Genomic DNA, 113,458 nt, shown 5'->3' on the forward strand with positions numbered 1-113,458 from the left:
CCGCAAGTGGAACACCCCCGCAGCGAGGCGGGACGTCCCACCACGCCACACCCAGCCGACCCTGCAGCGCATCGAGAATCAGCCACCCACGCCAGGCCGGTCGGTGGATCGAGGCTAAGCGAGGATGACCGAGCCTGGTTGCGTGAGCAGCTAGCTCGCCTCAAGGACGCCTTCGACGATCTCCCAGCCGGCCTGCAGCGGAGCGCGATCCACGGCGATGCCTGGGCGGGCAACGTCGTCGTGACTGCCGACGGGCCAGTTCTCCTCGACCTTGAACGCTTCGCACTCGGCCCACCGGAGTGGGACCTGGTCAGCACGGCTGTTCGGCTGACCACGTTCGGCACCATGAATGCCAAGGAATATGAGGCCTTCGCGACGGCGTACGGACATGACGTGCTCGAGTGGGACGGATTCGAAATCCTGCGCGACACACGTGAGCTGCGCGTCACCTGCTACGCCGCCCAGCAAGCCAGCGAGGAGCCAGCAGCTCGTGCCGAAGCAGCATTGCGAGTTGCCTGCCTCCGCGGCCTGCGTGGCCCACGCCCGTGGCCCGAGTGGAAACCCCTGACCTGACACTGAGCGCTCGACCCACGCAACCTGGTGTTCGTCGCTCATCGCCGGTCCCTCGACCATGTTGCAGAACCCGCCCGCACGACTCCTTAGGCAGGGTCCTACATCCTGTCAGCGTGCCGCGACCACGGCCATGTCGTAGCGTCGTCACATGATCCAAGAGGTACGCACCGGAGTCGTCAACACCTGCCCGAACCGTGGACGGTCGCGCCGTGCTGGTGGACGCGCCTGATCGTAGAGTCGATCTCCGCGATTCAGTCGACGACTCGGCACGGGCATGCCCCGGACCTCGGCGTCGAGCACGTGCCGTTCTCAGCACGGGCAACGCCTTCCTCCTGTCGCGGTGTAGCCGTGTGATGTCCATCCCGCTGCGTAAGCTGTTGGCTCGTGCATCTATCTGTAACGTCAGGACGCGCACTGATGGTTATGCCGTTCGACCCGAGGGACTGAGCCGTGCCCGACCGACCTGAGATTGTGTGCATCTGCGGTTCTACCCGGTTCATGGAAGAGATGCTCGCGGCGAACCGCGACCTGACCTTCGCGGGCGTCATCGTCGTCGCACCAGGCGTCTTCAGCCGCCCCGAGGATCGCGAGACAGACGAGAAGATCACCAACGAGCAGCAGACCGCGCTGGGCGCACTCCACCTGCGAAAGATTGACCTGGCTGACCGAGTTCTGGTTGTCAACCCCGGCGGGTACATCGGCGAGTCCACGAGCCGGGAGATCGCGTACGCTCACGCCACCGGCAAGCCAGTCTCATTTACCGATCCCGTCTAACCGGTCGAGCCCGTAAATGACTCGCCAGACACTCTGCTGCCTTAGCTAGGTTGGCGGTGTGAGCCTCGACATTCCTGACCAGGTCCTCAAGACGGTCATAGCCGACGGAAACGAATCCTGGCTGGACGAACTGCCAGGCATGGTCGATTCGCTGGCCCAGGAGTGGTCTCTGATGATCGGGTCCAGCTTCGCGGGCGGTCACGCCGCCCTGGTCGTCGACGTGACGCTTGTCGACGGAACTCCGGCGGTCCTCAAGATCGGTGTGCCAGGTCGGGACGTCGGGCAGGAGGCCATGGCGTTGCGCCTGGCGAACGGACGGGGATGCGCCAAGCTGTTGGGCGAAGACGTGGGTCGACAAGCCCTTCTGCTGGAGCGCCTCGGGGCTCCGATGTACGACGTCGTGGCCGACCCGGCGAGCCGCCACAACTTGCTATGCGAAGTGGCGGTTCGCCTGTGGCGTCCGATCGGTCCTGACATCGACCTTCCAACCGGCGCGAAGCTGGCTGAGCAGTACGCCGATCGGCTGCCAGAACTCTGGGAGCAGGCCGGTCGACCGTGTTCGCCGGCCACTGTGGCGGACGCGCTGAACTGCATGAATCGTCGTCGCCTTGCCCACGACGATCGGTCCGCGGTTCTGGTCCACGGTGACATCCACGAGATGAATGCCCTGCAGGCGAGTGACGGCAGCTACAAGCTCATTGATCCAGCCGGGCTGCGGGCCGAACCGGCGTGCGATCTCGGCACCATCGTGCGTTGCAATCCGGATCTCGGCGACGACCTCTGGGCGCGGACTGAGCAACTGGCTTCTCGTACGGGCGTGGATGCCACCGCCATCTGGGAATGGGGAACGATCCACCGAGTCTTCAGCGGCGTCTACGCCTGCAGTATCGGCTTCCAGCCCTTCGGCGATCTGCTATTGGCCGAAGCGGACCGCCTCACGGCGTAGTCACCGGATCGTGCACCAGTCCGAACCCCGGACCGGCGCGTGCATGCGTGCTGGACCACAAGGAATACCAGGACGTACGGCGCAAGGCGGCTGGGACGCGGTGGCACGAACACGCCTCGTGTCGCATTCGACGGCGGACACGGTAGTGGTCGCCCACCTGTGATCCGCCAACTGATCCGCGACACATCTCCGCCAACTGATGTGCGACAGGCTAGAAGTCTGCCCTCGTATCGGATCAACGCACGGATCTGCCGATGTGCGGACCTTCGGATCTAGCCGATGAGCGTGTGCTGAGTCCGTCGGGCGTCCGGCGGATCTAGGGTCGCTTCATGTACACCGACGCCGACGTTGATGCTTGCGCCGAGCGGCTCCGTTCGACTGACAGCACAGCGCGCGCCCTGGCCGCCGATGAGGCGACGGACGGGTTGTCCGACTGGGGGCACCACTCCTACACAGAACCCCAGGCTCGCCAGATCACGCAGGCGCTTGTAGATGCTCTGGCAGCCGAAAGCAACGGCACGGCACGCGAGTCGATCGTCAACGCCCTCGCGGCCCTCGTAGCGTGGGACCTTGCGCCGGGCCATGAGGTCTCTCGCGCAATCTCGATACCTCGTCCTGCGAACCATCCCGTTGGGGAGTACTGGAAGGACATCGAGGAGTGGGCCAGCCGCCACGAACCTCGTGGCTGAAACGACCGCTCATGCCGCTGTCCGCGAGTTCGTTCACGGCCATGAGCGGACCGGCGAGTGTCCTGGGCCATTAGGCTTTCGCCATGCCCGATCAATACCGAGAGCATCCTATGTTGACCTGTCACGCCGTGGATGGGGCGCTGGTTCCGATTCCTGCGACTCGGGAGGCCGACGCGACCGTATGGTTCGCGCTGCCGGCTGAGCCGGATGCTCCGCGGATCTGGGAGGGCCTTCTTGCGCGTCGTAGCCCGGGCGGCGAGACTGCACAGATCTGCGCTGTGCCCTTGTTCGCCTACGACCTCAACTTCGGCGACGAGGTGGCAGTCATCGCATCGGGTGAGGGTGCGCTAGTCGCGACTGCCATCGTGGTCGACGGGGGCAACTACACGTTTCGGATCTGGCAGGAGGATGCGGACGAGGCTGCGCTGCGTCAGGTTGCGATCGCATTCGCTGAGATGGGTTGCCTGGTCGAGGGCTACAGCGGGCACCTGCTCGGTCTCTCCTGTGACCGGGAGTCGGCCCAGGCAGTCGCGGACGAGCTTGATGCCGGCGAGCGGGCCGGGCGATTCATCTACGAGACTGGACGACAGCGAACACACTGATCTGCCGCGTTCCGAGCTCGTTACGAACGAGGGGGTCAGGACGCTGGCGATGCACCTATCCTCATTCGGGTGAACGAAGAGGCGGTCGGATGAGCCAGTACTACCAGGCTCGGGACATCGTGCTGTGGAATCCGTCATCGGGGGTCTCCCGAGTGTTTCGCGCCCAGGTCCGCCTCTTCGAAGACGAACTGTCGTTGGCATCCGGCGTGGGGCCAATGGAGGCCGACGAGTGCGAAGTCGATGTCGAGCAATTCGGCACGTTCGCCGCGGCGCTCCTCACCTACCGTGGAACCTCGAACCACCAGATTCTCCGCGCCATGATGGACGGGTTCGTCATCACGGCTCTTGCCCTCGCCGAGAGAGCTGGTGTCGAGGTCCGGCCATCCGGCCTCGTCGGCCGTCAACACGACGTCCAGGTTGGCAGTGGGCAAGTACCCTCAGTCGAAACCGAGAACGACCTGCGTCAGCGAGCGCATGCCATGCTGCGCTTCACGCCGCGCTAGGCAGCAAACGCACTCTCATGCCGCGATCCGCGCTCATGCCGATGCGCGGACGCCGGTAGGCCAGCCGCCAACCAGCAGCAGGCGGCCGTAGAGTCGTGCTGTGGTCGACCAGTTCACACGAGGTATGAGGATGATGCGAAAGCACAATCCTCAGATCCGGGAAGACGGGTTCGGGCTCGTGAAGCAGGTCGCGCCCGAACACGTCGCCGACCTGGTCACGGCCTACTCACGCGAGGAAGACCATGGATTGCGCTGCTGGCTCCTGGAGTTGATCGGCGAGGCACGCTCTCCCGAGACTCTCCCCGTGTTGAGCGAGGCCCTCGCCAGTCAAGACGAATCCATACGTGACTGGGCACGAATCGGGCTGGACAAGCTCGGACAAAGGAGGCGCGCACCCTGCTCTGGCGTCAGCAGCAGTAGAACCACGATGACTTCCGGATCTGCCGCGAAGAGTGAAAGCTCGGAACTGCCGAATTGAGGATGTTGCCAGTAGCGATGCTCGTGCGCCGTCAAACTGGCGATCCGTGCCTACGCCGAGGGGGATTCGGCAACTAACGCGATGCTGACGGTGTCCTCCGGGGAAAGTGTCGCCAGGTTTGGCGGCTCGCCTCCGCTCCGCGCCACGAGAGCCTCAACTGCTTCCTTGAATCCCTCGACCCCGTCGGTGATCGACAGGAAATCGCCGCTGACATGGTCGACCTCCACCGTGATGAGGCGCTTGGCGTCCGGCGGCAGCAGCAACACGGAGATGCCCGCCCCCGTCAGCTCCGACCAGGGGTAGCCAAACCTCCTACCGGAATCGGTCAGCCAGACTCCGTCCTCGTCAACGATCACACGATCGGTCACCTGCGTACCCTACCGATGCGCCATGGTGATGGCCTCCGTTGCTCGGCTCTCGCGCCCTCAACGTGGTCAAGTAGTTGGCAGCCTCCGGAAACCTCAGTCGCACTCTCATGCCGCCGAGGGCGAAGGGCGCTCACACTGATCTGCGAGCAGAACTCGGTGGCGCCTTGTACGTTACGAAAGTGACGATGTCTGGCAGTTGTTGCACGGCGGGGAGGTCGTCGCAGAGCTTCACGTGACCTCCGCCGACTTTCCGTGGCTCAAGGCACAAGTCGTGCGCCGTCAGGGTTTCGAGTTGGTCGAGCCGCTCTTTGAAGACGAGCTCAGACACTTCAACTCGTCGCTGGACGAGGAGACTGACGGGTGGACTCGGGCCTATGAGCGAATCCGCAGCGCAACATCTTCGAAGAGCCTGCTGGCAAGCTTGTCCCGGAGTAACTGCTCCACATCGCTGGTGACGAGGCATGGTGGTGTACGGCGGACGAGCCGTTCCGGCCAGTTAGCCTGACTCGCAGTCGCCCGGTAGCCGCAGATTGCGCCCCCGCATGCCGAGTTGCGGTCCTGAGCTTTGCGGCGTGAGTATCAGTCAGGGCGTGCTGGTTCTGCGCGCGAGGACAAGCCGGCACCGCGGGCTGCCGTCCTCGCGTCGCCCCAGAGCCGCCAAGGGGACCGTCGTCACGATGAATCCGGCTGCTGTCAGGTCGTTGCGGACCGCGTGCAGCGGGCATGTGCGGTAGTACATGACGAACCGGGGACGCCACACGGCATTGCGGACCCGCATCGCCAGATCGAATCCGAGCAGCGCCCAGTACCAGGCCGAGGTGATGGATGGCGGCGCGCCGATCGGGAACGCGAATAGCCCGCCGGGCCGTAGCGCGCGGTACACCCCGGCGAACAGCGCGGGCCGCTCGGCGGGCAGGAGGTGCCCGAGCGCTCCGAAGCTGACCGCCAGGTCGAAGGCCTCGGCGAAGGGCAGGGCCCGGACGTCGGCGCGTACCCACTCGGCTTCCGGGTGCGCACTGCGCGCCTGCGCGAGCATGCCAGTGCTGAAGTCGACGCCCGTGATCCGTCCTTGGCACAGGGGTTGCAGGACCCGCATGCCCGCACCGGTGCCGCAGCACACGTCCAGTCCTCGGCCGAACGGCCCGAGCGGACGCAGCGCGTCGGCGGCCGCGTCAAGAATGCTCTCGGGGGTGCGAAAAGGCGTGTGGTCGAACTTCGGAGCGAGCAGGTCGTAGCCGCGCTCGACCGAGGACATCGCCTGGATCGCCAGTTCACGCAGAGACGGGCCTTGAGGCGAGAACACCGGCCAAGCGTACTTCTCGGATGCCAGACGGGCTGTCAGCTCCGGGATCGCGCATCGCAGCGTGTGTCAGCCGCAATCGACAACACTTCTCCTCCAAGGATGCGCCCTGGCGGGCGCCGGCTCGGACCGGCCGCTGCTGCTGTTGGAAGCAGGAACACGACCGCGGAAGGGGACGCCATCTGGTCGCCGTGCTGCTTCCACAAGCGGGCACCCATCCTCAACATGCAGCACGTCGGAAGACTCATCCTCTTCTGCCGCGATCCGCGCCGGCAGGCCGAATTCAGGGTGCCGCCTGAACTTCGGCCGCATAGGGTTCGGCAGTATGTCGGATGAGCCGTGGAAGGTGCGGCAGTCGTGCTACTTCTGGATCGCCAGTCAAGTCGTTTCGGCGGCTGAGGTCACGGAGGTTCTTGGGCTTGCCGCCGATCAGGCGACCGTGATGGGTAGCCGACGAACGTCGCCAACGTCGGTTCCCGTGGAGCATGCCTGGAAGATTGGCTGCGATCGACACGCCCGCATCGACGAGCAGGCCGGCGAAGTCCTCCGACGGATCGAACCGGTTGCCGACAAGGTGCGTCAGCTCGTTGATCGAGGTGACGTCCAAGCTGGCCTGATGCTCGTCCGCTACTTCGACGACGAAGAGGGCGGAGGCGGCGCGTTGGGCTGGGCGCTCTCGCCGGAGCAAGTCGGGCTCCTTGCGAGCATGGGCGCGGAGATCCAGGCAGACGAGTACGGCGTTTGAGGGCTGGCACGCCCGAGCGTGCGTAAGCTCCCGAGCCGTCAACGACCCGAACTGTGGCTGACCCTCGCAACGTCCGGATCTGCCGCTGTCCGGTGCACTCACGATGAGTGGACTCCGACCTGAGCTAGCGTGTCGGCGTGTTGCTCACAAGCGACAACATCCAAGAGGAGTTCCTAAGGAGCTTTCCGCAGGCAGCCGCCGCCCTTGAGGCCGACGCCGGCGCAGATCCCGCGGGGCGCGTCGACTGGGTGTTCCGCCACGATGTGATGCCTCACGCCATTGGCGACCCGGCTGCCCTGCGCGATGTCTTCGCCTGGATTGAGCGATTGCTGCTGTCCACTGACAGCATGATCGACTACTGGACTGCAGCACGCCTCCTTGGTCGGACGTTGGAGTGGCCAGAGTGGGTGCCTCTCGTTGAGGAGCACGCGGGGCCACTGCTTGCGACAGCCATGAGCAGATAACCTGCGCCTCAGCCGCACGCTCATGCCGCTGACGGTGCGGCGCGAACTGCCGATGAGCGATCCCGCGGGCAGAGGTGACCCGCGGCCAGGCCACGGGTGACCCGACTTGCCGGTTCAATCCTTCTTCGCAGCGGACGCGTCGACGCAGACGATTCCCCTGTTGCCGTCCTGGTCGGCGATCACGGTGAGCGAGGGCGCATCACTGTCATCGACGACGGTCCCACCCGCGGCGACGGCAGCGGCGATCCGTTGCTCAGCCACCTCGGGCGCCACATAGACCTCGATGTGGAACCGCTGACCCGGGGCCTGGTTTTCGTCGGCGTCCCCGAACCACAGGTTTGGCACCCGTCCCGTGGCATCCCGGATCTCGTCCCCGGGGGTCCCGCGGCCCTGGGCATCGGCGCTCCCGGTCAGTAGCGCGGCCCACACCGGGGCGATGGTCGCGGAGCGCGCCGTGTCGAGGCCGAGCTCGATATCGCTGACCGAAGCCGGATCGGCGTCGACCTCGTGCTCAACGGCGATCTCGGTGATCCGTCGCGCCAGGTCGACGTCCTGCTGGGTCACCCATTCAACAACGTGTTCGGTGCCTTCGTCGTCACGGTAGATGGCGTCGTCGCTGACCAACTTGAAGTCGATATACCCCTTACCGATGGACACGCGCGGGTGGTGGCCGAGCGCGTCGCCCGCCTCGCCCACCGCGGCGACAAACCGTGCGCCGGTGCCGAAGTCGTCGATCACGTAGCGCGCATGCAGTCCCTGGGCCAGCTTGCGCCAGTCGGTCAGGTTCGCCTCGGCGATCTGTTCGCCCTTCAGCATGTCCATGGACGGGGACCCTATCGCCTGAATCAGCCCGACGCACGAGCGCAATGAACAACCGGATCTGCCGCAACCGTGCTTTCGACTGTCGCAGATCACCTGGCGGACGAGTGTCGCGCATCACCCGACGGCGGACACGGTGGTCGCCCACCGGAGCCTGACGAGTTTCTCGACGTCTTCAAGACGGGCTCGTCCGCCAGGTGATCTGCGACCTGACTTTTGTCACGAGGCGGGGTTGGCGCGGGCGTAGCCCTGTGACCTGGGGTTTGGTGGTTGGGCTGTCTCGATTTGCGCACTAATCAGGTGGTCGCCTCCCGCACGCCGCGCAGGACGACGTCCAGCACCACGTCAGCCTCGACACGGGCGGCCTCGGGGTCGGCGGCACGGGCAATGTAGAGGGCTGAGCCGTAGAGACCACCCAGTGCGACGTGCGCCAGCGCATCGAGTGCGACACCGGGCAACGCCCCGCTGTCCACCAGCGGCGTCAACACGGTCCGCAGCATTGGCAGCTCGACGCCTTCTGTGCCGCTGTCCCACGCACGGGCGGCCAGCACGGTCACACTGTCGATGATCACGATCCGCCTGAACGCCGGGCGCAGACAAGCGTCGAGGAACGCGGACAGGCCCGCTCGTACCGCGGCCCACGGATCCTCCTCGGCCAAGGCCGCGGCCATCACCGCGTCAGCGGTCTCGTCCAGCACCACGTCGTACACCGCCTTGAACAGCGCATCCTTGCCGCTGAAGTGGTGATAGAGAGCGCCCTTCGCGAGACCCGCACGCTGGACGATGTCGTCCATCGCGGTCGCTTTGTAGCCCTGCTCGACGAACCGCTCGCGCGCTATCCCGACCAGCAGCTCACGGGTTGCCTCCGCCTGCCGTTCCCGCAGCCTCTTGACAGTCACCCGGCAAGCATAAAAGACTGACTGCTAGTCGGTGACCGACCGTCGGTCGGTAAAAGGAGGTTTGTGATGTTGCCACTTCCGCCCGGACAACGGAGCGTCGAGGGGTTCCCGCGATTTGGCACACACCTGCACCGGCCGCCGCCCGCGGTGCCAGACGATCCGGTGATCGCGATCAGCGGCGTCATGCGCAAGCCGTCGGAGGTGCGGCTGCCGGAGCTCGCCACGCTGCCGCGGCGCAAGATCGTCGCCGACTTCCACTGCGTCTCCGGCTGGACGGCGACCGACCTGCGGTGGGAAGGGGTGCGGTTCGCCGATTTCTTTCGCGCCTTCGTCGAGCCGGCGCTCGACGCGGAGGTCTGCGTCAGCCACCTGGCGTTCGTGGGTCTGGACGGGATCAGCTCCGTGGTCGAGCTGCAGGACGCGCTGGCGGACGACGTCCTACTCGCGGACCGGGTGAACGGGGGCCCACTCGGCGGCGATCACGGCGCGCCGATCCGGTTGGTCAGCCCGGCCCAGTACGGCTACATGAGCATCAAGCACCTGTGCCAGGTCGAGGTGTGTTCCACGCTGCCGGCACATCGCCTCGATCGAAGCATCATCGGCCGGCTGATCGAGGGCCATCCCCGGGCTCGGGTCTGGCACGAGGAGCGCCACGGCCACATCCCGGGACGGCTGATCCGGCCGTTCTACCGCCCGCTGATCCGCCCCATCCGCGCCCTCTGCGCGAAAGGAGCGCAAGACCGATGAAACTCCCCAACGACGTGCTGAAGACCCAGGACTGGATCATCGACGACATCGTGCCCGACTTCGACGTCGAGGACGTCTGGGCCCTTCCCATCGAGGGCGGCGCGCTCGATTTTCCTGCCGTCATCGAGACGCAGCAATCCCTCGACTTTCCGGCGTCCGCGCCGCTGCCGGTGCGCTTGCTGTGGGGCATTCGCGACCTGCTCGGACGCGCGTTCGGACTCGGGCGGATTTCGACCTCCGCAGACGCCGCCGGCGTCTGGCCACCCGTTCCCGGCACCGGCGAACCATCGCTGCTCGTGCGGCTCCCCGAGGACCTCTGCGACAAGTCCTCGGCATCGCAGTTCACCGACAAGCCGTTCCGGCCGCTGTACCGCACCGGCACCGAACTCGCCCAGGAAATCTCGAACCGGACCATGTACGGCGTGATGCACCTGGCGTGGGCGGACCAGGGAAGCGGCCGCTACCGCGCGCAGATGACCGTCTACGTCAAACCCCGCGGCACCTTCGGCAAGGCGTACATGGCCTTCATCAAGCCATTCCGCTATGCGATCGTCTATCCGGCACTCATGCGGCACCTCGAACGAACCTGGTCACAACAGCACTGACGAGCGAGTCTGTACCCCTGTCAGCGCGGCCCAGCACCTTGCGCCCACGCCGGGTCCCCGGCCGGTACGACGACACTTGTTTAACCGAGTCACGGACCACCGTGATGCCGGCCGGTGCCGAACAGTCGTGGCGGCGAGGCCTTGAGGCGGCGTGCGCCAAGCACGCGGTGCTGGGTCTGGCATCAATGGTGCGGTACGACGTGAGCACGCCGTACCTCGAGCCCGACCCCCGGGGACGGTTGCGCGACCCTGGGTTCTCCAAGGACCGATGCGCGGCGGTTGTCACTCACCTAGTCACTCGCTCCCCCCGCACCCGGACCTACACGCAGCCCATCCGATTACGCTCATGTTGGCGGCTATTGACCCTGGTTTGGGCGCTCAACAGGCTCGGACCTCCGCGCTGCTTCTGCCTCGTCACGCCACGACGACCAGTTCCACTCGATGCCATCGATGCCCGCGAGGTACTCCAGCGCTGATCGGTCTCGTCCGGCAATGAAAACCTCTCGGTACTCGGCTGTCTCCGGTGTCTCCCCCGGCCCGTAGTTCGGACCTGCCATAGCGAGCAGACCGTCGCCGGAGTACAGGTCGTGTCCCGGAGAGGGCCAGCGCCAGGCAGGACCGGGTATCGGAGCGAGTGGCGCCAGAACCTCGCTCGGATGCTCAGGCCTGATCTGAGCCGAGGTCCCGCCGAGTCGCGCATTGAAGATCGCCTCGAAGGCCGCAACGTGAACCAGGAACACGGACAGCCGAACACCCGCGAGTTGCCATGACTGATCGGCCTCGGGCTCCCGGTCGTAGACCTGGCCGTCGTCAACGTCGGGGTCCACCGCCCAGGTCCAGACACCCTGGTTTCCACCCAGAAGACAAGCTTGCCGTCCTCGATCCATACGCTTTCGCCGTCCAGGACGGTGTTCTGCTGCGCCAGGGACGCCGACCACTGGGGCGTGACCTCGAACCACTCGCGAAGCGGACGGGGAAGCCGTCGGTCGCCGCTCGCAGGGTCCGAGGGCTCTCGGTCCGCCGGCCCATACCAATAGATCAGGAAGCGGTCGAGACGGGGCGGCGTAGGACTCCGGAGATCATCCACGCTCATAGTGTGCCCGCCACCCGCCATCCCGCGATTTCCATGCCGCCCGGTGTGTCATCCCTCGCTGGCGTGCGCCCAGCAAGGCTCACGAACGTCCCGCTGTCTCCGTGGATCTTGGCCTCGCGCAGGGCGTCTCCCAGCTTGAATCGGATGCTTGCTCGACCTGACGGGGCGTTCTAGGCAAAGCGGACTGGACGGCGGGAGTTGCGGCACAGCTCCGTGTCGCTGCTCAGCGAGAGCGATCTAACATCGGACAGATCTCGCTCCTAGTCGGTCACAAGAGCACGCAGGTCACGGAGATCGTCTACCAACACCAGCTCCGGCCGATGCTGGCCGAGGAAGCCGAGGCGATGGACGACCTGCTGCCCGCAGACAGTTAGACACTCAGGTCATGCAAGAGGCCGGCCTCCCGAGAGGGAAACCGGCCTCTGACCTGGGTGGAGCTTAGGGGATTCGAACCCCTGACCTCTTCCATGCCATTCACGGGTGGTCCCCAAGCTCTCGTGTGACGGGCCCGGCCGGATGTCCATGGGGTCCTCTGGCGTGCACGCCAGAGCGAGGCTGTTGTCACTCAGTTAGACACTCAACTGTCGGCTCCCGCAGCAGCCGATCACCTAACCCTGGCTCGCATCTCAACGTAGACCCAACGGTCGACAGATTCCCTACCTCCCGAGTCGCGGGGCGCCTATCGTGCCTACATGACCCCGCCCTACCCGAGCGACCGGTGGGACCCGCGACAGCATGCTGGTGGTCGATTACCCGGCCTCACGATTCAGCGTGCAACTCCGGCCATCGACCTGCAGGCTCAGTTGATCGGAACACTAGAGGTCGACGCCTCGACAGACTGCTTGGTAGTTCGCATGGAAGTCAGCACCCCAGTCGTCGACGGCCAGCGCCGGGTGCGCTTCGAGACCAGCTATCAGCTCGTCGACGTCGCTTGGCCGACAGGCTGGAGCATCGCGATCCGTGACGGCGAGGTTGCCTTGATTGATGCCGTGGGGCAGACAGCCGCCCGGTTGGGCGACGAGGTGTACGTCGGGGGAGGTTTTGTGACCCCCAAGCAGGCCGATGCCATCCCATGCACAGGTCACGAGCGGGTATTCCGGGCGAGCGGGCTCTCAGGTCCTTGAACCAGCTCGCTTACGTGTGGTCAGGAAGTCACCTTGGCGTCCCGCCGCACGGTCCAGAGTCATTGGCAGCCCATTGAGTCCGTCGGGTGGTAGGTCTCCGCCACGGAGCAATTATCGCTCACCCTGCAGCTCGTACAGACCGGCATCACCCGCTACGAGATAGCGATTCGGTGCAGCATCATCTGCGCCCGCCGCTCGCGTCGAACCCTTCGACTTCCCGATCGCTGTGTCGCTGCACTCGCTGGACACCTGCAGAGGCAAGTGGTCATGCGTCAGACAGCCGGCCATCGCTGGCAGCACCACAATCTGCGCCACAGCTTCGTGTCACTGCTCAGCGAGAGCGGTCTGAGCATCGAGCAGATCTCGCTCCTAGTCGGCCACAAGAGCACCCAGGTCACCGAGACGGTCTACCGTCACCAGCTCCGGCCGGTCTTGACCGAGGGAGCCGAGGCGATGGACGGGCTGCTGCCTGCGGACCGATAGTCACTCAGTTAGACACTCAGGTCATGAAAGAGGCCGGTCTCCCGAGAGGGAAACCGGCCTCTGAGCTGCGGTGGAGCTTAGGGGATTCGAACCCCTGACCTCTTCCATGCCATGGAAGCGCGCTACCAACTGCGCCAAAGCCCCGCGGTGTCTTGCGACTCCGGAAGTTTAGCGGATGAGTGGCTCCAAAGAAAAATCGGATAAGCGCCTGCGCGCGCGGGCTCCGGGGGCGGCTGCCGAGGGGTCCCTGAAGCGTCGAGGCTGCCTTTAGACACCGTTCCCCAGCACGCGCGCAAGCCCTGCTGGGTACGGCGGGCGCCAGTCTGCGTCAGCCTTGAACGGCAAGGCCAGGAGCCCACCGCGACGTGTCCTTGACCACACCTGCCCCAGTATCCACAGATCTCCCAGCGAGCAGGCACGTCCGAAGCACAAGCCATCGCAGCGCCGGCTCACTCGGGCCGGCAGCGCCGCCGGCACCACAAACAGCAGACCGCAACGGCACTGTGCCAACTGGTGCGAATGGTTCGCCGAACGCAATACGTCGGATGCCCGGTTCGCGGCCGCGCCGAGAACTGCCGCCGCAGAGCGGTGTCCAGCGCCGCACGCGCCCACCGAACAGCCGCCGTGCAGCGGTGACCGCTCAGCTTCCATAACCACCGCAGGTGGTTCGCCGAGTTCAGGTCGCGGAATGACGGTTCGTGGCGGCGCCGGAGGCGCCCATAGGACTGCCGCCGCGCAGCGGTGTCCGCTTGGCGTCCACCACCAACCCAGTTGGTTCGCCGGGGGCAGGTCGTGGGATGACGGTTGGCGGCCGCGCCGGAGGCGCCAAGAGACAGCCTCCGCGGAGCGGTGTCCTATGAGCGGTGTCCTTTGGGCGGTGTCCTTTGGGCGGTGTCCTTTGGGCGGTGTCCTTTGGGCGGTGTCCGTTGAGCGGGGTCCGTCAGCGTTGGGGGTCGTCGCTCATTACTGGTTCGGGGAGGGAGCCGGCGTTCCATTCCTCGATGCGCCAGCTCGGCAGCAGAGAGACCCAGTTGCAGTTGGCGAGGCCGCCGAAGGCGGGCCAGTGGGCTGGGGGGATGCCGAGGAACACGCAGATGCCGACGCGGGCGGCGAGGCCGTGGGTGGCGACGACGATGGTGTCTTCCGAGGAGCCCTGGGCCGCGATCCGGCTCAGGGACTCGGAGAAGCGAAGGGCCACTTCTTCGACGGTTTCGCCGGCGGTGCCGCGGCGCTGGGGTTCGCCGGCGCGGATGCGGGCGGCGGCTTCGGGGTGGATGGCGGCGAGCTCGGCCATGGTCATGCCGGCCCAGTCGTCGACGTCGATCTCGCGGAGGGCCTCGTCGTACTCGATCTTGAGGCCGGTCAAGGTCGCGAGTTCACCGGCGGTGGCGGCGGCGCGCTGGAGGTCGCTGGCGAAGAGCCGGGTCGGGGCGAGCGAGGCCAGGCGTGCGGCAGCGGAGCGGGCCTGGGAGACGCCGACGTCGTCGAGGGGGATGTCGGCCTGGCCCTGGATCTTGTCCTGCAGGTTCCACTCGGTCCGGCCGTGGCGCCAGACGATCAGTCGCCCGGCGGTCATTCGGCGGCGGGTCCCGGGACGGGCGAGGGCAGCGGGATCGTGGGGCAGTCGCGCCAGAGTCGCTCGAGGGAGTAGAAGCTGCGCTCCTCGGAGTGCTGGACGTGGATGACGATCTCGAGGTAGTCGAGCAGCACCCAGCGGCCTTCGCGGGCGCCTTCGCGGCGGACCGGCTTGGCGTCGAAGTCGACCCGGAGCTTCTCCTCGACGGCGTCGACGATGGCGCGGACCTGGCGGTCGTTGGAGGCGGACGCGACCAGGAAGGCGTCGGTGATGGCGAGCTGTTCGGAGACGTCGAAGGCGAGCACGTTCTCGGCCTTCTTGTCGTGGGCCGCCTCCGCGGCTGCGGTGAGCAGCTCGATGGCACGTTCGCTGGCTGGCATCTGGTTCCTTCTAACGGTTGGTGTAGAGCTCACGCTTGGCGATGTACTGCACGATCCCGTCCGGCACGAGGTACCAGGTCGGGTTCCCCTTCGCGACCCGCTGCCGGCACTCGGTCGACGAGATCGCCAGCGCCGGCACCTCGAGCAGCGTGATCCGGTCCATCGGCAGCTTGTCGAGCGGCAGCTCGAGACTCTCGGTCCCGGGCCGGGTGCAGCCGACGAACTGGGCCAGTTTGAACATCTCGTCCACGTCGCGCCAGGTCAGGATCTGGGCGAGCGCGTCGGCGCCGGTGATGAAGAACAGCTCGGCGTCCGGGTACAGCTTGGACAGGTCGCGCAGGGTGTCGATCGTGTACGTCGGTCCCGGCCGGTCGATGTCGACCCGGCTGACCGAGAACCGTGGGTTCGAGGCGGTGGCGATCACCGTCATCAGGTAGCGGTCCTCGGCGGGTGAGACCTTCCGCTCGGACTTCTGCCACGGCTGGCCGGTCGGGACGAAGATCACCTCGTCCAGGTCGAAGTACGACTGCACCTCGCTGGCCGCGACCAGGTGCCCATGGTGGATCGGGTCGAACGTGCCGCCCATCACCCCGAGGCGCCGTACCCGCTCCACAGAAGCCACATCAGCCCTTCGTCAAGCCGCTCAGCTGTGCGGCCGGCCCTTGCCCATGATCACCGTGATGGCGAGCAGCAGGACCAGCACGAACAGAGCGAACCCGCCGTACCACCACGGCGAGATGTGCGAAGCCTCGGAGGCGGCCTCTTCGACGGCCGCCAGCAGCGGCAGGAGGTGCGTTTGCATGACGCAGAGCCTATCTCGTGATCGCACACACGAGCGCGACCGGGCACCCGGGCGGGGCACCGGTCGCGCGGAGGGAGGGTCAGCTGTGGCGGATGTGACGGGTCAGCAGCCGGCGCCAGGCGGACGGCACTGCAGCGGCGCGACGGCGCTCCGCGGCGACGCGGTGCAGCTCGTCGATGTGGGCACGGGCGACTTCGGGGGTGATCATGATTCCTTCACTGGGTAGGTAGGACGGTAGCGGGACGCGCGAGGCCCGATACCACACATTCTACGCCGCGCATGCAGGTCATACAAACGAATTAAAGGTAGAATAGGCTGTGCGCCTATGAATCTGCGGTGAATGGGGAGGTTCACGCCGATGGACGCAATCGACCGCCAGTTGCTCGAGGCACTCCGGGAGAACGGCCGCTCCAGCTGGGCCGAGCTCGGCCGCGTGGTCGGTCTGTCCGGCCCGAGCGTCCAGGAACGGGTCCGCCGGCTCGAGGAACGCGGCGTCCTCCTCGGGTACCGCGCCGTGGTCGCGCCGGAGCAGGTCGGGCTCGGCACCAGCGCCCTGATCGGCCTGTTCCAGCGTGACGACGTGGAGACCGACGACATCGTCGACCAGGTCCGCGAGATCGCCGCGGTCGAGGACTGCTGGTTCGTCGCCGGCGACCAGGAGCTCGTCGTGAAGGTCCGGGTGCCCGACGTCACCCAACTGGAAGCGGTGGTCGGCTCACTGCGCCGCGTCAACGGCGTGGTCCGCACCCGTACGACGGTCGTCCTGTCGACCCGCTGGGAGAGCCGCCCCGCACCGCTCCCCGAGCAGGACTAGTACGACGCCGGCCGCAAGCGCGAGCGCGGCCGCGACGGGGAAGAGCAACGTCGGCGCATGCTCGTACGCCGACCCACCAAGGGCCGGCGCGAGAAACATCCCACTGATCGACGCAGCGGCGTACAGACTCGAGTACCGGCCGACCATCCCCTCCGGCGCGGCGTCGGCGACATGAGCGGTGGCGGTCGGCTTGTACAGCATCTCCCCCGCCGTGATCACCACGATCGCGACCGTCGCCCCGGCCAGCGCCGGCCACACCCCGAGCACGGCCAGCCCAACGCCCACCAACCCGAATCCGACCGCGATCACGCGCAACGCCCGATGACTCCGCAGCCGTACGGCGAGCGGCGCCTCACAGCAAACGATCACGACCGAGCTCAGGCCGATCAGCACGCCGTACGCCACCGCAGGCGAGCCGGCATCCCGCAGCAGCAGCGGCATCGTGGCGAACACCTGCCGGTACACCGTGTCCACCACCACGATCGTTGCCAACAGCACCAACACCGCCCGGTCCCGCAGCAGCACCCGCCACATCCCGGACGACGCAACCCCAGCCGTACGACGCCCACCCGGCACGAATCGCCAGACGATCGCAGCCAGCACCAGACTCGACACCGCATCCAGTACGAAGACCAGCGAGAAGTCGTACGCCGCCAGCAGTCCACCCAACGGCGGTCCGATGGTGAAGCCCGCGTTGCTCGCCGTACGCGACAACGCGATGCCTTCCCGCCGACGCTCGTCAGGCAGCGCGGTCGCGACCAGTGCGCTGAGATTGGGCCGACTCGCTCCCCCGAACAGCCCGGCCAGCGCAGCAACGACGCCGAGAGCCGCGGTAGGCACCAGCGGCATCGCCGTGCAGCTGACAGCCCAGAGGAGCTGACTGGCCACGGCTGCGCTTCGCAATCCGAAGCGGTCGCCGAACCAGCCGCCGCCCAGGTTCCCGCCGAGCAGACCGACGCCGTACGCCGCCGCCGCAAAGCCGGCCTGCTGCGCCGACATCCCTCGGTCCTCGACCAGGTAGAGCGTCAGGTAGATCCAGGCCAGCGCCCCGGCCGAGCTCACCAGCTGGCCCACCATCACCGCCTTGAGCCAGCCCGGCAGTTCCGCGATCCGTCGCCAGTACATGGCACACCCCCAGGACACAGGTAGAGTGAGTTCCCAACAGGAACTTACTCTAATCTGGAGTCCGTGGTGCGTCGAAGCAGTTTCGAACCCGAGCCCGACTGTGCGATCGCGCAGTCCCTCGGCGTGATCGGCGACGGCTGGGAGCTGCTGATCGTCCGCGACCTGGCCCGCGGCGTCGATCGCTTCGACCAGCTCGCGGAGTCCCTGCACATCTCCCGCAAGGTGCTGACCGAGCGGCTGACCGGCCTGCTCGACAGCGGGATCGTCGAGCGGTCGCCGTACCAGGACCGCCCGACCCGTTACGCCTACCGGCTCACCCCGCGCGGCCGCGCGCTGCTCCCCGTGCTGGTCGCGCTCCAGGACTGGGGCGACCGCTGGCTGCTCGGCGATGGCTCACTCACCGGCACCAACGAGGACGACGAGCCGCCCGCTCACCGGATCCATCAACTCGAAGGCCAGCACATCCCGAAGATCGAGCTGCCATCCACAACCGGTACGGCGCTCGACGTCGTCGACCCGGACGCCCGGGCGACCATCCTCTTCGGCTATCCCGCGACCGGCCGGCCGACCCCGCTGCCGGACGGCTGGAGCGAGATCGCCGGTGCCAGCGGCTGCACGCTGGAGAACCGCCTCTTCGGAGCGAGGTACGACGAGTTCACCGCCCAACGGATCGCCATCCGCGGCGTCAGCACCCAGCGCCCCGACGAACAACGCGCGTTCGCGGCGTCCGAGGAGATCCCGCACGCACTGCTGTCCGACCAGGACCTCGAGCTGGCCGCCGCGCTCCGGCTGCCGACCTTCCGCGCCGGCGGGTACGAGCGGTTGAAGCGTGTCGTCCTCGTGGTCGGCCCGGATCGCGTCGTACAAGCGGTCAAATACCCGGTCACCGACATCGCGGAGGCCGTCGACTGGGCCTTCACGACTGCTTGAAGAACGCCTTGATCTCAGCCGCGACCCGGGCGACCGCCTGAGCGCTCCCGCGTGGGTTCGTCCCACCCGGGTCGCTGGACGAACCGTGGTCGAGACCTTCGAACTCGACCCGCCGGCAGTGCGGCAGCGCCTTTTCCAACGCGTCCCGGCCGGGCTTCAGAATCGGCAGCCCCTTGCTGCCGCCCATCAACAGGACCTCCGCGCCGACCGCGCGCATCTTGCCGAAGCTGCCGGCCAACTCGGCGATGATCACGCCTTCCTGATGGATCGTCGGCGCCAGCTTCCGCATGGTGACCGTGTCCGCCTCGGCGCCACGCTCCTCCTTGAGCAGCATCTTCTCGGTCATCCGCACCAGGATCCGCCGCGGGAACACCTTCAGGAACGCCGGCGCCAACTGCAGCCCGAACATGCTCGTCACCATCGCGGCCGGGATGTTCCCACGGGCAATCTCGTCATCGAAGCGAGCCAGCCACGCCCGATGCGCCACGCCGTCCGCGACCAGCGCGGGCTCGTAGACCGCCACCTTGCCGAGCGCCGGCAACGCCCGCGCCGCCTCCATCACGACCGCTCCCCCGGCACTCACCCCGAACGCCATCGAGGCGTCGGCGTCGGCCAACACGGCGGAGAGGTCTTCCACCTCGGTACGCACGGAGTGGTCAGGCCGGTGTGGACCGGACAACCCGCGCCCGCGCCGATCCGGCAGGTACACGGTGAAGTCGTCGGCCAGCGCCTGGGCGAGCAGCGTGTGACTGCGACTCGACTCCATGCTCCCGTGCACGAGGACGACCGCGGGACCGCGGCCGGTCTTCCAGTATCCGATCCGGGTGCCGTCGCAGGATTCCACCGCGCCCGGCGTCAGCTCAGTTGTCATCATGGCTCGATAGTCACACACGATCTAGTTACATTGCAACTAGTATCCGGAACACGTACGCTGACCCCATGACCCACCGCCGCTCCCCACTCGCGCTCGCGATCCTCGGGCTGCTCGAGAACGGGCCGCTGCACCCGTACGGGATGCAGCGGCTGATCAAGCAGTGGGGCAAGGACCAGGTCGTGAACGTCGGCCAGCGCACCAGCCTGTACCGGATGATCGACCGGCTGGAGGACGGCGGGCTGATCGCGGTCGGCGCGACCGAGCGGGACGAGCGCTACCCGGAGCGGACGACGTACCACCTGACCGAGGAAGGGCGGACGGTCTGCCGGCAGTGGCTGACCGAGATCATCACCACGCCGCGCAACGAGTTCCCCGAGTTCCCGGCGGCGCTGTCGTTCGTGATGCTGCTGCCGCCGGAGACGGCCGGCGAACTGCTCGCGGAACGGCGGGAGCGGCTCGACCAACGGATCAGGGACTACGACGCGGACCTGAGCGCGGAGAACGACGGACAGCCGGTGCCGCGGTGGGCGTTGCTGGAAACGGAATACCTGAAGGCGATCGCGCAGGCAGAGGTGCGCTGGATCGAGTCGATTGTCGACGATCTGCAGAACGGCACACTGACCTGGAAGCCGGGGCCGGTGTGACGGAGGTCGAGGTCTGGTGGGGGCGGATCGGGCAGGTGCGGGAGGAGTTCGCCGCCGAGCTGGATCCGTTCGAACGTCAACGCCACCAGGCCTACGTGCGCCCGGAGGACAAGGCGCGGTTCCTGCTCGGGTGCACGATCGTACGGCGGGTGCTCGCGAGCCGGCTCGCGTTGCCTCCAGCAAGCATCTCCCTCGACCGCACCTGCCCGAACTGCGGGAAGCCGCATGGAAAGGTGCGGGCCGATGGGGTCGAGTTGTCGGTGACGCACTCCGGGGAGCTGGTCGGGGTCGCGGTCAGCGAGCGCCCGGTCGGGCTGGACGTGGAGAAGGTCGATCCGGCGATCGATATCGACGGGCTGGCGCGGCTGAGCCTCGCGGAGGCGGAGATCGCGCAACTGGTGACAGCAGCCGACAAGCCGAGAGCGTTCCTGCGGCAGTGGACGCGCAAGGAAGCGATCGTGAAGGCGACCGGCGCCGGGCTCCGCGAGGATCTACGAACGATCACCGGTGTTCCGGAGGGAATGCAGGTGATCGAGCTACCGGTGGATCCCGGCTACTCGGCGGCTCTGGCGGTCGTTTCCGCCGAGCCGCCCGCCATCCAGACCAAGTCGGCTCAGGTCCTGATCTGACCTTCGCCGATCACGACGTACTTGGTCGACGTCATCTCCGGGAGGCCCATCGGGCCGCGGGCGTGGAGTTTCTGGGTCGAGATGCCGATCTCGGCGCCGAAACCGAACTCACCGCCGTCGGTGAAGCGGGTGCTGGCGTTGACGACCACCGCTGCCGAGTCGACCGCGGCGACGAACCGCCGGGCCGCGGCCTGGGAGCGGGTGATGATCGCGTCGGTGTGACCGGAGCTGTACCGGCGGATGTGCTGCACCGCCGCCTCCAGCGAGTCGACCACGGCGGCCGACAGGTCGAGCGAGTTGTACTCGGCGCCGAAGTCCTCCTCGGTCACCGCCACCACATCCTTGCCAGCAGCAACCACTGTCGGATCGCCGTGGACCGTCACGCCGGCCGACGCCAGCGCCGGCAGCGCCTTCGCCAGGAAGTCGGCGGCGACCGAGGAGTGCACCAGCAAGGACTCGGCCGCGTTGCAGACGCTCGGGCGCTGGGTCTTGGCGTTCAGCAGGATCTCCAGAGCGAGATCCAGGTCGGCGTCGGAGTCGACATAGACGTGGCAGTTGCCGACCCCGGTCTCGATCACCGGCACGGTCGACTCGGACACCACGGTCTGGATCAGGCCGGCGCCGCCACGCGGGATCAGTACGTCGACCAGCCCGCGCGCCTGCATGAGCTCCTTCACCGCGGCCCGGTCCGTCGGCACGCCTTGCACCACATCGGCCAGCAGACCGGCTTCCGTGGCAGCGTCCCGCAGTACGGCGACGATCGCTTCGTTGGACGCGGCGGCCGAGGACGACCCGCGCAGCAGCACTGCGTTGCCCGACTTCAGGCAGATGCCGGCCGCGTCGGCGGTCACATTCGGGCGGGCCTCGTAGATGATGCCGACCACGCCGAACGGCACCCGCACCTGGCGAAGCTCCAGCCCGTTCGGCAAGGTGTAGCCGCGGACGACCTCGCCGACCGGGTCGGTCAGACCGGCGAGCTGCTCGAGTCCGGCGGCCATCCCGTCGACGCGGGCCGGGTTCAGCGCCAGGCGGTCGACCGTGGACTCCGGCGTACCGGCCTCGCGGGCGGCCGCGACGTCCTTGGCGTTCGCCGCGACGATCGTGTCCGTGTTCGCCCGCAACGCCGCCGCCATCGCGTGCAGCGCCGCGTCCTTGGTCGCCCGGGAGGCCTCCGCCAGCGCGTACGACGCCTCGCGCGCCCGGCGGGCCAGCTCGATGATCTCGCTCACCCTCCCATCGTAGGGTGCTCGACCGTCGGCCGGCCCAGCCGTCTCAAGCCACCCAGTAGGTCCGGGTGTTGGTGAACTCGCGCAGCCCGGCAGCGGCCAGTTCGCGCCCGTACCCGCTCCGTTTGGTCCCGCCGAACGGCACCCGCGGATCGGAGGCCACGACCGCGTTGACGAAGGCCGCGCCGGACGTGATCCGCCGCGCCAGCCGCACGCCGCGGTCCGGATCACCGGTCCAGATGCTCAACCCCAGCCCGTACGGCGTCGCTCCGGCCAGCTCGGCCGCGTGATCGGCATCGCGAGCCACCGCCACTGCGGCGACCGGTCCGAACGTCTCCTCGTCGAACGCCGGCATCCCCGGCGCGGTCCCGGTCAGCACCGTCGGCTCGAAGAAGTACCCGGGCCCGTCGACACTCGCGCCACCCGCGACCAGCACTGCCCCGGCCGCGAGCGAAGCGTCCACCTGTCGCTGCAGGGCAGCCCGCAGGTCGTCCCGCGCCAACGGCCCGACCGCGACCGAGCGATCCGTCGGATCCCCGACCGCAAGCCCCTTCACACCGACCACGAACCGCTCGATGAACTCGTCCGCCACCGCCGCCTCGACGATGAACCGCTTTGCACAGACACAACTCTGCCCGGAGTTCGTGAACCGAGCCCGGACCGCGGCCGCAGCAGCTGCTTCGATATTCGCATCAGCCAGTACGACGAAGGCATCCGAGCCACCCAGCTCGAGCACGGACTTCTTCGACACCCGACCAGCAGCCGCACCCACTGCGGCCCCGGCCCGGTTGCTGCCGGTCAACGTGACCGCCGCGATCCGGTCGTCCGCGATCAGCCGCTCGATCGTCTCCGGTACGTCGGCCTCCTCCACGACCAGCGTCCGGACCAGGTGCTCCGGGAACCCGGCGGCGCGAAAGACAGCCTCGATCGCCAGAGCGGACCCGGTCACGTTCAGCGAGTGCTTCAGCAACACACCGTTGCCAGCAGCAAGCGTCGGTACGGCGAACCGCAGCACCTGCCAGACCGGGAAGTTCCACGGCATCACCGCGAGCACGAGCCCGATCGGCTCGTACGAGACCCACGCCCGCACGCCGTCGATCGCGACCGGCTCGTCGGCGAGGATCTCGGCACCCTTCGCCGCGTAGTACTCAGCGGTGACGGCCGACTTCTCGATCTCTCCTTCGGCCTCGCCGATCGGCTTGCCCATCTCGGCGGTGACCACGGCGGCCAAGTCGTCGGCCGAGCCGCGGAGCTCAGCAGCAAGCCGCGTCAAAACGTCCAACCGAGCAGCGACCGGCACGGCTCCCCACTCGGCCGCCGCCGCGGCCGCCTGTCCGACGACCTGCTCGAGCTCGGCCGGCGTCATCGCGCCGTACGTCGCCAGCATGTTCCCGTTGGCGGGGTTGATCGTGGTGATCATCGGGCGCTCAACCCGCCGCGGTCGTTGTCCGACAGGTGCTCGAAGGTCTCGCCGGTCGCGGTCATGGTCCGGGTCACGTCGCGTCCGCCGTACACCCAGTAGATCCGCATCGGGGTGGTGCCGCGGTTGTAGAACCGGTGCGGGACGCCGGCCGGGACCCAGGTCGCGTCACCGGCGACCAGGTCGAACTCCTCGCCGTCGATCACCGCGACCGCGTCGCCCTCGAGGATCAGGACCGACTCCTCGACGTTGTGGCTGTGCAGCGGCAGCCCGGTGCCCGGGGCGAACACGGTCTGCCCGGTGGTGATCCGGTTGGTCTCGGAGTTCCAGCGGCCGACGTACGGCAGCGTGACGACGCCGTTGCCACGGTCGAACGGCTCGACCTCCCCTGGACGGATCAAAAGGTTCATCGGTTGTCCTCAGCAGAGTGGTGAAAGAGCCGGTTGGCCAGGGTGTTGGCCTGGCTGCCCGGTACGACGTGTGCCGCGACGGCCTCCCGCCAGACCGGGAAGTGCGGGGCCGCGCGGTGCGCCTCGACGGCGGCGTCGTCGGCGTACACCTCGTACAGCGTGAAGTGGTGGTCGTCGGCCTGGTCCTGGCTGACGTCGAAGTACAGGCAGCCCGGCTCGCCGGTGAACGAACGCTCGGCCTGTGCCCGGATCGCGTCGACGAACTTGTCGAGGTGTCCAGGAACTACCTGGAGGGAGACGGTGAGGCTGATCATGCGGCGAGTTCCTCCGTGGGTGGTAGGTCGACCTGGGTCTCGGCGGCGAGGGTGACCAGGCTGGTCCAGGTGGTGGCGGTCAGGGTGATGCCGGCGACGGCGTTGGCAGCCAGGTTCTGGTCCTCCAGCTCGCCCGGGACGAGGATCCGGTCCGCCCAGGCGGCGGTCTCGGCCGATCGGGTAGCGTCGACCAGGGCTTCGGCGCGCTCGGCGTACGCCGCCGGATCGCCCATGGCAGCGACGTCGATCGTGAGTAGCAGATGCCCGACTCCGCTGGGCGCGTCCGGGTGGTACGGCCCGGCCACGTCGGTGCCGAACGCGCTGCCGGTCAGCACGCCGGCCAGGACGTCGAACATGAACGAGATCACGTAGCCCTTCGGCCCGGCCATCGGCAGGATCAGGCCCTCGATCGCGCTCCGCGGGTCGGTGGTCGGATTGCCGTCGGCGTCGGCGGCCCAGCCCTCCGGGATCTCGGTACCGCGCTCGGCGGCGAGATAGACCTTGCCGCGAGCAACGGCTGTGTTGGCCAGGTCCATCACGACCGTCCCGTGCCGTCCGGCCGGCGCCGCGATCGACCAGGGGTTGGTGCCGACGCTCTTGTTCCGGCCGCCCCACGGGGCCATCGCCGGGCTGGCGTTCGTGCAGAGGAACGCGACGCAGCCCTCGTCGGCGGCCTTGCGGGTGAAGTACGCCGCGGTGCCGAAGTGGCCGGAGTTCCGGATGCCGATCGCGCTCACGCCGTACTCACGGGCCCGTTGGACGCCCAGCGTGACGGCCTGGTCGGTGATGACCTGACCGATGCCGTTGCGGCCGTCGAGCACCACCAGCGCGCCGGTGTCGCGGACGCGCTCGGTCCGGGTGACCCGCTCCATCGCGCCGCTGCGAAGGCGGGCGACGTACCAGGGCAGGCGGAGCATGCCGTGCGAGGCGTGCCCCCACAGCTCGGCGGTCACCAGGGTGTCGGCCAGGAGGTGTGCGTCGGGCCCGGGCACGCCTTCGGCGCGCAGCACGGCCTCGGTGAACGCCTGCAGCGCCTCCGGGCGGGTCCGCTGGGCTGACGCCATCCGTTGCTCCGATCTGGCGGTTACGATGACTGGGACTACGGAAGCATACTTGTATACAAGTGTGCAAAGGGAGAGACCAGATGACGGACAAACTGCGGCGCGCCTCCGGCGGCCAGGTCGTGTACGCCGAGCTGAAGCGGCAGATCCTGTCGCTCGAGCTGCCACCGGGCCGGCGGCTGTTCGAGCCTGAGCTCTCCCAGCAGCTGCAGGTCAGCCGCACGCCGCTGCGCGAGGCGCTCCGGTTGTTGCTGGCCGAGGACCTGGTGGACCAGCTGCCCACCGGCGGGATGGTCGTGCGGTCGCTCTCGGCCCAGGAGATCGACGAGCTCTACACGGTCCGGGCCGCGCTGGAGGGGCTGATGGCGGCCGAGGCGGCCGAGCGGATGACCGACGAGGGGGCGGAGGCGCTCACCCGGTTGGTGGCGCGGAACGAGCGGCTGGTCGAGTTCGCCGAGGACGCGATGAACGCCGGTCACGACTTCCACCTCGAGATCGCCGAGATCGCCGCGCACGGGTGGGCGGCCCGGCTGCACCAGCAGGTCGACGGTCAGATGGCGCGGTACCGGGCGTTCACGAACCAGTCGCAGCTCCGCCGGACCGCCGCGCTGGAGGAGCACCGCGGCATCCTCGACGCGCTGGTGACCCGCGACGCCGCCCGGGCTCGTCAGCTCGCCGAGGAGCACGTCCTGACCGCCCGCGACACCGCCCTGTCCGCAATCGGCGAGCGCCTACCCAGCGCGTGAGGAGTCCACGTGGCGCCCGAGCAGTCGGCCTAGCGCCTGAGCAGCCGGTATCGACGCTCCGGCCGGCCGGCGACGCCGTACCGCGGCCGCATCTCCGCGCGCCCGATCGTCACCAGGTGCTCGAGGTAGCGCCGGGTGCTGCTGCGGGACAACCCGGTCACCGACGCACAGTCGCTGGCCGACATCCCGTCCTCCGCGGCGTCGCCGAGCGCCTTGATCACCAGATCCGTCGTCTCCGGGCTGATCCCCTTCGGCGCCACCGGACGACGCCCCTGCGCACGGAACACCCGGTCGACCTCCGCCTGATCGACGTCGGTCAACCGCTGGAGCTCCTCCCGGTGCTCGGCGTACTCCGTCAGCTTCCCGCGCAGCGACTCGATCTCGAACGGCTTGACCAGGTACTGGAACACGCCGCCGCGCAACGCCGTACGGACGCTCTCCAGATCACGCGCCGCGCTGATCACGATGACGTCGACCGGGTAGTCGCCCGACGACTCCCGAAACCGCCGCAATACCTCCAACCCGCTCATGTCCGGCAGGTGGATGTCGAGCAGGACGAGATCCGGCCGCAGCGAGCGTACGGCGGCCAGCGCCTCGTGACCGTTGCGCGCGGCACCGACGACCTCGAACCCGGGCTGGCGCGACACCACGCTCGAGTGCAGCCGCGCCACCATGAAGTCGTCGTCGACCACGAGCACCTGGATCATGTCCGCACCACCGGGGCCAGCATCGGCAGAGTCGCCACGAACACGGCTCCCGCGTCGTTGTGCACGGTCACGTCGCCACCGCGCTTGCGGCAGATCACCCGGACCAGCGCCAGCCCGATCCCGTGCTCGCCGGACTCACTGTTCTTCGTGCTGTACCCATGCGCGAACACCCGATGCTGCATCGCACTGTCCACGCCCGGACCGGAGTCCTGGACCTGGATCCGTACGGCGCCCTCGCGCTCGAGCACCTCCACGGACACGAACGGATCGGGCGCTCCCGCGGCGGCGTCGAGCGCGTTGTCCACCAGGTTGCCGAGCACCGTCGAGACGTCGGTCGCCAGCCGCTCGTCCAGCCGCGGCAGCAGGCTGCTCGGCTCGATCACGAACGTGACCCCGCGCTCGCCGGCCTGTGACGACTTCGCGATCAGCAGCGCGGCGACGGCCGGATCGGCGACCCGGGCGGTGACGCCGGCGGTCAGCTCGGTCTGGTCGGCGGCGACCTGCTGGATGTAGCGCAGGACCTCGTCGTACTCGCCGAGCTCGACGAGACCGCTGACGATGTGCATCCGGTTGCTGAACTCGTGAGCCTGGGCACGCAGCGTGTCGGTGGTGTTGCGGGTCAGGTCGAGCTCGCGCTGCAGCTCCAGCAGCTCGGTCCGGTCGCGGAAGGTCGCGACCCAGCCGATCTGCCGGCCGTGACTGCGGACCGGCATCCGGCTCGAGGTCAGCACCCGTCCGTGCAGCGGCAGGATCCGGTCGGTGACGGGTTGCGGTCCGTCGAAGATCTCCACCAGCCGGCCGGTGTCGTCCACTTCGGTCAGCGCCCGTCCGGCCGACGCCACCGGGATGCCGAGCAGGTGCGCCGCCTGGTCGTTCACCATGGTGATCCGCCACTGGAGATCGACTGCGAGGACGCCCTCCTTGATGCCGTGCAGCAGCGCCTCACGCTGCTCCACCAGCCCGGTGATCTCGCGCGGCTCCAGGCCCAGCGTCTGGCGCTTCACCGTCCTTGCCAGCAGCAACGACCCGAGTACGCCGAGCAGGCTCGCGATCCCGAGATAGGCGAGCAGGTTGGGCAGCGCCTCGCGGAGGCTGGCCATGACGGAGGGGTACTGCCGCCCGACCACCACCACGCCATCAGTCGCCCCGCTCGGGTCGTTGAGGATCGGCGCCATCGCGAGCGTGGCACCGGTGACCTCGTCCTGCCCGATCCAGGACCGGCCGCTGAACGCGTCCGTCTGCTGCACCCGCACCACGGAGTTCTTCGGCAGCGGATCGGTGGAGATGATGGCCCGCCGGTCCTCGAGCGCGATCACGACGTACGTCGAACCGGACAGCGTCCGCCCGGACTCCACCTGGGTCTGTGCCTGGCCCATGAAGTCCGTGCCGTTCGAGGCGGCCGCCTTCCGCACGCCGGACGTCACCGCCAGCCACTCGGCGATCTCGAGCGCCCGCCCGCCCTCGTTCTCGCGGAAGCGGGCGTTGGACTGGGCCACCGAGACCGCGGCGACACCGATCAGGACGACCAGCACGATCAGCAGCTGCATGGCCAGCATCCGCCCGGCCAGCGTCCAGCGACGCCGGCCAAGGAGCGCTCGCCACCTCGGTTTCACGGCTCGATTGTGCTCGGGAGCGCCGGATCGCGCCATCTTTGGCGTGAGCACAATGAACACAACGCACATTGCGTTCACAACGGTGACACCCTGAGCAGGTGCGCGGGACGCTGGCGGCGACCGGACCCCTGCAGACCAAGGAGACCGCCGTGAAAGCACGGACCTGGTTCACCAGTATCGCCACCGTGGCGGCGCTCGCCGTCGCGGCCACCGGCTGTGGCGTCAGCGCCGACGACAACGCCTCCGGCGGCACCGACAGCGGCCCGGTGAAGGGCCTGCGCATCCTCGTGCCGAACTCCCCCGGCAGCGGCTACGACACCACCGCCCGCGCCGCCGCCAAGGCAATGCAGGACGCCAAGCTGACCGACACCGTCGAGGTGTTCAACACCGCCGGCGCCGGTGGCACCGTCGGCCTGCAGCGGCTGGTGAACGAGAAGGGCAAGGAAGACATCCTGATGCAGATGGGGCTCGGCGTCGTCGGGGCCGTCTACACCAACAAGTCGAAGGCCACCCTGCAGGACACCGTCCCGGTCGCCAAGCTGATCGAGGAGGCGGAGGCGATCGTGGTGCCGAAGGGATCGCCGTACACCAGCCTTGACCAGCTCGTCACGGCCTGGAAGGCCGACCCGGGCAAGGTGCCGGTCGGCGGCGCGTCCAACGCCGGCGGGCCGGACCACCTGACCCCGATGCTGCTGGCGAAGGCGGTCGGCGTGCCGCCGAAGGAGGTCAACTACGTGCCGTACGACGGCGGCGGCGAGCTGCTGACCGCGGTGCTCGGCAAGAAGCTCGCGTTCGCGGCGACCGGGATCGGCGAGGTCGCCGAGCAGGCCAAGGCCGGTGACGTGAAGATCCTCGCGGTCACCACCGAGAACCCGGTCGAGGGTGTCGACGCCCCGACGCTGAAGAGCCTCGGCATCGACCTGGTCTTCACCAACTGGCGCGGGATCGTCGCGCCGCCGGAGCTGTCCGACGCGAAGAAGCAGGAGTACGTCGACCTGCTCACCAAGATGCACGACTCCGAGCAGTGGAAGAAGACGCTGGCCGACCAGGGCTGGACCGACGCCTTCCAGACCGGTGACGAGTTCAAGACCTTCCTGACGGCGGAGAACGAGCGGGTCGCCGGCGTGCTGCAGGAACTGGGTCTCACGTCCTCATGAGCACCCCGTCCACGAGCGCGAAGCAGGGCCGCTCCGAACTCGGAGTGGCCCTCCTGCTCCTGATCCTCGGCGGCTGGGCCGTGGTCGACGCGCTGCGGCTCCCCGAACTGCAGACGACCGGGCCGGTCGACGCCAAGACGGTCCCGCTCGCCGTCGGCGGGCTGCTGATCGTGACGGCCGTACTGCTCGCGATCGACATCCTGCGCGGCGGGCGGGGTGAGCAGGAGGCCGGCGAGGACGTCGACCTCGGCCACGGCAGCGACTGGAAGACCCTCGGGCTGCTGGCCGCGGCCTTCGTGGCGAACATCCTGCTGATCGAACGCCTCGGCTGGCCGGTCTCCGGCGCGGTGCTGTTCTTCGGTACGGCGTACGCGCTCGGCAGCCGGCACCTGATCCGGAACGCGATCATCTCGATCGCGCTGTCGGTCGGCACCTGGTACCTGTTCAACGTCGCGCTGGGCATCCCCCTGCCGGTCGGCATCCTCAAGGGAATCCTCTGATGGACGCATTCTCCGAACTGCTGAACGGATTCGCCACCGCGGCCCAGCCGACCAACCTGATGTACGCCTTCCTCGGCGTCCTGCTCGGCACCGCGATCGGCGTCCTGCCGGGCATCGGCCCGGCGATGACCATCGCGCTGCTGCTGCCGCTGACCTACTCGCTCGAGCCGACCCAGGCGTTCATCATGTTCGCCGGCATCTACTACGGCGGCATGTACGGCGGCTCGACCACCTCGATCCTGCTGAACACACCAGGTGAGAGCGCGTCGGTGGTGACCGCGATCGAAGGCAACAAGATGGCCCGAAGAGGCCGCGCGGCCGCCGCCCTGGCAACCGCGGCCATCGGGTCGTTCGTGGCCGGCACGATCGGCACGCTCTGTCTCGCGTTGCTGGCCCCGGCCGTGGTCAAGCTGGCCCTCCAGATGGGCGCCCCGGACTACTTCGCCGTCATGGTGCTGGCGTTCGTCGCCGTCACCACCGTGCTCGGCTCGTCGAAGATCCGCGGCCTGGCCTCGCTCGCGATCGGGCTGCTGATCGGCCTGATCGGGATCGACCCGACCTCGGGGCAGCAGCGGCTCACGCTGGGCATCCCGGAACTTGCCGACGGCATCGACGTCGTGGTGGTCGCGGTCGGCCTGTTCGCGGTCGGCGAGGCGCTGTGGATCGCCGCGCACCTGCGCCGTACCCCGGCCGAGATCATCCCGGTCGGCGCCGCCCGGATGGACCGCGCCGACTGGCGCCGGTCCTGGAAGCCGTGGCTGCGCGGGACCGCGATCGGCTTCCCGTTCGGCGCCGTACCGGCCGGTGGCGCGGAGATCCCGACGTTCCTGTCGTACGTGACCGAGAAGAAGCTGAGCAAGCACCCGGAGGAGTTCGGCAAGGGTGCGATCGAGGGCGTCGCCGGTCCCGAGGCGACGAACAACGCGTCGGCCGCGGGCGGTCTGGTTCCCCTGCTCACGCTGGGAATCCCGACCACCGCGACCGCCGCGGTGATGCTCGGCGCCTTCCAGGGCTACGGCATCCAGCCCGGCCCGCGGTTGCTGGACACGCAGCCGGAGCTGGTCTGGGGCCTGGTCGCCAGCCTGTTCATCGGCAACGCGATCCTGCTCGCGCTGAACCTGCCACTCGCGCCGATGTGGGCCAAGCTGCTGCGGATCCCCCGGCCGTACCTGTACGCCGGCATCCTGTTCTTCGCCAGCATCGGCGCCTACGCCGCGAACCTGTCCACCTTCGACCTGTGGCTGCTGTTCGTGATCGGCGCGCTCGGCTTCGCGATGCGCCGCTACGGGCTGCCGGTGGTGCCGGCGATCATCGGCATCATCCTCGGCCCGACCGCGGAGGAGCAGATGCGGCGTGCGCTGCAGATCAGCGACGGCGCCATCAGCGGTCTCTACAACACCTGGTTCTCCAAGACCGTGTACGTCGTCATCCTGCTGCTGCTCGTGGTTCCGCCGCTGGTCGGCCGGATCCGCAGCCGCAGGAAGGCCGACAAACCCCAGCCTGCCGAGAAGGGAGAGTAGCCGTGGCGATCATCGTCGGATACGTGCCGACCCAGGAGGGCGTGGCCGCTCTCGAGAGTGCCATCGAGGAGGCCAAGATCCGCGACCAGCGGCTCGTCGTGGTGAACTCCAGCCGTGGCGAGGCCCTCGTCGACAAGCGGTACGCGAGTCACGACCAGTGGGACTCGGTCGAGCACCGACTGGCCGAGTCCGGCGTCGAGCACGAGCTCAAACAACTCGTGGACGGCAAGGACGCCGCCGACCAGATCCTCACCCTGGCCCACGAGCTGAACGCCGAGCTCATCGTGATCGGACTCCGCCGCCGCTCCCCCGTCGGCAAACTCCTGATGGGCAGCCAGGCCCAGACCATCCTGCTCCAGTCCGACTGCCCGGTCCTGGCGGTCAAGCCCTAGGTCTCACAGCAGGACCAGGTCGTCGCGGTGGACCACTTCACGTTCGTACGCCGCCCCGAGCTCCCGGGCCAGGTCGCGAGTCGAGCGACCCAGCAGGTCCGGGAGCTCGGTCGCGTCGTAGTTGACCAGGCCACGGGCGACGACGACTCCCGCGGGTGAGACCAGGTCGACGGGATCACCCGCGGAGAAGGTCCCCTCGACACCGGAGATTCCGGCTGGCAGGAGCGACGTACGGCGCTCGGTCACCGCGCGGACCGCACCTTCGTCGAGGCGGAGGCGGCCTTGGCCGGAGGTGGCGTGGGCGAGCCAGAGCAGGCGGGTCTTGCGGCGGCGGCCGGTCGGGTGGAAGAGCGTGCCGACCGGCAAGCCCTTCAGCGCGTCGCCGACCCGCGCGGCCGACGTCAGGACGACCGGAATCCCAGCCTCCGTCGCGATTGCGGCCGCTTCCACCTTCGTCTGCATGCCGCCGGTGCCGACTCCCGACGTCCCGGTCCGGCCGATCTTCAGCTTCTCGAGATCCGCCGCTCCACGGACGTCGGCGACCATCGACGTACCCGGCTTGCGCGGGTCCCCGTCGTACAGGCCGTCGACGTCCGACAGCAGAAGCAGCAGATCGGCGTGCACCAAGTGACTGGTCAGCGCGGCGAGCCGGTCGTTGTCACCGAACCGGATCTCGGTCGTCGCGACCGTGTCGTTCTCGTTCACGATCGGTACGACGCCCAGCTCGAGCAACCGCGCGAACGTCCGGTACGCGTTGCGGTAGTGGCTTCGCCGGGTCACGTCGTCGACCGTCAGCAGCACCTGGCCGACCTTCAACCCGTGTGCCGCGAACGCGTCGCTGTAGCGAGCCATCAGCAGGCCCTGCCCGACCGACGCCGCCGCCTGCTGCGTGGCCAGGTCGCGCGGTCGCGTGCGCAGGCCCATCGGAGCCAGCCCGGCCGCGATCGCACCGGACGACACGAGCACGACCTCGGTTCCCTCGACCCGGCGCGCGGCGATGGCGTCGACGAGCAGCCGCAGGCGTGCCACATCGATCTTGCCGCGCTGGGTCAGGGAGGACGAGCCGACCTTCACCACGATCCGCGTGGCCTTCACGGCCTCCGCGCGATGTTTCATCGAAATCAACCGTTCTGGTCGAGTTCCTTCTGAGCTTCGAGCTCACGCGCCTCCTTGCGCGCCAGCTTCTCCGCCTTCTCTGCCGCTCGCTTCGCCTCGGCCGGGGACATGTCGACCTCGTCCTCGATCCAGCCCTGCCCGTACTCGGACCGGTCCGTGACGATCTCGCCGGACCGGTGGGCGTGGTACTCGGTGTCCTTCTGCCGGCGCCGCTGGGCCGCCGGGCGGGCCTCCTCGAGCCGGTGGTCCTCACCGCGCCGGGCCAGGATCTCGGCGCCGGCCTGGACGTCCGGCGCGAAGTCGAACACGATCGCGTTCGGCCCGTCGCCGATCACGACCGCGTCTCCGGGGAGCGCACCCAGCTTGAGCAGCTCCTCCTCGACCCCGAGCCGGTTCAGCCGGTCGGCCAGGTAGCCGGTCGCCTCCGCGTTCGCGAAGTCGGTCTGCTTCACCCAGCGCTCGGGCTTGTCGCCCTGCACCAGCCAGCCGCCGTCCTCCGGCAGCTTCTTCACCTTGAACTCGGGACCGCCCTGCGCCTGCGGCCGGATCACGATCCGCGTGGTGTCGGGCTTCTCCGCCTCGGCCCGGCTCTTGCCGACGATCTCGGCCATCGCGAACTTCAGCGCTTCCAGGCCTGCGTGGCTCGCGGTCGAGATCGGGAACACCCGCAGTCCGCGCTGCTCCAGCTCGGCCTGCACCATCTCCGCGATCTCCCGCGCGTCCGGTACGTCGATCTTGTTCAGGGCAACGAGTCGCGGCCGGTCGTCCAGCCCGCCATGGGCCTGTAGCTCGGCCTCGATCGTGTCGAGGTCGCTGACCGGGTCCCGGCCCGGCTCGTACGTCGCGCAGTCGATCACGTGCACGAGCGCCGCGCACCGCTCGACGTGCCGCAGGAAGTCGTGCCCGAGCCCGCGCCCCTCGCTCGCGCCCTCGATCAGCCCGGGTACGTCGGCCACGGTGAAGATGGTGTCACCGGCAACGACCACGCCGAGGTTCGGGATCAGGGTCGTGAACGGGTAGTCGGCGATCTTCGGCCGGGCCCGGCTGATCGACGCGACCAGCGAGGACTTGCCGGCACTCGGGAAGCCGACCAGGCCGACGTCGGCGACCACCTTGAGCTCGAGGACGAGGATGCGTTCCTCGCCGTCCTCGCCGAGCAGTGCGAAGCCGGGAGCCTTGCGGGTGCTGCTGGCCAGGGCCGCGTTGCCGAGGCCGCCCTTACCGCCCTGGGCCGCGACGAACTGCGCGCCGGGGCCGACCAGGTCGGCGAGGACCTCGCCGTTCACCGTGCTGATGACGGTGCCGTCCGGGACCGGCAGGACGACGTCGGCGCCATTGCTGCCGGCCTGGTGGTCACCCTTGCCCTGGGCACCGTTCGTGGCGGTGCGGTGGCTGGAGCGGTGATAGTCGACCAGCGTGGTCACGTCCGGGTCGACGCGCAGGATCACGCTGCCGCCGTCACCGCCGTTGCCGCCGTCCGGGCCGCCGAGCGGCTTGAACTTCTCCCGGTGCACCGAGGCGCACCCGTTTCCGCCGCGGCCCGCGGCAACCTGCACCGTGACCCGATCGACAAAGCTGGGAATCGCCACGACCTTCTCTACTTCCTGTAGTCCATCACCCCGCCCAACCGAGCGAGAGCTCCAACCAACCCACCCACGCCGATGGGCTTACAACCCACCCACGCCGGTGGACGTTCAACCCACCCACGCCGGTTGGGGTTCAACCCCAGCCCACGCCGGTGGGCTTTGATTCATTCCCCGCCCCGAGCGAAGCGAGGGGCGGTTCTTTTCTTTTCTTGTCTTACACAGCCGAAGGGCGGGTCCGCGGTATTCCGCGACCCGCCCTTCGACAGAGCTTGAAATACGTCCGGGCGGCGGGATTACTCCGCCGGGGCCGGGACGATGTTGACGACGCGGCGACCGCGCCGGGTGCCGAACTCGACCGTACCCTCGGCCAGCGCGAACAGGGTGTCGTCGCCGCCACGGCCGACCAGGTTGCCCGGGTGGAAGTGGGTGCCACGCTGGCGGACGATGATCTCGCCGGCGTTGACCAGCTGACCGCCGTACCGCTTCACGCCGAGCCGCTGCGCGTTGGAGTCGCGACCGTTACGGGTCGACGCTGCTCCCTTTTTGTGTGCCATCTCAGATCAGCTCCCCTTCTTCTCAGAGGAAGACAGTTTCTTAGCGTCGATCGCGGTGACCTTGACCTGGGTGTAGTGCTGACGGTGCCCCTGGCGCTTGCGGTAACCGGTCTTGTTCTTGTACTTGAGGATGTTGATCTTGGGGCCCTTGGTGCGGCCCAGGACCTCGGCCGATACAGCCACCTTGGCGAGCGCCTCGGCGTCGGTCGTCACGGTGTCGCCATCGACGACCAGGACCGCCGGCAGGGACACGGTGTCGCCCACCTTGTCCGTCAGGCTGTCGATCTCGATGACATCGCCGACGGCGACCTTCTGCTGGGTGCCGCCACTGCGCACGATCGCGTACACCGTGGATCTCACTCTCTGCTGGTTCGGAAAACTTACGGGGGCCTGCACAGACCTGGCGGCCCACACAAACATGGCACGCGGAACGCGCGCCGACGCTCAAGTTTACGGGTCCCCTCACAGACGGGTCAAACCGGCCCACCTGCTCGGGGACACGCCACTCAACTGCCGGTGGTGACGAGTTCCACGGCCTCGGTTTCGTTCTTTGCCGAGTCACCCTCAGTAGCTGTCTTGCTCCGGCTCCGGCTGCTGCGCCGGCGCCGGGTGGTCTTTGGTGCGCCGTTCTGCGCCGCCTCGTCCGGCGCGGCGTCCGCCGCACCGACGGTGGTCGTCGCCTCGGCCGTCTCGGCGGGCGCCGGGAAACCGGTGGCCTCCGGGCTGACCTGCTCGCCGGCCTCGGCGGAGACCGGGTAGCCGGTCGGCTCCGGCGTACCGGACGTGGTCGGCTCGGCGTCCGTGCTCACGGAGTCGTCGCCGTCGGCCTTCTTCGCAGACGAGGCGGCAGCGATCTGGGCCAGCCGCTGGGCCGCGTCGCCGTTGTGCGGCGTCGCCTCCGGCTCGGCCTGCTCCTCCTCGGCGCGGCCCTTGCCCCGGCGACGACGCGAGCTCTTCCGCCCGCCTTCGTCGGCAGCCTGGGCGGCCGGCTTCTGCTCCTGGCCGCCACCGCCACCGCCACGGCTGTCGCGCCGGCGGGACTCCTTCGGCTCGTCGTGCAGGATCAGGCCGCGGCCGCCGCAGTGGTCGCAGTTCTCGCTGAACGCCTCGAGCAGGCCGGTGCCGATCCGCTTCCGGGTCATCTGCACCAGGCCGAGCGAGGTGACCTCGGCCACCTGGTGCTTGGTCCGGTCCCGGCCCAGGCACTCGACCAGCCGGCGCAGCACCAGGTCGCGGTTCGACTCCAGCACCATGTCGATGAAGTCGATCACGATGATGCCGCCGATGTCGCGCAGCCGGAGCTGGCGGACGATCTCCTCGGCCGCCTCCAGGTTGTTCTTGGTGACGGTCTCCTCGAGGTTGCCGCCGGAGCCCGTGAACTTGCCGGTGTTCACGTCGACGACCGTCATCGCCTCGGTCCGGTCGATGATCAGCGAGCCGCCGGACGGCAGCCAGACCTTGCGGTCCAGCGCCTTCTTGATCTGCTCATCGATCCGGTAGTTCGCGAACACGTCGCCCTCGCCGGACCACTTCTCGACCCGGTCGGCCAGGTGCGGCGCGACGCTGGTCACGTACTCGCTGACCTGGTCGTAGGCCCGGTCGCCGGAGATCACCAGCTTGGCGAAGTCCTCGGTGAACAGGTCCCGTACGACGCGGATCAGCAGGTCCGGCTCGCCGTACAGCAGGTTCGGGGCCTGGCCGTTCTTGGACTTCTTGTCGATGTCCTCCCAGAACGACTGCAGCCGGCTGACGTCGGCGGTCAGCTCCTCCTCCGAGGCGCCCTCGGCCGCGGTCCGGACGATCACGCCGGCCTCGTCCGGGACGATGTCCTTGAGGATCGTCTTCAGCCGGTTCCGCTCGGTGTCGGGCAGCTTGCGGCTGATGCCGCCGTTGCCGCCGCGCGGGACGTAGACGACGTACCGGCCGGGCAGGCTGATCTGGTTGGTGAGCCGGGCGCCCTTGTGACCGATCGGGTCCTTGGTCACCTGGACCAGGACCGACTGGCCGGACTTCAGCACCTGCTCGATCTTGCGCGGCCCGTTGGACCCGCCGACCGTGGCCCAGTCGACCTCACCGGCGTAGAGGACGGCGTTGCGGCCCTTGCCGATGTCGATGAACGCTGCCTCCATGCTGGGCAGCACGTTCTGCACCCGGCCGAGGTACACGTTGCCGATCAGCGAGGTCTGCTCGGCCTGGGCGACGTAGTGCTCGACCAGGACGTTGTCCTCGGACACCGCGATCTGGGTCAGGTCCTCGCGGGACCGGATCACCATGGTCCGCTCGACCGACTCGCGCCGGGCCAGGAACTCGGCCTCGGTGACGATCGGCGCCCGGCGGCGGCCGGCGGCGCGGCCCTCGCGGCGGCGCTGCTTCTTCGCCTCCAGCCGGGTCGAGCCCTCGACCGCGGTGATCTCGCTGGCGGTGTTCTTGCTGCGCGGCTCGCGGACGCGGACGACGGTCTCGTCCGGGTCGTCGGGCGACGCGGCGCTGTCCTCGCCACGGCGGCGGCGACGCCGGCGCCGGCGGCGCGACGAGCTGCCCGAGCCCTCGTCGTCGTCACCGTCCGCGGCGTCCTGCTCGTCGTCGGAGCCCGCTGCGCTGTCCTGCTCGTCGTGCTCGTCGTCGTCGGACTGCTCGTCGGAGCTGTCCTCGGCGCCGTCGGCGTCACCGGACTTGCGGCGGCGACGGCCACCGCGGCGCCGGCGGCGGCGACGGGTGCCCTCGCCGCTGTCGTCGCCGTCCTCGGAGTCGGCGTCGACCTCGGCCTCAGCGGCCTTTGCGTCCTTCGCGTCCTCGGTGGTCTCGGCGACGGCCGCGGCCGCCTCCTTCACCGGCTCGGCGCGGTCGGCGGCGACCTCCTCGGCGTCGCGAGCCTCGGTCTCGCGGGCCTCGGTGTCGCGGCCGCGACGGCTGCGGCGGCGCCGCGTGGTGGTCGGCTGCTCGTCGGCACCCGGCTCGGTGGTCTCGGTGGGCTCCGGCGTCGCCTCGACCGGGCTGGTCGCCGCAGCCTTCGCAGGCGCCGTGCTCGGCACGTCGGTCGGCGCCTGGAACAGCACCGCGGCCGCCGCCGGAGCACGCCGCCGGGTCCGCCGCTGCGGAGCCTCCTCGGGTACGGCGACCTCGGCCGGAGCACCCGCCTCAGCGGTCTCGGCGGTCGCGACCTCGGTGGTCTCTTCCTCGTCGGTCTCGGCGTCGGCGACCGGGCCGTCGGTGACCGGGGTCTGCTCGGCGATCAGGTCGTCCACCGGAGCGACAGCCGCCTTCTTCGCGGTGCGCTTGCGCGTGGTCTTCTTCGCCGGCGCCGGGGCGCTCTCGACGACCGGGCCGGCGTCGGCGGTGGAGGTCTCCGCCTCGCTCAGCTCCGGGAACGCGTCCTGGGCGGCGGCCTTCTTCGCCGGCCGCTTGGTGGCGGTCTTCTTGGCCGCGGCCTTCTTCGCCGGGGCGGCCTTCTTCGCCGTCGTCTTCTTGGCGGCCGCGGCCTTCTTGGCGGCGGCCTTCTTCACCGGAGCCGGGTCGGCGGCCTCGCCGTCCGACTGGGTGGGGACCTCCTCGGCGACGGCGGCCTTCTTGGCCGTCCGCTTGCGCGTGGTGGTCGTGGTCTTCTTCGCGGCAGTCGCCTTCTTCGCGGCCGCCTTCGATGTGCGCTGTCGAGCGGGTGGCTGCTGCTGGGCGGGTGCAGCCGTGTCGGCTGCTTCGGTGGTCGGCTCGTTGTCGAGCATGCGGTGCGGTCTCCTCAAGCCCTCCGGCGCATCCTGCGACCCCTGTCACGGGTCCGGACGCTGCCACAAGGCGGTCACGGTTCGCCGCGCGCCGGCGTCGGTGCCGGCACGGGCGGAAGCCTGCTGGATCCGCTCCGCCCGTGCTCAGGGCTCGGAGGGAGCGGCGGCGTCGCCCTCCGCTGTGTGCGTCTGGTGGTCGTCCGCCTGGCCGGTCGCGGTCGCCTGGGTGGCGTCGCGGTCACGAGCGAGCGGGTCGTCCACCGTGCCTGCGGCTGCGATGAGCGGGCCCTGGGCGAGCCTGGTCAAAAGAGCCGGGCCCGTCACCGGGAGCGTCGCTACGTCGAGCACGCCGGCGAGAACGTCGTCGGGTCTCACGGCCGGGGTTCCGTGCCGTAACACCACTTGCAGTATCGCACACGTCGCAACCTGGGCCGGTTCACTCGCGACGGTGAGTCGGAGAACCGCGTCCCGACAGTCGAACGAGCGAACGCCCCGTTTGGTCATGCGCTCGACCAGAATTTCGTCCCGGGCCAGGAAGGCCGCCACCGCGACCTCCGCGGCGGCCGGATCCGTACCTGGCAGGGCGATCTGCCACTCGCTGGCCTCCAGTCGCTCGGCCAGCGACCCTGGCCCGGCGACCACCACCTCGAGGACGTCCAGCCCGGGCGGCAGCGCCTCGTCGAGGGCGGCCCGGACCTGCTCGGCGTCCCGCTCGTGTGTGAGCGAAATCTCCAGATACTCCGCTTCGGAGGCGGCTCCGGTCGGTGCGGCGCCGGCGTACGAGATCTTCGGGTGCGGGCTGAAGCCGTGCGAGAACGCGACCGGGAGCCCGGCCCGTCGGACGGCGCGCTCGAAGGCCCGCTGGAAGTCGCGGTGTGAGGTGAATCTCAGCCGCCCGCGCTTGGCGAACCGGACCCGCAACTTCTGGACCGCGGGCAGTTGCTGCGACGGCGGAGCTTGAACTGGTGCCACCCGCGCATTGTCTCAGGCCGGGCCCCTGGGCAGGACGCCGTGGGTGGCCAGCGCGTTCCGGATCCGCTCCTGGTGCACGTTGGCCGCCAGTACGACGATCAGCGCGACGACCGCGAACCCGAAGGTGAGCCAGTCGGCGGCCCACTGCCCGAGGATCGCGAACCCGAGCCCGGTCACCGCGGCGGCCAGGAGCAGTCCGACGATCTCCCGCAGCGAACGGACGTACAGCGCGACCACGTCGGCGGGGAAGCGATTTCCGGCGTACCGGCCGATCATCCGGCGGCCGTGGTTGGCCTCCAGCGCGGCGGCCAGGCAGAAGATCGCGTACACGCTGAACCACCGGCTCGCCAGCAGGTCGTCACGGTCCAGCGTGAGGACGACGAACAGCCCGGCCTGGGCCAGGAACACCAGCGCGAGGCTGGTCGTCGCGAACACCTCGACCCGGGTGAAGTAGAGCCGGGAGCCGAACGAGACGGCCAGGTACTCGAGGATCCCGGCCAGCACGCCGGTGACCCACATCACGACCTTGGCCGCGTAGGTCCAGTCCAGGTACGGGCCCTCGATCAGGGTCGGCAAGGCGGTCGCGGCGACGCCCAGCGCGATCCCAGCGATCACCGTGAGCAACATCCGGTAGTCGCCGGCCCCGCTGGCATCACGCGCTGTCGTGTCAGGGCCCGGTCATGTCAGGGCTGGGCGGCCGACTTGCCGGTCAGGTAGAGCGCCCAGGCGAGCAGCCCGAAGGCGACCGTGCTGAGCACGACGCGGACCAGGTTGTACGCCCGCCAGCGGCTCTCGTTGAAGGCCGCCCGGGCGGCGGCGACGTCGATCGTGTTCGGGTCGCCGGCCGCCTTGAGCGCGTCGTTCAGCGGGACGTTCACCGCCACCGTGAGGATCATCGTGACCAGGTACAGCACGAACGCGATCGCGATCCAGGGCAGCGCCTGCTCCCGCAGGCTGAACAGGCCCGCGGCCACCGTGAACACCGCCGCGCCGAGGAAGCCGACCAGCAGGAACAGCGGGTTCATGATGGCCCGGTCGGTCGCCTGGAACGCGCCGACGAACGTCTTGTCGTCGGTCGTCGCCAGCCCGGGCATGAAGGCGTTCGAGTAGATCCCATAGATCCCCGCCATCAGCCCGGTCGTCATCGTCGCCGCCAGCAACGACGCCACCCGCAGTCCGTTCATGTCACCCCTCCAGTACGGCGGGACTGTCCCGCACCGAAAAAGTTAGGGCACCGAACCGGCCACGGACATGTCGCCGAAACTCACACCCATGTCTGCGGGACTCACAACCGCGCGCACTGGCCGGTCCGGGGCCCGGAGACGTCGTTCGGCGCCTGCAGGTTGACCGGTGCCGGGGCGTTGCCCGAGCAGCTCAGGGGCCCGTCGACAGTGTTCCCAGCCAGTACGGCGGCTTCCGTCGTACGCGAGTTGATGACCGAGACCGGGCCGTCGACCGTGCTCCCGACCGCGACCAGGCTCTTGGTGACGCCGTCAGCGCTCACTGGGCCGTCGATGCGGCTCCGAAGGAGGTGTACGTCGGCTGCGCCGTCCGCGCGGACCGGACCGAGCACCTGGCTGTCCGTGGCGACTACGGACGCGCCTGCGGCGACCAGGACGGGGCCGTTGATGGTGGCCCCGGTCAGACAGGTCACCCCGGACCGCAAGTACAGCGGGCCGCTGTGGACACCGGTCACCATGCTCGTGCAGGCCGGTGCCGGCCGCAGCAGGGTGACTGCGAACTGCCGCGGGGTCCCGATGTTGCCGGAGGCATCGATGGCGCGGTACTCGACCTGGTGGCGCCCGTACCCGGACGGCACGTCGTCCCACGGGACCACCCGGGGCACGCCGAGCTTGCCGTAGACCAGCTGGTCGATCTCGGTCCCCTCGGCAGTGAACCGGAACGGCGCAGACGCGTCGGTCGGCCAGCCGTAGTAGTTGTACCAACCGTCCCCGTTCACCCGGAACTCCGGAACGACGTACCCGTCGCTGTCGTCCGTCGCCGCCAGCTGCATGGTGAACGCGTCGTTGAAGATGTACTCCGGCCCGGTCGGCTTCTGCACCGTCAGCAAAGGCTTCGACAGCGTCGACTTCACCACCGGCTCGGTCCCGTCGACCGCCCACGTCAGCGTCTGACCGCCTGCCATCGCCGTGAGCGTGTGCCGCCCGGTCAGCTTCAGCGGCCCGAGGTCGAAGTCCCGGTCGTTGCCCGGGTTCGCGACCGGCTTGCCGTCCACCTTCCACTCGATCGCGGCCTCGGCCGTGTCGGACTGGGTCGTCTCGGCGTACACCACCTCGTCGGCGTTCACCGGGTGCTCGGTCGACGTCGACCCGGTGAACTCGACCGGCTCCGCCGATGCCTGAGCGGTCAGCGAGGTGTCGATCGTCCACGTTCGCGAGGCAGTCGGCCGTACGGCGGGATCGCGGATGAACGTGGTCGGGTCGACGATCTTCGCGATCAGCGTGTGCAGACCAGGTGTCAGGTCGAGCGTGGAGAGGTCGACGGCGCGGCGGTTGGCGGTCGGTAGCGCCGTACCGTCCAAGGTCCACGTCACGTCGAGCTCGTGGCTGGCCGGGTGCAGGGTCTGCAGCCAGACGACCTGCTCGGCGGCGACCTGGCCGATCGGCGTGCTGCCCTGGAACAGCGACGCGCGGGACGAGATGCGCTGCGTCATCCGCTCCCGCGACACCTGGTCGAAGTAGTACCCGAGGGTCTTCATCATCGAGTGCCGGCTCGGCCGCCAGACGCCGGATCCGGCGTACATCCCGGCCTCGTAGCGGCCGATGACGCCGCCGGACTCGGACGGCTCACCGAGCCAACGGAACCACTTCCGCTGCTGGTCCCGCATTTGCTGCTCCGTCAGCAAGGTGTGGTGGATCGAGGACGGTTCACCACCCTGGTACGGCGCTCCACGCTCGCCGCGGGCGTAGTAGTCGTACTCGTCCTGCAGGCCGCCGAGCGAGTGGCCGAGCTCGTGCGGGGTGATCAGGGCGGACAGGGCGTTCCCGCCGGAGGCCGTCGCGTACGTCCCGCCGGCGCCGCCGTACGTGTCGCTGTTGCCGATAGCAAGAATCTGCCGGTTGGCCGAGGTGGTCCCGGCGACCAGGCCGGCGTACTGGATCGCCGCGGTCGAGCTGACGGTCAGCAGGCGCTGGACGCTGTTCGGGTTGCAGCCACCCCAGAAGCCCATCTGCAGCGGGGTGTCGACCTTCGGCGAGGCGACGTCCGGGTCACAGTCGACGCCGCTCTGCGGGGACGGGATCTCGACCGCGTAGACGTTGAGGTAGTTCCGGTACGACTTGAACGGCTCGATGCTCCAGAGCACGTTGAGGTGCTTGTCGACCTGCTCGCGGAACTTCGGCAGCTCGGCCGCGGTGTACCCGTCCCCCATCACCACCAGGTTGAACCGGGATTCCGCCGGTCCGGTGACCTGCAGCGGGACGACGGTCGCTTCCACGGTCCCTGCCGTGCTCGCTTGCACGGTCGTCGTACTGGCTCCGGCGACGGCCGGCAGACCGGCGAACACCGCCGCGACCACACCGAGCACTGCCGTCAGTCCTCTTGTCCTCACAAGACCTCCCCCAGCCGGGCGACACTGGCGTGAGCAGCTTACGGAGCGGCGACGTCCCGTGTCAGGAGTTCACGCGTGCCGCGGTGCACGCCAATCGGGGCGCCGGTGCGGCATCATGAGCACTCGGGGAACTGTGAGGAAAGGACATCGATGACGGAACCGGCGCAGTCGCCGCGGCCCGAGCCGGACCGGGCACACCCGGCGGAGGCCGGGGACGGCGATGGCAAGGGCATCTACTGGGTGCTGAAGAACGTGCTGATCGGCCCGCCGGTCAAGCGCATCTTCCGGCCGAACGTGGTCGGCGCCGAGAACATCCCCGCCGAAGGCCCGGCGATCATCGCCAGCAACCACCTGTCGTACGCGGACTGGATCTTCATGCCGCTGGTGCTGCGCCGCCGCGTCACTTTCGTGGCGAAGTCCGACTACTTCACCGGCGCCGGGATCAAGGGCCGGTTCCAGCGCGGGTTCTTCAAGGGCACCGGCCAGGTGCCGATCGACCGCTCCGGCGGCTCGGCGTCCGAGGGCGCGATGCGGGCCGGGATGAAGGTCCTGCAGCGCGGCGAGCTGTTCGGCATCTACCCCGAGGGCACCCGCTCCCACGACGGCCGGCTGTACAAGGGCCGGACCGGGGTCGCCCGGCTGGCGCTGGAGGCCAAGGTCCCGGTCATCCCGTGCGGCGTGATCGGCACCGACAAGGTCGCGCCGCCCGGCAAGATCGTCGCCTCGATGTCCCCGCCGACGATCAAGTTCGGCGCCCCGCTGGACTTCTCCCGGTACGAGGGGATGGAGGGCGACCGGCTGATCCTGCGCGCCGTCACCGACGAGATCATGTACAAGATCATGGAGCTGTCCGGCCAGGAGTACATCGACATGTACGCCACCAAGGCCAAGCAGCTGGAGGGCCGCGCGGTCACCGGCGCGCCGAAGAAGGTCCGCAAGTCGGACACCTGATCCGTCTGCCGAGACGGAGGGGGTCTACCCTGGGAGATCGTGGACGGACCGATCGCTTACCAGGGTGAGCCAGGCGCCAACTCGGCGATGGCGTGCACCGACATGTACCCGGACCGCGAGCAGTTGCCCTGTACGACGTTCGAGGACGCGCTCGAGGCGGTCAGCAGCGGCCGGGCCGGGCTGGCGATGATCCCGGTGGACAACTCGATCGCCGGCCGGGTCGCCGACATCCACCACCTGCTGCCGGAGTCCGGGCTGCACATCGTCGGCGAGTACTTCCTGCCGATCCACTTCCAGTTGCTCGCCGTTCCGGGGACGTCGATCGACCGGATCCGGACCGTCCGCAGCCACGTCCACGCGCTCGGCCAGTGCCGCAAGATCATCCGCGAGCACGGCTGGGCGACCGTGGTCGCCGACGACACGGCCGGCTCGGCCCGCGAGGTCGCCGAGCTCGGCGACCCGACCGTCGCGTCGCTGTCGCCGCGGGCCGCCGCCGACCTGTACGGGCTGGAGACGCTGGCCGGCGACGTCGAGGACGAGCACCACAACACCACCCGGTTCCTGGTGCTGTCCCGCGAGCCCGACGTACCGCCGGTCGGGTCCGGGCCGATCATCACCAGCTTCGTGTACCGCGTCCGGAACGTGTCGGCCGCGCTCTACAAGGCGCTCGGCGGGTTCGCGACCAACGGCGTCAACATGACCAAGCTGGAGTCCTACCAGCTCGGCGGCATGTTCTTCGCCACCCAGTTCTACGCCGACATCGAAGGCCACCCGGACGAGCCGAACGTCGCCCTCGCCCTGGAAGAGCTCGCCTTCTTCTCCGTCGAGGTCCGCCTGCTCGGCGTCTACCCGGCCCACCCCTTCCGCGCCCAAATAGCCGAACCAGCCGCCAACCGAGCCCTCCGCCCCCACCACTGACGGAGACCGTGGTCCGCCCACGCGTGCCACGCAGTCGGCCCCTACACCCCCGGCTGATCGCCGGTCTCGTATAGCTGGTTTCGCCAGCAACCTCCGGCTGCCGCCCGCCCTGGCCCAGCAGGCGCGCCCCATCGATGAAGCCCCTGAAGAGCGGCTCCACACCCCCGGCGCCGGGCACCTCATTGCCTCAGCCAGCCCCCGCAGGTGGCTGACGTCACTACCTGATGGGAGGTCCCTGCACGAGACTTGTCGACGCACGAGCGCCCGGGCATTCAGCGTCCGGCGCTCGCTTATTTGGTTCATCGATGCGTCAATACCACTAGAGCGGTGCCCCAGCGGACGGAGGCCTGCTGGGTGGGGGGATGCCGGCGCCGCTCTGGGCCGGGGAGGGATCGAGGTCTGCCGGGCGGCGGCCGCCGGGGACAGCGTCCAGTTGCGGGCGCGCAGGCTTGCGTCCGCGAGCATCCTCAAGGGGGGAACCATGAGACATCTTCGGCGCGCAGCTCTGGCCGGGCTCGTGCTCGGCACCCTGATCACGTCCGCGGGCACAGCACTCGCGGCTCCGCCAAGCAACGACACCTACGGCGGCCGCACCGCGGTCGGGGCCATCCCGTTCACCGACACCATCGACACCACCGAGGCGACCACCGACAGCGACGACACCGACATCGAGGGGGTGGACTGCCCAACACCCTCGACCGATGCCAGCGTCTGGTATGAGCACACCGCGGCCGCGGACGGCGGTCTCGCGGTCGATGTGTCGTCGTCGACATACTCGGCCGGCGCGATCGTCGCGACCGGCAGCCCGGGGAACTGGAGCCTGGTGACCTGTGGGCACGGGGCGGTGTCGTGGACGGCGACCGCCGGTACGACGTACACCCTGCTGATCTTCGACGACCAGTTCGACGGAGGAGGCAACGGTGGGACGCTCAACCTCACGATCGAAGTGATCCCGCCGCCACCCACGGTGGACATCACCGTGAACCCGATCGCAGGCTTCAACTCCAGGACGGGTGCAGCAACGGTGAGCGGGACCGCGACCTGCACCGGTGAGCCGGACTTCGCAGTCGTGGAGACCACGCTGTCGCAGCAGGCTGGGCGGTTCACCGTGCGCGGCAGCGGCATCTCCGACATTCTGTGCGACGGCACGCCGCGGTCCTGGAGCGTGGAGGTGCTGCCGGACGGCGGCAAGTTCGCGGGAGGCAAGGCGGCGAGCGTCACAAACGCGTTCGCCTGCGGCCTCTTCCGGTGTGCGTTCGACTTCGAGGAGCGCACCGTATTGCTACGTGGCAAGGCGTAGGAGGAGGAAACCATGAGACACCTTCGGCGCGCAGCTCTGGCCGCGCTCGTGCTCGGCACCCTGATCACGTCCGCGGGCACAGCACTCGCGGCTCCGCCAAGCAACGACACCTACGGCGGCCGCACCGCGGTCGGGGCCATCCCGTTCACCGACACCATCGACACCACCGAGGCGACCATCGACAGCGACGACCTCAGTACTGACTTCTGTGGAACACCCGCGCCCCTGCCGACCGATGCAAGCGTCTGGTACGAGATCACCCCGACAGCGGACGGCATTCTCCAGGCCGATGTGTCTTCGTCGACGTACTCGGCCGCCGCGATCGTGGCGACCGGCAGCCCGGGGAACTGGAGCGTGGCGAGGTGTGGGTTCAATGCGGTGACGTGGACGGCGACCGCTGGTACGACGTACACCGTGCTGATCTTCGACGACCAGTTCGACGGAGGAGGCAACGGTGGGACGCTCAACCTCACGATCGATGTGCTTCCGCCGCCACCCACGGTGGACATCACCGTGCACCCGGTCGCAAGCTTCAACAGTCGGACCGGTTCGGCGACAGTGAGCGGGACCGCAACCTGCACCGGTGAGCCGGACTTCACGCTCGTGGAGACCACGCTGACGCAGCAGGCCGGGCGGTTCACCGTGCGTGGGAGCGGCGTATCCAACCTTCTGTGCGACGGCACGCCGCGGTCGTGGAGTCTTGAGATCCTGCCGGACGGCGGCAAGTTCGCCGGGGGCAAGGCGACAAGTGTCACGAACGCGATCGCCTGCGGGGCCAATGATTGCGGGGTCGACTCCGAGGAGCGCACCATCCAGCTACGCGGCTAGGCGTAAGAACGGAAGGGGCCGCCCGGTCGGGCGGCCCCTTTCGTTGCCGGATCGTCAGTCGGATTGAGCGGTCACGGCGGCCTGTCTCGCATCAGGCTACGGGCGGTCGAATTGGCGGCCTCGCCACCATCGGAGCTTCGATCTCGGCGACGGCCCGTCGAAGCCAGGCCCGCAAGTCGCGCACGACGAACAGCAACACCACTCCCCCGGGCCCGGCTGCGGGTGAGTAGGCCGCAGCGCCGGTCGATGTCACGACTTGATTGGAGCGACCTTCGGCCGCGCTGTAACCGGCACCTTCGCTGCCGGGTGGTGACCTGCCTACCCGACCGCCCCTCCACGCGGCGGCCCGGCTTTCACGGCAGTTGCCGGCAGGCACACAACGCCTGCCGCCACCTCAATCGGTCACCATGCTCGGGAGCCGCAGATGCCCACGCGAACCGCACTCACCCAGTAAGCGCTCGACGCGTAACACGACGGCGCGACGCATGTCTTCGTCGCCCACAACCGCCGCGACCGCGACCACCAATACCCCGTCCGGGTATACCCAGCCCGGACCCACGCGATGTGATCCGGGCCAGCCGCGACCCGCTGATGTACTGCCTGGCACTGCAGCACCAAAACCTGCCGCTGCGCGACCAGCTGACCGAGCACCGGCCCTGGCATCCCGAACCCGCGCCCGGCGTCTCTGTCAACGACCTCGCCCGCCTCGCGCGGAGGCCGTAGCGATCCGGAGGACGACCTGACCCCGGAGCAGGCCGAGGAGTGGCAGGCGTTCCTGGCCGGGCGCGGGCTGGTTCGGGCCTGAATTCAGGCTCTTGTGACTGATGTGTGGGTGGTTGGTATGGCCGGTGCGCTGGTCTGGCCGGGCCGATTGTCGTGGGTGAGTCTGCGGTGGGCGGCGAGAGACGGGAGGGCGTGCATTTCAACAGGTAGTGCCGAGCCGCCGGTAGTGCAGTTGAGCGCGGTCGGGTCGGTGTGTACGGCGTCTCGCCGGTGCACTACCTGTCCACACCTGCCAGCCTGGTGCGGGGCGCGGCCGGCGGGCTTCTGAGGCGGGGGAGAGCTTCGGCCCGGACTGGGCAGCGTTGCGCACCGGAATCGATCGGATTCGACTGGTCGAGCTCGCCCGGCGCCGCGCGCTCGGGGGACGCCCACACATGAAGCAGGAGCGCCTGAATTCAGGGGCGTGGGGCCGGCCGGCCGTCTAGGGTTCGGCAGGTGGAAATTGTGACGGTCGACGGCCGGGATGCAGACATCTTCAAGCGGTTCTTCGAGGTGCGGGAGGCCGTCCGGCGGGCGGAGCTCGCGTTTCCGGTCGGCATGGGGCTGGAGGAGGCCCGGGTGCTGATGGCCGGGCAGCATTCCGACGTCCGCGCCGACGGCCTCGGGCTGGTCGATGGTGATACCTGGCTCGGGATTGCCTGGCTCGACTGGTGGTTGCTCGGCAACACCGAGACGGTCGACGTCGAGATCGCGGTCGATCGATCGCACCGGCGGCGTGGGATCGCGACGCAACTGCTCGAGGCAGTGATCGAGCGGGCCCGGGCCGACGGCCGGCGCGTCCTGTCAGGCTTCGACCTGACCGGCGACCCGGACACCGGAGAGAGCGCGGGTACGGCGTTCGCCGCAGCGCGCGGGTTCGTCCGCAAGCACGCAGAGCTGCATCAGGTGCTGGAGCTACCGATGCCGAGCGCCCAACTCGCCAGCCACATCCCGCCCGGCTACGAGCTCCTGCAGTGGCGTGAGCACACCCCAGAGGAATGGATCGAGCAGTTCGCCGACCTGCTCAGCGGGATGGCCGAGGACGTCCCGACCGGCGACCGAACGGTCGAAGCCATCCGCTGGACGCCTGAGCTCGTGCGGGAAGCCGACGAACGCCGGATCGCCCAGGGCCGCTTCACCTACACGACCGCCGCCGTCCACACCGACTCCGGCGAGCTCGCGGCGTACACCCAGATGGGCGGCACCCCGGCGACCCCGGGCCGCCTCAACCAGTACGACACCTACGTCCGGCGCCCGCACCGCGGCCGCAGCCTCGGCATCGCGGTCAAGGCGCCCAACCTGCGCGCGATCCAGGCGGACTTGGCCGAGCCCGCGGTCCTGCACACCTGGAACGCTCCGGAGAACGCCCCGATGATCGCAGTCAACGACAAGCTCGGCTTCCGCCCGGTCGCTCAACGCACCATGTGGGAGCTCACCCTCTGAACGCCGGTGATCAGCCCTCTCGTCGCCGGTTCACTGTCTGTATGTCCGGCGGCACAGGTCGCATTTCACGCTCGATTCCGGCGTACGGCGGCTGCGGCGTTAACCTGGTAGGCGCTCTGATCCGCTGACCGGAAGTTTGGGATGACTGTCGAATCGCTGTTCCCGCGCCTGGAGGCGTTGCTGCCGCAGGTGCAGAAGCCGATCCAGTACGTCGGCGGTGAGCTGAACTCGGTCAGCAAGGACTGGGACTCGGTGAGCGTCCGGTGGGCGCTGATGTACCCGGACGCGTACGAAGTCGGGCTTCCCAACCAGGGCGTGCAGATCCTCTACGAGGTGCTGAACGAGCGCGACCACCTCCTGGCCGAGCGGACCTACTCGGTCTGGCCGGACATGGAGAAGGTGATGCGGGACAACGGCATCCCGCAGTTCACGCTGGACAGCCACCGGCCGGTCCGGGCGTTCGACGTGTTCGGGCTGTCGTTCTCCACCGAGCTCGGCTACACCAACATGCTGACCGCGCTCGACCTGGCCGGCATCCCGCTGTACGCCGCCGAGCGGACCGACGCGGACCCGATCGTGCTGGCCGGCGGGCACGCGGCGTTCAACCCGGAGCCGATCGCCGACTTCATCGACGCCGCCGTCCTCGGTGACGGCGAGGAGATCGTGCTGGCCATCTCCGAGGTCATCCGGGAGTGGAAGGACGAGGGCAGCCCCGGCGGGCGGGACGAGGTGCTGATGCGGCTGGCCGCGTCCGGCGGCGTCTACATCCCGAGGTTCTTCACCGTCGAGTACCTGGCCGACGGCCGGATCAAGCGGGTCGCGCCGAACCGTCCCGGCGTACCGTGGCGGACCGCGAAGCACACGGTGATGGACCTGGACGCCTGGCCGTACCCGAAGAAGCCGCTGGTCCCGCTGGCCGAGACCGTGCACGAGCGGTACTCGGTGGAGATTTTCCGCGGCTGCACCCGCGGCTGCCGGTTCTGCCAGGCCGGCATGATCACCCGGCCGGTGCGGGAGCGCAGCATCACCACGATCGGCGACATGGTCGAGAACGGGCTGAAGCAGTCCGGGTTCGAGGAGGTCGGGCTGCTCAGCCTGTCCTCGGCCGACCACAGCGAGATCGCCGACGTGGCCAAGGGCCTCGGCGACCGGTACGAGGGCTCCAACGTCTCGCTGTCGTTGCCCTCGACAAGGGTCGACGCGTTCAACATCACGCTGGCCAACGAGTTCTCCCGCAACGGCCGGCGCAGCGGCCTGACCTTCGCCCCGGAGGGCGGGTCGGACCGGATGCGCAAGGTGATCAACAAGATGGTCACCGAGGAGGACCTGATCCGGACCGTCGCGGCGGCCTACAGCCACGGCTGGCGGCAGGTGAAGCTGTACTTCATGTGCGGCCTGCCGACCGAGACCGACGAGGACGTGCTGGCGATCGCGGACCTGGCCAAGAAGGTGATCGCGACCGGTCGCGAGGCGGCCGGCCGGCGGGACATCCGGTGCACGGTGTCGATCGGCGGATTCGTGCCGAAGCCGCACACGCCGTTCCAGTGGGCCTCCCAGCTCGGCGCCGAGGAGACCGACGCGCGGCTGTCGAAGCTCGCGGCCGCGATCCGCTCGGACAAGAACTACGCGAAGGCGATCGGGTTCCGGTACCACGACGGCAAGCCCGGCATCATCGAGGGCCTGCTGTCCCGCGGCGACCGCCGCGTCGGCCGGGTGATCGAGCAGGTCTGGCGCGACGGCGGCCGCTTCGACGGCTGGAGCGAGCATTTCTCCTACGACCGCTGGGTCGCGGCGACCGAGAAGGCGCTCGCCGACGAGCCTGTGGACCTGGCCTGGTACACCACCCGCGAGCGCGAGTACGCCGAAGTCCTGCCGTGGGACCACCTCGACTCCGGCCTGGACCGCGACTGGCTCTGGGAGGACTGGCAGGACTCCCTCGAGGAGGACGGCGCCATTGAGGTCGAGGACTGCCGCTGGACCCCCTGCTTCGACTGCGGCGTCTGCCCCCAAATGGGCACCGAAATCCAAATCGGCCCCACCGGCAAGAAACTCCTCCCCCTCTCAGTCGTCTAGCCCCCCGCCTCCCGTCCGCGCGTTCGAGGGGATATCCCCCCGAACGCCGGGTTCTCCCCTCCCGTACCAGGGGAGAAGACACGATTCGCGGGGATATCCCCTCGAATGCTCAGTGCCCGGGGGGCGCGGCGGGGCGTGGTCAGTTGCGCGGCGTCGATGCCGAGTGGAGCAGGTCGGTGAGCGGAAGCTGGGCAGCGGTGGTCAGGACCAGGTCGGCGGCCTCGACTGCGGCGGGGGTGACGTAGGGGTTGGGGATGGCGACGGCGTACATGCCGGTTGCTTGGGCGGCCGCTACGCCGTGGGCGGTGTCCTCGACGGCGATCGCCGCGGAGCCAGGTACGGCGAGACGCCGCAACGCCAGCTCGTAGATCGCCGGGTCCGGCTTGTGCGCCGCCACCTCGTCACCGGTGACCACCTCGTCGAACCACTCGAGAGCACCCACCCGCTCCAGGTGACCGTGCACCCACGGCCGCGGCGAGCTGCTCGCGATCGCCACCTTCAACCCCAGCTCCCGCGCCGCCGAGATCCACGCCCGGATCCCCGGCCGGAAGTCCAGCTCCCGGTGCATCGCATCCCGGTGAGCAGTCCGCCGCGCATGGCTCGCCGCCCGGTCGAAGCCGGCCCCGACCGCCGCGGCCAGCAACTCGTACCGCGTCTCGGTGATGTCACCACCATGACCGGGCCAGAAGTCCGAGAGATCCAGCTCGAGCCCGTGATGGGCCCACTCCGCCCGCCAGCTCTCGACCATCGTCGTCTCGGTGTCCATCAACAACCCGTCGAAGTCGAACACCACAGCCCGCACGTCCACCGGCACGAGCCGAACCACCAGTCGATGGACCTCCACCTCCGTCAGCCCGCACGCCGCCAGGTAGGACCGCACGCCGCCGTAGGTCCGGTCAACGTGGTCGAGCGAGTCGAGGATCGTCGACGGCAGAGTCCGCCAGAGGATCTCGGCGGCCGGCCGCTCGTCGTCGGGCAGCTCGGCGAGCCGCGCCACCAGCCCGAGCCGTTCCTCACTCACCGCGTAGTCGGCCGCGATCACGTCCCGAGGTACGCCGACCAGGTCCAGCCACAGCGCGATCAGCAGCCCGGTCCGGTCCTTGCCCGACCTGCAGTGCACCACCACTGGCGCATCGGCCGGTGCGTCGATCAGCGCGCGAAAGGCCTTTGCGACCTGCGCCTTGTTGCGGTCGAGACTGCCGCGGTAGGTGTCGGCGAGCACACGCTCAGCCGAGGCATCCCGGGCCTCGTCGGCCACCGGGTCGATCCAAGGAATCCGCTGGTACGACGCCGAGCCGTCGAGCAGATGTGGTTGGGTCAGCTCCCAGTCCGAGCGCAGGTCGAGCACCAGCCCGGCGCCGGCGTCCAGGAACCCGGTCCGGCCCTCGGTGTCCAGGTTGTCCGGTGAGTCGGTCCGGAACACGGTCCCGTGCCGGGTCAGTACGCCGTACTTGGTCGGTAGGCCGCCGATGTCACGCGCATTCAGGCATCCGCTCCACACGGTGCGTCAGGTTAGTACAACTCCTCCGAGGGACTCGAAGTCGTGCCAGGTTCCGTCGTACGCCTTGTGGTGCGTCGCCGAATCCATGCCGACCGCGAAGACGTCGATGCGACCCGGCCCCCAGGAGACGACCGAGCCCGCTGGGCGCGGCCGGGTGCGAGGGGTGGTGACGGTTGGCTCGAGCCAGCCGGCCAGGGCGGCGACGTTCATCCGCAGGATCTCGGCGGACAGCGCCCAGTCGAGGAAGTTCAGCGTGTCGGTCGAGGTGTGGATGTGCCCGTTCGCGCTGTCCGCGCCCTCGATCGTCAGCAGCGCCGGGATCCCGGCGTTGATGAACGGCACATGGTCGCTCGCGAACGGGTTGAGCGACGTCTCCACCTTCAGCCCGGTGTACGTCGCAGCCGCGGTCGCCAGGGCGGTCATCAGACCCGACGACACCTGTGCACCTTCGAGCAGCACCGTCGGCACCGCCGTGTTCCTGCTCGCGATCATGTCCATGTTCAGTACGGCGCGAATCCGCGCCCGCTCCGCCTGCGGCAGCGAAGCGACGTACTGCTTGCTGCCGAACAGCCCCTGCTCCTCGCCACCGAACAGGATCAACCGTACGTCGTGCCGCCACGACCGCGTCGACAACAGCCGGCCCAGCTCGAGCACGCCGGCTGAACCGCTCGCGTTGTCGTCCGCACCAGGTGCGCTCGCGGCCTGACCGCCCGCTTGGTTCACCGAGTCCAGGTGCGCGGTGATGAGCACGAGTCCCCCACCACCGGTCCCGGGCCGGTCCCCGATCAGGTTCTGCGACGTGCCCGCCCCGACCGTGACCGTCGTCCGCGTGACTCCGTAGCCGAGGGCAACCATCCGGGCCGCGGCGAAGTCCACCGCGGTGCCGAACCCCGCACTCAGCGAGTGCCGCGTCGGCAGGCTCGCGAACCAGGTCAGATCGGCCTGGTACGACGTCGGCGACAACTCGGCCACCAACGCCGCAACCGCGGGATCCACCCGGGCCGCGGACGGCGCTGCCACGTCGACGACCGTCGTACCTGCGCGCAGCGTCTCGACCCGCCAGCAGTTGTTGGACCTACGGCGAGGTCGGTCGGCGGACGAGATCACCAGATGCCGACCGTGGTCGAGCAGCGGTTTCACGTCCGGGTAGTCGTGCTGGAAGCTCCCGCCCACCTGCGTGACCAGCAACAGGCCGGGTGCGGTCCGCGATGCGCGACCGAGGTGTTCCGACTGCGGGCCCCACAGGATCGTGCGGTCACCGAAGCGCGCGGATTGCTGGGCCTCGGCCGCCTCCGTGGTCGGCACCACTAGGTAGCGGACCGGGTTCGTCGTCTTGCTCATGCGTTCCTGCCAAGGAGAGTCATTCGGACCAGATGATCTCGAGCCGGCCGGGCTCGGCCGTCACGATGCGGCCGGCGCCCTGCAGACCGCCGGTGATCCGGCCGCTGGCGTCCCAGCGGCCGTCCGGGCGGGCCTCGGGCGCGTCCCCGCGGCCGATCGCCCACTCCACCAACGTGCCGTCCGGGCGGAACTCCACCCCCCGCCGGCCCCGGGCCGGCGGGAAGGCGAAGTCGTCGGGGCGATAGACGCTGATCCCGTCGTGGTCCTCCTCGAAGGAATGCGTCCACCGCCCTTTCACGTGCCCGGTCAGCTCAGCACCACCTGTTCGATCGAGGCCGGGGTCTCCGGGACGGTCACCTTGAAGTCGCTGATGATGCCGCCGAGCGCCTCGTAGCCGGTGACCGACGGCCCCCAGGCCGAGCCGTCCCACCACTTGTGGTAGAGCTGCTTGTCGGTGCCGGTGACGAACACGTCGAGCCGGTTCGCGCCCCACGAGACCACTCGCGGCTCGTCGGTGCAGATGCCGCCCATGTACTCGTACCCGGTGACCGACGGTCCCCAGGCGGACCCGTCCCACCACTTGTGGTACAGCGCGGAATCCGTCCCGAGCACGAACACGTCGAGCCGGTCGGAGTCCCACGAGACGACGGTCGGCGCCGTCGTACAGACACCGCCCATGTACTCCCAGCCCGACCAGGCCGAGCCGTCCCACCACTTGTGGTACAGCGCGGAGTCGGTGCCGATGACGAACATGTCCAGCCGGTTCTCGCCCCAGGCAACGACCCGCGGCGGCGAAGCGCAGACGCCGCCGAGGTACTCGTAGCCGTCGACCGACGGTCCCCACGCCGAGCCGTCCCACCACTTGTGGTAGACCGCGTTGTCGGTGCCTAGCACGAACACGTCGAGCCGGTTCTCGCCCCAGGCAACGACTTCGGGCGGGCTCATGCAGATCCCGCCGAGGTACTCGTACCCGGTCAGCGACGGTCCCCAGCTCGAGCCGTCGTACCACTTGTGGTAGAGCGCGCGGTCGGTGCCGAGCACGAACGCGTCCAGCCGGCCCGGTCCCCAGGTGGCCAGCCGCGGCGGGCTCATGCAGATGCCGCCCATGTATTCGTAGCCGGTGACCGACGGTCCCCAGGCGGACCCGTCCCACCACTTGTGATAGAGCGCGTGGTCGGTGCCGAGGACGAACGCGTCCAGCCGGTCCGGCCCCCAGGACGCGACTTCAGGAGCACTCATGCAGATACCACCCATGTATTCGTAACCGCCGACGGACGGTCCCCAGGACGATCCGTCCCACCACTTGTGATACATCGCCAGATCCGTGCCGAGCACGAACGCGTCCAGCCGGTTCGCGCCCCACGCCACCACCGAGCCCGCCGGTTCCGGCGTCGCTCCGGCACCGACCGCGCCGGCGATCAGGCTCGACCGCACGGTGTCCAGGCAGGCCTCCATCCGGGCCACCTGGTCGTCGGTGAACATCACCATGCCGCGGTCGTCGGTGTAGTCCATGTAGTCGTAGAACAGGTCGCCGTTCGGCCCGTTGCTGCAGGTCACGTGCGGGAACGTCGGTACGCCGAAGTTCGGGCCGGCCTGGTTCGGGGTGTCGGCGACCTCGTCGCTGCCGCTGCAGCCGGTGCCGTCGTCGCCCCAGATGTGGAACAGGTTCAGGTAGTGCCCGACCTCGTGCGTCGTGGTCCGGCCCAGGTCGAACGGCGCGGCCGCCGTACCGTTGGTGCCGAACCCGCTGTGCAGGATGACGACGCCGTCGGTGTCGGCCGGGCCGCCGGGGAACTGCGCGTACCCGAGCAGGCCGCCGCTGAGCTGGCACACCCAGATGTTCAGGTACCGGTCGGCCGGCCACGGGTCGTGCCCGCCGGTCGCCGACGACTTGACCTTGTCGTCGGAGCCGAAGCCGTTGACGGTCGTCTGGGTCCGGGTGACACCGGTGGTCGGGTTGCCGTCCGGGTCCTCGGTGGCCAGGTAGAACTCGATCCGCGCGTCCGCGATCAGCCCGGTGAACGCCGCCGGCACGATGCCGAGGTCGGCGTTGGTGGCCCGGAAGTCGTGGTTCAGCACGTCGATCTGGCTGTCGATCTGGGCCTGCGAGATGTTCTGCGCCGCGGTCTTCCAGATCACGTGCACGACGCAGGGAATCCGCGCTATACCGGCAAAACGTTCCTGGCGGGAGACGTACTGCGTCGTCGCGTTCTCGAGCGCCGATCGGGCGGCGGCGTACTCAGGGGAGGTGGAAAGCAGCCTGCGGTGCACGTCCATCACGCCGCACTGCCGCCTGCTCGGAGTCTCGGTCCGCCCGTCCGTGCCGCTCATACCTGCACCACCGGCTCCGGCTCCGCCACCCATCCCAGCACCGCCGGCCTGACCGCCACCGCTCATCCCGGCTCCACCGGCCTGGCCGCCGCCGCTCATCCCGGCCGCGCCACCACCACCTGCCCCGCCACCTGCCCCAGCACCTGGTCCTGCGCCCGGTCCGCCCATCCCGGCCGGCATGTCACCGGCGCCGCCCGACCCACTCGTGGACATCCGGTCGCCACCGGGCATGCCGTTCGCCTGCGGCATCCCGTTGGCCGCCGAACCGGTCGCCGGCGCCTCGCCGGGCATCCGGTAGTCGTCGTCGCGGTGCTTGTCCGCGCGCCCGTTCGCCTTTCTCGGCATCTCTCCCCCTCCCGCGGGGGCGACGAGCAGGTCGGGATCAGCGCGATCCCGGACCGAAAAGGTTTACCCCCAGACCGCCCCTCGATCGAAGGCGGTCCTGCCCGCCTTCCCCCACCGAACAGCCTGCCCCCAAGCCACTGCTCTGCGTTCACCTTCCTCCCCCGCGCCCACCCACACAAGGCTTCACCCCGCGGCAGTGAACTTCCCGCAATTCCCCAACCCCCGTAGAAGAATTGCTTGAACAATCAAGAGGAGTACGCGAATGCGCCGAGAACTGTCAGTCCCGTTCGAGACCCGCGGCCACCGCGGCCTGATCGCGATCCGGGTCGTCCCGAACGACGACCCGTGGGCCTCCGGGCATCAACTGGTCGTTCCAGACCTGGACGCCGAATCGATCCGGGGATTCCCAGTCTGCACGGCGACCCTGCGATATCACGGCCACGGCATCAACGCGATCATGGGCTGGGTCCAGGTGATCACCCGGGAGTTCGACGGCGACGTTTCGGTCGACGTACTCCCGTACTTCGCCGGCACCCCGCTCTACAGCTACGGCCACCTGCCGACGTTCTTCGACGCCCCCGCCAACCCCGACCACCCCGACGGCACCTGGCGCGCCGACGCCTTCCTCGTCATCGCACCTGATGTCATCCGGACGCGAACGCTGCAGCCGATTGCCGCGTTCACCTGGGGCTATCGCCTGGTCGGCGGCTACCCTGACACCCTCGATCCAGCCCGTCTTGAGCACAGCAACTGGGCGGGCCACCGCACCGTTCTCGGCAGGGACTGCCCGGCCTGGTCCTTCGACTGAGTCAGCGACACCTTGCTGCTGGCCGGGGCGCAGGATTGCGGAGCCCGGTGCAGGAACTCGCGACTACGTCTTATCTCCGGCTGCGTACGCAGGCGCTAGCTCAGGTGGGCGAGTAGCAGCGGGTTGATGGTGTTGGGGTGGGAGTAGGTGACGAGGTGGGCGGCGTGTTCGATGATTTCGAGGTGGGCGCCGGGGATGGCTGAGGCGAGCGGGATGACGGTCTCGGGTGGGATCGAGGTGTCCTGCTCGGCGGTGACCAGCAGGACGGGTGCCGTGATGTCGCCGAGTTTGGCGCGCAGGTCCGTCGTACCGAGCGCCTCGCAGCACGCGGCGTACCCCTCGTCCGGAGTGTCGAGGAGTTGCTGCCGCACTTCGTCGGTGTCGGTGAAGTCGGTCAGGAACCAGCGCTCCAGGGTGGCGTCGGTGATCGCCTGGGTGCCCTCGGCGCGCACGGTTGCGGCTCGCTCGGTCCACATCTGGGCGTTGTCGGCCGGGCTGCACGGCGGGCAGAGGAGCGCGAAGCGGTGGAAGCGGTCGGGTGCGTTCTCGGCCAGCCACAAACCGACCGCGCCGCCGAGCGAGATCCCGACGTACGACGCCTGTTCCACGCTCAGTGTGTCGAGCAGTTCGAGTACGTCGCCGCCGAGGTCGTCGATCGTGTACGGCCCGGCCGGCGCCTCGGACTCCCCGTGCCCACGGTGGTCGAAGGCGATCACCCGGAACCGCTCGGACAGGACGCCGACCTGCGGCGCCCACATCGCGTGCGTCGTCCCGAGCGAGGAGCCGAGCAGAACCACGGGCGCGTCGGCGGGACCGGTCTCCGCATAGTTGAGTCGCATAGGCCCACCCTACGGACGCTGCTACTCTCCGCGGCATGACTCAGGGTGTGCCGGGCCTGGAATCCGTGGGCGAACTGGCGGCGGTGGTGCGTGGCGGCTTCGTCGAGAGCCGCCACTTCGGGATCGCGGTCGCGATCGATCCCGCCGGTACGCCGGTCGTCGCCGTCGGGGACGTGGACGCGGTGGTGCTCCCGCGATCCACGACGAAACCGCTGCAGGCGGTCGGGTGCATCGTGGCCGGCGCCGCGCTCCAAGGTGAGGAGTCCGCGATCACGTCCGGCAGCCACACCGGCGAGGACCGGCACGTCGCCGTGGTCGACCGGATGCTGGCGCGCGCCGGCCTCGACCGTGGTGCGCTGGGCTGCCCGCCGGACCTGCCCGAGGACACCGACACCCGGAACCGATTGGTTGCTGCAGGCATCGGTCCGTCCCGGGTCCTGATGAACTGCTCGGGCAAGCACGCGGCGATGCTGACGGCTGCCGACGACCCGGCCGGCTACCTGGATCCGTCCAGCAGGGTGCAGAAGACGATCATCGCCGAGATCGAACGGTTGACCGGGGCAACGACCGGAGTCGTCACCGTGGACGGTTGCGGCGCACCGCTGGTCGGCGTACCGCTTCGCGGCCTGGCGCTCAGCTTCAGCCGCCTCGCCACAGCGCCATCCGGTACGCCGGAACACGCTGTGGCAGAGGCGATGCGCTCGTACCCGGAGTTCGTCGGCGGTCGCGGTCACCAGAACACTCTCGTGATGCAGCACCTGCCCGGCGTCATCGCCAAGGGCGGCGCCGAAGGGGTCATCGCGATGGCCACTCCGGACGGTCACGCGGTTGCGGTCAAGGTGATCGACGGTAGTCCGCGGGCCACGACGGCGCTCGGGCTGATGCTGCTGAGCAAGTGCAGCGTGGACGTGTCGGCGGCCGCTGACCTGCTCGAGGTCCCCGTCCTCGGTGGCGGCCAACCCGTCGGCCGCATCGAGCTACGGCTTTAACTTGGGCTGCAGCTCTGGCTAGCGATAGAGAGCGAGCGCGCCGGTGAGCGAGTCGATCGCGGCGCGGGGGCCGAACAGGCCGAGGCCTAAGTACTCGACGTCCTCGGCCTTGGTGCCGCTCAACGTCGCCGACATCTGCTCGTAGGTCCGCGCCCGCTGGGCGATCTGGTTCATGTCGTGCACGGTCACGCCGTCCCGGGCCGCGGCCTGGGCCCGGAGCTCGTGCAGTTGCTCCGCGGAGGCGCGCAGGACCGGAATCGGATACGCGCACATCCCCGTGTGTGGGTTTCCCGAGGCGTCCTCGGTGTCCGGGCCGACCACGTCCTGGTGGTGGTGGCCGAGCGCGACGCCGAGCAACGCGGCCGTGTTCAGGGCGACGCCGACCGGCGCCTCGGCCGCGATGACCACGACCAGCTTGTTCGTCAGCACGGGCATCAAGCTAGCCGCTTGGCCAGCATTGTGGATGCCCGAGCGAACATCGTTCGGCATGTCTGCCAAACTTCCTGTCATGGACGAACTTGATACGGCGCTGCTGCGGATCCTGCAGAACGACGCGCGCCGGACCAACCGGGACATGGCCGCCGAGCTCGGCATCGCCCCGTCCACCTGCCTGGAGCGCATCCGCGGACTCCGCGATCGCGGGGTGATCAGCGGCTACCACGCCGAGGTCGACCTGCGGGCGATCGACCGCTCCACCCAGGCGATCATCTCGATCAAGCTCCGGCCGCAGGCGATGGCGGTGGCGACCGCGTTCCAGGACTACGTCAACCAACTGCCCGAGACGCTCGCAATGTTCATGGTCTCCGGCGCGTCCGACTTCCTGGCCCACGTGGCCGTCAAGGACACCCAGGCGCTCCGGGATCTGGTCCTGGCGCTGGCCAAGCGGCAGGAGATTGCCGACATCCGCAGCTCGGTCGTCTTCGAGCACCATCGCCGTACGACGGTGATGCCCCTACCCGAGCGCTGACAGCTTCTCCGGGTTCGCCTGGATCCGTACGGCTGCGACCTGGTTGCCGTCGAACTCCAGATGCAGGACATGCCGAAGCCCCGGGACCCGGACGTCCAGCGCCGGCCCGGTGACGAGGTCGAGCGGTACGACGCTGACGTCGTCGCGCGCGTAGACCCGGGCGAAGAACTGTGCGACCTGCTCGCGTCCGACAACCGGCTTCCGGGCGATCCGGGGCTTGCCACCGCCGTCGCTCCACTCGGTCACCGACTCCTTGAGCATCGCCTCGAGGCGGGGCAGATCACCGTCGCGCGCAGCCGCGACGAAGTCGAGCAACAACCTCCGCTGCTCACCGGGCGTCGGCTCGAACCTCGGCCGCTCCCGGTCCAGCGCCTTGATCGCCCGATTGTGCAGTTGTCGACAATCCTCTGCCGACCGCTCCAGGATCTCCGCGATCTCGTCGTACGGGAGCATGAACGCGGTCCGCAGCACGTAGACCGCTCGCTGCGGCGGAGTGAGCCGCTCCATCAGGTGCAGTACAGCGATCGACAGGTCCGAGGTGTCGACCGAGCTGAACGGGTCCGACGGCGCCGGTTCCGGCAGCCACTCCCCGACGTAGCTCTCCCGGCGCGCCTGCCGCGTCCGCAGTACGTCGACGCCGAGCCGCGTCACCACCCTCGTGAGGTAGCGACGCGGCTCGTGCACGGTGGCCCGATCGACGCCGGACCACCGCAGGTACGCCTCCTGCAGCACATCCTCGGCGTCCTGCCAGCTCCCGAGCAGCCGGTAGGCGAGGCTCGCGAGCATCCCGCGCGCCGACTGGTACTCGTCCAGGGCGCCGGTCAAGCGGCGAGCACCGGCTGCTTCCTGCTCGTGATCGTCAGACGGTTCCACAGGTTGATGGTGCCAATCGCAAGGAGCACGTTCGCGGCGCCCTCCGTCCCGAACTGCTCGACCGCGCCGTCCCACACCTCATCCGGTACGCCGCCCTGTCCGAGGCGCGTGACCGCATCCGTGAGGGCAAGAGCCGCACGCTCGCGCTCGTCGTAGAAGGAGGACTCGCGCCACGCCGCCAGGCCGAACAGGCGTTGCGAGCTCTCGCCGTCCTTGAGGGCGTCGGTGGTGTGCATGTCCACGCAGAACGCGCACTCGTTGACCATCGAGGCGCGCACCTTGATCAGGGCGAGCACCGAGTGGTCGAGCGCGCCCTGCACGTACTTCTCCAGGCCGAACACGGCCCGGAAGCCGGCCGGCACGACCTTGCTGAGATCCATTCGTTGTTCCATGCCCGCACGACGGTCTCGCGACGGCCCGGCGTGACAGTTGCGGATGTGACCCCGCTCACGCGTCCTACTAGACCCGCCTCATGCGCCCCTGCTTGACCCGCCTCATGCGCCCCTGCTTGACCCGCCTCACGCGCCCTAATAGACCCCGCTCACGCGCCCTTCTTGAGCACCTGCTGCGCCTTGGAGACGGCGGCCTCGGTCGCACCCTCGAGCTCACCCTCCTGGCCGGCGAGCAGGGTCACCGTGACGACGACGTCCTCGACGCCCGTGGTGGCTGCGGTGAACTCCAGGCCGCGGCGCGAACCCGACGTCGCGGTGAGGCGGAAGGCGAACGGATCGGTGCCGAACTGCGGCGCCTCGATCTCCTCGACCTCCATCGAGTAGCTGCCCTGGCCGATCTTCATCGTCACCTTCGAGCAGGAGGTGACCGCCTTCTTGTACGCGTGCTGCAGGTAGGCGACCTCGGCACTGTTGCCCATCGCATCGAGACCGAAGTCGATGAAGGTGCCTTCCTGGCCGGCCGAGAACGACCGGTGCGTGGTGGCCTTCGCGCCTGGCGCCTCGGTGGCGTTGAGGAACTTGACCAGCGTCTTGCACTTGCTGCTCGCCGACGAGAAGGGCTTCTCGGCGTCGCCGGCCGGGTCGTCCTTCTCCGGCTGGTAGCCGGCCGGAAGGTCCGCCTGCTCGAGCAGCGCCTTGGCGAGCTCGGCCGAAGTGCGCTTCACCGTGCCGGTCGCCGTCGGCGTGTCCGGTGCGGCGGTCGTGGCCGGCGTACTCGGGGCAGGTGTGGACTGGGCGGCCGCGTCGTCCTTGTCGTCACCACCGCAGGCGGTGAGCGACAGGCTGAGGGCGGTGACGAGCAGGAGCGGAAACGACACGAAGCCGCCGCGCCGGAGGCGCGCGTTCAGCAAAGTCATGGAGGAGGGCCTTCCAGAAACTGGAGGGCCGGGCGGGCCCACCGGTGGCCGAGCAGGCAGCAGCGTACCTGACATGTCAGGTCGTTCCGCCGGACCCCGGCCGCGGGCGTGGCGCTGTTGTCCTGCGTCGGAACTTTTCGACTCAGGACACTAGAAGCGGTGTGAGCGGAGGTGGATGTTCTGGAGTAGACCAATGGCCAGCAGGCAGGCGAACATCGACGAACCGCCGTAGGAGACGAACGGCAGCGGCAGGCCGGTCACGGGCATGATGCCGAGCGTCATGCCGATGTTCTCGAAGGCCTGGAAGGCGAACCAGCACACGATGCCGGTCGCGACCAGCCGGCCGAAGGCGTCCCGGGCGTTGATCGCGATCCGCAACCCGCGGAACAGGACGATCGCGAACAGCACGATGATCGCGCCCGCGCCGATCAGCCCGAGCTCCTCCCCCGCGACCGTGAACACGAAGTCGGTGTGCTGCTCGGGCACGAACGCGTTCTGCGTCTGCCCACCGTGGAACAGCCCCTGGCCGAACACGCCACCGTTGCCGATCGCGATCCGCGCCTGGTTCACGTTGTAGCCGATGCCCTGCGGGTCCTGCGACGGATCAGCGAACGCGATGAACCGCGCCAGCTGGTACTCCTTCAGCACCTGCAGCTTGATCGCCAGCGCCGCGACCACCACGCCGGCGGTGACCAGCCCGAGCATCCATCGCTTCGGCACCCCGGACACCGCGATGATCCCGAACACGATCGAGCCGAGCACCATCACCGTGCCGAGGTCGGGCTGCAGCATCACCAGCACCACGGGTACGGCGGCGACCGCGATCGCCTGCGCGACGTCGATCGTCCGGGCTGTCTCGCGGTGGTCGGTCTCGCCCTTCTCCGCGATCAGCAGCGCCATCCCGACGATCACCGCGAGCTTGGCGAACTCACTCGGCTGAATCGACAACCAGGGCAGCTGGATCCACGACCGCGAACCGTTGATCACCGCGCCGACCCCGGGCACCAGGACCAGGATCAGGCCGACGATCGAAGCGGCGTACAGGACCGGGGCGAGGAGGCGGACCCGGCGGTGGTCGGTGACGGCGGCAAGGATCGCGAGCACCGAGCCGATGGCGAAGTTCAGTGCGTGCCGGAGCAGGAAGGCGTACTGGTTCCCGTCGGTGAGCGAGGTCCGGCCGTGGGTTGCGGACCAGATCAGCATCGCGCCGATCGTGGACAACGCGACCACGCCCAGCACGAGCACCCAGTCCACGTGCCACACCGTCGACCGCCGGTCCATCCGCGGCCGCGTCCGGATCGGAGTCAGCAGCGCCATGACCGCGACCTCCTCGCGGCTCGACCTGACCCGGCGTTACTCATTGCTCGGCTTCTGCTGCTCGGCGGGGGGCGGCGTCGGCTTGATGTTGTAGAGGGTCTCGTAGATCTTCCGGACCGCGTCACCACCGGCGCCCGAACCCGTCCCGGCCTGGCTGATCATCATCACCACGGCATAGCGGTCGGTGTACGACGCCAGCCACGACGTGGTCTGCTTGCCGTAGACCTCCGCCGTCCCGGTCTTGGCCCGGATCTGCACCTGGTCGACCGGGAAGCCGTTGAACTTCCAGGCCGCCGTTCCGGTCTTGACCGTCTCCTTCAGGGACCGGTCGATGTAGCGCAGGTTGGCGGCGGACACCGGCAGCTTCGCCTTCACGGTCGGCTTGATCTCGTGCGCCTTGCCGTTCGCGCCGACCCAGGACTGCACGACGCGCGGCTCGTACAGCGTGCCGCCGTTGGACAGCGCCGAGTAGACCGTCGCCAGCTGCAGCGGCGTGACCGTGGTGTCGCCCTGGCCGATCGCGAAGTTCACCGCGTCACCGGCGCGGTAGCGGTAGCCGTCGGCGCAGAACTCGCGGGAGAACTGCTTCAGGAACGCCGACGTCCCGGCCGGCGGGTTGTCGGCGAGCTTGCAGTAGTAGTCCTTCTGCGAGTCGTAGTACTCCTTCTTCCACTTGCGGTCCGCGATCCGGCCGCTGACCTCGCCGGGCAGGTCGACGCCGGTCGGCTTGCCGAGGCCGAACTTCTGCGCCATCTCGACCAGCGGGTCCCGGGTGTTCACGTCGCTGGAGTTGCCGCCCTCCTTCAGCCAGAGCGCGTACGCGATCCGGTAGAAGAACGTGTCACACGACAGCGACAGCGCCTGGTCGAACCCGATCATCCCGTACGACGCGGACTCGTAGTTCTTGAACCGGCGGTTGCCGACCTCGAAGTACGACGAGCAGTCGAGCCGGGTCTTGGTGCTGTACCCGGCACTCATCGCCGCCGCGGTCGTGATCGGCTTGAACGTCGACCCAGGCGCCAGCTGTCCTTGCAGCGCGCGGGAGACCAGCGGAGTGCCGGACTTCGACGAGTACAACGCGTCCAGCTCGCGCTGGGTGATGCCGCCGACCCAGACGCCCGGGTCGTACGTCGGGTAGCTGGCCATCGCCACGATCCGGCCGGTCTTGGTGTCCATCACCACCGCGGCCCCGGAGTCGGCGACGTACTTGCGTTTGGTGATCTTGTCGTACTGCTTCCGCGCGGTCAGGATCGCGTTCCGCAGCTGGGCTTCGACCGACGCCTGGATCCGCGCGTCGATCGTGGTCACCAGGGTCGCGCCCGGCACCGGCGCGGTCTGCTTCTGGACGCCGGTGGTGTACCCGACCGCGTCGACGATGACGTCCTTCACTCCCGGCGCACCGCGGAGGAGCTTGTCGTAGGTGCGCTCCACACCGGCACGCCCGACCAGGTCGGAGCGGTGCGGAACCGAGTCGCCGCCGGACTTCTCGATGTCGTCGAGCTCCTCGGTGGTGATCGGTGACAGGTAGCCGAGGATGTGGGCCGCGTTCACCTTGAACGGCGCCGGGTACGCCCGCAGCGCCTGCGACTCGGCGGCGACGCCCGGGAAGTCCTCGCGGCGCTCCATCACCTCGATCGCGACCTGCTCGCTGACGTCCTTCGCGACCGGGATCGGCTGGTACGGCGTGCCGTTCCAGCAGGCCGGTGGCTTCGACGCGCCGGGCTCGCCGCACAGCATCGTCCGGGCCTTGAGGTCCCTCGGCTTCTGGCCGAGCACCTTCGCCAGGCGGGCGATCACCACGTTCTGCTGGCTTTCGGGCAGTTTCGCCATCACCGAGCGGTCGACCGTGATGACCAGCGACACCCGGTTGCCGACCAGTGTGCGGCCCTTCGAGTCCACGATCGTGCCGCGCGGCGCCGGCACCAGCACCTGGCGGGTGTGCTGCTGGGTCGCGGCCTGCGTGTAGTCCTCGTTGGACATCACCTGCATGTACCAGAGCCGCGCGAACAACGTGCAGAACAAGGAGAAAACCAGCACCCCGATCACGAACAACCGCAATCGAGCTTTGAGTGGGGCTTCGAAGCCGTCAAAACTCATGACAGCACCCGGCGGCGTTCTCTGGCGGCGACGAAGCGGCCCATCACCCACATCACCAACGGGATCACGACGATCGCGCCGACCACGTCGTACCCGGCGGCGATGCCGAGCCGGACGCCGAACTCGCCCCAGTCGACCGAGGGATCGTGCAGCAGCGACCCGGTGGCGCAGTAGATGAACAACGACAGCGTGGCCCCGAGCACAACGGTCGCCGCGACGATCAACGGACCGACCGGCCCGACCGGACCGGTCGACGTCTCCCGCCGGATCAGCCCGGCCACGTACCCGGCGATCGCCAGCGCCAACGCCCACCGCCCGGCCGTGTGATCGGCCGGCGGTACGACGTCCAGCAGCAGACCGCCCGCGAACCCGGCGATCGCACCCCACTCCGGCCCACGTGACAACGCCAGCGCGATCACGACGATCAGCACCAGGTCACAGGTGACCCCGGCGACCGCGATGTTCGACAGCACGGACGTCTGCACGGTGACGGCAACCATCAGGAACAGGGCTGCCAACCCGATCCGCAAGGCAATCACGTCAGTTCCCCTTTCCCTGTGTCGGTGTCGTCGTCGGTTTCAGTGGTGTGCGCGGTGTGCGGGCCAGCGGACCGGTCACCACACCCACGGTGTCGATCCGGGTCGGATCGACGTACGGCTTGACGATCGCCGTGGACCCGAGCGCTCCCTGGTTCGGCGTCACCGAGGTGACCACGCCGATCGGCACGCCCGGCACGTACGGCGCGTTGCCGCTCGAGCCCCAGGTGACGATCCGGTCCCCGACCTTCGGCCTGGCCTTGAGGTCGACCAGCTTGTAGTCGAGGGTGCCGCCCACCTCGCCCCGCCCGGAGACGAAGCCGAGCGCCATCGAGGCGTTCAGCCGGCCGCCGACGGTCGAGCTGCGGTCGCCGATCAGCAGCACGGTCGCGGTCGCCTGGGTGGTACGCACCACCCGGCCGACCAGGCCGTCCCCGTTCAGCACGGTCATGTCGACGCGCACGCCGTCCGCCGTACCGGCGTCGAGGGTGACCGTGTGGTTGAAGCTCTGCGCACTGCCGATCCCGATCACCCGGGCCGGGGTGATCGTGTACTCCGGCGCGAGCTTGAGCAGCCGGTCCAGCTCGGCTGCCCGGCCACGGGCGTAGTCGGTGGTGTTCAGATCCTGGTGGAGCTTCTCGTTCTCACTCTTCAGTTTTTCGTTCTCGGCCTTCAACCTATCCATTTCCGCGAACCGGTCGCGGAGGTTGTCCACAGGTTGCCGGGCCGAGCTCGCGGTCGACTCCAGCGGGCCGAAGACACCCGCCGCGGCCTCGCGCAGCGGATCCACCGGCGAGCCGGCCGAGCGCCGCGCGTCGAGCACGATCAACGTGAAGCAGGCCAGGATCACCAGCACCAGCACGGTTCGCCGCCGGCGAACCGAGCTGGGGGTGCCGGCCGAGCGCAGCGGCGCCTCTCCGGCCGAGCGGAAGGCGCTCCGCGCCGTCGGAGTGCCGAGGTCTTTGAGCATCGGTGGATCCTCAGCGGCGGTTGTCGGTGACCAGGATGCGGTTGAGGGTCTCGATGTTGTCGACACACTTGCCGGCGCCGAGCACGACCGCGTCCAGCGGGTTCTCCGCGACGTGGATCGGGATGCCGGTCTCGTGCCGCAGCCGCTCGTCCATGCCCTTCAGCAGCGCGCCGCCGCCGGTCAGCACGATGCCGCGGTCGACGATGTCACCGGCCAGCTCGGGCGGGGTCTTGTCCAAAGTGGCCTTGACCGCGTCGATGATCGCCGTGATCGGCTCCTCGATCGCCTGCCGCATGCTCGCCGACGACACCTTCACGGTCCGCGGCAGCCCCGAGACCATGTCCCGGCCGCGGATCTCGCTGTCCGGCCCGTCGGTGGTCGGGAACGCCGACCCGATCGTCATCTTGATCTGCTCGGAGGTGGCCTCGCCGAGCAGCAGCGAGTACTCCTTCTTGCAGTAGTTCACGACCGCCTTGTCGATCGCGTCACCGGCCACCCGGATCGACTGGCTGGTGACGATGCCGCCGAACGAGATGACCGCGACCTCCGTCGTCCCGCCGCCGATGTCGACCACCATGTTGCCGGTGGCGTCGCGGACCTCGAGGTTGGAGCCGAGCGCGGCCGCCATCGGCTCCTCGATGATGTAGACCTTCCGGGCGCCGGCCATGTACCCGGCGTCGCGGACCGCGCGCTGCTCGACCGCGGTGATCCCGGACGGCACGCAGACCACGATCCGCGGCTTGGCGAAGTACCGGCGCCGGTGCACCCGCTGGATGAAGTAGCGCAGCATCTGCTCGGCGGCGTCGAAGTCCGCGATCACACCGTCCTTGAGCGGGCGGATCGCGGTGATGTTGCCCGGCGTCCGGCCGATCATCTTCTTGGCCTCGTGCCCGAACGCGACCGCCTCGCGCGGCTCGTCGGTCCGGGTCGCGACCACCGACGGCTCGTTCAGAACCACCCCGCGGCCACGCACGTAGACCAGGGTGTTCGCCGTACCGAGGTCGACCGCCATGTCGCGGCCGAGCATGCTGTTCGCCATCGAGGCGCCTTCCGCTCGATCCGGTTTTCAGGCTAAACGCGCGACCACCGTCGCCGACGCATCGACACGGGCCCGGCTCCGGATCACCAGGTCGCATACGCATCGTATCCGACCGAGCACCTGTGGAGACTGCCGGGGGAGCGGCCGGAACGTGGTGATCAGGGCAGGTCGGGGAACCAGATCTTGATCTCGCGGGCGGCCGACTCCTCGGAGTCGGAGCCGTGCACGAGGTTCTCCCGGTTGGACAGCGACAGGTCGCCGCGGATGGTGCCGGGGGCGGCCTTGCGGCCGTCGGTGGCGCCGTTCAGGGCCCGGACGACCTCGATCGCCTCGTCACCCTCGAGCACCAGGGCGACCAGTGGGCCGCTGGTGACGAAGGCGCGCAGCGGCGGGTAGAAGTCGCGCTCGACGTGCTCCGCGTAGTGCTGGTCGGCCAGGTCGCCGTCGATCGCGCGCAGGTCCATCGCGACGATCCGGAGCCCCTTGGCCTCGAACCGGCCGAGCACCTCCCCGACCAGGCCACGGCGTACCGTGTCGGGCTTCAGCAGGACCAGCGTGCGCTGCGACATCAGTCAGACTCTCTCTCGAAGTAGGTCAGGCGCGCTGAGCCTAACCGGTGTGCGCCCGCTTCGCTTCCTCGATCCGGCGGCCGAGAACGATGGCGGCGACCCAGAAGCCGGCGAAGAACAGGCCGAGCACGAACATCACCGGTACGACGAAGCCGAGCCCGACCGCGCCGACCTGGACCACCCAGCCGAGCGCGTACCCGACCCGGTTGCGCAGCAGGCCGGTCGCCAGCAGAGCAAGTACGGCGAGGCCGAGGCAGACCGACAGCGCGATCGCAGGCCGGACGCCGGCGATCGAGATCATCACCGGCGTCACCAGCGCGAGCACCAGGGACTCGAACCCGAGCACGATCGACGCCAGGGATCTCATTGCTCGTCCTGCTTGGGCTTGCGGACCAGCAGGGCGCGGGCCTCACCCGCAGTGATCACGGACCCGGTGATCAGCACGCCGCCGGTACCGAGAGCGACCGCGTTCTCCTCGGCCAGCCGGATCGCGTCGTCGATCGCGTCGATCAGGTGCGGCCGGACCAGGACCCGGTCCTCGCCGAACACCTCGGCGGCCAGCTCACCCAGCTCCTCGGCCGGCATCGACCGCTCGACGAAGCTGTTCCGGGTGCAGACGACCGTCTCCATGATCGGCTCGTACGCCTCCAGGAGGCCGTACACGTCCTTGTCCTTCATGCAGCCCAGGACGCCGATCAGCGGCTGGAAGGCGAAGGCCTCGGAGACCGTGGCCGCGGTTGCCTCGGCGCCGTGCGGGTTGTGCGCGGCGTCCACGATGATCGTCGGGCTGGTCCGGACCACCTCCATCCGGCCCGGGCTGGTCACCTCGGCGAAGGCGGCCTGGAGCAGCTCGGTGGTGACCCGGCCCTCCGCCTGCGGGCCGGCGCCGAAGAGCGCTTCCACGGCCGCGACCGCGGTGGCGGCGTTGTGCGCCTGGTACTCACCGTGCAGCGGCAGGAAGATGTCGTCGTACTCGCCGCCCAGGCCCTTCAGCGAGATCAACTGGCCGCCGACCGCGAGCGAGCGGCTGACGACACCGAACTCGATCCCCTCGCGGGCGACCTGCGAGCCCACCTCGGCGGCCTTGCGGGTCAGCACCTCGAACACGTCCAGGCTCTGCTGCGACATCACCGTCGTACCGCCGGGCTTGATGATGCCGGCCTTGTCCTGCGCGATCGTGACCGGATCCGCGCCCAGGATGTGCGCGTGGTCGACCGCGACCGGGGTGATCACCGAGACCGCGCCGTCGGCGACGTTGGTCGAGTCCCAGGTGCCGCCCAGGCCGACCTCGACGATCGCCACGTCCACCGGGGCGTCGGCGAAGACGGCGAACGCCATCGCGGTCATCACCTCGAAGAACGACAGCGGGTGCTCCTGCTCGGCGTCGACCACATCCAGGTACGGCGCGAGCTCGGCGTACGCGTCGACGAAGCGCTGCTCGCTGATCGGCTCGCCGTCCAGCGTGATCCGCTCCCGTACCGACTCCAGGTGCGGGCTGGTGAACCGGCCGGTCCGCAGTCCGGCCTCGCGGACCAGGGCGTCCACCATCCGCGCGGTGGAGGTCTTTCCGTTGGTCCCGGTCAGGTGCACGACGGGGTACGCCTTCTGCGGATCGCCGAGCAGCTCCACGAGCCGCCGGACCCGGTCCAGCGTGGGTTCGATCTTGTGCTCCGGCCATCGTTGCTGGAGCCGCGCCGATACCTCGGCATAGGAGAGGTCGCTCATCAGGACACCGAGTCTAGTGAGCGCTGTGGATAACCGGTCGGAAGCACCCCTTGACAACCACTACGATTGTGCGCATGAGCCAGACGTCCCGTGTTCCAGACAAGCCCACCCTCGAAGGCCTCGAGGAGAAGTGGGCTGCGGTATGGAGGGAGCAGCAGACCTACGCCTTCGATCGCACGGCCGAGCGCGCCGAGGTGTTCTCCATCGACACCCCGCCGCCGACCGTCTCCGGGTCGCTGCACGTCGGGCACATCTTCAGCTACACCCACACCGACCTGGTCGCGCGCTACCAGCGGATGCGCGGGAAGAAGGTCTTCTACCCGATCGGCTGGGACGACAACGGCCTGCCCACCGAGCGCCGGGTGCAGAACTTCTACGGCGTCAAGTGCGACCCGTCGCTGCCCTACGACCCGGACTTCACCCCGCCGGCCAAGCCGGACCCGAAGAAGCAGGTCCCGGTCAGCCGGCAGAACTTCGTCGACCTGTGCGGTGAGCTGACCCACATCGACGAGCAGGCGTTCGAGGCGATGTGGCGCCGGGTCGGCCTGAGCGTCGACTGGTCGTACCTCTACACGACGATCTCCGAGGACTCCCGCCGGACGTCGCAGCGCGCCTTCCTGCGCAACTTCGCCCGCGGCGAGGCGTACCTGGCCGAGGCGCCGACGATGTGGGACGTCACGTTCCAGACGGCGGTCGCGCAGGCCGAACTGGAGGCGCGGAACTACCCGGGCTTTTTCCACCGGATCGCGTTCCACGCTCCGCACGGCCCGGTGTACATCGAGACCACCCGGCCGGAGCTGATCCCGGCCTGTGTCGCGCTGATCGCGCACCCCGACGACGAGCGGTACCAGGGCTTGTTCGGCAAGACCGTGAAGTCCCCGCTGTTCGGCGTCGAGCTGCCGGTCCTGCCGCACGAGGCGGCCGAGCCGGACAAGGGCGCGGGCATAGCGATGTGCTGCACGTTCGGTGACCTGACCGACGTTCAATGGTGGCGCGAGCTGCAGCTGCCGGTCCGCACCGTCATCGGCCGCGACGGCCGGTTGCTGCGGGAGACGCCCGAGTGGCTCGAGGGTTCCGAGCTGTACGGCGAGCTGGCCGGCAAGACCGTGTTCAGCGCGCGGGAGCTGATCGTCGACGCACTGCGCGAGAGCGGCGACCTGGATGGCGAGCCCAAGCAGACCCAGCGGATGGCGAACTTCTTCGAGAAGGGCGACAAGCCGCTGGAGATCGTCTCCACCCGGCAGTGGTACATCACCAACGGCGGCCGGGACGCGGGGCTGAAGCAGGAGTTCGTCGATCGCGGCAACGAGCTGGCCTGGGTCCCGGAGCACATGCGGCACCGCTACCTGAACTGGGTCGAAGGGCTGAACGGCGACTGGCTGATCTCCCGCCAGCGCTTCTTCGGCGTCCCGTTCCCGGTCTGGTACCCGATCGACGCCGAAGGCGAGCCGGACTACGACCACCCGCTGATGCCGAGCGAGGCCGAGCTGCCGATCGACCCGACCTCGCAGGCCCCGCGCGGGTACGACGAGTCCCAGCGCGGCAAGCCGGGCGGCTTCGAGGCCGACCCCGATGTGATGGACACCTGGGCGACCTCGTCGCTGTCCCCGCACATCGTCTGCGGCTGGGAGCGGGACGACGACCTGTTCCGCCGTACCTTCCCGATGGACCTGAACACGCACGCCCACGAGATCATCCGGACCTGGCTGTTCTCCCGCGTCGTCCGGGCCCACTTCGAGAACGGCACGCTCCCCTGGGCGCGGTCGATGATCTCCGGCTTCGTCGTCGACCCGGACCGCAAGAAGATGTCCAAGTCCAAGGGCAACGCGATCGTCCCGTCCGAGATCCTGGAGAAGTTCGGCTCGGACGCGGTCCGCTGGCGGGCCGCGATGGCACGGCCGGGGCTGGACTCGCCGTTCGACGAGTCGCAGATGAAGGTCGGCCGGCGGCTGGCGATCAAGGTCCTGAACGCGTCGAAGTTCGTGCTCGGGTTCGGGGCGACGACGGTCGACGCCGCGGCGGTCACCGAGCCGGTCGACCTGGCGATGCTGCAGCGGCTGCGGTCCGTGGTCGCGGACGCCACCACCGCCTTCGACCGGTACGACTACACCGGCGCGCTCGAGGTCAGCGAGCGGTTCTTCTGGACGTTCTGCGACGACTACGTCGAGCTGGTGAAGGAGCGGGCGTACGGCGGCCAGGGTGAGGCGGCCGCGTCGTCCGCGAAGGCTGCGCTGGCGGTTGCGTTGTCGGTCCAGCTGCGGCTGCTCGCGCCGTACCTGCCGTTCGCGACCGAGGAGGTCTGGTCGTGGTGGCAGGAGGGTTCGATCCACGTCACGCGGTGGCCGGAGCCGGACGTCGACCTCGCGGTCGCGGCGCAGGAGCCTGAGGTGCTGGACGCGGTCTCGGAGGTTCTGGCCGGGATCCGCGGGGCGAAGTCGGAGGCTCAGGCCTCGATGAAGACCGAGGTCAGCAAGGTCGAGGTCAGCGGGCCGGCGGCCCGGCTGGCGCTGGCCGAGCGGGCCGAGCCCGACCTGCGTGCGGCCGGCCGGATCACCGGTGAGATCGTCTGGAGCCCGGACGACTCCGACTCGGTGACGGTCGTCGCGACCCTCTGAGGTTCGTTTCACGCTGGCGCCCGCCTCCTTCCGGGGAGGCGGGCGCTACCGTTTCAACTTGAACGACTACGCTGCGGAACCGCCTTTGTGCCGATGTGGAACCATCAGGGTCGAACCGCGCGACCACAGTCCCGAGGAGCCCCCATGAGCGACCCGACCACCCCGGACCGCCCCACCCCGGCAACCGGTGCAGTGGCCGACTCAGCAGGTAAGCCGGCTGAGGAAACGGCTACCGCGGAGGAGAAGCCGGCAGCTGGTGCGAGCGGCGTCGAGGACACCTTGGAGCTCGCGAAGGTCGAGGACGCGGCATCCAACGGGAAGCCGGCGGCTGACGCCACAGCAGCCGCCGGGAAGCCTGCAGAAGGCAAGACCGCTGACCCCAAGCCGGCTGACAGCAAGACAGCTGACAGCAAGACGGCTGACGGTAAGGCGGCTGAAGGCAAGACGGCCGAGACCACGGCAGCTGACGGCAAGGCGGCTGGGGCCACGGCAGCTGAGGGTAAGGCGGCTGGGGCGAAGGGTGCGGGTGGGAAGAAGTCGCGGTTGCGGGGGTTGAAGCGGGGGCCCTGGTTGACTGTGGGCGGGGCTGTGGTGGTGCTGCTCGTGCTGGCGGTGCTGGGGTACGTGTGGGGCCTTGGGCCCATGAACCGGCTGAACACCGCCCGCGGGATCACGCCGCCCGGACAGCTGGCGGGCCTGGACCGGATCACCGACCAGGAGATCCGCAACCAGCTGCAGTTGGACCAGACCCGCGAGGCGCTCAGCCGGATCAACGACGGCAAGCAGGCAACGGTCGAGGCGTACGGGAACCTCGACGGCGACCGGATGTTCGTGGTGATCGCGCTGCGCGGCAAGGTCGACATCGACAAGACAGTCGCGGACTCCGGCGCGACCCCCGAGAAGATCAAGAAGGTCGGCCGCGCCACCTGCGTCGAGTCGTCCGGCAACCTCCCGACCCAGTGCTACCGCGGCTCGAACACCCTCACCGTGATCGCCCAGTCGGCCAACGAGGACGTCACCGTCGACGCAGTCGCCCCAGTAGCCGAAGAAGCCTTCAACGCAATGAAGTGACCTCAGCAACCGTCTACGGCGTCATAGCCCCGACCTCGTCCTCAGCACCTGGCTCTGCAAGACTCGAGCATGCCCAAGAGCCGCGGCCGGAAGAAGGCGAGCAAGAAGGTCCACAACACTCGCTCCAGCGGACGCCGCTCAGCAGTGTCCGAACTGGACGCGACCTATCGCGAGGTCTTCGCCGGCCTCGACCAGATCGCTCGCGGTGGGGATCCGCTCGACGCGGAAGTGCTGATCTCGATGGTCTCCGGCGATGGCTGGCAGGCCGGCGAGACAAGTGCCGACCACGCGCCGATCGAGGATCTCCTCGACGCCGCGGAACGCCGTACCGCACGCCCTGGAGCGGTGGCCCTGGCTCGCGCGGCCGCCTCGATGGCGCCGACCGCAGACCTCGCCGCACGCGCCCGGGATGTGGCCGACGGTCTGGTTGCCCGTGGTGCTCCGGAACCGTCCTGGTCAGCCACGCTCGATCAGATCACCGCCAACGGGTGCTGGGCCCTGCGTGACGTGTATGGCGACGGAGCCAGCGTGCTGTGTTCCTTCGAGCGTGCCGGCCGTCGTCATGGGCTCTCGGTGCTGGTCGACTTCAACCATCTCGGTGGCTGGGCGAAAGACATCCTGCTCGCCGAGGATGTCGAGAGCATGCTCGAGTTGATGCGCGAGGGCGCGGCCGATGCCAGTCAGACCATGTACCTGAAGCAGATCGATCCGGGCGAGGCGAGAGGTCTGCTGGAAAGCGCGTTCGCCGCCACCGACAGCACCTGGCAGCCCGAGGTCTCCGACGAGTTCGTTGAGCTGAGAGCGCTCGCGCTCTCTCGCCTGAAGGTGCTTCCCGAACCGCCGGAGCCGACGGAGTCCGCAGAGCCCGGCGACGGCGAACGAGCCGAGATCGTTCAGGAGTTTCTGGCCTCACCGGAAGCCGCGGACCTCCCCTCGGTGGGCGACCCGGAGTACTGCGCTCGACTGATCGTCGACTACGGCGCGGACTACGACGACGGCAAGCTTCTGCGCGTCAGCCCGGCCAAGACCGAGATCTTCCTGCTCGGCTGGGTGCCGCGGAAGGTCGTCCTCGATCCCGGCGACCGCACTCTGTTGCCGGAGCTGATGAGCGCCTGGGTCCGCTGGTCCGCACGTCGCCAAGGCCTGCCTCCCGCCGCCCTCGACGAGTTGCAGCGGGCGGCGCGGATCTGCGCGGAGGAGTTCGGCAGCGCGTACGACGAAGCCGATGCCTCGTCGCCCGCCAAAGCACTGCTCAGGGGTCTGCCGGACACAGAGAGCGTGGGGGAACTGCAAGACGCGCTCGACCGGCGACGATTCGCGATGCCGTACTTCGGCACCAGGATCGGTGACGAGGATTTCCCGCGGCTGGATCCCAACGATCCGGACGAGCGGTCGATCCTGATCGAGGGCGAGCATCCCGAGTACCACGCGGCTCTCGCGGATCCGGCGTTCGAAGGCGAGATCGACGGCGTGAATCCACGCCTGCACCTGGCGATGCACGACATCGTCGCCAACCAGTTGTGGGACAACGATCCCCCAGAGGTCTGGGCGGCCGCGCGCCGGCTCCTCGACGCGGGTCACGATCGCCACGACATCCTGCACGCCATCGGCCACGCGGTCATGACCCACCTCTACACCGCTCTCACCGACCAGAAACCGGTCGACGTCACGGCCTACCGCGCAGAACTCGACAATCTCGGCCGCTGATGCCGCGTCAAGCCGGCTGTGTGCATTTTCGACAGGAGGTGTGCGTTGCCCGAGCGCAATCCCTCAGTCGGTTCACGCGGGGAGCAGCCCGCAGCAGTCATATACGTCCTGTCGAAATGCACGACGTCAGCCCAGGAGGCCGGTGATGAGGGTCATCAGGGGGATGGAGAGGAGGGTGCTCAGGAGGACGGCGCTTCGGGCGAGGGTGCGGCTGCTGCGGTAGTGGACGGCGTAGACGTAGACGTTCTGGGCAGTGGGCAACGCGGCGAGCAGCGTCGGCGCTAGCAGCGCGGCGCCTCGCAGGTCGAGCATCCACCGGGCGACGGCGTACGCGACCAACGGTGTCGCCACTGTCTTCAGCAGCACAGCCAGCACGACGTCCCGCCGCAACGTGATCGAGTCACGCGTACCCCCGCTCAAGCTGAGCCCGTAGGCGATCAGCCCGACCGGCACAGCCGCGGCAGCAAGCAGATCGATCGGCCGCATCAACAGCGTCGGCAATTCCACGTCGATCGAAGCCACCGCCAGACCAAGCAGAGACGCGACCGTCAGCGGATTGCGCAGCGGTCGCATCAGCACGGTTCGCAGCGACACCCGCCGCCCCGACCCTTGCCGATCCCCGTCGAGTACGGCGAACGCGATCGGCGCCATCACCAGCAACTGGAACAACACGATCGGCGCAACCAACGCACCATCACCAAGCACATAAGCAGCAACTGGCACACCCAGGTTGCCCGCGTTCACGTACGACGACGCCAGTACGCCGATCGTCGCCTCGGACCGGGTCCGTCGCCAGATCACCACGGCCACCAGCAGGAAGATCAGCTGCACCACGAACAGGCTGACCACGTTCGTGACCAGCACCGCCGAGAAGATCGACGGCAGGTCCGCCCGCGCAACCGTGGTGAACAGCAGAGCCGGCGTCGCCACGAAGAACGCCAGCCGCGACAGCACCAACTCGTCCTGTGCACGCAGTACGCCGAGCATCCCGACGACGTACCCGAGGACGGCGACCGAGACCAGTGCGACGAAGGCGCCAACGACTGCAGACACAGCAGGTCAGGCATTCGGCGACATCGACACGGCCGCGATCCTATCCGAATCGACCCCTGGCCTCGCTGACAACTCAGTCACTGAGATCTCCCCCGCCCCGGCACCAACCCTTAACCTGTCAGATGCTGACGAGTTAGCGACTTGATCGGAAAGATTCCACCAGCGACGAACAGGATGGCCGGTATGACAACCTTCGCGCGACTCCCCCGCGCCGCGGTGACCGCAGCTTCCGTGCTCGCGACCGTGGCCACGCTGAGCGCCGCCCCCACGGCGTTCGCCGACAGCAGTGCAGCCGAGCAGCAGCTCTCCCAGGCGCTGCCCCTCGGCGACCAGGACCTGGCCGAGACCCGGACCAGCCAGGCGCTGGCCAAGGGCGTCACGCTGACCAAGATCGTCCGCGGCACCGAGCCCGCGGCGCCTGACCAGATCAACACCACGACCCGCGGCCCATGGGTCGTCAACGTCCTCACCATCGACCCGGCCATGTCCAAGGGCCGGCTGAAGGCGACGTACGGACCGGACCTGGCGAAGGTGGAGAAGACCTCCGACCTGGTCCGCACCGCCGGCGCCGTGGCCGGCGTGAACGCGTCGTTCTTCACCTTCACCGCCAGCCAGCTGTACCCGGGCGAGCAGGTCGGCCTGGGCATCTTCGACGGCAAGCTGCTGAGCGAGCCGCTGACCGACCCGGCCGAGGTTAACCTGCTGATCGATGCCAACAGCAACAAGGTGCTCACCGGCCACCTGCGCTGGACCGGCAGCGTGGTGAACCGCAACACCGACGTGCGGTTGCCACTGGAGTTCGTCAACCACCCGCCGGTGATTCCGGCCGCCTGTGCGACGTTGCCCGATCAGACGGCGTGCACCCAGCCGGGTGACGTTGTCCTGTTCACCAAGGAGTTCGCGGCCGCGACGCCGGCCGGAGCGGGTGTCGAGGTGGTGCTCAACCGGTACGGCTGCGTCGTCCGGACCGCCACGACGCGCGGCACGGCTCTCGCGCCCGGCCAGACCTCGCTGCAGGCGACGGGCAAGGACACCGTCGCGCTCCTCGCCGCCGTGGCGAACGGATGCCTCAACCGCGACATCAAGCTGATGAACCAGAACGGCGACGACGTGCCGCTGCGCAGCGGCCTGTACGGCGTGACCGGCCGCTACCAGCTCACCTCCGGCGGCGAGATCGTCGTACCGGACGGCACCGGCAGCTTCTTCGACCGCAACCCGCGGACGATCGCCGGTACGACACAGGACGGCAAGATCCTGCTGGCCACGATCGACGGCCGGCAGACCACCAGCGTCGGCACCACGATGGACGAGACGGCCGCGGTCGCGGACGCGCTCGGCCTGCACGACGCGATCAACCTGGACGGCGGCGGCTCGACCGCGATGGCGCTCGGCGACGGGACGCTGGTCAACCACCCGAGTGGCGCCGGCGGCGCCGAGCGGGCGGTCGGCGACGCGATCGTCTTCGTCCCCGAACGCTGAGCAGTACAGGGAACGCTGAGCAATACAGGAAACGCTGAGCAGTACAGGGAACGCTGAGCAGTACAGGGGCAGCAACCACCGCCCAGTCGTGCGACTCTGAAAGTGTGCGACTGCGGTTGCTGCCCCTGCTCGTGACCGGCCTGGGGATGGCCGGCTGCAGCGGCACGCAGCCGGAGTCCGGGAAGGAGCCGGCCATGACCGCACCCAGCAGCATCTCGGTGACGAGCAGAGCGTTCCAGGACGGCGGGAAGATCCCGAGGAAGTTCACCTGCGACGGGGACGACGTGCCCCCGCCGCTGGCCTGGAAGGGTGTCCCGCCCGAGACGGGCTCGCTCGCCCTCGTAGTCGACGACCCGGACGCGCCTCGCGGGACCTTCACCCACTGGGTGCTGCTCGACCTGGAGCCGATCACCACCACCATCCCCGAGGGACAGGTGCCACCAGGCGCCAAGCAGGCGAAGAACTCGGCGGGCAGACCGACGTACTTCGGCCCCTGCCCGCCGAGCGGCGCCCACCACTACCGCTTCACCGTCTACGCCCTCTCCGAGGCGACCGGCCTCCCCGACGGCACGAAGCTCGACGAGGCCCTCGCCGCCATCGACGCGCGAACCCTGGCCCGCGGCCGCCTCACCGGTCTGTACCAGCGCTAGAAGTCACATTCCCGTAACTGGGGATTGACGTTTCTGACTACGTAGACACATTCTGACTACGCAGTCAGAACGACTGCCCGGCATAAGGTGAGGGCCCATGAGCGAGGCGAAACCGGCACCGAACGGCGGTCGCGGCCGCCGTCCCGGCAGCACGGATGTCGCCCGGCTGGCGGGTGTCTCGCAGAAGACCGTCTCCCGGGTCCTGAACGGCGAGCCGTACGTGAAGGAGGAGGTCCGCCTCCGCGTCCAGGCCGCCATGCGTGAGCTCGGCTACCGCCGTAACAACGCCGCCCGGGCGCTCAACGAGGGCCGCAACCGGCGGATCGGAGTGGTCTGCCTCGGTACGGCGCTCTTCGGCCCGTCGACCCAGCTGGTCGCGATCGAAAGGACGCTGCGCAGCACCGGCTACTCGCTGAGCATCGTCAACACGCTCGAGGGCGATACCGGCGGCGTCGCCGGCGCCGTCGAGCACCTGCTCGAGCAGGGGGTCGACGGCATCATCCTGTCGGAGCCGATCGACGAGGGTGACGACCAGCCGATCGCGGTCGACCTCCCGGTGCTGAGTTTCGGGCAGTTCCCCGGACTCACCGCCCGCTCCGCGCTCTACACCGGCGGCGACAACACCAGTGCCGGCCGGCTGGCGACCGAGCACCTGCTCGGTCTCGGACACCGAACCGTCTGGCACGTCGCCGGGCCGCAGCGCTGGTGGGCGGCCCGGGAACGGCTCGACGGCTGGCGGCAGGCCCTTGCCGCCGCGGGTGCTCCGGAACCACCGGTGCTCGAAGGCGACTGGCTGCCCGCCTCGGGCTACGAGGCCGGTCAGCGACTCGCCACCGATGACGAGGTCACCGCGATCTTCGTCGCCAACGACGACATGGCCATCGGGGTGCTGCGCGCGCTCGCCGAGGCCGGTCGTTCCGTCCCCGGCGAGGTCAGCATCGTCGGCTTCGACGACATCCCGTCGGCCGCCTACCTGAGCCCGCCGCTCACCACCGTCCCGCAGGACTTCGACGCGCACGTCGCCCGCGGGATCGCGAACCTGGTCATGGAGATCGAGTCGCCCACCGGCGACCGCTCCCCCGCGCCGGAGTCACCACCGCTCCGGCTGGTCATCCGTCACTCCACCGCTCCCGCGTCCTGACCGACGTCCCCAGCAGGTAGGGCGCTCGTCCGCCCCTACCTGGGCATCGCCTTGCCAACTTCCGAGGAGTTGTTCGCAGTGTTCACGTTCCCGAAGAAGGGCCGGCGACGCGCCGGCACCGCACTCGCACTCACCGCCGCGCTCGCCCTCGCCGCCTGCGGCGGAGGGGGCGACGACTCGTCGTCGAACGGCGCCGCACCGGCGCAGGCCGTCAGCCAGGCCGAGATCGACAAGGCGATGACCACCCCGACCGAGCTCACCTTCTGGACCTGGGTCCCGAACATCCAGAAGGAGGTCGCCCTGTTCCAGAAGAAGTACCCGGCGATCAAGGTCAAGGTGGTCAACGCCGGCCAGGGTGAGCCGCAGTACACCAAGCTGCGCACGGCGCTGAAGGCCGGCAGCGGCTTCCCGGACGCCGTCCAGATCGAGTTCCAGTACATCCCGACGTTCTCGCTCACCAAGAGCCTGATGGACCTGCGGCCGTACGGCGCCGAGTCGCTGAAGGACCAGTTCGTGCCCTGGACCTGGCAGCAGGTGGTCGGTTCCGAGGGCCAGGTCTGGGCCGTCCCGCAGGACAGCGGCCCGATGGGGATGCTGTACCGCAAGGACATCTTCGACAAGCACGGCATCGCCGTACCGAAGACGTGGGAGGAGTTCGCGGCGGCGTCGCGCAAGTTGCACGCAGCGGACCCGAACGTCTACATGACGAACCTCGCGCAGAACCAGGCCGGAGTCTGGTTCGGCCTGCTGTGGCAGGCCGGCGTCAAGCCGTTCGAGAACACCGGCGCGGATTCGGTGAAGGTCGACCTGAACGGCGAGGGCTCCAAGAAGCTCGGCGACTACTGGGGCGGCCTGGTCAAGGAAGGCGTGGTCTCCGCCGACGCCGACTTCAACGACGCCTGGTACCAGGCGCTGAACCGCGGCAAGTACGCCACCTGGCTGACCGCCGCCTGGGGCCCGGTCTTCCTGGAGGGCAGCGCGAAGGCGACCGCGGGCAAGTGGCGGGCGGCGCCGCTGCCGCAGTGGGAGGCCGGCAAGAACGTCTCCGGCAACTGGGGTGGCTCGACGACGGCCGTCGTCCAGGGCACCAAGAACCCGATCGCCGCGGCGAAGCTGGCCGAGTTCATCAACACCGATCCCGCGTCGACGAAGATGTTCGCGACCGAGCAGTTCCTCTTCCCGGTCACCAAGGCACTGCTGGCCGATCCGGCCTTCGTCGACCGCCCGCTGCCCTTCTACGGCGGCCAGCCGGTGAACAAGCTGTTCGCCGAGATCAGTGACACGGTCGACACGAAGTTCGAGTGGCCGCCGTTCCTCGACCAGGCCGTCAACGACTGGGACGAGACGGTCGGCAAGTCGTTCGCGAACAAGAGCGACACCGGCGCCGCGCTCGATCAGTGGCAGCAGCGCACCACGACGTACGCAGAGAACCAGGGCTTCAAGGTCGGCCAATGAGCGTCAACGTCACCGAAAGGCTCGAGTCCCGAGCACCGAGCCGCGGTGAGGTCCGCCGACGGAGGCGTGGTGTCAGCCACGCCTCCGCCGGCTACCTCTTCGTCGCGCCGTTCATGGTGGTGTTCCTGGCCATGCTGGTGCTGCCGCTCGCGTACGCGGCGTACCTCAGCCTGTTCCGGGAGCGGCTGATCGGCGGCACGGTGTTCGCCGGACTCGAGAACTACACCCGGGCGCTGACCGATCCGCGGTTGCTGGAGGGGATCGGCCGGGTCGGGCTGTTCTTCCTGGTCCAGGTCCCGATCATGCTCGTGATCGCACTGGTTGCGGCGCTGGCCATCGACAGCGGCCTGCTCCGGATGGCGAAGGTCTTCCGGCTCGGCATCTTCCTGCCGTACGCCGTCCCGAGCGTGGTCGCCGCGCTGATGTGGGGCTACCTCTACGGCCGCGACTTCGGCCCGTTCACGCAGCTGACCGACGCCCTCAGCCTGCCGGCGCCTGAGTTCCTCAGCAGCGGCTGGATGCTCGGATCGCTGGCGAACATCGTTACCTGGGAGTTCACCGGCTACAACATGATCATCCTGTACGCCGCCCTCCGGGCCGTCCCGCACGAACTCTACGAAGCCGCAGCAGTCGACGGCGCCGGGGCGATCCGTACGGCGTGGAGCATCAAGATCCCCGCGCTCCGGCCGGCACTGCTGGTGTGCCTGATCTTCTCGGTGATCGGCAGCTTCCAGTTGTTCGCCGAGCCGCAACTGATGCAGCGACTGGCGCCCGCCGTCATCGACAGCGCCTACACGCCGAACCTCTACGCCTACACGCTGGCCTTCACCGGCCAAGAGGTGAACTACGCCGCGGCGGTCTCGTTCCTCCTCGGCGCAGTCATCGTCGTCGCGTCGTACACCGTCCTGTTCGTCACGTCGCGGAGGAGCCGGTCATGACCGAACGACGAAGCAACGTGCTCACCCTGGGCATGGTGGCGTTGCTGATCTACTTCCTGCTGCCGTTGTTCTGGATGCTCGTGGCCTCGACCAAGACGATCGGCGACCTGTTCTCGAGTTTCGGGCTGTGGTTCACCGGCGACTTCGCGTGGTTCGCCAACATCCGGGACACCGTGACGACCGACGGCGGGGTGTTCGCGCGCTGGATGGCGAACACGATCTTCTACTCGGTGGCCAGCGCCGGCGGAGCAGCGTTGCTCTGCGCCCTCGGCGGGTACGGCTTCGCCAAGTACCGGTTCCGCGGGAACGCGGCGCTGTTCGGGGTGGTCCTCGGCGCGATCATGGTGCCGACGACGGCGCTCGCGATCCCGACGTACCTGCTGTTCAGCGAGGCCAGCCTGGTGAACTCGCCGTGGGCGATCATCCTGCCGTCGCTGGTCAGCCCGTTCGGCCTGTTCCTGATGCGGATCTACGCGCAGGACGCGGTGCCGGACGGGATCATCGAGGCGGCCCGGATCGACGGCGCGGGCGAGTTCCGGATCTTCTTCCAGGTGGCGCTCCGGATGCTTGCCCCGGGCATCGTCACTGTCGTGCTGTTCACACTGGTCGCGACCTGGAACAACTACTTCCTGCCGCTGATCATGCTCAACAACCCCGATCTGTACCCGATCACCGTAGGCCTGGCCGGGTGGTCGTCGCAGGCCAGCGCCGGCGGCGGGACGACCGGAGCGGTGCTGTCCCTGGTGATCACCGGGTCCTTCCTGTCCATCATCCCACTGATCGTGGCCTTCCTGCTGCTGCAGCGGTACTGGCAGTCCGGGCTGGCCGCCGGCGGCGTCAAGGCCTGAATCCCTTCTATACTTGGAGAAACTGTGCAAGAGCGTGTGCTCTTCGGGGCTGCGTACTACCACGAGTACCAACCACACGACCGGCTCGAGCAGGACCTCGACCTGATGGCCGCGGCCCGGTTCTCGGTGATCCGGGTCGGCGAGTCCGTCTGGTCGACCTGGGAGCCCGAGAACGGCCGCTTCGACCTGGACTGGCTGCAACCCGTCCTCGACGGCGCTCACGCGCGGGGCATCGCCGTACTGCTGGGGACTCCGACGTACGCCGTCCCGCCGTGGCTGGTCCGGCTGTACCCGGAGATCGCGGGTGAACGGAGGACGGGTGAGCGGATCCCGTGGGGCGCCCGGCAGGAGGTGGACTTCACGCATCCCGGCTTCCGCTTCCACGCCGAGCGGGTGATCCGCAAGATCGCCGACCGGTACGCCGGCCATCCGGCGGTGATCGGCTTCCAGGTCGACAACGAGCCGGGGAACGAGCTCTTCCACAACCACGGGGTGTTCCAGCGGTTCGTGGACAGCCTGCGGCACAAGTACGGCGACGTGCAGACGCTCAACGACGAGTGGGGGCTCGTCTACTGGTCGCACCGGCTGTCGGACTGGGCCGACCTGTGGACACCGGACGGCAACTACCAGCCGCAGTACGACGTGGCGTGGCGGCAGTTCCAGGCCGACCAGACCACCGAGTTCATCGGCTGGCAGGCTGACATCGTCCGCGAGTACGCCCGGCCGGACCAGTTCGTCACCACCTGCATCTCGTACGAGCGCCCCGCCATGGCCGACAACGAGCTGGTACGGCGACTGGATGTCACGGCAGGCAATCCGTACTACGCGATGCAGGACGGTCTGCTGCACCCACAGACGTCCTCAGAGCAGCAGAACTGGACAACTCGCGGCACGTGGGCGCTGTACCTGAGCGCGGACCGCATGTACTCGTCACAGCAGCGGCCGTTCCTCGTGACCGAGACAAACGCGCAGTCGATCGGCTACCCGTGGGACAACCGGCCCGCGTACGACGGCCAGTGGCGGCAGGCAGCGTGGGCACTCGTCTCGCGTGGCGCGAAGATGATCGAGTACTGGCACTGGCACACGCTGCACTTCGGCGCAGAGACCTACTGGGGTGGCGTACTCCCCCACAACGGCGAGCCAGGCCGGACGTACCGCGAGATCGCTCAACTGGGCGCCGAGCTGGAAGCCGCCGGTGAGCTGGTGGCCGATCTGATCCCGGACAGCGACGTCACGATGCTGTACTCGCTGCCGAGCAAGTGGCTGATGCAGAAGTACCCGGCGCTCTCCCACGCGGACGGCAGTCCGGACGACCGCTCGTACCACGGCCTCTTCGATCCCTTCTACCGCGGCGCATTCGACGCCGGCCTCCAGGTGCGCATCCAGCACGCGAGCCAGTTCACCGGCTCTGCGGACCCGGTGCTGGTCGTTCCGGGTCTCTACCTCGCCGACGACGCGCTGCTGGAGAAGCTGGTCGCATACGCCGCCGGCGGCGGCCACCTGGTGATTGGACCGCGTACCGGGTACGCCGACCTCGAAGCACGGGCTCGCACAGCCACCATGCCGGCCGGCCTCGCCGCAGCAGCCGGAGTCTCGTATGACGAGTACAGCAACCTCGGTGTGGACCTGCCGGTCCGTGCCGCCGCCGACTCGCCACTGCACCTCGGCGACGACGCGGCAGCAACCCGGTGGGCCGACGGACTCCGGGTGGACGGCGCCGACGTACTGGCGGGCTACGAACACCCACACTTCGGGCGGTGGCCGGCGATCACCACGCGGGCGCACGGCGACGGCCGGATCACCTACGTGGGCACCGTTCCGAACGGTCCGCTCGCAGTCGCGCTCTTCCGCTGGATCGCCCCGACAACGTGGACCGATCTGCCGTCCAGCGTGACCGTGACGTCGGCGACCGCCGCCGACGGTCGCCGGCTCCGGTTCGTCCACAACTGGTCGTGGGACAGCGTGAGCATCGACATCCCGACGAAGCTGTACGACGTACTCGCCGACAGCACGGTCAGCGACAAGCTCGACCTCGGCCCGTGGGACGTGCGGGTGCTGGTGGAGCCGAGTCAGTAGTCGTAGCCCGGATCGGCTGGAGCTTGGGTCGGGGCGGCACCGGTTGTCGCGGCACGCCAGGTGAATGTGGTGTTGCCGAAGGCATCCTCGAGGTTGTGGCCCTTGTGCTGCCCCGCCCCGGTGTCCAGCTTGAAGGTGTAGAGCGGCTTGCCCTGGAACGTGAGCTGGCTCTCGCCGCTGTCGGGACGCTTGACGACGGCGAGTCCGTCGACCGACTTCGCCGTACTGTCGGTTCCTTCGGCCGGGAACCAGAACGACAGGCAGCTCTCGGTGCACTTGATCGTGCCGTCGGCTTCCTGGTCGGCGAAGTACAGGGTCTTGCCGGACGCGTCGACGAGGGTCTGGCCGAGGCCGTCGACCTCCTGGACCGAGACGGCGTCGCCGGCGGGCGGGTTGCCGGCTGCCTCTCGGGCGCTGCCACCACAGGCTGTGAGCAAGGCCAGCGCCGCCGTTGCTCCAAGCAACAATTTGAGGTTCTTCACCTGAGCAAGTACGCACGGCGGGCCGCCACGGTTCAGTTGAACCTTTGACGGCCCTGCTGCGTATTTCAAGAGTGTGGATGACGAGACGGTGATCCGCGCGCTGTACGACAGGTACCGGCGACCGCTGTTCGGCTACGTCCTGCGTTCGGTGGGCGGTGACCACCAGTACGCCGAGGACATCGTCCAGGAGACGATGACGCGCGCCTGGGCGCACTCGGCCGAGCTCGACCCGGACCGGGCCGGACGCTGGTTGTTCACGGTCGCACGCAACCTGGTCATCTCCGGGCAGCGCAAGCGGGCTGCGCGGGTGACCGAGGTGGCGATCGACGGGCGCGAGTTCGCTGCGCTCGGCGACGACATCGACCGGGTGCTGCAGGCGTGGCAGGTGGCCGAGGTCCTGCGCGGGCTGAGTCACGAACACCGGCAGGTGATCGTCGAACTGTTCTACCGGCGGCGCACCGTAGCGGAGGCGGCCACCGTCCTGGGGATCCCGCCCGGCACGGTCAAGTCGCGGAGCTACTACGCCTTGCACGCTTTGCGCGCCGCACTGGAGGAGAAGGGAGTGACAGGCTCATGACGTGTCCGGAGACCATCGCGATCGGCGCGTACGTGCTCGGCGCCCTGGGCGTCGAGGAACGCCGGGCCACCGAGCGACATCTTGTCACCTGCGACTCGTGCCGCGAGGCGCTCCTCCAGTTCGCCCACCTTCCGGGCCTACTGCACGCCGTACCGCTCGAAGACATCGAAACCGACGAGCCCGCTCCACCTCTCCAACTGCCGGTACGGCGTACGCCGCGCCGCCGGACCCTGCTCGCAGCCGCTGCAGTGGTGATCGCCGCAGTCATCGGCATCTTCGGCTGGCAATCCATGGCCGACCCACAGCACGTCACCTGGACAGCAACCGACGGCATCGATGTGACCGCCCGGCTCACCAGTCACCCGTGGGGCACCGACATCAAGCTGCAGATGGCCGAACTCCCACCGGCCGAGCACTGCAAGCTCATCGTGCACGGCCGCGACGGCACCACGGAGATCGCCGGCTGGTGGGCGACAACCGCCACCTACCAGGCCGACGTCCCCGCCAGCACGTCGATCCCCCTGGACGACATCGACCGCCTCGAGGTGGTGACCTCCGGCAACACCGTGATCAGCACTGTCACCCCGACGACGCGATAGTCTCTTGCAATGATTGCAATAGTGGTCGTGGCGGTGTTCTTCGCCGGGCCGCGGTGTTGTGGTTCGCGGTCAACTGACTCACCAACTGTTGTTGGAGAAGTCCTGGCCCAGGTAGATCTGGTCGTAGGTGTTGCCGTCGTGGTCGTCGGTGTAGGCGACGGCGACTTGGGCGTACGGCGAGACGGCGACCGTCATCTGTTCCTGCCTAAGGTCCGGCAGGGAGTTGAGCTGCTGTGCCGACAGCCGGCCGGTGTCGGTGCCGTTGGTACCGAACCCACGGACCCAGACGTTCAGGTCGGCCGCCTGAACAGTCCAGCCAACGACGGTCTGGGACGCGTCGTCGATACCGATCGACGGCGCCTTCGCGCCGGCCGCCACCTGCACGTCCGCGAACCGCGCGGCACCGGTTGCGGTGAAGCTCCGCGTCCACGCACCCGCCGTACCGGTGTGGTCGGACTCCCACGCGACCGCGAAGTCGCCGTTGAAGTTCGCCGCCACCGCCGGGTGCGTCTGCTGGCCCGTGGTGTTGGAGTTCGCGACCCGGCGCGACAGCGTGGCCGCACCGTTGGTCCGGCCCAGCCGGATCAGCCCGATCTCGTACGACGCGTTGGCGTCCCCGTCGTCGTCCCACACCACGACCGCGTCACCCGACGCGGAGACGCCCACGTCCGGGTTGTGGTGCTGCCCGGTCGTGGTCGACGCCGTTACTTCCCAGGCACGTGTCGTCGGACCGGTGTACCCGGCCGCCTTCACGGTCGCCGGTGCAGTGCCCTGGATGTCCTCCCACACCACGCTGAACGCGACAGCACCACCCGTCGGCGCGCCGTCCGGGTCCACAGAGACGCGCGGGTTGATCTGCTGACCGTCAGCGCTGCTGTTGGCGGAGCCGGAGGCGGTGACCGTGCCGGCCGTGTTCACCACGCGGTACGGGATGTTGTAGTAGCCGTTGCCGTCCGGGTCGTCCTGCCAGACGACGACCGCGTTGCCCTTGTCATCGAGCCCGACGTCCGGGTGCAGATGCCGCCAGTTCGTGACTCCGCTGCTTCCGCCGGCGGACAGTTTCACCTCGTAGAGCGCCGTACCGTTGCGGAACGTCCGTAGGTAGATCTCGCTGTGCACGTTGGTCGTCGCGTCGTCGGTGTCGCGGTCGTCCTCCCACACGACAGCGGTGTAGCCGTTGCGGTTGGTCGCAATCGCCGGATTGTCCTGGTCCCCCGTCGACACGCTGTTGGCCGTCGACCAGGTCGGGGTGGCGATGTGGGCCTGCGCAGGCAACGCGGTCAAGACGAGCGACGATGCCGCCAGGGCGGTGATGGCCAGTGTCTTCTTCATCGTCCCCCCTCACACAGCCTGCAGGCCGGGTTGGCCTTCTTCGATGACGAACGACTTCACCGTCGACGCGGCGGCGCCGTGCTCCGACACCTTCGCGACCGCGCGGAAGTCGGCCCGCAGCTGGGTCGGGCTGATCGTCGTACGGACGTAGCCGCGCCGGTTGTTGTAGAACCTGAGCCACGGGTTGGTCCCGACGTCAGGGATCGTCGTCGAGCCGTCGCCGTCGCCACTGGAAGTGACCGAGCTGGTGACGAGCTCGGAGCCGATGGTGGCCGAGCTCGCGTTGTTGTAGTCGGCCTTCAGGTCGCTCGCCCAGGCCCGGTGGACGTCACCGGTGAGGACGACCGGGTTGCGGGTGCCGCGGGCAACCCAGCCCTGCTGGATCCGGGCCCGGGACGCGCGGTAGCCGTCCCACGAGTCCATGCTGGCCCCGCTCGCGTTGAAGCGCCGGGCGAAGAACACCTGCTGACCGATGATGTCCCACGTGCCGTAGTGCTGCGCGAGTCCGTCGAGGAGCCAGGTCTCCTGCGCATTGCCGGGCAGGCTGCGCGACGCCAGGTCCGCGTCCGAGCACACCTTCCAGCCGTCACCACACGCCTGGTCGTTGCGGTACTGCCGCGTGTCGAGCATGTGGAACGTGGCGAGGTTTCCCCACCGCAGCCGGCGGTACAGCGGGATGCTGTTGCCGTTGCTGGCCTGCGCAGGCCGCAGCGGCATGTTCTCGTAGTACGCCCGGTACGCCGCAGTCCGCCGCGCCGTCCACTGCGCGGTAGTGAGTGACGGCGTGCTGTCCGCCCGCACCATGTTCGCGTAGTTGTTCTCCACCTCGTGGTCGTCCGGTACGACGATCCACGGCGCGGCCGCGTGCGCAGCCTGGAGATCCGGGTCGCTCTTGTACTGCGCGAACCGCCGACGGTAGTCCGCCAGCGTCACGATCTCCGTGGTGCCCGCGTGTGTCCGCGTGCGGCCGGCCACTGCGCCGTACTCGTAGATGTAGTCGCCCAAGTGCAGGATGAGGCCGGGGTTCTCCTCGGCCATCCGACGGTAGACGGTGTAGTAGCCCTCCTCGTAGTGGGCGCAGGACGAGAACGCCATGACCAGGTCACGCCCGTTGGTGCCGACGGCGGGCGCCGTACGCGTGCGTCCGACCGGTGAGAGGTGGCCCTGCGCACGGAATCGGTAGAAGTAGTCGGAGTCGGGATTGAGGCCACCGGCAACCACATGCAGCGAGTGGGCGGCGGCGTACGCCGCGGTGACCGAGCCGGACGCGACGAGGGTGCTGAAGGTGTCCGTGGTGGACACCTGCCAGTCGACGGTGACGTTGGCGTTCGCCATACCGCCTTGACCGTCGGCATTGAGGGGCGATGGCGCCAGCCGGGTCCACAGCACGACGCTGTTGGCATCCGGCTCACCGGACGCGACGCCCAGCTGGAACGGGTACGGAACGGCCGCTGTCGCTGCGATCACGGTGGAGCGGACCGGGAGGGCGCTGACTCCGGCGGCGGCAAGCCCGCCGAAGACAAGGGTTCTGCGACTGATTGGGCTCATGGGCCTCACCTTCACTACTACTCAGGGCGGTGGGCTCCCCGGACGGTGAAGCGAACGGAGCCATCCGGGGAACCTTGAGAGCGCGTGGTGCATGCTTGGTGCTTGATACCCATAGTGAGACAGTTTGTGTAACTTTCCTACCGTTCATAGCTGCCTAGTTGAGGGCAAGGACGAGCAGAATCGCGGCAGGGACCCCCTCCATCAGCGAGTTGAGCCAGAGCTTGGGCTGCGAGATCACCAGGACGACGGCCAGGAACACGTGCTGGGCGGCGGTGAAGACGATCAGCGCCTCGCCCTGCGGCAGATGATCGGTCTGCACGAGTACGACGCCCGCCACCAGGGCAGCCGCGGTCGTGAGGTTGTACCAGCCCATGTTGACCGTCCACATCCGGACCGCGTCCAGGTCGCCGGGCCTGGTCAGGAACATCGGGTACAGCCTCGGGTTCCGGTAGAGGATCGCCTCCATCACGAACACCACGGTGAGCATCACCGCGATCGCGATGGCCAGCACCTGCGCCGCCGTACTCACGTCGGGGCTCCGGCGAGCGTTACCCCGTGCCGGCTCGACACCTCGCCCAGCGCCGCGTAGTCGGTCGGGTCGACGGACGCCAGGTCGGCGAAGAAGTCGCCCATCTTCCCGGTCTGGCTGACGGCCAGGAACTTCGCCGACGGCGTCAGCACCGAGAACGTGTTGACCGTTCCGGCCGGGATGCTGATCGACGAGCCGGGGCCGAGGTCGTAGCCCTGATCGCCGGCCTGGACCAGGATCCGGCCCTGCAGCACATAGAACGCCTTGCTCCAGGTCTCGCTGTGCGGCGGCGCGGCCGGTCCGCGCGGTGCGTCGATCTCGAAGATCTCGTACTGCGCGCCGGTGTGCTCACTGCCGACCTTCACCGTGACGGTGGCGTCCGGAGCGACGTACTCCGCGCCCGTGCCGGCTGTGCTCAGGTGCACCGATTCAGTCATGATGTCCTCCCCTGCTGGGTTGTTTGAGCCGACCGTAGGAAGGCTCTGCAGCGGGAACCATCCCGTCCGGCTGGGCTCGTGGCGGGCGCCGATTCCCCACATTTCGGGGATAGGCGGGCGGTCGGCGGCGGCGCATACTGAGCCCATGTGGGAGGGCCGGGCGCGAGCCGCGCGGCGCGACATCGCGGCACTGGCGACGTCAGGACTGGGCGTCGCCCAACTGCACGCGGCCGCGATCGAGGTGCTGCAGCAGGTCATCGGCGACGACCTGACCTGCTGGATGTCGATGGATCCCGGCACGCTGGTGATCAGTTCGATGACCAGCGGCAGGGTGAAGATCCCAGCGGAGTACGAACCGATGCTGGCCGAGACCGAGTACGCCGCGGACAACCCGAACTCGTTCGCCGAGCTGGCCAAGCGGCCGTACCCGGTGGCCCGGCTGTCCGACCTGCCGTACCGTGAGGTCGTCCGGCACCGGCGGCTCAACGAGGTCTGGCGACCGCTCGGGATCGAGTACGAGCTGCGGGCGGCGTTCGTCGTCGACGGGGACTGCTGGGGCGCGGCCGGGTTCGTCCGGGGTGGGACGGATTTCACCGATCGCGAGATGGAGTTCCTCGGGTCGGTGGCGCCGGCGATCGGCGCAGCGACAAGAGTGGCGGTCCGTACCGATGCCCACGGGTATCGAGGAGGGGTCGGACCGTCGATCGTGGTGACCGGGCCGGGTGGCGAGCCCCGCGCGGTCACGCCGGCCGCGCAGACCTGGCAGGACGCGCTGGACGAGATCGCGCCCGGCCGGTTCACCACCTTGCTGCGCGCTGTGGTGACGGGGACGCTGGCCGCTGCGACCGGGTCGTTCCAGGCCCGGGTGCAGACCGCGACCGGCGGCTGGGTGGTCCTGCAGGGCAGCCGGCTGATCAGCGACGACGACCAGTCCGAAGTCGTGGTGACGATCGAGCCGGCATCCGGCCGTCACCTGGTCGGCATGCTGCTGGCTGCGTACGGACTGACCAGCCGGGAGCGGGAGATCTGCCTCGAGGTGATCTCCGGTCACACCACCGCGGAGATCGCCGACCGGCTGTCGATCTCGCCGCACACAGTGCAGGACCATCTGAAGGCGGCCTTCGCCAAGGTCGGTGTCCGCAGCCGGGGCGAGCTGGTGGCGACGCTACGACCGGACGACCTCACGTACCACTGAGTGCCGGCTGCTTGCGGTAGGCGCCGGGGGCGATCCCGAAATCGCGCTTGAACGCCTTGGCGAACGCGAACTCCGAGGTGTACCCGATCTCCTTGGCCACGGCGGCGAGCGGACGATCGTGGTCGCGCAGCAGGCGCGCGGCCGTCGTCATCCGCCAGCGGGACAGGTAGGTCAGCGGCGGCTCGCCTACGGCTTCGGTGAAGCGCCGGGCGAAGGCCGCGCGGGACAGCCCGACGTCCGAAGCGAGATCCGCGACGGTCCAGTTGGCGCCCGGCTTGGAGTGAATCAACTCGAGCGACTGCGCGACCGCGGTGTCGGTCAGCGCCCGCGACCAGCCGCCCTCGGTCGGGCACCGCCGGTCCTCCAGCCAGGCACGAAGGATCAGCACCAGAAGCGCATCCACCAGCGCCGGTACGACGGCCGCCGCCCCCGGCCGGTTCGCGTCGAGCTCCTCGCCGAGGATCCCGATCGCGGTGTGCAGGGTCCGGTGCCGGCCTGGATCGGCCGGGACGTGAACGACCTCGGGCAGGTTGGTGAGAACAGGGTGCGGGCGCTGGCGATCGAGCCGGTACGCACCACAGAGCAGGAGCGAGCGGGCCCCGTCGCCGCCGGTCGGGATGTCGTCGGGATCGAAGTCGACGACCGGCGAGTCCGGGTGATCCGCCAGGGTGTGTTCGAGTCCGCGCGGCAGCAGGACCGCGTCGCCGGGCCCGAGTGCGAGCGGTGACTCGTCTGGCGCCAGCAGCCAGGACGTCCCCTGGTGAATCACGTGAAAAGCTGCTGTCGGCGCTTCGGGGAACCGCAGCCCCCACGGGCCACGCACCTCGGTCCGCCCGGACGTGGCCGGACCGGACCGCATCGCGGCCAGCACATCAGCGAGAACATCCATACCTCTCATGATACGCGTCCCACGCAAGACGATCAGACATAAACCAGCGCTAGATAGACATAGAACCGCTTCCACCTGGCTCCTACGCTGTTGGTGATACAACGATCAACCAAAAGGAGAACGGATGAGCATCGTCGTCACCGCCGCCACCGGCCAGCTCGGCCACCTCGTCATCGACGAACTGCTGCAGCGCGTCCCGGCCGACCAGGTCGTCGCCGCGGTGCGGAACGCCGAGAAGGCCGCCGGCATCGCGGCCCGTGGCGTCGAGATCCGGATGGCCGACTACAACGACCCCGCCAGTCTCGCCACGGCGTTCAAGGCCGGCGATACCGTGCTGCTCATTTCGAGCAGCGAGGTCGGTAGCCGAATCGCTCAGCACACCGCCGTGATCGACGCCGCGAAGGCGGCCGGCGTCGCCCGGATCGCCTACACCGGCGTCCTCGGCGGACCCGAGGCCGACTTCGACCTGGCCGCGGACCACAAGGCGACCGAGCAGGCCATTCTCGACTCCGGCCTGAGCTACACCTTCCTGCGCAACGGCTGGTACACCGAGATCTACACCCAGCAGCTGCCCGTCCACCTCGAGCACGGTGTCGTCGGCGCGACGGGTGACGGCCGGATCGCGTCCGCGTCCCGGCGCGACTACGCCGCCGCGGCAGCCGCCGTACTGACTGGTGACGACCACGAGAAGAAGGCCTACGAGCTGAACGGCGACACGTCCTGGACGCTGGCCGAGTACGCCGCCGAGCTGTCCCGGCAGACCGGGAAGGACGTTGCCCACAACAACGTTCCGGGTGAGGTGCTGCTCGGCATCCTGAGCGGCGCCGGCGTCCCGGAGCCGATGGTGGGGATCCTGGTCGACGTCGACGCGGCGATCGAGCGCGGCCTGCTGGCCGGCCGCGGCAGCGACCTCAGCCGCCTGATCGGCCGCCCGACCACGCCGATCGCGGACACCATCGCCGCCGCCTTGAAGCAGTAGCAGCTGGTACGACGTACGGGCGCCTGTCCACCGTACGTCGTACCAGCGCCGAACGACCGGGCCCGGGCCGACGGGACGGCCCACTCGGGCCCGGTCAGCTAGGGGGTGCTGTCCCCGGTGATCAACGCCATCGCCAGCTCCGGACCGAACTGGCCGGCCGGCCGGTCCGAGATACCGCAGTCGCCGTCGGAGTCACCAGGCACCTTCACCCACAGCACCATCTCCGCCCCGCCACCGAGCTGCGTGGTCGCACCGAGCTTGCGGTCCGGCGGGTTGCACCACTCGCCGTTGTGGCCGTTGCCGTTGCGGCTGGTGTCGACGACGAACGGCTTTTGCGTGGCCAGGTGATCGTTGATCCAGCCCGCGTACTGAACCGACTTCGCGGTGTCGTAGTAGTTCGAGACGTTGACCGAGAAGCCGTGCGCGTTGGCGACTCCGACGTTGGTCAGCCGCTCGGCCATCGCCTGCGGGGTCGTGCCACCCGTCGTACCCCAGCCGTAGTTGGCGGCATCGAGGTAGACCCAGGTGTTCGGCGCGAAGTCCTTGAACTGCTGGAGCGCGTAGCTCAGCATCGCGGTGCGGGTCGCTTCCTCCTCGCCTTCCATGCACTGGAAGTCGCCGAGTGAGTCAGGCTCCAGGATCACCAGCGCCGGCCGGCTGCCGATGGCCGCGGCGAAGGTCGTGATCCACTCGCGGTAGGCCTCGGGTGTCCCGGCCCCGCCGCCGGAGTGCTCACCGCAGGCATCACGGTCCGGGATGTTGTAGGCGACCAGGATCGGCAGCTTGTCCGCAGCGTCGGCGGGGCCGACGTGCTTGTTGACGGCGTCGGCGATGTTCGCGTTCCAGTTGCCGAACCAGCGGGCCATCGGCTTGGACGCGATCGCCGCGTTGATGGTCTTCGCCGTGTCGCCCGGATTCTTGTCCACCCAGTCCTTCGGGTTGGACTTCGGGTCGACGTAGAAGCCGCTGGTCAGCGAGACCGGGTTCCCGGCCACGTTGGCGTAGTTGTCGACCAGCGAGACGTTGTCGAACCAGATCGTGTAACCGGTCGCGTGGTCGCCGAGCTGGAAGGTGAGCTCGGCCTGCGCGGTCTCCAGCGAGCCGGTGAACCCGAACGCGAACCGCTGCGTCTCCGTGCCGACGGTCAGGAGCTTGTCGAGCGTCGACGTGTACGGCGCTGTGTTGACCTGGACCGTTGTCCGGATCTCGCGAGGCGCTGAGGCGCGGGCGTCGAAGGACAGGATGTAGCGGTGGCCTTGGTGGATCGGGAAGGCGGGGACCTTCTGGCCGAGCATCGCGTCCCACCGCTCCGCGGTACCGCCGGGGACGACAGCCTTCAGCTGACCGGCGTCGACGCTGATCGGGGCGTTGGCGCTCCACCAGTTCGTCGTACCGCTGCTGAAGGAGCCGTTCTTGATGAGCTCGGTCGCCGCGCCGGCGCCGGGTGTCGTGGCCGGGACGACCACGCCGAGGGCGAGCGCGGCCGCCCGTAGGCCGCGGGTGATCCATCTCATGAGTGCTGCTCTCCTGTCTGGTGAAGGGGCGGAAGACAGTCCGGGAGCGCTTTCAATCTGACCGCGTCGATGGCGGTGTCGCTCCCAGATTCTGCCCTACGGCGCGCCCTCGACGCCGGGATCACCACCTTCGACACCGCGGGGGCGGGAGTCGGTCGACATCCTCACCAAGTCGTACTGGCCGACCGGCCCGGGCGCGAACGAGCGCGGGCTGTCGCGCAAGCACGTGATGGAGGCTGCGCACGTGACGCTTCGACGGCTGGGGACCGACTACATCGACCTGTACCAGGCGCATCGGTACGACGACGACACGCCTTTGGAGGAGACACTGCGGGCGTTCGACGACCTGATCAGGCAGGGCAAGGTCCTGTACGTCGGGGTGTCCGAGTGGTCCGCGGATACCAGCCGTTGGCGCAAGGCGTGCTGGCCGGCAAGTACCTGCCCGGGCAGCCGCCGCCCACCGGATCCCGAGCGACCGATGCGACCGGGTCCGAGTTCATCGAACGACTCCTGTACGACGACCTGCTCGAGCGAATCCAGCGACTCAAGCCGCTCGCGGCCGATGCCGGCCTGTCGCTCGCGCAACTGTCGATCGCGTGGGTGCTGCAGCAGCCCGGGATCTCGGCGGCGATCGTCGGCGGCTCGCGGCCTGCACAGCTGGCCGACTCCGCGGCCGCTTCCGGCATCAAGCTCGATCCCGACCTGCTCGACGCCATCGACACGATTCTCGGCGACACCATCGAACGGACGGCCTGAACCGGCTTGCTCAGCTGAAGTCCAACCTGCCGTCCCTCCAGCGGAAGGTGACCACACTCGACATCGGCGTCCCCGGTCGCAACTGCCCCGTCGTACCTCCGACGATGCGGCCGGGGTTCGTGGTCGCCATGGTCAATGCCTCCGGCAACGAGAACATCTTGGCTGTCCAGGCCACCCCGTCCTTCAGCGGAGCGGCCGCGCCGGCAAGGTACGGGGCACCGCGGACAAGCAATCGCCCGTCCTCGGTGAGCTCCACGTCACCGCCTACGGCTGACTCGTAGCACCCCGGCGGTCGGCCACCGACCGCCACCGAGTCGGACACCAGGAAGGAGCGCTCGAGCCCTTTCGCGCGGACCATCGCCACGAACGTCTCCGGTGGGAGGTGGTGCCCGTCGGCGATGAACCCGGCGGCCAGTCGGTCGTCGGCGAGCTGCGCCCAGAGGTAGTTGGGATGCCGTGGCAACTGCGCGTGCGCCCCGTTCCCGAGATGGGTGGACAACCGCGCCCCGGCGTCCACCGCAGCACGAATCTGCGCGGTGTCGGCATGCGTATGCCCGATGGCCACCCGCGTCCCGGTAGCCCGCACCGCCGCAATGAACTCCGCGCTACCCGGCCAGTGCGGCGACATCGTGATCAGGCCGATAAGCCCGTCCCGCTGACACCGCTCGAACTCCCTGAGATCCGGCGGCCGCACGAACCGCGCGTCATGACACCCACGCGGCCCGTCCTGATCCGAGATATGCGGTCCTTCCAGATGCACGAACGGAATGGCCGCACCCACCTCGGCGTACCGCCGCCGCGCATCCGCCACCACTCCCACAGCCCACTGAACCCGCTCCACACTCCCGGAAATCAAGGTCGGCACAAACGTCGTAACCCCGACCCGCCGCAGCACCTCCCACAACCCGACAACCGTCTCAACGCCTAGCTCGTCCCCATTCAGATCAAACCCCCCAAACCCATTGACCTGAAGATCAACCAACCCCGGCCCAATCCACGGCACCCCGTCGTCGGATTCGCCGTCCGTGGACTCGCGGTGGATCGCCTTGACGCGGCCGTCGGCGTGTTCGACGTGCAGGTGTTGGCCGGACCAGGGATCGCGGCCGACTAGAGCCATGGCACTCGGTTCCGGAAGCGGTCGACGAACTGCGCGTTGGCCTCGTCGCCCCCTGGTGCGTTTCCGCTACGCCAGACCGGTGGCACGACGCCGAGCTCGACCAGTCGCTCGATCGTCTGCACCACCATGAGATTCAGCGTGAACGCGTTGGCGAACGTCGACACCGCAGCCACCCGCTCCGCCAGCCCGCCCACCTGGATCACCGCGTCCCCAATCGGCACCTTGGTGTCCACGGCAACATCCACCAGATCATGGAGATTGGCGGCAGTCGGATGCCGTGCGGGATGGGTCGTCGCGGTCTGCTCAGCATGCTGCCGCGAACTCACCCCGATCGTCCGAACGCCCCGCTCCTTCGCCGTCAACGCCGCGTCGATCAGCGCCGCATTGATCCCGTACGCGTTGACCAGAATCAGCAGATCGTCCGACCCGAGCCCCGCGTTCTCGACCACGATGCGACCGTAGCCCGGCGTACGCTCGACCGCCATCGACCGGAGCGCACCGTTCGACAGCAAGGTCCCCTCGTCGAGAAGCGCCGACACGTGCATCAGTCCCCCGGCCCGGAAGAAGATCTCCTGCGCGGCAAGGTTCGAGTGCCCACCGGGCCCGTACACCTGGATCAGCCGATCAGCCGCAACCTGATCAGCCATCAGCGCAGCCGCCGCGCTGATGGAGTCCTTCTCCTCCACCTCGATCCGCCCGAGGAGCTCCGTGATCGCGGTCAGGTACTCACCCATCGGGATTCGCCTCCTGGTCGAGGAACAGCCGGGTCCGCGGATACGTGTGCAACGCTGTCGCCGGTACGGCGGGATCCACCGGCCCGGCCAACGTCCGCCGTACCGCCTCCCTCTTCGCCGACCCGGACACCATGCAGAAGATCTCCCGAGCCGACAACAGGAACGGAACAGTCAACGTCCACGCATGTGTCGGTACGTCGTCCAGCGCGCGGAACAAACCTTCGTCGACCTGCTGCGTCCGACTGGTGTTGTCCAAGGCGACCACCTGGACGATGTCCGTCGTCGCGAAGTCCGCCGGCGGATCGTTGAACGCCAGGTGCCCGTTAACCCCGATCCCGGCCAGCACGATGTCGACCGGCGCGGCCGACACCAGCTTTGCGTATCGGGCCGCTTCCACCGCCGGTTCCGCCCCACCGTCGGGATCGATCACCGCCAGACTCACTCGGCCGGCGGGCCCCGCGGCTGCCGACTTTGCCGATGGAGTCGAAGCCACGAGCTCGGCGGGCCGCTCGGCCGTCGATTGCACCGGTGGAGCCGAGGGCACCAGCTCGACGAAGTGCCGGTGCAACCACCGGCCGAACCTCTGCTCCGCGTCCGGCGGCAATCCGACGTACTCGTCCATGTGGAACACCTCGACCCGTCGCCAGTCGATGCCTTCAGCAACGGCCAACGCCGCGAGCGTGTGCAGCTGACTCGGCGCAGCCGCCAGCACGAGCCGGGCCGTGCCCTGCTCGTCGATCGTCCGCCGCAAAGACTCCGCCGCAGCAGCTGCCGCGGCCGCTCCCAGGGCGCTCGGATCCGGCCAGGTCTCGACTTTCATGCAGAGGTCAGCCTGGTGTGCTGTTCGCCGAGCCCGTCGGCCCAGACCCGGAGTACATCGCCCTCCTTCAGGTAGCGGGGTGGCTTCTGTCCGGCGCCGACCCCGGCCGGTGTGCCGGTGCTGATGACGTCGCCCGGGTAGAGCGCCATGAACTGGGAGATGTAGCGGACCAGGTACGCGACTCCGAAGATCATCTCCGCGGTCGAGCTGTCCTGCAGCACATCGCCGTTCACGTCGAGGCCGAGCTTGATCGTCTGCGGATCGCGGACCTCGTCGGCGGTCAGGAGCCACGGGCCGAGCGGGCAGAACGTCGGCGCGTTCTTCCCCTTGTCCCACTGACCGCCGCGCTCGAGCTGGTAGTGCCGCTCGGAGACGTCGTTGACCAGCACGTAGCCGGCGACATGCTCGAGCGCTTCAGCGTCGGTCTCGAGGTAGGACGCCGTACGCCCGATCACCACCCCGAGCTCTACCTCCCAGTCCGTCTTCTCGCTGCCGCGCGGGATGACCACGTCGTCGTGCGCGCCGACCACGGTGTCGGGCGCTTTCATGAAGAGGATCGGCTCGGGAGGCGCCTCCTGACCGCCCTCGGCCGCGTGGTCGGCGTAGTTCAACCCGACACACACGATCTTGCCGGGACTGAGCGGCGCGGCAAGGCGCACGTCCTCGAACGGCACCGCGTCGACGGCCGCAGCGCCACGCTCCCGCAGGCGGGCCAGATCGAACGCCTCGGCCTCCCCCGGCATCGTCGCCACCCGGCCGTCGTCGGTCAGCACGGCGTCGCGCAGACCCTCGTCGGTATGGACACGCAGAAACTTCACTGCTTCCTCCAAGCTCCTTGTTTGGCCCAGTTCAAGTACGCGATCCCGAGTGCGTGCGACCCCTGCGACGGCACGAGCTGGACGGCGTCGTACACCCGCAGGGACTGCTGGTAGACGACTGGATCGTGTTCAGCGTAAGCACCCCAGCGCGCACATTGGACCGCATTGGCCGGTACGGCGTCCGTCGTACCGTCGACGCGGAGCCAGACCTCGGTCGCCGACCGGATCACCTTCTTCGTGAACGTCGCCGTGAACCGCTGGACGTCCGCCGCCAGACCGTCGTCGATGCCCGCCTCGTAGGCCGCTTGGACGAACTCGAGACTGATCGCCGCATGACTGATGTCCTCGATCTGCCGGGACGCCGGGTACGACGGCGTGTACTCCGAAACACCCGCGGTCTTCGGGTATCCGGCGTACAACTCGCTGTGCGGCGGCCAGTACGGCCAGACGTAGGCGCCGTCGGCTCCGAGGGTGAGGGCGACCCGGTACGCCTTGAGCATCTGCTCGACCTTGGTGCGGTAGCGCTGTTCCCCCGTCGCTCGGTACAGCTCCACCAGCGCCTGACCGAGCCCATGACTCTGGTTGTAGGGCTGAATCGTGCCGTCGAAGGGAATGGGCGCGCCCTTCGGCCAGACGTAGTCGCCGGAGCCGTCCGCGCGGGCGACGAACTCGGAGTCGTGGAACGCGACGGACTCGCGAACCGCGCTCAGCAACTGGAGGGCCTTCCGCATCCGCCCGGCACGCCTCAGCCTCGGCGACTTGAACACCATCCGCACGTAGCGCGCGAGCGGGAACGCAACCATCCCGGTGTGCACGGCGAACGCGTAGTACTGCGGCTGGAAGGTGATCGTCCGCGGGCTTGGCGGGTTGGCCGCCGCCGGCGACGTCCTCAGGTCGACGGCGGTCCAGCGCAGCCCCGCTGTGTAGGCGTTGTTGACCGCGGTCACGACGTACGACGCAGCCGATGGGTCGAGCGAGACGCCACGCAGGGTGACGACGGCGGTTGTGCCGGGGTTGCGGAGGATCAGGTCGAAGGTGGCGCCGGAGGGGTTGGCTACCTCCGCGGTGGACTCGGCCGACCGCGCGCCGGCCCAGCGGAGTTGGATAGCGGCGGTTCCGCTGCTGTCGGGGAGCACACCGTGCCCGGCCGTGTAGTTGCCGGCGGTCCGCCAGACCTTGCCCGATCGGCCGAGGTAGTCGGTGACTCCGCGGCCCTGATCGGTGGTCGCCAGCACGTGGGCGGCCCGTTGCTCGAAGGTCTGCAGGTAGCGCAGGTCGCCGTACGCCTCGTACATCCTGAGCAGGCCGAGCAGGAAGTAGGACTCGCCCCAGGCGTAGAGGCCGGCTTCGTTGTGTTGGGCGTTGGTCGCGAGGTAGGCGGATTGGGCTGCATCGAACGCCTCGGGTGAGTCGTAGACGAGGGCGTCGGCGAAAGCGGGGACGGCGGACGTGCCCGTCCAGGCGAGGACTCCGGTGGCGGCGGAGCCCAGCAGCAGTGTGCGTCTGGTGATGTGCGGGGTCATCTGATGGCCTCACTTGCTTACAGGGGGTGGGCGGGGGAGGAGGTGGGCGGCGGTACGGCGGTCAGCCTTTGACGGCGCCGCCCATGCTGTCGAGGATGCGTTTCTGGAGCAGGAGGAATACGGCGATGACAGGGATCAGCGAGATCACGGTGCCGGCCGCCAGCCCGCGCACATCGGTGCCGGCCACACCGCTCAGGTAGGCGATACCGAGTGCGATCGGGAACTTGGACTGGCTGGTCAGCACGACCATCGGCCAGATGAAGCTGTTCCAGACCGAGACGAACCCGAGGATCGCGAGCACCGCCAGCGTCGGCGCGACGATCGGCACGGCGATCCGCCAGAAGATGGCGAACTCGTTCGCGCCGTCCACCCGGGCCGCCTCGACGATCTCGTCCGGGATCTGCGAGAACGCCTGGCGGAGCAGGAAGATCCCGAGCGAGGACAGGATCGCGGGCAGGATCACCGACGCGAAGGTGTCGGTCAGCTCGAGCTGACTCATCACCAGGAACCGCGGGATCAGCATCAGCTCACCGGGCAGGAACATGATCGACAGGAACAGCATGAAGAACAGGCCGCGGCCGCGGAACGCGATCCGGGCCAGCGGGTACGCCGTCAGCGCCGACACGACCAGGTAGACCGGGATCGTGATCCCCACATAGATCAGGGAGTTCACCAGGAAGCGGGCATACGGGATCGTCGTCCACGCCTCCCGGAACCAGTCCAGCACCGGTGGGCGCGGGATCAGGTCCGGCGGGAACCCGAACACGTCCTGGGTGGCCGGCTTGATCGCCGAGCTGAGCAGGATCAGGAACGGGCCGATGAACAGCGCGGCCACGGCGATCAGCAGGATGTAGAACCCGATCCGCCGTACGGTCTGCCGGCTCGGTCGGAGCGTCTGCCGGTACAGTCGCCGGGCCGCCATCAGACGTCCTTCCTCCGGGTCACCAGCAGGTTGACCGCGGCGAGGACGATCATGATCGCCCACAGCACCAGGCCTACCGAGCTGGCGTAGCCCATGTCGTAGTCCTCGAAGGCCTTCGACCAGATGTAGTAGCCGAGGGTGAGAGTGGAGTCGAGCGGACCGCCGCGAGTCAGCACGTAGACGGACTCGAAGGCGCGCATCGCCTCGAGCATGGTGAGGATCAGGGTGACCGCGAACGTCGGCCGCAAGGACGGCACGATCACGTGCCAGAGCCGTTGCCGCCCGTTCGCACCGTCGATCGTGGCCGCTTCCAGCTGCTCGGACGGCACCGCCTGCAGGCCGGCCAGGTAGATCATCATGAACAGGCCCGCGTTCTTCCAGGCTTCCAGCAGGACCACGGTCGGCAGCGCCCAGTGCCGGTCGAGCAGGAAGTCGATCGGTCCGAGCCCGGCCAGCTGGAGCAGCCAGTTGACGACGCCCTCGCGGTTGAACACGTACTTCCAGGCGACCGCGACGGCCACCATCGACGTGATCACCGGCAGGTAGTAGAGCATCCGGAACGTCTGGATCGCGCGCAGCCTGACGTTCACCAGCATGGCCAGAAACAGCGGCGCGACCACGGTCAGCGGCAGGAACATCACCACGAACAGCAGTGAGTTCCGCAATGCGAGCCAGACCCGCGGGTCGTCCACAAGCCGGGCGAAGTTGTCGAGCCCCGACCACTGGATCGGGTGGACGATGTCGTAGTCGGAGAACGCGAGCTGGACCGCGATCAGCGCCGGCCAGGCGAACATCGCGACGTACAGCAGCAGCCCGGGCAGCATGAAGACGTACGGCGTGTACCAGCGCTGGCCGACGACTCGGCCGCTGAGACCCGACATAGGCATGCCGCCCTTCGCGTCTGAAACCCGGCTTACGGATTTGCGATGGAGAAGACCGTAGCTCACATCGACAGCCGGTCGCCAGCCGTAACTCCAAGGAATTTTTCCACAGCACTGAGTTGACTATCGCGAGCTCGCTCGACGACCATGATGTCTGGAAGCACCGTTTAGGACATTCCGCCGATCCGAGGAGCTCGCCATGGCGCGAAGCACACGATCCCTGCTGCGGGGCCGGCTGGTCCCCACGCTCGCCATGGCCCTGGGGCTGTCGCTGACCCTGGGCGCCTGTGTGTCCGGCAACCCGGCCACCGGAGACGCGCCCGAGCAGTCGGGCGACGCGTACTCCGGTGAGGTCGAGTGGTGGACCATCAACCTGCAGAAGAACTACGGGCCGGACATCCAGAAGTGGATCGACGCCTACGAGAAGCAGCACCCCGACGTCACCATCAAGTGGGTCGACGTGCCCGGCCAGGACATCACCACCAAGCTGCTCGCCGCGCTCGCCAGCGGCAAGGTGCCGGACGCGGTCAACATCACGTCCGCGACCACCGGACTGTTCGCCGGCTCGCTGGCCGACCTGAACTCCCTGTTCAGCAAGGAAGAGCTGGCCGACTACGCGACCAACCTCTCCGACCCACTCGTTGTCGACGGCAAACGAGTCGCCATCCCCTGGTACAACGGCGGCACGTCGCTGGCCTTCTACAACAAGGACCTGCTCGCCAAGGCCGGCTTCGACCCAGCCAAACCACCGAAGACGTACGACGACGCGCTCGCGCTGGCCACCGCGTACAAGAACGCCACGGGCAAGTCGGCGACCAACTTCATGGCCTACTCCGCCGTCGTCCAGGCCAACGGCATCCCACTGCTCTCACCGGACAAGAAGAAGGCCGCGTTCAACACTCCCGAGACGCTCGCGCTGGTGGAGAAGTTCAAGCCGCTCTTCGACGCCGGCGCGATCGCGCCCGGAAGCCTGGGCGCCAATCCGCGTGAGCTCCCGCAGTCGCTGGAGAACAAGCAGATCGCGTTCAACCCCGCGGCCGTGTCCAGCAGCCTGCTGAACATCGAGAAGAACTCGCCGGCCGTCTACGGCTCGATCGTGGTCGGCCCGCCGGTCACCGGGGCGGACGGGAAGTACTACATGTCCGGCCAGCAGATCGTCACCATCCCGGCAAAGTCGGACAACCAGGCCGCCGCAGCCGCGTGGCTGAGGTTCGTCACCGCGCCCGAGCAGCAACTCGCACTGTGCAAGTTGGTGCCGATCTACCCGTCGTCGCTGAAGGCGCTGGCGGATCCGTTCTTCACCGACATCAGCGGCAGCACGCCGGCCGACCAGGCCCGCAAGATCCTGCTGGGCACGTTCAAGAACAGCGTGGACGCCTCCCTCGGCTCCGGGAATGACGAGCAACTGCGCAAGTTGTTCGACGACCAGATCCGGGCGTACATGTCGGGCACCAAGCCGGCCAAGGCTGCCCTGGACGAGGCGGAGAAGGCCTGGAACGAGACGCTCGCGAAGGGCAGCAAATGAGCAGCACCATCCGGATCGGCATCGTCGGCGCCGGGATCATGGGACGCGGTAACGCGTTGTCCCTGTCCGGTCTGCCCGAGGTCGAGGTCACGGCCGTCACCAGCCGCTCGGCGGACAGCGCCGAACGGCTGGCCGACGAGATCCAGGGCCGCGGCGCTCCACAGCCGGCGATCTATCCGGACCTCGACGCGCTACTGCAGGACGACGCCGTGGACGCCGTCGTCCTCACCACTCCGGACCATCTGCACGGCGAGATGATGGTCCGGGCCGCCGAGGCCGGGAAGCACATCCTGGTGGAGAAGCCGCTGACCACATCCGTCGCGGAGGCGGATGCTGCGGTCAAGGCGATCCGCGCGCACGGTGTCGTGGCGATGTGTTTGTTCAACCACCGTTGGGTTCCCGCCTACGCACAGGCCCACGAGCTGCTGGCGGACCTCGGTGAGGCTGCGGTCGCGTACGCTCGGAAGGACGACACCATCTTCGTGCCGACCGAGATGTTGTCCTGGGCCAACCGGACCACCTGTGCCTGGTTCCTGTCCAGCCATGACATCGACCTGGTGTCGTGGCTGCTGCGCGACCAGGTTCGACGGGTGTACGCGACCGCCCGGTGGGGGAAGCTGCGCTCGCTCGGCATCGAGACCCCGGACGCCATCCAGATCCAGGCTGAGTACTCCCGCGGCGCGGTGGCCACGTTCGAGTCCGCGTGGATCTACCCGAACACGTTCCCGACCACGGTGGACTCCTACGTCTCCGTGATCACGGACAACGGTGTGGTGCAACTCGATCGGCAGAAGGAAAGCGTCGTACTGGCGACACCTGATCGCTACGCCTACCCGAGGAACATGTTGCAACGGGTGATGCACGGCATCCCGGCAGGTGCGTACGCCGACGCGATCGCGCACTGGATCACCTGCTGCCGCACCGGCGCGCAACCACTGATCGCTATCGAGAGCAGCCGGAACGTGACCGCCGTACTCGAGGCCGCCCACACCTCGATCGAGACTCGACAACCCGTCGAGGTCTCCATGCTCGCCGACCCGGGGAACGGATGACGACGATCAAGAGTCCCGAGAAGCCGCGGCACATCGACGGCCGGATCAACCGGATCGGCACCGACGACCTGATCAAGGCGTTTGGAGCCCCCACCGGCGTCGACGACCTCGGCAGTCTCCGGGCGTTCGTGGCCCAGCGGATGCGGAGGCCCGCCTGGCCGTTACCGGAGTGGGCCGACGCGCTCCGGTCGGGCGTCGATGGGCCTGGTGTCTCGTTCCGTCGCAGCGATGAGACTGGATCCTCGCCTGCGGTGGATGAGGTGCTTGCGGCGGCTAGTCCGTTGCTCAGGGGCGTGGACGTGACCGGGCGCAAAGAGGGGCGGTCCCGACGGTACGGTTTCCATTACCTGGGCTGGCTGTCTCCCGGGATCCAGGCGTGGTTGCTGACGGGCGACGATCGGTACCTCACGGCCTTCGAGCAGCACTTCGACGACTGGTTCTCGCAGCGTGACTCGGTGACCGGCGAGTGGCCGGGCCTGGACGTCATCTGGTACTCGCTCGGCACGTGGGCTCGCTGCCGGAATCTCCTGCCTACGTTGGAGGTTCTGACCAGCTCGTCGCTCTCGGATCGGGTGTGGGGCCGACTGGTTGCGACTCTGGTCGGCGGAGCTCGATGGGCGTACGACGAGCACGACGTGTTCCGGCACGGGAACTGGCAGCTCGTGTGCGCGACCGAGTTGCTGCACATCAGCGCCGTACTGCCTGAGCTGGTCGAGGCGGACAGCTGGGCGTCGCGGGCACGGGAGCGGATCCACGAGCACCTGCTGCTGGATGTGTACGGCGACGGCGGGCACTACGAGCGCTCCCCCGGCTATCACAAGATGTGTCTGACGGCGTTGCAGACCGCGGCAATGATCGATCCGCAGTTCGCTGAGCATTCGAAGCTGACGGCGATGCACGAATGGTTGTGCGAGCTGGCATCTGCCGAGGGCTGGATTCCACACCTGCAGGACAGCCACATCGAGTGGCCGGCATTGAGTCTGCTCCGCGGCGGCTATGTGCTCGACAACCCAGCGTTGGTGCGGACCGCCGCGCAATGGCTGACGCCTGCGCAGTTCGCCACCGAGGCGGCGATGTTGCCGGCATGGGAGGACACGGCCAGGCAGCAGCGGTGGATGGACGCGCTTGCGACGGCTCCTGACCTGCCGGTGCCGCAGCCCGCACGGTCCACCGTGCTCGCCGATTCCGGCTACGTGATCCTTCGCGGTGGCGAACTGCGTGCGGTGATCAACTACGGTCCGCACATCGAGCACGAGTTGGAGTCGCATTCGCATCGCGCCGTACTCGACCTGGTCCTGGAGGGCTGGGGGCAGCCGCTGCTGTGGGAGGCAGGTGGTCCGCCGAGCTATGACGATCCGGAGTACCTGACCTGGTACCAGTCGGGTCGGGGCCACAACACCGTGCTGGTGGACGATCGGGAGCTGGGTACTGATCGCGGTGTGACTGTCGACCCGCTCGTCGACACCGCGCACGTCGCGGTGTTCAACGGCCGCCACCACGGGAACGGCCTGCCGCAGTCGCGCACGATCGCGATGGTCCGCGAGGAGCCGGCCTTCGTGGTGATCTCCGACCGCGCTCCGGCCGACGATCACGTCTTCCGCGCCTGCTGGCAAGCACTGCATCCCTGGCGCCAGCTCGGCCCACTCACATACGACGCCTCACCACCAGACGGCCCCGGCCTACTACTAATCGAAGCCGCCGCCCACCAGCCGCCAGCGACCGACCAGACCGGTGGAACCGACGCCGACTCAGCTGACCGAGCCAGCGCCCACCAGGCGCCCACGACCGACCAGACCGGTGGAACCGGCGCCGACTCGGCTGACACGGCCGGCGTCGACTCGGCCGACCGGGCCAGCGCCCACCAGGCGCCCGGGCCCGACCAGACCGGTGGAACCGGCGCCGACTCGGCTGACAGGGCCGGCGTCGACTCGGCCGACCGGGCCGGCGCCCACCAGGTGCCCGGGCCCGACCAGGCCGGTGGAGCCGGCGTCGAGTTGGTTGAGGGGGTTGCCCGGCGGCCGGTTGGCCAGGGGGTGGCGGAGTACGGGCCGCTGCACTCACTGGTGCTGACGCGCGATTGCGGGGACTTCACAACGGTGCTTGTTCCGCATGAGGGAGCTGAGGCGGCTGAGGTTCGGGTGACACAGGTGGGAGCGAGGCTCGAGGTTGATCACGGGAGCACGGTTGACCGGATCGACGGGTCCAGCTGGGTTCGTACCGTCGACAGGAAGTTGTCGTGGGCAACTGGTTGGCGGCTGCGGGAGCTGCGTGACGGCGATCAGGTGGTGATGCGGAGTGCGGCGGAGGTGGATGTCGAGGCGACGGTTGTCGACGGCGGACTGCGGCTCGAGGTGACCAGCTCGGGACGGTGCGGGCTGTGGGTCCGGCCAGGTGACGTGCTGCGGCTGGACGGCGTACCGATTGCGGCCGAGAGTGACGACGAGGGGTGGGCGCAGCTGACGTTGCCGTACGCCGGCCGCTGGACCATCGAGGGGGTGCGTCATGTGTGACGAGGTGACCAGCGGGTGGTTCGACGCCCGCATCGTGACCGGTGCGCATCCGGCGTCACTGCTGCCGCCCACCGACCGAGATTCGATCGCGGCTCACCTGGACAAGTACGCGATGTCGGGTGCACTCGTCAGCTCGATGGCGTCCTGGCTGCACGATCCGATCGGCGGAAACGCGGAGGCGAGTGCGGTCGCGCACAGCCTGGCGGACCGCGGCGTACTGGCTTGCTGGACAGCGGTACCGCCAACTCCAGGTGAGCTGCACTCCTTGGACGGTCTGGTCGAACAGGCGGTAGCCGACGGGGTCGCGGCGTTCCGGTTGTATCCGCGGTCGCATGGATACTCGCCCATGCACAGCGCCATGCACGATCTCTACGCTGGCCTCGCCTCCCACGGGCTGCCCTTGTGCGTCGACCTCACCGAGATCGACTGGAACCACCTCGACCACATCGCCACGCGATTCCCCACCCTGCCGATCGTGCTCTCCAGCCTCGGCTACCGCCAACTGCGCAACCTGTGGGCGGCGATGCGGGATCACGGCAACCTGTACGTCGACCAGGTCGACTTCGCCGGTCACCAGGCGATCGAGTGGCTGGCGCGCCACGAACTGGCTGACCGGCTCCTATTCGCGACCGGGCTCGGACTACGCGACCCAGGCGAGAGCATCATCCGCCTCGCCTGGTCCGGCCTCACCGACGACACCGTGACCCAAATCGGCGCCAACACCGCAACCCGCCTGTTCGGCGTCCCCACAAACCACCGCAACACAGCCGACCACGACACGGACGGCCACGACGCAGTCGCACGCGGCACAGACGCCCGCGGCGCAAACGGACGCTCCCCTGACGGACGGGGGGCAGACGAACGCGGTGCAGGCAGACGCGCCCCTGACAGACGCGGCGCAGACGACCGCGGCACAGACGGGCGCGATGCGGATGGACGCGGTGCGGATCGCCGGGGCGCAGGCGGGGGCGACGGGGCGGGGGGCGGATCGCGTGGCGTCGGGGCGGGCGACTGGAGCGCGCTGGCGGATCAGGTCGGAGGGACGTCGTGATCGGCCGGCGGCCGCAGCGGGGGGTGATCGACGTCCACGCGCATCTGGGGCCGTACTCGCTGTTCTATATCCCCGAGCCGGACGCCACCGCGATGGTCGGCGTGATGGACCGCACCGGGACCGAGGTCACCGTCGTCGCGGCGAACCGCGCCATCCAGCAAGACGCCCACCTGGGCAATACCCAGGCGCTCGCAGCAGTCGACGCCGACCCCGGCCGGATCGCTGCCTACGCGGTGATCAACCCTTGGCAGGACCCCGAGCGTGAGCTGAAGCGGCTCGCGGACGACGACCGGTTCGTCGGGATCAAGGTGCACCCGACACTCCACCGATACCCCGTGACCGGCTCGCGATACGCCGCGGTCTGGGAGTTCGCCGAGACGACCGGCTGTCCGGTGCTCAGCCACTCCGAGCACCAGTCGGCGTACGACGCTCCGCCCATGTTCGAGGCGGTCGCGACGAGGTTCCCGGGCGCGGCCGTGATCCTCGGGCACGCCGGGATCACGCCGGCCGGGGTGGACGAGTCGATCGAGGCCGCCGTACGGCACGAGTCGCTGTGGCTGGAGGTGTGCGGCTCGCTGATGACCGGGCCGCTGATCATGGAAATGGTCGAGCGGGTCGGCAGCCGGCGGGTGCTGTTCGGCTCCGACTTCCCGTTCATCGACCAGCGGATGTCGCTCGGCCGAGTGGTGTGTGCGCCCCTGACCGACGGTCAACGTCAAGATGTTCTGAGCGGGAACGCCCGCAGACTGTTCCGGTGGCGACCACTTCCAGAGGTTGAGCAATGAGTGAAGAAGCGTTTTCCACGGCTGGTGAGCGGCTGCCACCGGTCACCGTCGGGCTGTTCGGCCCGCGCAAGCTGGTGAAGACGATGGCAGAGGTCGGGCAGCAACTCGCCGACCGCTCTCCGCACGGCGTGAAGTTCGTGACGGGCGGGTACGACGACCAGAACGAAGCCGAAGAGCGGTACCTCAAGCTGCGGGACCGGATCGATTCGGCCGTGTTCCCAGGCCCGTGGGTGTTCGACCTCGCCACGGCCGGCCACTGGCTGACGGTCCCGTCGACCCACCTGCCGCTGACGGGCGCCGCGCTGTACGCCGCCCTGCTCCGAGCATCGCTGACCGTCGAGGACGTCGACCTCAGCCGGGTGAGCATCGACTCGTTGTCCGCGGACGACGTCGAGGAGGCGTACGGCGAGATCGGTCTCGACACCGCCGACGTCTACGACATCCCGTACGAAGGACCCGAATCGGTGGCGGGCTTCGCGGCTTTCCACCGGGAGAAGTGGGAACTGGACAGGACGACGCTGGCGCTGACCACGATCCTCTCGGTCGAACGCGAGCTCCGGACACAAGGCGTTCCGGTACTGCGGATCGCGCCGACCCGGTCGAGTGTGCGTGGTGCGCTCGAGACGGCGGTGCTGCTCGGCCAGGGCACGCGGATGGGTGCACACCAGCTTGCGATGATCGCCGTACAGCTGATTCCGACCGGATCGTCGCGGGCCGAGTCCGGCGACTACTGGCAGCAGGAGCTCGCCGTACTGACCCATCAGAAGTTGTTGTCCGAGGCGCGGCAGGTGGGGGCGACGGTGGCGCGTCGCTCCGACACGCTGTTCCTCGTCACCACCACGCACGGCTCGCTTGTTCGGTTGACCGAGCAGTTCACCGTCGCGCCGTTCCTCGGTGCGTTGACCGCGCAGCTCGGTGTGCCAGTGGCGGTCGGCGCCGGAGCAGGCCAGACCGCGCGGGCTGCCGAGGCCAACGCGCTGATGGCGGTCGAGGACTCGGTCAGCCGGGAAGGCAAAGTCGCGGTCTACCTGGACGGCACCACCGGCCGGACCGAGCTGCCGCCCGCAACATCGGCGGCTCCGGCAGTCGCGCTCGATCTCATCTCGCCGGTCGACCAGCGCGCGTATGAGATCGTGAGCTCGATCGCGGCGGCGACGCCGTCGGACGTCGGCCAGCAGATCGTCGTGGACGTCGAGAGCGTCGCCGACATCATGCAGGTCACCCCGCGGACCGGCCGCCGGATGCTGAAGGAGCTGGTCGAGGCCGGCCTGGCCTGGCCGGTGCCACCGGCCCGCTCGACCGGCGGCGGCCGGCCCCGCCAGCAGTTCCGGCTGCTCACCGAGAAGCTCGACTGACCCCGCCCTAGGAGGAGCTGTGCAGACCGTTGCCCGAGGCCACGAACAGACGGATCGCCTGTACCACCGCGCCAAGCAGGTGATCGCCGGCGGTGTGTCCAGCGACGCCCGCCGAGCGGACAAACCGCTGTTCGTCGACCGCGCCCGCGGCGCCGAGCTCTGGGACGTGGACGGCAACCGGTACCTCGACTACGTCCTCGGCCAAGGTCCCAACCTACTCGGCCACTCCTCCCCGATCGTCGCCGAGGCGGTGTCCGCCCAGGTCAGCCGCGGCGTCGCGTACGCCGCTCAGCACGAGCTGGAAGCGGTCGTCGGCGAGCGCTTGTGCCGGATGGTGCCGTCCGCCGAGCTCGTGCGGTTCAACAGCGTCGGGTCCGAAGCGGTGCACGGCGCGATCAGACTGGCGCGCGGGCACACCGGCCGCCCGAAGATCGTGAAGTTCGAGGGCAACTACCACGGCTGGCTCGACCCGGTCCTCTACAGCGTGCATCCCGACCTCGCGCTCGCCGGTGACGCACGCCATCCCACAGCAGTCGGCGGTACGGCGGGCCAGCCGCGCGGCGGCGCGGACGATCTGATCGTGTTGCCGTACAACGATCTCGAAGCAGTGTCAGCGGTGTTCGAGCAGCACGGTGACGAGATCGCCGCCGTCATCCTCGAACCCCTGCTCTGCAACACGGGCTGCATCACCCCGGCGCCGGGCTACCTCGAAGGCCTGAGGGAGTTGACTCACCAGCATGGCGCGTTGCTGATCTTCGACGAGATCATCTCCGGCTTCCGAGTCGCTCCCGGTGGTGCCCAGGAGTTGCTGGGCGTCGTCCCCGATCTGTCGGCGTTCGGGAAGGCGATGGCCGGCGGGATGCAAGTGTCCGCGTTGGTCGGTTTGCGTGAAGTGATGGGGTCGATCGCGAACGGTTCCGTGGCCCACGCCGGGACCTTCAATTCGCACCCGGTCGCGATGGCCGCGGCGGACGCCGTACTCGAGTATCTCGACGTCGACCGTGACTCCATCTACCCGCCGCTGATCGCTGCGGGCCGTCGGTTGATGGACGGGCTGCGCGAGGCGGCCGGGCGGCACGGCGTACCGCTGCTGG

Annotated in this window: 111 protein-coding genes, 1 tRNA gene and 1 pseudogene (1 of these 113 cut by a window edge); 53 read left to right on the forward strand and 60 right to left on the reverse strand. The window is 68.7% G+C overall.

All coding sequences use genetic code 11. The features are described from left to right. Positions 1-6 precede the first annotated feature (6 nt). From AB0H36_RS09735 to AB0H36_RS09760, 6 genes are all read left to right on the forward strand, one after another. Entirely contained in the window at positions 7-573 is a 567-nt protein-coding gene (locus AB0H36_RS09735) for a phosphotransferase (protein WP_360519849.1), read from the forward strand. A gap of 498 nt (positions 574-1,071) precedes the next feature. Then, on the forward strand, positions 1,072-1,347 hold the full coding sequence (locus AB0H36_RS09740; RefSeq protein WP_360519425.1) for a hypothetical protein: 276 nt from the start codon (positions 1,072-1,074) through the stop codon (positions 1,345-1,347). 58 nt (positions 1,348-1,405) lie between these two features. Further along, the gene (locus AB0H36_RS09745; RefSeq protein ID WP_360519428.1) at positions 1,406-2,293 is read left to right on the forward strand and encodes an aminoglycoside phosphotransferase family protein; all 888 of its coding nucleotides are present in this window, start codon (positions 1,406-1,408) and stop codon (positions 2,291-2,293) included. 329 nt (positions 2,294-2,622) lie between these two features. Then, positions 2,623-2,982, forward strand: coding sequence for a hypothetical protein (locus AB0H36_RS09750; RefSeq protein ID WP_360519431.1), 360 nt, complete (start codon positions 2,623-2,625; stop codon positions 2,980-2,982). Positions 2,983-3,092: 110 nt separating this feature from the next. Next, a complete protein-coding gene (locus tag AB0H36_RS09755) occupies positions 3,093-3,584 on the forward strand; it encodes a DUF4265 domain-containing protein (RefSeq protein WP_360519851.1) in 492 nt (163 codons plus the stop codon). A gap of 89 nt (positions 3,585-3,673) precedes the next feature. Beyond that, entirely contained in the window at positions 3,674-4,087 is a 414-nt protein-coding gene (locus AB0H36_RS09760; RefSeq protein WP_360519434.1) for a DUF6086 family protein, read from the forward strand. Between the two features lie 528 nt (positions 4,088-4,615). Here the strand turns inward: AB0H36_RS09760 and AB0H36_RS09765 are convergent. Further along, positions 4,616-4,933 carry a hypothetical protein gene (locus AB0H36_RS09765; protein WP_360519437.1) on the reverse strand — a complete coding sequence of 106 codons (318 nt, stop codon included), beginning with the start codon at positions 4,931-4,933 and terminating at the stop codon, positions 4,616-4,618. A 583-nt stretch (positions 4,934-5,516) separates the two neighbouring features. After that, positions 5,517-6,236 carry a class I SAM-dependent methyltransferase gene (locus tag AB0H36_RS09770; protein ID WP_360519440.1) on the reverse strand — a complete coding sequence of 240 codons (720 nt, stop codon included), beginning with the start codon at positions 6,234-6,236 and terminating at the stop codon, positions 5,517-5,519. Positions 6,237-6,558: 322 nt separating this feature from the next. On the opposite strand from AB0H36_RS09770, the gene AB0H36_RS09775 reads away from it, so the two are divergent. After that, a complete protein-coding gene (locus AB0H36_RS09775) occupies positions 6,559-6,978 on the forward strand; it encodes a DUF4279 domain-containing protein (RefSeq protein ID WP_360519443.1) in 420 nt (139 codons plus the stop codon). Positions 6,979-7,115: 137 nt separating this feature from the next. After that, positions 7,116-7,442: a hypothetical protein gene (locus tag AB0H36_RS09780; protein ID WP_360519445.1), complete on the forward strand. Its 327-nt coding sequence runs from the start codon at positions 7,116-7,118 to the stop codon at positions 7,440-7,442. 114 nt (positions 7,443-7,556) lie between these two features. Here AB0H36_RS09780 and AB0H36_RS09785 read toward each other — a convergent pair whose 3' ends face one another. Both AB0H36_RS09785 and AB0H36_RS09790 read right to left on the reverse strand, forming a co-directional pair. Beyond that, positions 7,557-8,264 (reverse strand): 4a-hydroxytetrahydrobiopterin dehydratase, encoded by a 708-nt coding sequence (locus AB0H36_RS09785; RefSeq protein WP_360519448.1) that lies wholly within the window; start codon positions 8,262-8,264, stop codon positions 7,557-7,559. A 293-nt stretch (positions 8,265-8,557) separates the two neighbouring features. Continuing rightward, positions 8,558-9,160, reverse strand: a complete 603-nt coding sequence (locus AB0H36_RS09790) for a TetR/AcrR family transcriptional regulator (RefSeq protein ID WP_360519451.1) — start codon at positions 9,158-9,160, stop codon at positions 8,558-8,560. A gap of 66 nt (positions 9,161-9,226) precedes the next feature. On the opposite strand from AB0H36_RS09790, the gene AB0H36_RS09795 reads away from it, so the two are divergent. The 4 genes from AB0H36_RS09795 (at position 9,227) to AB0H36_RS09810 (ending at position 13,212) form a co-directional block, all read left to right on the forward strand. Beyond that, positions 9,227-9,907 carry a molybdopterin-dependent oxidoreductase gene (locus AB0H36_RS09795; RefSeq protein WP_360519454.1) on the forward strand — a complete coding sequence of 227 codons (681 nt, stop codon included), beginning with the start codon at positions 9,227-9,229 and terminating at the stop codon, positions 9,905-9,907. Next, positions 9,904-10,512 (forward strand): DUF2867 domain-containing protein, encoded by a 609-nt coding sequence (locus AB0H36_RS09800; RefSeq protein WP_360519456.1) that lies wholly within the window; start codon positions 9,904-9,906, stop codon positions 10,510-10,512. Before AB0H36_RS09795 ends, AB0H36_RS09800 begins: the two co-directional genes overlap by 4 nt. A 1,785-nt stretch (positions 10,513-12,297) precedes the next feature. Continuing rightward, entirely contained in the window at positions 12,298-12,729 is a 432-nt protein-coding gene (locus tag AB0H36_RS09805; protein ID WP_360519459.1) for a hypothetical protein, read from the forward strand. Positions 12,730-12,996: 267 nt separating this feature from the next. Further along, positions 12,997-13,212, forward strand: coding sequence for a tyrosine-type recombinase/integrase (locus tag AB0H36_RS09810; RefSeq protein WP_360519462.1), 216 nt, complete (start codon positions 12,997-12,999; stop codon positions 13,210-13,212). Positions 13,213-13,283: 71 nt separating this feature from the next. Here AB0H36_RS09810 and AB0H36_RS09815 read toward each other — a convergent pair. The 6 genes from AB0H36_RS09815 to AB0H36_RS09840 form a co-directional block, all read right to left on the reverse strand. Continuing rightward, positions 13,284-13,356 (reverse strand) — tRNA-Ala (locus AB0H36_RS09815). A gap of 796 nt (positions 13,357-14,152) precedes the next feature. Then, entirely contained in the window at positions 14,153-14,788 is a 636-nt protein-coding gene (locus AB0H36_RS09820) for a histidine phosphatase family protein (RefSeq protein WP_360519465.1), read from the reverse strand. Beyond that, a complete protein-coding gene (gene rsfS, locus AB0H36_RS09825) occupies positions 14,785-15,168 on the reverse strand; it encodes a ribosome silencing factor (protein WP_360519468.1) in 384 nt (127 codons plus the stop codon). The genes AB0H36_RS09820 and rsfS overlap by 4 nt, the downstream gene beginning before the upstream one ends. Positions 15,169-15,178: 10 nt before the next feature. Continuing rightward, positions 15,179-15,790, reverse strand: a complete 612-nt coding sequence (nadD, locus tag AB0H36_RS09830; protein WP_360519471.1) for a nicotinate-nucleotide adenylyltransferase — start codon at positions 15,788-15,790, stop codon at positions 15,179-15,181. 21 nt (positions 15,791-15,811) lie between these two features. Continuing rightward, positions 15,812-15,970 (reverse strand): hypothetical protein, encoded by a 159-nt coding sequence (locus AB0H36_RS09835; protein ID WP_360519474.1) that lies wholly within the window; start codon positions 15,968-15,970, stop codon positions 15,812-15,814. A 79-nt stretch (positions 15,971-16,049) separates the two neighbouring features. Then, positions 16,050-16,178: a hypothetical protein gene (locus tag AB0H36_RS09840; RefSeq protein WP_360519477.1), complete on the reverse strand. Its 129-nt coding sequence runs from the start codon at positions 16,176-16,178 to the stop codon at positions 16,050-16,052. Between the two features lie 150 nt (positions 16,179-16,328). Here AB0H36_RS09840 and AB0H36_RS09845 point away from each other — a divergent pair, with 150 nt between their 5' ends. Continuing rightward, entirely contained in the window at positions 16,329-16,784 is a 456-nt protein-coding gene (locus tag AB0H36_RS09845; RefSeq protein ID WP_360519480.1) for an Lrp/AsnC family transcriptional regulator, read from the forward strand. Here AB0H36_RS09845 and AB0H36_RS09850 read toward each other — a convergent pair. Further along, on the reverse strand, positions 16,686-17,909 hold the full coding sequence (locus tag AB0H36_RS09850) for an MFS transporter (protein WP_360519483.1): 1,224 nt from the start codon (positions 17,907-17,909) through the stop codon (positions 16,686-16,688). The genes AB0H36_RS09845 and AB0H36_RS09850 overlap by 99 nt on opposite strands. Positions 17,910-17,975: 66 nt before the next feature. Here AB0H36_RS09850 and AB0H36_RS09855 point away from each other — a divergent pair, with 66 nt between their 5' ends. Next, on the forward strand, positions 17,976-18,839 hold the full coding sequence (locus AB0H36_RS09855; RefSeq protein WP_360519486.1) for a winged helix-turn-helix transcriptional regulator: 864 nt from the start codon (positions 17,976-17,978) through the stop codon (positions 18,837-18,839). On the opposite strand, the gene AB0H36_RS09860 is transcribed toward AB0H36_RS09855, so the two are convergent. Then, a complete protein-coding gene (locus AB0H36_RS09860; RefSeq protein ID WP_360519489.1) occupies positions 18,826-19,713 on the reverse strand; it encodes an alpha/beta hydrolase in 888 nt (295 codons plus the stop codon). The genes AB0H36_RS09855 and AB0H36_RS09860 overlap by 14 nt on opposite strands. Before the next feature lie 65 nt (positions 19,714-19,778). Between AB0H36_RS09860 and AB0H36_RS09865 the strand changes: the two genes are divergently transcribed. Beyond that, a complete protein-coding gene (locus AB0H36_RS09865) occupies positions 19,779-20,357 on the forward strand; it encodes a helix-turn-helix transcriptional regulator (protein WP_360519492.1) in 579 nt (192 codons plus the stop codon). Further along, on the forward strand, positions 20,354-20,986 hold the full coding sequence (locus AB0H36_RS09870; RefSeq protein WP_360519495.1) for a 4'-phosphopantetheinyl transferase superfamily protein: 633 nt from the start codon (positions 20,354-20,356) through the stop codon (positions 20,984-20,986). Before AB0H36_RS09865 ends, AB0H36_RS09870 begins: the two co-directional genes overlap by 4 nt. On the opposite strand, the gene AB0H36_RS09875 is transcribed toward AB0H36_RS09870, so the two are convergent. The 5 genes from AB0H36_RS09875 to AB0H36_RS09895 are packed head-to-tail and all read right to left on the reverse strand — an operon-like array spanning position 20,971 to position 25,420. Next, entirely contained in the window at positions 20,971-22,215 is a 1,245-nt protein-coding gene (locus AB0H36_RS09875) for a glutamate-5-semialdehyde dehydrogenase (protein ID WP_360519498.1), read from the reverse strand. The two genes, AB0H36_RS09870 and AB0H36_RS09875, sit on opposite strands and share 16 nt — an antisense overlap. Positions 22,216-22,258: 43 nt before the next feature. Then, positions 22,259-23,632, reverse strand: coding sequence for an aldehyde dehydrogenase family protein (locus tag AB0H36_RS09880; protein ID WP_360519501.1), 1,374 nt, complete (start codon positions 23,630-23,632; stop codon positions 22,259-22,261). Further along, positions 23,629-24,042, reverse strand: a complete 414-nt coding sequence (locus AB0H36_RS09885; RefSeq protein WP_360519504.1) for a cupin domain-containing protein — start codon at positions 24,040-24,042, stop codon at positions 23,629-23,631. Before AB0H36_RS09885 ends, AB0H36_RS09880 begins: the two co-directional genes overlap by 4 nt. Further along, positions 24,039-24,356 (reverse strand): putative quinol monooxygenase, encoded by a 318-nt coding sequence (locus tag AB0H36_RS09890; RefSeq protein ID WP_360519507.1) that lies wholly within the window; start codon positions 24,354-24,356, stop codon positions 24,039-24,041. The genes AB0H36_RS09885 and AB0H36_RS09890 overlap by 4 nt, the downstream gene beginning before the upstream one ends. Next, positions 24,353-25,420, reverse strand: coding sequence for an Ldh family oxidoreductase (locus AB0H36_RS09895; RefSeq protein WP_360519510.1), 1,068 nt, complete (start codon positions 25,418-25,420; stop codon positions 24,353-24,355). Before AB0H36_RS09895 ends, AB0H36_RS09890 begins: the two co-directional genes overlap by 4 nt. Positions 25,421-25,500: 80 nt before the next feature. Here AB0H36_RS09895 and AB0H36_RS09900 point away from each other — a divergent pair, with 80 nt between their 5' ends. Continuing rightward, positions 25,501-26,163: a GntR family transcriptional regulator gene (locus AB0H36_RS09900; protein WP_360519513.1), complete on the forward strand. Its 663-nt coding sequence runs from the start codon at positions 25,501-25,503 to the stop codon at positions 26,161-26,163. 29 nt (positions 26,164-26,192) lie between these two features. Here AB0H36_RS09900 and AB0H36_RS09905 read toward each other — a convergent pair whose 3' ends face one another. After that, positions 26,193-26,870, reverse strand: a complete 678-nt coding sequence (locus tag AB0H36_RS09905; RefSeq protein WP_360519516.1) for a response regulator — start codon at positions 26,868-26,870, stop codon at positions 26,193-26,195. Further along, complete coding sequence (locus AB0H36_RS09910; RefSeq protein WP_360519519.1) at positions 26,867-28,483, reverse strand: sensor histidine kinase; 1,617 nt, start codon at positions 28,481-28,483, stop codon at positions 26,867-26,869. Before AB0H36_RS09910 ends, AB0H36_RS09905 begins: the two co-directional genes overlap by 4 nt. A gap of 98 nt (positions 28,484-28,581) precedes the next feature. On the opposite strand from AB0H36_RS09910, the gene AB0H36_RS09915 reads away from it, so the two are divergent. The 4 genes from AB0H36_RS09915 to AB0H36_RS09930 are packed head-to-tail and all read left to right on the forward strand — an operon-like array spanning position 28,582 to position 32,052. Continuing rightward, positions 28,582-29,640 (forward strand): tripartite tricarboxylate transporter substrate binding protein, encoded by a 1,059-nt coding sequence (locus tag AB0H36_RS09915; protein WP_360519522.1) that lies wholly within the window; start codon positions 28,582-28,584, stop codon positions 29,638-29,640. Further along, positions 29,637-30,140, forward strand: coding sequence for a tripartite tricarboxylate transporter TctB family protein (locus AB0H36_RS09920; protein ID WP_360519525.1), 504 nt, complete (start codon positions 29,637-29,639; stop codon positions 30,138-30,140). The genes AB0H36_RS09915 and AB0H36_RS09920 overlap by 4 nt, the downstream gene beginning before the upstream one ends. Continuing rightward, positions 30,140-31,660 carry a tripartite tricarboxylate transporter permease gene (locus tag AB0H36_RS09925; RefSeq protein ID WP_360519528.1) on the forward strand — a complete coding sequence of 507 codons (1,521 nt, stop codon included), beginning with the start codon at positions 30,140-30,142 and terminating at the stop codon, positions 31,658-31,660. The genes AB0H36_RS09920 and AB0H36_RS09925 overlap by 1 nt, the downstream gene beginning before the upstream one ends. 2 nt (positions 31,661-31,662) lie before the next feature. Next, entirely contained in the window at positions 31,663-32,052 is a 390-nt protein-coding gene (locus AB0H36_RS09930) for a universal stress protein (protein ID WP_360519531.1), read from the forward strand. A gap of 3 nt (positions 32,053-32,055) precedes the next feature. On the opposite strand, the gene proB is transcribed toward AB0H36_RS09930, so the two are convergent. The 9 genes from proB to AB0H36_RS09975 form a co-directional block, all read right to left on the reverse strand. Next, complete coding sequence (gene proB, locus AB0H36_RS09935; RefSeq protein ID WP_360519534.1) at positions 32,056-33,168, reverse strand: glutamate 5-kinase; 1,113 nt, start codon at positions 33,166-33,168, stop codon at positions 32,056-32,058. Between the two features lie 5 nt (positions 33,169-33,173). Next, positions 33,174-34,757, reverse strand: a complete 1,584-nt coding sequence (obgE, locus tag AB0H36_RS09940; RefSeq protein WP_360519537.1) for a GTPase ObgE — start codon at positions 34,755-34,757, stop codon at positions 33,174-33,176. A 290-nt stretch (positions 34,758-35,047) separates the two neighbouring features. Next, the gene (gene rpmA, locus AB0H36_RS09945) at positions 35,048-35,308 is read right to left on the reverse strand and encodes a 50S ribosomal protein L27 (RefSeq protein ID WP_132152713.1); all 261 of its coding nucleotides are present in this window, start codon (positions 35,306-35,308) and stop codon (positions 35,048-35,050) included. A gap of 6 nt (positions 35,309-35,314) precedes the next feature. Beyond that, positions 35,315-35,656, reverse strand: a complete 342-nt coding sequence (gene rplU, locus AB0H36_RS09950; protein ID WP_360519540.1) for a 50S ribosomal protein L21 — start codon at positions 35,654-35,656, stop codon at positions 35,315-35,317. 158 nt (positions 35,657-35,814) lie between these two features. Continuing rightward, the gene (locus tag AB0H36_RS09955; RefSeq protein ID WP_360519543.1) at positions 35,815-39,027 is read right to left on the reverse strand and encodes an Rne/Rng family ribonuclease; all 3,213 of its coding nucleotides are present in this window, start codon (positions 39,025-39,027) and stop codon (positions 35,815-35,817) included. A gap of 144 nt (positions 39,028-39,171) precedes the next feature. Continuing rightward, positions 39,172-39,999 carry a TIGR03936 family radical SAM-associated protein gene (locus tag AB0H36_RS09960; protein ID WP_360519546.1) on the reverse strand — a complete coding sequence of 276 codons (828 nt, stop codon included), beginning with the start codon at positions 39,997-39,999 and terminating at the stop codon, positions 39,172-39,174. Between the two features lie 12 nt (positions 40,000-40,011). Beyond that, on the reverse strand, positions 40,012-40,614 hold the full coding sequence (locus tag AB0H36_RS09965; RefSeq protein WP_360519549.1) for a hypothetical protein: 603 nt from the start codon (positions 40,612-40,614) through the stop codon (positions 40,012-40,014). Positions 40,615-40,682: 68 nt separating this feature from the next. After that, positions 40,683-41,183, reverse strand: a complete 501-nt coding sequence (locus AB0H36_RS09970) for an anthrone oxygenase family protein (RefSeq protein ID WP_360519551.1) — start codon at positions 41,181-41,183, stop codon at positions 40,683-40,685. A gap of 101 nt (positions 41,184-41,284) precedes the next feature. Continuing rightward, positions 41,285-43,570, reverse strand: coding sequence for a M64 family metallopeptidase (locus AB0H36_RS09975; RefSeq protein WP_360519554.1), 2,286 nt, complete (start codon positions 43,568-43,570; stop codon positions 41,285-41,287). Positions 43,571-43,720: 150 nt separating this feature from the next. Here AB0H36_RS09975 and AB0H36_RS09980 point away from each other — a divergent pair, with 150 nt between their 5' ends. The 7 genes from AB0H36_RS09980 (at position 43,721) to AB0H36_RS10010 (ending at position 51,845) form a co-directional block, all read left to right on the forward strand. Beyond that, the gene (locus AB0H36_RS09980) at positions 43,721-44,521 is read left to right on the forward strand and encodes a lysophospholipid acyltransferase family protein (RefSeq protein WP_360519557.1); all 801 of its coding nucleotides are present in this window, start codon (positions 43,721-43,723) and stop codon (positions 44,519-44,521) included. A gap of 39 nt (positions 44,522-44,560) precedes the next feature. Further along, entirely contained in the window at positions 44,561-45,439 is an 879-nt protein-coding gene (locus AB0H36_RS09985; protein ID WP_360519560.1) for a prephenate dehydratase, read from the forward strand. A gap of 481 nt (positions 45,440-45,920) precedes the next feature. Beyond that, positions 45,921-46,739 (forward strand): DUF6299 family protein, encoded by an 819-nt coding sequence (locus tag AB0H36_RS09990; RefSeq protein WP_360519563.1) that lies wholly within the window; start codon positions 45,921-45,923, stop codon positions 46,737-46,739. A gap of 12 nt (positions 46,740-46,751) precedes the next feature. Beyond that, a complete protein-coding gene (locus AB0H36_RS09995) occupies positions 46,752-47,567 on the forward strand; it encodes a DUF6299 family protein (RefSeq protein ID WP_360519566.1) in 816 nt (271 codons plus the stop codon). A gap of 564 nt (positions 47,568-48,131) precedes the next feature. Next, positions 48,132-48,290 (forward strand): hypothetical protein, encoded by a 159-nt coding sequence (locus AB0H36_RS10000; protein ID WP_360519569.1) that lies wholly within the window; start codon positions 48,132-48,134, stop codon positions 48,288-48,290. Between the two features lie 495 nt (positions 48,291-48,785). Then, positions 48,786-49,772, forward strand: coding sequence for a GNAT family N-acetyltransferase (locus AB0H36_RS10005; protein WP_360519572.1), 987 nt, complete (start codon positions 48,786-48,788; stop codon positions 49,770-49,772). Positions 49,773-49,913: 141 nt separating this feature from the next. Then, positions 49,914-51,845 carry a TIGR03960 family B12-binding radical SAM protein gene (locus AB0H36_RS10010; protein WP_360519575.1) on the forward strand — a complete coding sequence of 644 codons (1,932 nt, stop codon included), beginning with the start codon at positions 49,914-49,916 and terminating at the stop codon, positions 51,843-51,845. A gap of 139 nt (positions 51,846-51,984) precedes the next feature. Here the strand turns inward: AB0H36_RS10010 and AB0H36_RS10015 are convergent, their stop codons facing one another. Genes AB0H36_RS10015 through AB0H36_RS10030 form a run of 4 tightly spaced genes read right to left on the reverse strand, consistent with a single transcriptional unit; the run spans position 51,985 to position 57,363 of the window. Further along, a complete protein-coding gene (locus tag AB0H36_RS10015) occupies positions 51,985-53,346 on the reverse strand; it encodes an HAD-IA family hydrolase (protein ID WP_360519577.1) in 1,362 nt (453 codons plus the stop codon). 6 nt (positions 53,347-53,352) lie between these two features. Beyond that, positions 53,353-54,687, reverse strand: coding sequence for a M20/M25/M40 family metallo-hydrolase (locus AB0H36_RS10020; RefSeq protein ID WP_360519580.1), 1,335 nt, complete (start codon positions 54,685-54,687; stop codon positions 53,353-53,355). A gap of 19 nt (positions 54,688-54,706) precedes the next feature. Continuing rightward, positions 54,707-54,985: a hypothetical protein gene (locus AB0H36_RS10025; protein WP_360519583.1), complete on the reverse strand. Its 279-nt coding sequence runs from the start codon at positions 54,983-54,985 to the stop codon at positions 54,707-54,709. 8 nt (positions 54,986-54,993) lie between these two features. Further along, complete coding sequence (locus AB0H36_RS10030) at positions 54,994-57,363, reverse strand: M43 family zinc metalloprotease (protein WP_360519586.1); 2,370 nt, start codon at positions 57,361-57,363, stop codon at positions 54,994-54,996. Between the two features lie 262 nt (positions 57,364-57,625). On the opposite strand from AB0H36_RS10030, the gene AB0H36_RS10035 reads away from it, so the two are divergent. Next, positions 57,626-58,171, forward strand: coding sequence for a hypothetical protein (locus AB0H36_RS10035; RefSeq protein ID WP_360519588.1), 546 nt, complete (start codon positions 57,626-57,628; stop codon positions 58,169-58,171). A 95-nt stretch (positions 58,172-58,266) separates the two neighbouring features. Here AB0H36_RS10035 and pcaD read toward each other — a convergent pair whose 3' ends face one another. Continuing rightward, a complete protein-coding gene (pcaD, locus tag AB0H36_RS10040; RefSeq protein WP_360519590.1) occupies positions 58,267-59,010 on the reverse strand; it encodes a 3-oxoadipate enol-lactonase in 744 nt (247 codons plus the stop codon). A gap of 35 nt (positions 59,011-59,045) precedes the next feature. Here pcaD and AB0H36_RS10045 point away from each other — a divergent pair, with 35 nt between their 5' ends. Further along, positions 59,046-59,999 (forward strand): asparaginase, encoded by a 954-nt coding sequence (locus tag AB0H36_RS10045; protein ID WP_360519592.1) that lies wholly within the window; start codon positions 59,046-59,048, stop codon positions 59,997-59,999. A gap of 18 nt (positions 60,000-60,017) precedes the next feature. Here AB0H36_RS10045 and AB0H36_RS10050 read toward each other — a convergent pair whose 3' ends face one another. Then, positions 60,018-60,428, reverse strand: a complete 411-nt coding sequence (locus AB0H36_RS10050) for a DUF2000 domain-containing protein (protein WP_360519594.1) — start codon at positions 60,426-60,428, stop codon at positions 60,018-60,020. A 79-nt stretch (positions 60,429-60,507) separates the two neighbouring features. Between AB0H36_RS10050 and AB0H36_RS10055 the strand changes: the two genes are divergently transcribed. Then, the gene (locus tag AB0H36_RS10055) at positions 60,508-60,966 is read left to right on the forward strand and encodes an Lrp/AsnC family transcriptional regulator (protein ID WP_360519596.1); all 459 of its coding nucleotides are present in this window, start codon (positions 60,508-60,510) and stop codon (positions 60,964-60,966) included. On the opposite strand, the gene AB0H36_RS10060 is transcribed toward AB0H36_RS10055, so the two are convergent. The 11 genes from AB0H36_RS10060 to AB0H36_RS10110 all read right to left on the reverse strand — a co-directional run bounded on the left by AB0H36_RS10060 (position 60,952) and on the right by AB0H36_RS10110 (position 71,401). After that, positions 60,952-61,839, reverse strand: coding sequence for a sigma-70 family RNA polymerase sigma factor (locus AB0H36_RS10060; protein ID WP_360519598.1), 888 nt, complete (start codon positions 61,837-61,839; stop codon positions 60,952-60,954). The genes AB0H36_RS10055 and AB0H36_RS10060 overlap by 15 nt on opposite strands. Then, positions 61,788-62,219: a carboxymuconolactone decarboxylase family protein gene (locus AB0H36_RS10065; RefSeq protein ID WP_360519600.1), complete on the reverse strand. Its 432-nt coding sequence runs from the start codon at positions 62,217-62,219 to the stop codon at positions 61,788-61,790. The genes AB0H36_RS10060 and AB0H36_RS10065 overlap by 52 nt, the downstream gene beginning before the upstream one ends. Before the next feature lie 161 nt (positions 62,220-62,380). Next, complete coding sequence (locus AB0H36_RS10070; protein ID WP_360519602.1) at positions 62,381-63,148, reverse strand: hypothetical protein; 768 nt, start codon at positions 63,146-63,148, stop codon at positions 62,381-62,383. A gap of 150 nt (positions 63,149-63,298) precedes the next feature. Then, the gene (gene rodA, locus AB0H36_RS10075) at positions 63,299-64,465 is read right to left on the reverse strand and encodes a rod shape-determining protein RodA (RefSeq protein WP_360519604.1); all 1,167 of its coding nucleotides are present in this window, start codon (positions 64,463-64,465) and stop codon (positions 63,299-63,301) included. Positions 64,466-64,501: 36 nt separating this feature from the next. Continuing rightward, positions 64,502-66,562 (reverse strand): penicillin-binding protein 2, encoded by a 2,061-nt coding sequence (gene mrdA / locus AB0H36_RS10080; RefSeq protein WP_360519606.1) that lies wholly within the window; start codon positions 66,560-66,562, stop codon positions 64,502-64,504. Further along, a complete protein-coding gene (gene mreD / locus AB0H36_RS10085; protein WP_360519608.1) occupies positions 66,559-67,101 on the reverse strand; it encodes a rod shape-determining protein MreD in 543 nt (180 codons plus the stop codon). Before mreD ends, mrdA begins: the two co-directional genes overlap by 4 nt. 1 nt (position 67,102) lies before the next feature. Beyond that, positions 67,103-68,068 carry a rod shape-determining protein MreC gene (mreC, locus tag AB0H36_RS10090; RefSeq protein ID WP_360519610.1) on the reverse strand — a complete coding sequence of 322 codons (966 nt, stop codon included), beginning with the start codon at positions 68,066-68,068 and terminating at the stop codon, positions 67,103-67,105. Between the two features lie 10 nt (positions 68,069-68,078). Beyond that, the gene (locus AB0H36_RS10095) at positions 68,079-69,107 is read right to left on the reverse strand and encodes a rod shape-determining protein (protein ID WP_360519612.1); all 1,029 of its coding nucleotides are present in this window, start codon (positions 69,105-69,107) and stop codon (positions 68,079-68,081) included. 158 nt (positions 69,108-69,265) lie between these two features. Continuing rightward, complete coding sequence (ndk, locus tag AB0H36_RS10100; protein ID WP_360519614.1) at positions 69,266-69,676, reverse strand: nucleoside-diphosphate kinase; 411 nt, start codon at positions 69,674-69,676, stop codon at positions 69,266-69,268. 40 nt (positions 69,677-69,716) lie between these two features. Beyond that, positions 69,717-70,043: a DUF4233 domain-containing protein gene (locus tag AB0H36_RS10105; RefSeq protein ID WP_360519616.1), complete on the reverse strand. Its 327-nt coding sequence runs from the start codon at positions 70,041-70,043 to the stop codon at positions 69,717-69,719. Continuing rightward, a complete protein-coding gene (locus AB0H36_RS10110) occupies positions 70,040-71,401 on the reverse strand; it encodes a folylpolyglutamate synthase/dihydrofolate synthase family protein (RefSeq protein WP_360519618.1) in 1,362 nt (453 codons plus the stop codon). The genes AB0H36_RS10105 and AB0H36_RS10110 overlap by 4 nt, the downstream gene beginning before the upstream one ends. 74 nt (positions 71,402-71,475) lie before the next feature. On the opposite strand from AB0H36_RS10110, the gene valS reads away from it, so the two are divergent. From valS to AB0H36_RS10125, 3 genes are all read left to right on the forward strand, one after another. Next, positions 71,476-74,016, forward strand: a complete 2,541-nt coding sequence (gene valS / locus AB0H36_RS10115; protein ID WP_360519620.1) for a valine--tRNA ligase — start codon at positions 71,476-71,478, stop codon at positions 74,014-74,016. Positions 74,017-74,160: 144 nt separating this feature from the next. Continuing rightward, the gene (locus tag AB0H36_RS10120) at positions 74,161-75,087 is read left to right on the forward strand and encodes a hypothetical protein (RefSeq protein ID WP_360519622.1); all 927 of its coding nucleotides are present in this window, start codon (positions 74,161-74,163) and stop codon (positions 75,085-75,087) included. Positions 75,088-75,156: 69 nt separating this feature from the next. Next, positions 75,157-76,794 carry a DUF1841 family protein gene (locus tag AB0H36_RS10125; RefSeq protein ID WP_360519624.1) on the forward strand — a complete coding sequence of 546 codons (1,638 nt, stop codon included), beginning with the start codon at positions 75,157-75,159 and terminating at the stop codon, positions 76,792-76,794. Between the two features lie 126 nt (positions 76,795-76,920). On the opposite strand, the gene AB0H36_RS10130 is transcribed toward AB0H36_RS10125, so the two are convergent. Then, positions 76,921-77,847 (reverse strand): AEC family transporter, encoded by a 927-nt coding sequence (locus tag AB0H36_RS10130; RefSeq protein ID WP_360519626.1) that lies wholly within the window; start codon positions 77,845-77,847, stop codon positions 76,921-76,923. A gap of 183 nt (positions 77,848-78,030) precedes the next feature. Here AB0H36_RS10130 and AB0H36_RS10135 point away from each other — a divergent pair, with 183 nt between their 5' ends. The 7 genes from AB0H36_RS10135 (at position 78,031) to AB0H36_RS10165 (ending at position 86,434) form a co-directional block, all read left to right on the forward strand. Next, on the forward strand, positions 78,031-79,326 hold the full coding sequence (locus tag AB0H36_RS10135; protein ID WP_360519628.1) for a phosphodiester glycosidase family protein: 1,296 nt from the start codon (positions 78,031-78,033) through the stop codon (positions 79,324-79,326). Positions 79,327-79,430: 104 nt separating this feature from the next. Next, positions 79,431-79,976, forward strand: coding sequence for a YbhB/YbcL family Raf kinase inhibitor-like protein (locus AB0H36_RS10140; RefSeq protein ID WP_360519630.1), 546 nt, complete (start codon positions 79,431-79,433; stop codon positions 79,974-79,976). 97 nt (positions 79,977-80,073) lie between these two features. Continuing rightward, positions 80,074-81,117 (forward strand): LacI family DNA-binding transcriptional regulator, encoded by a 1,044-nt coding sequence (locus tag AB0H36_RS10145; protein ID WP_360519632.1) that lies wholly within the window; start codon positions 80,074-80,076, stop codon positions 81,115-81,117. Between the two features lie 78 nt (positions 81,118-81,195). Beyond that, a complete protein-coding gene (locus AB0H36_RS10150; RefSeq protein ID WP_360519634.1) occupies positions 81,196-82,572 on the forward strand; it encodes a sugar ABC transporter substrate-binding protein in 1,377 nt (458 codons plus the stop codon). Continuing rightward, entirely contained in the window at positions 82,569-83,510 is a 942-nt protein-coding gene (locus AB0H36_RS10155; RefSeq protein WP_360519636.1) for a sugar ABC transporter permease, read from the forward strand. Before AB0H36_RS10150 ends, AB0H36_RS10155 begins: the two co-directional genes overlap by 4 nt. Further along, positions 83,507-84,358 (forward strand): carbohydrate ABC transporter permease, encoded by an 852-nt coding sequence (locus tag AB0H36_RS10160; protein ID WP_360519638.1) that lies wholly within the window; start codon positions 83,507-83,509, stop codon positions 84,356-84,358. Before AB0H36_RS10155 ends, AB0H36_RS10160 begins: the two co-directional genes overlap by 4 nt. 24 nt (positions 84,359-84,382) lie before the next feature. Further along, complete coding sequence (locus AB0H36_RS10165; protein WP_360519640.1) at positions 84,383-86,434, forward strand: beta-galactosidase; 2,052 nt, start codon at positions 84,383-84,385, stop codon at positions 86,432-86,434. Here AB0H36_RS10165 and AB0H36_RS10170 read toward each other — a convergent pair. Continuing rightward, positions 86,428-86,916, reverse strand: a complete 489-nt coding sequence (locus AB0H36_RS10170) for a hypothetical protein (protein ID WP_360519642.1) — start codon at positions 86,914-86,916, stop codon at positions 86,428-86,430. The two genes, AB0H36_RS10165 and AB0H36_RS10170, sit on opposite strands and share 7 nt — an antisense overlap. A gap of 73 nt (positions 86,917-86,989) precedes the next feature. Here AB0H36_RS10170 and AB0H36_RS10175 point away from each other — a divergent pair, with 73 nt between their 5' ends. Beyond that, positions 86,990-87,493 carry a sigma-70 family RNA polymerase sigma factor gene (locus tag AB0H36_RS10175; protein WP_360519644.1) on the forward strand — a complete coding sequence of 168 codons (504 nt, stop codon included), beginning with the start codon at positions 86,990-86,992 and terminating at the stop codon, positions 87,491-87,493. Beyond that, positions 87,490-88,092: a zf-HC2 domain-containing protein gene (locus AB0H36_RS10180; protein WP_360519646.1), complete on the forward strand. Its 603-nt coding sequence runs from the start codon at positions 87,490-87,492 to the stop codon at positions 88,090-88,092. Before AB0H36_RS10175 ends, AB0H36_RS10180 begins: the two co-directional genes overlap by 4 nt. A gap of 78 nt (positions 88,093-88,170) precedes the next feature. Here the strand turns inward: AB0H36_RS10180 and AB0H36_RS10185 are convergent, their stop codons facing one another. The 4 genes from AB0H36_RS10185 to AB0H36_RS10200 form a co-directional block, all read right to left on the reverse strand. Continuing rightward, positions 88,171-89,424, reverse strand: a complete 1,254-nt coding sequence (locus AB0H36_RS10185; RefSeq protein ID WP_360519648.1) for a hypothetical protein — start codon at positions 89,422-89,424, stop codon at positions 88,171-88,173. A gap of 9 nt (positions 89,425-89,433) precedes the next feature. Then, a complete protein-coding gene (locus AB0H36_RS10190; RefSeq protein ID WP_360519650.1) occupies positions 89,434-90,972 on the reverse strand; it encodes an alkaline phosphatase D family protein in 1,539 nt (512 codons plus the stop codon). 154 nt (positions 90,973-91,126) lie between these two features. Further along, complete coding sequence (locus AB0H36_RS10195; protein ID WP_360519652.1) at positions 91,127-91,501, reverse strand: DUF1304 family protein; 375 nt, start codon at positions 91,499-91,501, stop codon at positions 91,127-91,129. Beyond that, positions 91,498-91,938 carry a cupin domain-containing protein gene (locus AB0H36_RS10200; RefSeq protein ID WP_360519654.1) on the reverse strand — a complete coding sequence of 147 codons (441 nt, stop codon included), beginning with the start codon at positions 91,936-91,938 and terminating at the stop codon, positions 91,498-91,500. Before AB0H36_RS10200 ends, AB0H36_RS10195 begins: the two co-directional genes overlap by 4 nt. Before the next feature lie 145 nt (positions 91,939-92,083). Between AB0H36_RS10200 and AB0H36_RS10205 the strand changes: the two genes are divergently transcribed. Beyond that, on the forward strand, positions 92,084-93,133 hold the full coding sequence (locus AB0H36_RS10205) for a helix-turn-helix transcriptional regulator (RefSeq protein ID WP_360519656.1): 1,050 nt from the start codon (positions 92,084-92,086) through the stop codon (positions 93,131-93,133). On the opposite strand, the gene AB0H36_RS10210 is transcribed toward AB0H36_RS10205, so the two are convergent. Next, a complete protein-coding gene (locus AB0H36_RS10210; protein ID WP_360519658.1) occupies positions 93,120-94,022 on the reverse strand; it encodes an AraC family transcriptional regulator in 903 nt (300 codons plus the stop codon). The two genes, AB0H36_RS10205 and AB0H36_RS10210, sit on opposite strands and share 14 nt — an antisense overlap. Before the next feature lie 124 nt (positions 94,023-94,146). Here AB0H36_RS10210 and AB0H36_RS10215 point away from each other — a divergent pair, with 124 nt between their 5' ends. After that, positions 94,147-95,001, forward strand: a complete 855-nt coding sequence (locus tag AB0H36_RS10215) for an SDR family oxidoreductase (RefSeq protein WP_360519660.1) — start codon at positions 94,147-94,149, stop codon at positions 94,999-95,001. Between the two features lie 98 nt (positions 95,002-95,099). On the opposite strand, the gene AB0H36_RS10220 is transcribed toward AB0H36_RS10215, so the two are convergent. Further along, positions 95,100-96,515 (reverse strand): glycoside hydrolase family 6 protein, encoded by a 1,416-nt coding sequence (locus tag AB0H36_RS10220; protein ID WP_360519662.1) that lies wholly within the window; start codon positions 96,513-96,515, stop codon positions 95,100-95,102. Positions 96,516-96,675: 160 nt separating this feature from the next. On the opposite strand from AB0H36_RS10220, the pseudogene AB0H36_RS10225 reads away from it, so the two are divergent. After that, positions 96,676-97,271: pseudogene (locus AB0H36_RS10225) on the forward strand (aldo/keto reductase). 10 nt (positions 97,272-97,281) lie between these two features. Here AB0H36_RS10225 and AB0H36_RS10230 read toward each other — a convergent pair. From AB0H36_RS10230 to AB0H36_RS10260, 7 genes are all read right to left on the reverse strand, one after another. Continuing rightward, entirely contained in the window at positions 97,282-98,388 is a 1,107-nt protein-coding gene (locus AB0H36_RS10230; protein WP_360519664.1) for an amidohydrolase family protein, read from the reverse strand. Then, positions 98,379-99,122 (reverse strand): SIS domain-containing protein, encoded by a 744-nt coding sequence (locus tag AB0H36_RS10235; protein WP_360519666.1) that lies wholly within the window; start codon positions 99,120-99,122, stop codon positions 98,379-98,381. Before AB0H36_RS10235 ends, AB0H36_RS10230 begins: the two co-directional genes overlap by 10 nt. Beyond that, positions 99,115-99,942, reverse strand: a complete 828-nt coding sequence (locus AB0H36_RS10240; protein WP_360519668.1) for a 6-phosphogluconolactonase — start codon at positions 99,940-99,942, stop codon at positions 99,115-99,117. Before AB0H36_RS10240 ends, AB0H36_RS10235 begins: the two co-directional genes overlap by 8 nt. Then, on the reverse strand, positions 99,939-100,760 hold the full coding sequence (locus AB0H36_RS10245) for a fumarylacetoacetate hydrolase family protein (RefSeq protein ID WP_360519670.1): 822 nt from the start codon (positions 100,758-100,760) through the stop codon (positions 99,939-99,941). Before AB0H36_RS10245 ends, AB0H36_RS10240 begins: the two co-directional genes overlap by 4 nt. Beyond that, positions 100,757-102,283, reverse strand: coding sequence for a hypothetical protein (locus AB0H36_RS10250; RefSeq protein WP_360519672.1), 1,527 nt, complete (start codon positions 102,281-102,283; stop codon positions 100,757-100,759). Before AB0H36_RS10250 ends, AB0H36_RS10245 begins: the two co-directional genes overlap by 4 nt. Positions 102,284-102,344: 61 nt before the next feature. Further along, complete coding sequence (locus AB0H36_RS10255; protein ID WP_360519674.1) at positions 102,345-103,205, reverse strand: carbohydrate ABC transporter permease; 861 nt, start codon at positions 103,203-103,205, stop codon at positions 102,345-102,347. Next, complete coding sequence (locus AB0H36_RS10260) at positions 103,205-104,092, reverse strand: sugar ABC transporter permease (RefSeq protein WP_360519676.1); 888 nt, start codon at positions 104,090-104,092, stop codon at positions 103,205-103,207. Before AB0H36_RS10260 ends, AB0H36_RS10255 begins: the two co-directional genes overlap by 1 nt. Before the next feature lie 193 nt (positions 104,093-104,285). On the opposite strand from AB0H36_RS10260, the gene AB0H36_RS10265 reads away from it, so the two are divergent. The 7 genes in view from AB0H36_RS10265 to AB0H36_RS10295 are tightly spaced (at most 19 nt apart) and all read left to right on the forward strand, a layout consistent with a single transcriptional unit that may run on beyond the window. Then, positions 104,286-105,611, forward strand: a complete 1,326-nt coding sequence (locus tag AB0H36_RS10265) for a sugar ABC transporter substrate-binding protein (protein ID WP_360519678.1) — start codon at positions 104,286-104,288, stop codon at positions 105,609-105,611. After that, the gene (locus AB0H36_RS10270; RefSeq protein ID WP_360519680.1) at positions 105,608-106,663 is read left to right on the forward strand and encodes a Gfo/Idh/MocA family oxidoreductase; all 1,056 of its coding nucleotides are present in this window, start codon (positions 105,608-105,610) and stop codon (positions 106,661-106,663) included. Before AB0H36_RS10265 ends, AB0H36_RS10270 begins: the two co-directional genes overlap by 4 nt. Continuing rightward, positions 106,660-109,173, forward strand: coding sequence for a heparinase II/III family protein (locus AB0H36_RS10275; RefSeq protein WP_360519682.1), 2,514 nt, complete (start codon positions 106,660-106,662; stop codon positions 109,171-109,173). Before AB0H36_RS10270 ends, AB0H36_RS10275 begins: the two co-directional genes overlap by 4 nt. Further along, the gene (locus AB0H36_RS10280; RefSeq protein ID WP_360519684.1) at positions 109,166-110,224 is read left to right on the forward strand and encodes a hypothetical protein; all 1,059 of its coding nucleotides are present in this window, start codon (positions 109,166-109,168) and stop codon (positions 110,222-110,224) included. The genes AB0H36_RS10275 and AB0H36_RS10280 overlap by 8 nt, the downstream gene beginning before the upstream one ends. Then, positions 110,221-111,009 carry an amidohydrolase family protein gene (locus AB0H36_RS10285; RefSeq protein ID WP_360519686.1) on the forward strand — a complete coding sequence of 263 codons (789 nt, stop codon included), beginning with the start codon at positions 110,221-110,223 and terminating at the stop codon, positions 111,007-111,009. Before AB0H36_RS10280 ends, AB0H36_RS10285 begins: the two co-directional genes overlap by 4 nt. Then, entirely contained in the window at positions 111,006-112,364 is a 1,359-nt protein-coding gene (locus AB0H36_RS10290) for a hypothetical protein (RefSeq protein WP_360519688.1), read from the forward strand. Before AB0H36_RS10285 ends, AB0H36_RS10290 begins: the two co-directional genes overlap by 4 nt. A 19-nt stretch (positions 112,365-112,383) precedes the next feature. Beyond that, on the forward strand, positions 112,384-113,458 hold the 5' portion of the coding sequence (locus AB0H36_RS10295; RefSeq protein ID WP_360519690.1) for a glutamate-1-semialdehyde 2,1-aminomutase. It continues 233 nt past the right edge of the window; only the first 1,075 of its 1,308 coding nucleotides appear in the window; its start codon is at positions 112,384-112,386; its stop codon lies off the right edge, out of view.

The sequence above is a fragment of the Kribbella sp. NPDC050820 genome (assembly GCF_040653975.1).
Taxonomy (GTDB): domain Bacteria; phylum Actinomycetota; class Actinomycetes; order Propionibacteriales; family Kribbellaceae; genus Kribbella.

Coding starts and splice junctions, on each gene's coding strand:
- AB0H36_RS09740 (WP_360519425.1), top strand. CDS start 1,072: ATGGAAGAGATGCTCGCGGCGAACCGCGACCTGACCTTCGCGGGCGTC.
- AB0H36_RS09750 (WP_360519431.1), top strand. CDS start 2,623: ATGTACACCGACGCCGACGTTGATGCTTGCGCCGAGCGGCTCCGTTCG.
- AB0H36_RS09755 (WP_360519851.1), top strand. CDS start 3,093: ATGTTGACCTGTCACGCCGTGGATGGGGCGCTGGTTCCGATTCCTGCG.
- AB0H36_RS09760 (WP_360519434.1), top strand. CDS start 3,674: ATGAGCCAGTACTACCAGGCTCGGGACATCGTGCTGTGGAATCCGTCA.
- AB0H36_RS09775 (WP_360519443.1), top strand. CDS start 6,559: ATGTCGGATGAGCCGTGGAAGGTGCGGCAGTCGTGCTACTTCTGGATC.
- AB0H36_RS09785 (WP_360519448.1), bottom strand. CDS start 8,264: ATGGACATGCTGAAGGGCGAACAGATCGCCGAGGCGAACCTGACCGAC.
- AB0H36_RS09795 (WP_360519454.1), top strand. CDS start 9,227: ATGTTGCCACTTCCGCCCGGACAACGGAGCGTCGAGGGGTTCCCGCGA.
- AB0H36_RS09800 (WP_360519456.1), top strand. CDS start 9,904: ATGAAACTCCCCAACGACGTGCTGAAGACCCAGGACTGGATCATCGAC.
- AB0H36_RS09805 (WP_360519459.1), top strand. CDS start 12,298: ATGACCCCGCCCTACCCGAGCGACCGGTGGGACCCGCGACAGCATGCT.
- AB0H36_RS09810 (WP_360519462.1), top strand. CDS start 12,997: ATGCGTCAGACAGCCGGCCATCGCTGGCAGCACCACAATCTGCGCCAC.
- AB0H36_RS09820 (WP_360519465.1), bottom strand. CDS start 14,788: ATGACCGCCGGGCGACTGATCGTCTGGCGCCACGGCCGGACCGAGTGG.
- rsfS (WP_360519468.1), bottom strand. CDS start 15,168: ATGCCAGCCAGCGAACGTGCCATCGAGCTGCTCACCGCAGCCGCGGAG.
- AB0H36_RS09835 (WP_360519474.1), bottom strand. CDS start 15,970: ATGCAAACGCACCTCCTGCCGCTGCTGGCGGCCGTCGAAGAGGCCGCC.
- AB0H36_RS09840 (WP_360519477.1), bottom strand. CDS start 16,178: ATGATCACCCCCGAAGTCGCCCGTGCCCACATCGACGAGCTGCACCGC.
- AB0H36_RS09845 (WP_360519480.1), top strand. CDS start 16,329: ATGGACGCAATCGACCGCCAGTTGCTCGAGGCACTCCGGGAGAACGGC.
- AB0H36_RS09850 (WP_360519483.1), bottom strand. CDS start 17,909: ATGTACTGGCGACGGATCGCGGAACTGCCGGGCTGGCTCAAGGCGGTG.
- AB0H36_RS09860 (WP_360519489.1), bottom strand. CDS start 19,713: ATGATGACAACTGAGCTGACGCCGGGCGCGGTGGAATCCTGCGACGGC.
- AB0H36_RS09865 (WP_360519492.1), top strand. CDS start 19,779: ATGACCCACCGCCGCTCCCCACTCGCGCTCGCGATCCTCGGGCTGCTC.
- AB0H36_RS09880 (WP_360519501.1), bottom strand. CDS start 23,632: ATGATCACCACGATCAACCCCGCCAACGGGAACATGCTGGCGACGTAC.
- AB0H36_RS09885 (WP_360519504.1), bottom strand. CDS start 24,042: ATGAACCTTTTGATCCGTCCAGGGGAGGTCGAGCCGTTCGACCGTGGC.
- AB0H36_RS09890 (WP_360519507.1), bottom strand. CDS start 24,356: ATGATCAGCCTCACCGTCTCCCTCCAGGTAGTTCCTGGACACCTCGAC.
- AB0H36_RS09895 (WP_360519510.1), bottom strand. CDS start 25,420: ATGGCGTCAGCCCAGCGGACCCGCCCGGAGGCGCTGCAGGCGTTCACC.
- AB0H36_RS09900 (WP_360519513.1), top strand. CDS start 25,501: ATGACGGACAAACTGCGGCGCGCCTCCGGCGGCCAGGTCGTGTACGCC.
- AB0H36_RS09905 (WP_360519516.1), bottom strand. CDS start 26,870: ATGATCCAGGTGCTCGTGGTCGACGACGACTTCATGGTGGCGCGGCTG.
- AB0H36_RS09920 (WP_360519525.1), top strand. CDS start 29,637: ATGAGCACCCCGTCCACGAGCGCGAAGCAGGGCCGCTCCGAACTCGGA.
- AB0H36_RS09925 (WP_360519528.1), top strand. CDS start 30,140: ATGGACGCATTCTCCGAACTGCTGAACGGATTCGCCACCGCGGCCCAG.
- proB (WP_360519534.1), bottom strand. CDS start 33,168: ATGAAACATCGCGCGGAGGCCGTGAAGGCCACGCGGATCGTGGTGAAG.
- rpmA (WP_132152713.1), bottom strand. CDS start 35,308: ATGGCACACAAAAAGGGAGCAGCGTCGACCCGTAACGGTCGCGACTCC.
- AB0H36_RS09955 (WP_360519543.1), bottom strand. CDS start 39,027: ATGCTCGACAACGAGCCGACCACCGAAGCAGCCGACACGGCTGCACCC.
- AB0H36_RS09970 (WP_360519551.1), bottom strand. CDS start 41,183: ATGAACGGACTGCGGGTGGCGTCGTTGCTGGCGGCGACGATGACGACC.
- AB0H36_RS09980 (WP_360519557.1), top strand. CDS start 43,721: ATGACGGAACCGGCGCAGTCGCCGCGGCCCGAGCCGGACCGGGCACAC.
- AB0H36_RS09990 (WP_360519563.1), top strand. CDS start 45,921: ATGAGACATCTTCGGCGCGCAGCTCTGGCCGGGCTCGTGCTCGGCACC.
- AB0H36_RS09995 (WP_360519566.1), top strand. CDS start 46,752: ATGAGACACCTTCGGCGCGCAGCTCTGGCCGCGCTCGTGCTCGGCACC.
- AB0H36_RS10010 (WP_360519575.1), top strand. CDS start 49,914: ATGACTGTCGAATCGCTGTTCCCGCGCCTGGAGGCGTTGCTGCCGCAG.
- AB0H36_RS10020 (WP_360519580.1), bottom strand. CDS start 54,687: ATGAGCAAGACGACGAACCCGGTCCGCTACCTAGTGGTGCCGACCACG.
- AB0H36_RS10030 (WP_360519586.1), bottom strand. CDS start 57,363: ATGCCGAGAAAGGCGAACGGGCGCGCGGACAAGCACCGCGACGACGAC.
- AB0H36_RS10035 (WP_360519588.1), top strand. CDS start 57,626: ATGCGCCGAGAACTGTCAGTCCCGTTCGAGACCCGCGGCCACCGCGGC.
- pcaD (WP_360519590.1), bottom strand. CDS start 59,010: ATGCGACTCAACTATGCGGAGACCGGTCCCGCCGACGCGCCCGTGGTT.
- AB0H36_RS10045 (WP_360519592.1), top strand. CDS start 59,046: ATGACTCAGGGTGTGCCGGGCCTGGAATCCGTGGGCGAACTGGCGGCG.
- AB0H36_RS10055 (WP_360519596.1), top strand. CDS start 60,508: ATGGACGAACTTGATACGGCGCTGCTGCGGATCCTGCAGAACGACGCG.
- AB0H36_RS10065 (WP_360519600.1), bottom strand. CDS start 62,219: ATGGATCTCAGCAAGGTCGTGCCGGCCGGCTTCCGGGCCGTGTTCGGC.
- AB0H36_RS10070 (WP_360519602.1), bottom strand. CDS start 63,148: ATGACTTTGCTGAACGCGCGCCTCCGGCGCGGCGGCTTCGTGTCGTTT.
- rodA (WP_360519604.1), bottom strand. CDS start 64,465: ATGGCGCTGCTGACTCCGATCCGGACGCGGCCGCGGATGGACCGGCGG.
- mrdA (WP_360519606.1), bottom strand. CDS start 66,562: ATGAGTTTTGACGGCTTCGAAGCCCCACTCAAAGCTCGATTGCGGTTG.
- mreC (WP_360519610.1), bottom strand. CDS start 68,068: ATGCTCAAAGACCTCGGCACTCCGACGGCGCGGAGCGCCTTCCGCTCG.
- AB0H36_RS10095 (WP_360519612.1), bottom strand. CDS start 69,107: ATGGCGAACAGCATGCTCGGCCGCGACATGGCGGTCGACCTCGGTACG.
- ndk (WP_360519614.1), bottom strand. CDS start 69,676: ATGTCGCAGCGCACGCTGGTCCTGCTGAAGCCCGACACGGTACGCCGT.
- AB0H36_RS10105 (WP_360519616.1), bottom strand. CDS start 70,043: ATGAGATCCCTGGCGTCGATCGTGCTCGGGTTCGAGTCCCTGGTGCTC.
- AB0H36_RS10110 (WP_360519618.1), bottom strand. CDS start 71,401: ATGAGCGACCTCTCCTATGCCGAGGTATCGGCGCGGCTCCAGCAACGA.
- valS (WP_360519620.1), top strand. CDS start 71,476: ATGAGCCAGACGTCCCGTGTTCCAGACAAGCCCACCCTCGAAGGCCTC.
- AB0H36_RS10120 (WP_360519622.1), top strand. CDS start 74,161: ATGAGCGACCCGACCACCCCGGACCGCCCCACCCCGGCAACCGGTGCA.
- AB0H36_RS10125 (WP_360519624.1), top strand. CDS start 75,157: ATGCCCAAGAGCCGCGGCCGGAAGAAGGCGAGCAAGAAGGTCCACAAC.
- AB0H36_RS10135 (WP_360519628.1), top strand. CDS start 78,031: ATGACAACCTTCGCGCGACTCCCCCGCGCCGCGGTGACCGCAGCTTCC.
- AB0H36_RS10145 (WP_360519632.1), top strand. CDS start 80,074: ATGAGCGAGGCGAAACCGGCACCGAACGGCGGTCGCGGCCGCCGTCCC.
- AB0H36_RS10155 (WP_360519636.1), top strand. CDS start 82,569: ATGAGCGTCAACGTCACCGAAAGGCTCGAGTCCCGAGCACCGAGCCGC.
- AB0H36_RS10160 (WP_360519638.1), top strand. CDS start 83,507: ATGACCGAACGACGAAGCAACGTGCTCACCCTGGGCATGGTGGCGTTG.
- AB0H36_RS10180 (WP_360519646.1), top strand. CDS start 87,490: ATGACGTGTCCGGAGACCATCGCGATCGGCGCGTACGTGCTCGGCGCC.
- AB0H36_RS10185 (WP_360519648.1), bottom strand. CDS start 89,424: ATGAAGAAGACACTGGCCATCACCGCCCTGGCGGCATCGTCGCTCGTC.
- AB0H36_RS10190 (WP_360519650.1), bottom strand. CDS start 90,972: ATGAGCCCAATCAGTCGCAGAACCCTTGTCTTCGGCGGGCTTGCCGCC.
- AB0H36_RS10200 (WP_360519654.1), bottom strand. CDS start 91,938: ATGACTGAATCGGTGCACCTGAGCACAGCCGGCACGGGCGCGGAGTAC.
- AB0H36_RS10205 (WP_360519656.1), top strand. CDS start 92,084: ATGTGGGAGGGCCGGGCGCGAGCCGCGCGGCGCGACATCGCGGCACTG.
- AB0H36_RS10210 (WP_360519658.1), bottom strand. CDS start 94,022: ATGGATGTTCTCGCTGATGTGCTGGCCGCGATGCGGTCCGGTCCGGCC.
- AB0H36_RS10215 (WP_360519660.1), top strand. CDS start 94,147: ATGAGCATCGTCGTCACCGCCGCCACCGGCCAGCTCGGCCACCTCGTC.
- AB0H36_RS10220 (WP_360519662.1), bottom strand. CDS start 96,515: ATGAGATGGATCACCCGCGGCCTACGGGCGGCCGCGCTCGCCCTCGGC.
- AB0H36_RS10230 (WP_360519664.1), bottom strand. CDS start 98,388: ATGGCTCTAGTCGGCCGCGATCCCTGGTCCGGCCAACACCTGCACGTC.
- AB0H36_RS10235 (WP_360519666.1), bottom strand. CDS start 99,122: ATGGGTGAGTACCTGACCGCGATCACGGAGCTCCTCGGGCGGATCGAG.
- AB0H36_RS10240 (WP_360519668.1), bottom strand. CDS start 99,942: ATGAAAGTCGAGACCTGGCCGGATCCGAGCGCCCTGGGAGCGGCCGCG.
- AB0H36_RS10250 (WP_360519672.1), bottom strand. CDS start 102,283: ATGACCCCGCACATCACCAGACGCACACTGCTGCTGGGCTCCGCCGCC.
- AB0H36_RS10255 (WP_360519674.1), bottom strand. CDS start 103,205: ATGGCGGCCCGGCGACTGTACCGGCAGACGCTCCGACCGAGCCGGCAG.
- AB0H36_RS10260 (WP_360519676.1), bottom strand. CDS start 104,092: ATGCCTATGTCGGGTCTCAGCGGCCGAGTCGTCGGCCAGCGCTGGTAC.
- AB0H36_RS10265 (WP_360519678.1), top strand. CDS start 104,286: ATGGCGCGAAGCACACGATCCCTGCTGCGGGGCCGGCTGGTCCCCACG.
- AB0H36_RS10270 (WP_360519680.1), top strand. CDS start 105,608: ATGAGCAGCACCATCCGGATCGGCATCGTCGGCGCCGGGATCATGGGA.
- AB0H36_RS10275 (WP_360519682.1), top strand. CDS start 106,660: ATGACGACGATCAAGAGTCCCGAGAAGCCGCGGCACATCGACGGCCGG.
- AB0H36_RS10280 (WP_360519684.1), top strand. CDS start 109,166: ATGTGTGACGAGGTGACCAGCGGGTGGTTCGACGCCCGCATCGTGACC.
- AB0H36_RS10290 (WP_360519688.1), top strand. CDS start 111,006: ATGAGTGAAGAAGCGTTTTCCACGGCTGGTGAGCGGCTGCCACCGGTC.